Annotated in this window: 87 protein-coding genes and 2 pseudogenes (1 of these 89 only partly in view); 47 read left to right on the top strand and 42 right to left on the bottom strand. The window is 71.0% G+C overall.

Annotated features, from left to right (window positions below; translation table 11 throughout):
* Together OG885_RS10705 and OG885_RS10710 are read right to left on the bottom strand one after the other, a co-directional pair.
* Window positions 1–497 carry the 5' end (the start) of a cytochrome P450 gene (locus tag OG885_RS10705; protein ID WP_405729616.1) on the bottom strand. It extends 721 nt beyond the left edge of the window, so 497 of the gene's 1,218 nt are visible here — the first part of the coding sequence; its start codon is at window positions 495–497; the stop codon falls past the left edge of the window.
* A 72-nt stretch (window positions 498–569) separates the two neighbouring features.
* Window positions 570–1,583 carry a DUF2278 family protein gene (locus OG885_RS10710; protein WP_405729619.1) on the bottom strand — a complete coding sequence of 338 codons (1,014 nt, stop codon included), beginning with the start codon at window positions 1,581–1,583 and terminating at the stop codon, window positions 570–572.
* A 127-nt stretch (window positions 1,584–1,710) separates the two neighbouring features.
* Between OG885_RS10710 and OG885_RS10715 the strand changes: the two genes are divergently transcribed.
* Complete coding sequence (locus OG885_RS10715) at window positions 1,711–2,151, top strand: SRPBCC family protein (protein ID WP_405729622.1); 441 nt, start codon at window positions 1,711–1,713, stop codon at window positions 2,149–2,151.
* Between the two features lie 3 nt (window positions 2,152–2,154).
* Here OG885_RS10715 and OG885_RS10720 read toward each other — a convergent pair whose 3' ends face one another.
* On the bottom strand, window positions 2,155–6,885 hold the full coding sequence (locus tag OG885_RS10720; RefSeq protein ID WP_405729625.1) for a DNA/RNA helicase domain-containing protein: 4,731 nt from the start codon (window positions 6,883–6,885) through the stop codon (window positions 2,155–2,157).
* A gap of 122 nt (window positions 6,886–7,007) precedes the next feature.
* Here OG885_RS10720 and OG885_RS10725 point away from each other — a divergent pair, with 122 nt between their 5' ends.
* The 3 genes from OG885_RS10725 to OG885_RS10735 are packed head-to-tail and all read left to right on the top strand — an operon-like array spanning window position 7,008 to window position 10,230.
* Window positions 7,008–8,291, top strand: a complete 1,284-nt coding sequence (locus OG885_RS10725; RefSeq protein WP_405729628.1) for a toll/interleukin-1 receptor domain-containing protein — start codon at window positions 7,008–7,010, stop codon at window positions 8,289–8,291.
* Entirely contained in the window at window positions 8,288–9,262 is a 975-nt protein-coding gene (locus OG885_RS10730) for an AAA family ATPase (RefSeq protein WP_405729631.1), read from the top strand. Before OG885_RS10725 ends, OG885_RS10730 begins: the two co-directional genes overlap by 4 nt.
* A 2-nt stretch (window positions 9,263–9,264) precedes the next feature.
* Window positions 9,265–10,230: a hypothetical protein gene (locus tag OG885_RS10735; protein ID WP_405729634.1), complete on the top strand. Its 966-nt coding sequence runs from the start codon at window positions 9,265–9,267 to the stop codon at window positions 10,228–10,230.
* 11 nt (window positions 10,231–10,241) lie between these two features.
* Here the strand turns inward: OG885_RS10735 and OG885_RS10740 are convergent, their stop codons facing one another.
* The 5 genes from OG885_RS10740 to OG885_RS10760 all read right to left on the bottom strand — a co-directional run bounded on the left by OG885_RS10740 (window position 10,242) and on the right by OG885_RS10760 (window position 17,009).
* Complete coding sequence (locus tag OG885_RS10740; RefSeq protein ID WP_405729637.1) at window positions 10,242–11,396, bottom strand: XdhC family protein; 1,155 nt, start codon at window positions 11,394–11,396, stop codon at window positions 10,242–10,244.
* Window positions 11,397–11,435: 39 nt separating this feature from the next.
* Window positions 11,436–12,893 (bottom strand): NCS2 family permease, encoded by a 1,458-nt coding sequence (locus OG885_RS10745; protein ID WP_405729640.1) that lies wholly within the window; start codon window positions 12,891–12,893, stop codon window positions 11,436–11,438.
* 266 nt (window positions 12,894–13,159) lie between these two features.
* Window positions 13,160–15,547 (bottom strand): xanthine dehydrogenase family protein molybdopterin-binding subunit, encoded by a 2,388-nt coding sequence (locus OG885_RS10750; protein WP_405729643.1) that lies wholly within the window; start codon window positions 15,545–15,547, stop codon window positions 13,160–13,162.
* Window positions 15,548–15,549: 2 nt separating this feature from the next.
* On the bottom strand, window positions 15,550–16,119 hold the full coding sequence (locus OG885_RS10755; protein ID WP_405729646.1) for a (2Fe-2S)-binding protein: 570 nt from the start codon (window positions 16,117–16,119) through the stop codon (window positions 15,550–15,552).
* Window positions 16,119–17,009, bottom strand: a complete 891-nt coding sequence (locus OG885_RS10760) for an FAD binding domain-containing protein (RefSeq protein ID WP_405729649.1) — start codon at window positions 17,007–17,009, stop codon at window positions 16,119–16,121. The genes OG885_RS10755 and OG885_RS10760 overlap by 1 nt, the downstream gene beginning before the upstream one ends.
* A 367-nt stretch (window positions 17,010–17,376) precedes the next feature.
* On the opposite strand from OG885_RS10760, the gene OG885_RS10765 reads away from it, so the two are divergent.
* Together OG885_RS10765 and OG885_RS10770 are read left to right on the top strand one after the other, a co-directional pair.
* Window positions 17,377–19,050, top strand: a complete 1,674-nt coding sequence (locus OG885_RS10765; protein ID WP_405729652.1) for a PucR family transcriptional regulator — start codon at window positions 17,377–17,379, stop codon at window positions 19,048–19,050.
* 127 nt (window positions 19,051–19,177) lie between these two features.
* Window positions 19,178–19,963, top strand: a complete 786-nt coding sequence (locus tag OG885_RS10770) for a hypothetical protein (protein ID WP_399951233.1) — start codon at window positions 19,178–19,180, stop codon at window positions 19,961–19,963.
* A 14-nt stretch (window positions 19,964–19,977) separates the two neighbouring features.
* On the opposite strand, the gene OG885_RS10775 is transcribed toward OG885_RS10770, so the two are convergent.
* Window positions 19,978–20,853: a GntR family transcriptional regulator gene (locus OG885_RS10775; protein ID WP_405729656.1), complete on the bottom strand. Its 876-nt coding sequence runs from the start codon at window positions 20,851–20,853 to the stop codon at window positions 19,978–19,980.
* A gap of 182 nt (window positions 20,854–21,035) precedes the next feature.
* On the opposite strand from OG885_RS10775, the gene OG885_RS10780 reads away from it, so the two are divergent.
* Window positions 21,036–21,881 (top strand): (2Fe-2S)-binding protein, encoded by an 846-nt coding sequence (locus OG885_RS10780; RefSeq protein WP_405729659.1) that lies wholly within the window; start codon window positions 21,036–21,038, stop codon window positions 21,879–21,881.
* A gap of 327 nt (window positions 21,882–22,208) precedes the next feature.
* Window positions 22,209–23,252 (top strand): DUF2637 domain-containing protein, encoded by a 1,044-nt coding sequence (locus OG885_RS10785; RefSeq protein WP_405729662.1) that lies wholly within the window; start codon window positions 22,209–22,211, stop codon window positions 23,250–23,252.
* Between the two features lie 64 nt (window positions 23,253–23,316).
* Here OG885_RS10785 and OG885_RS10790 read toward each other — a convergent pair whose 3' ends face one another.
* Together OG885_RS10790 and OG885_RS10795 are read right to left on the bottom strand one after the other, a co-directional pair.
* Complete coding sequence (locus tag OG885_RS10790; RefSeq protein WP_405729665.1) at window positions 23,317–23,799, bottom strand: ATP-binding protein; 483 nt, start codon at window positions 23,797–23,799, stop codon at window positions 23,317–23,319.
* 848 nt (window positions 23,800–24,647) lie between these two features.
* On the bottom strand, window positions 24,648–25,256 hold the full coding sequence (locus tag OG885_RS10795) for a hypothetical protein (protein ID WP_405729668.1): 609 nt from the start codon (window positions 25,254–25,256) through the stop codon (window positions 24,648–24,650).
* A gap of 245 nt (window positions 25,257–25,501) precedes the next feature.
* Here OG885_RS10795 and OG885_RS10800 point away from each other — a divergent pair, with 245 nt between their 5' ends.
* Window positions 25,502–26,842 (top strand): helix-turn-helix domain-containing protein, encoded by a 1,341-nt coding sequence (locus OG885_RS10800; protein ID WP_405729671.1) that lies wholly within the window; start codon window positions 25,502–25,504, stop codon window positions 26,840–26,842.
* Here OG885_RS10800 and OG885_RS10805 read toward each other — a convergent pair.
* The 3 genes from OG885_RS10805 to OG885_RS10815 form a co-directional block, all read right to left on the bottom strand.
* Window positions 26,839–28,581, bottom strand: a complete 1,743-nt coding sequence (locus tag OG885_RS10805) for a pyruvate dehydrogenase (RefSeq protein ID WP_405729674.1) — start codon at window positions 28,579–28,581, stop codon at window positions 26,839–26,841. The two genes, OG885_RS10800 and OG885_RS10805, sit on opposite strands and share 4 nt — an antisense overlap.
* A 27-nt stretch (window positions 28,582–28,608) precedes the next feature.
* Complete coding sequence (locus OG885_RS10810) at window positions 28,609–29,964, bottom strand: protein phosphatase 2C domain-containing protein (RefSeq protein WP_405729677.1); 1,356 nt, start codon at window positions 29,962–29,964, stop codon at window positions 28,609–28,611.
* A gap of 162 nt (window positions 29,965–30,126) precedes the next feature.
* Window positions 30,127–33,810, bottom strand: a complete 3,684-nt coding sequence (locus tag OG885_RS10815) for a S8 family peptidase (protein WP_405742682.1) — start codon at window positions 33,808–33,810, stop codon at window positions 30,127–30,129.
* A 237-nt stretch (window positions 33,811–34,047) separates the two neighbouring features.
* On the opposite strand from OG885_RS10815, the gene OG885_RS10820 reads away from it, so the two are divergent.
* From OG885_RS10820 to OG885_RS10830, 3 genes are all read left to right on the top strand, one after another.
* Complete coding sequence (locus OG885_RS10820; RefSeq protein WP_405729680.1) at window positions 34,048–35,028, top strand: helix-turn-helix transcriptional regulator; 981 nt, start codon at window positions 34,048–34,050, stop codon at window positions 35,026–35,028.
* A gap of 55 nt (window positions 35,029–35,083) precedes the next feature.
* On the top strand, window positions 35,084–35,566 hold the full coding sequence (locus OG885_RS10825; protein ID WP_405729683.1) for a DUF456 domain-containing protein: 483 nt from the start codon (window positions 35,084–35,086) through the stop codon (window positions 35,564–35,566).
* A gap of 118 nt (window positions 35,567–35,684) precedes the next feature.
* The gene (locus OG885_RS10830) at window positions 35,685–36,065 is read left to right on the top strand and encodes a PPOX class F420-dependent oxidoreductase (protein WP_405729686.1); all 381 of its coding nucleotides are present in this window, start codon (window positions 35,685–35,687) and stop codon (window positions 36,063–36,065) included.
* Here OG885_RS10830 and OG885_RS10835 read toward each other — a convergent pair.
* The 6 genes and pseudogenes from OG885_RS10835 to OG885_RS10860 all read right to left on the bottom strand — a co-directional run.
* Window positions 36,042–36,524 (bottom strand): annotated as a pseudogene (locus OG885_RS10835) (methylated-DNA--[protein]-cysteine S-methyltransferase); the annotation flags it as partial. The gene OG885_RS10830 and the pseudogene OG885_RS10835 sit on opposite strands and share 24 nt — an antisense overlap.
* Window positions 36,521–37,873, bottom strand: coding sequence for a DNA-3-methyladenine glycosylase 2 family protein (locus OG885_RS10840; RefSeq protein ID WP_405742684.1), 1,353 nt, complete (start codon window positions 37,871–37,873; stop codon window positions 36,521–36,523). The gene OG885_RS10840 and the pseudogene OG885_RS10835, both read right to left, overlap by 4 nt.
* Window positions 37,874–38,022: 149 nt before the next feature.
* A complete protein-coding gene (rsgA, locus tag OG885_RS10845; RefSeq protein ID WP_405729689.1) occupies window positions 38,023–39,135 on the bottom strand; it encodes a ribosome small subunit-dependent GTPase A in 1,113 nt (370 codons plus the stop codon).
* Window positions 39,136–39,347: 212 nt separating this feature from the next.
* Entirely contained in the window at window positions 39,348–40,832 is a 1,485-nt protein-coding gene (locus tag OG885_RS10850) for a cellulose binding domain-containing protein (protein WP_405729692.1), read from the bottom strand.
* Between the two features lie 267 nt (window positions 40,833–41,099).
* Window positions 41,100–42,419 (bottom strand): radical SAM protein, encoded by a 1,320-nt coding sequence (locus tag OG885_RS10855; RefSeq protein ID WP_405729695.1) that lies wholly within the window; start codon window positions 42,417–42,419, stop codon window positions 41,100–41,102.
* A 356-nt stretch (window positions 42,420–42,775) separates the two neighbouring features.
* Complete coding sequence (locus tag OG885_RS10860; RefSeq protein ID WP_405729698.1) at window positions 42,776–43,783, bottom strand: hydroxyacid dehydrogenase; 1,008 nt, start codon at window positions 43,781–43,783, stop codon at window positions 42,776–42,778.
* 105 nt (window positions 43,784–43,888) lie between these two features.
* Between OG885_RS10860 and OG885_RS10865 the strand changes: the two genes are divergently transcribed.
* The 9 genes from OG885_RS10865 to OG885_RS10905 all read left to right on the top strand — a co-directional run bounded on the left by OG885_RS10865 (window position 43,889) and on the right by OG885_RS10905 (window position 55,470).
* On the top strand, window positions 43,889–45,133 hold the full coding sequence (locus OG885_RS10865; RefSeq protein ID WP_405729701.1) for an FAD-binding protein: 1,245 nt from the start codon (window positions 43,889–43,891) through the stop codon (window positions 45,131–45,133).
* A 121-nt stretch (window positions 45,134–45,254) separates the two neighbouring features.
* Window positions 45,255–46,499 carry an ROK family transcriptional regulator gene (locus OG885_RS10870; RefSeq protein WP_405729704.1) on the top strand — a complete coding sequence of 415 codons (1,245 nt, stop codon included), beginning with the start codon at window positions 45,255–45,257 and terminating at the stop codon, window positions 46,497–46,499.
* Window positions 46,500–46,705: 206 nt separating this feature from the next.
* Window positions 46,706–47,968, top strand: a complete 1,263-nt coding sequence (locus tag OG885_RS10875; protein ID WP_405729707.1) for an ABC transporter substrate-binding protein — start codon at window positions 46,706–46,708, stop codon at window positions 47,966–47,968.
* A 20-nt stretch (window positions 47,969–47,988) separates the two neighbouring features.
* Window positions 47,989–48,954 carry a carbohydrate ABC transporter permease gene (locus OG885_RS10880; protein WP_405729710.1) on the top strand — a complete coding sequence of 322 codons (966 nt, stop codon included), beginning with the start codon at window positions 47,989–47,991 and terminating at the stop codon, window positions 48,952–48,954.
* The gene (locus tag OG885_RS10885) at window positions 48,951–49,826 is read left to right on the top strand and encodes a carbohydrate ABC transporter permease (protein ID WP_405729713.1); all 876 of its coding nucleotides are present in this window, start codon (window positions 48,951–48,953) and stop codon (window positions 49,824–49,826) included. The genes OG885_RS10880 and OG885_RS10885 overlap by 4 nt, the downstream gene beginning before the upstream one ends.
* Window positions 49,827–49,857: 31 nt before the next feature.
* Window positions 49,858–52,731 carry a glycoside hydrolase family 2 TIM barrel-domain containing protein gene (locus OG885_RS10890; protein WP_405729716.1) on the top strand — a complete coding sequence of 958 codons (2,874 nt, stop codon included), beginning with the start codon at window positions 49,858–49,860 and terminating at the stop codon, window positions 52,729–52,731.
* Window positions 52,732–52,868: 137 nt separating this feature from the next.
* Window positions 52,869–53,864: an ATP-binding cassette domain-containing protein gene (locus tag OG885_RS10895; protein ID WP_405729719.1), complete on the top strand. Its 996-nt coding sequence runs from the start codon at window positions 52,869–52,871 to the stop codon at window positions 53,862–53,864.
* Window positions 53,864–54,667 carry an ABC transporter permease gene (locus tag OG885_RS10900; protein ID WP_405729722.1) on the top strand — a complete coding sequence of 268 codons (804 nt, stop codon included), beginning with the start codon at window positions 53,864–53,866 and terminating at the stop codon, window positions 54,665–54,667. The genes OG885_RS10895 and OG885_RS10900 overlap by 1 nt, the downstream gene beginning before the upstream one ends.
* A 20-nt stretch (window positions 54,668–54,687) precedes the next feature.
* Window positions 54,688–55,470: an ABC transporter permease gene (locus OG885_RS10905; protein ID WP_405729725.1), complete on the top strand. Its 783-nt coding sequence runs from the start codon at window positions 54,688–54,690 to the stop codon at window positions 55,468–55,470.
* A 59-nt stretch (window positions 55,471–55,529) separates the two neighbouring features.
* On the opposite strand, the gene OG885_RS10910 is transcribed toward OG885_RS10905, so the two are convergent.
* Window positions 55,530–57,554, bottom strand: a complete 2,025-nt coding sequence (locus tag OG885_RS10910; protein ID WP_405729728.1) for a calcium-binding protein — start codon at window positions 57,552–57,554, stop codon at window positions 55,530–55,532.
* A 142-nt stretch (window positions 57,555–57,696) separates the two neighbouring features.
* Here OG885_RS10910 and OG885_RS10915 point away from each other — a divergent pair, with 142 nt between their 5' ends.
* Window positions 57,697–58,245, top strand: coding sequence for a hypothetical protein (locus OG885_RS10915; RefSeq protein ID WP_405729731.1), 549 nt, complete (start codon window positions 57,697–57,699; stop codon window positions 58,243–58,245).
* Window positions 58,246–58,290: 45 nt separating this feature from the next.
* On the opposite strand, the gene OG885_RS10920 is transcribed toward OG885_RS10915, so the two are convergent.
* The gene (locus OG885_RS10920) at window positions 58,291–59,235 is read right to left on the bottom strand and encodes a helix-turn-helix domain-containing protein (protein ID WP_405729734.1); all 945 of its coding nucleotides are present in this window, start codon (window positions 59,233–59,235) and stop codon (window positions 58,291–58,293) included.
* 331 nt (window positions 59,236–59,566) lie between these two features.
* Between OG885_RS10920 and OG885_RS10925 the strand changes: the two genes are divergently transcribed.
* The 3 genes from OG885_RS10925 (at window position 59,567) to OG885_RS10935 (ending at window position 63,150) form a co-directional block, all read left to right on the top strand.
* Window positions 59,567–60,886 (top strand): jacalin-like lectin, encoded by a 1,320-nt coding sequence (locus OG885_RS10925; protein ID WP_405729737.1) that lies wholly within the window; start codon window positions 59,567–59,569, stop codon window positions 60,884–60,886.
* Window positions 60,887–60,968: 82 nt separating this feature from the next.
* On the top strand, window positions 60,969–62,510 hold the full coding sequence (locus OG885_RS10930) for a hypothetical protein (RefSeq protein ID WP_405729740.1): 1,542 nt from the start codon (window positions 60,969–60,971) through the stop codon (window positions 62,508–62,510).
* A 55-nt stretch (window positions 62,511–62,565) separates the two neighbouring features.
* Window positions 62,566–63,150: a TetR/AcrR family transcriptional regulator gene (locus OG885_RS10935; RefSeq protein ID WP_399951148.1), complete on the top strand. Its 585-nt coding sequence runs from the start codon at window positions 62,566–62,568 to the stop codon at window positions 63,148–63,150.
* A gap of 18 nt (window positions 63,151–63,168) precedes the next feature.
* Here the strand turns inward: OG885_RS10935 and OG885_RS10940 are convergent, their stop codons facing one another.
* From OG885_RS10940 to OG885_RS10950, 3 genes are all read right to left on the bottom strand, one after another.
* Window positions 63,169–63,930, bottom strand: coding sequence for an isocitrate lyase/phosphoenolpyruvate mutase family protein (locus tag OG885_RS10940; RefSeq protein ID WP_405729744.1), 762 nt, complete (start codon window positions 63,928–63,930; stop codon window positions 63,169–63,171).
* The gene (locus OG885_RS10945) at window positions 63,927–64,385 is read right to left on the bottom strand and encodes a hypothetical protein (protein WP_405729747.1); all 459 of its coding nucleotides are present in this window, start codon (window positions 64,383–64,385) and stop codon (window positions 63,927–63,929) included. Before OG885_RS10945 ends, OG885_RS10940 begins: the two co-directional genes overlap by 4 nt.
* Before the next feature lie 71 nt (window positions 64,386–64,456).
* Complete coding sequence (locus tag OG885_RS10950) at window positions 64,457–64,825, bottom strand: VOC family protein (RefSeq protein ID WP_405729750.1); 369 nt, start codon at window positions 64,823–64,825, stop codon at window positions 64,457–64,459.
* A 79-nt stretch (window positions 64,826–64,904) separates the two neighbouring features.
* Between OG885_RS10950 and OG885_RS10955 the strand changes: the two genes are divergently transcribed.
* Window positions 64,905–66,296 (top strand): hypothetical protein, encoded by a 1,392-nt coding sequence (locus OG885_RS10955; protein WP_405729753.1) that lies wholly within the window; start codon window positions 64,905–64,907, stop codon window positions 66,294–66,296.
* Between the two features lie 90 nt (window positions 66,297–66,386).
* Here OG885_RS10955 and OG885_RS10960 read toward each other — a convergent pair whose 3' ends face one another.
* The 3 genes from OG885_RS10960 to OG885_RS10970 form a co-directional block, all read right to left on the bottom strand.
* Window positions 66,387–68,330 carry a PE-PGRS family protein gene (locus OG885_RS10960; RefSeq protein ID WP_405729756.1) on the bottom strand — a complete coding sequence of 648 codons (1,944 nt, stop codon included), beginning with the start codon at window positions 68,328–68,330 and terminating at the stop codon, window positions 66,387–66,389.
* Window positions 68,331–68,354: 24 nt separating this feature from the next.
* Entirely contained in the window at window positions 68,355–70,046 is a 1,692-nt protein-coding gene (locus OG885_RS10965; protein WP_405729759.1) for a DUF2264 domain-containing protein, read from the bottom strand.
* Window positions 70,047–70,186: 140 nt separating this feature from the next.
* Complete coding sequence (locus OG885_RS10970; RefSeq protein ID WP_405729762.1) at window positions 70,187–71,236, bottom strand: GDSL-type esterase/lipase family protein; 1,050 nt, start codon at window positions 71,234–71,236, stop codon at window positions 70,187–70,189.
* Window positions 71,237–71,431: 195 nt separating this feature from the next.
* Between OG885_RS10970 and OG885_RS10975 the strand changes: the two genes are divergently transcribed.
* Window positions 71,432–73,114, top strand: coding sequence for a rhamnogalacturonan lyase B N-terminal domain-containing protein (locus OG885_RS10975; protein ID WP_405729765.1), 1,683 nt, complete (start codon window positions 71,432–71,434; stop codon window positions 73,112–73,114).
* Window positions 73,115–73,121: 7 nt separating this feature from the next.
* On the opposite strand, the gene OG885_RS10980 is transcribed toward OG885_RS10975, so the two are convergent.
* Together OG885_RS10980 and OG885_RS10985 are read right to left on the bottom strand one after the other, a co-directional pair.
* Entirely contained in the window at window positions 73,122–74,534 is a 1,413-nt protein-coding gene (locus OG885_RS10980; RefSeq protein WP_405729768.1) for an RICIN domain-containing protein, read from the bottom strand.
* Window positions 74,531–75,610, bottom strand: coding sequence for a family 43 glycosylhydrolase (locus OG885_RS10985; protein ID WP_405729771.1), 1,080 nt, complete (start codon window positions 75,608–75,610; stop codon window positions 74,531–74,533). The genes OG885_RS10980 and OG885_RS10985 overlap by 4 nt, the downstream gene beginning before the upstream one ends.
* Window positions 75,611–75,825: 215 nt before the next feature.
* Between OG885_RS10985 and OG885_RS10990 the strand changes: the two genes are divergently transcribed.
* From OG885_RS10990 to OG885_RS11005, 4 genes and pseudogenes are all read left to right on the top strand, one after another.
* Entirely contained in the window at window positions 75,826–77,922 is a 2,097-nt protein-coding gene (locus OG885_RS10990) for an autotransporter (RefSeq protein ID WP_405729774.1), read from the top strand.
* A gap of 134 nt (window positions 77,923–78,056) precedes the next feature.
* Window positions 78,057–78,980, top strand: coding sequence for a homocysteine S-methyltransferase (gene mmuM / locus OG885_RS10995; RefSeq protein ID WP_405729777.1), 924 nt, complete (start codon window positions 78,057–78,059; stop codon window positions 78,978–78,980).
* 146 nt (window positions 78,981–79,126) lie between these two features.
* Window positions 79,127–80,191, top strand: a complete 1,065-nt coding sequence (locus OG885_RS11000; RefSeq protein ID WP_405729780.1) for a LacI family DNA-binding transcriptional regulator — start codon at window positions 79,127–79,129, stop codon at window positions 80,189–80,191.
* 81 nt (window positions 80,192–80,272) lie between these two features.
* Window positions 80,273–80,458: pseudogene (locus tag OG885_RS11005) on the top strand (hypothetical protein); the annotation flags it as partial.
* Here OG885_RS11005 and OG885_RS11010 read toward each other — a convergent pair.
* From OG885_RS11010 to OG885_RS11040, 7 genes are all read right to left on the bottom strand, one after another.
* Window positions 80,379–81,959 (bottom strand): carboxylesterase/lipase family protein, encoded by a 1,581-nt coding sequence (locus tag OG885_RS11010; RefSeq protein WP_405729783.1) that lies wholly within the window; start codon window positions 81,957–81,959, stop codon window positions 80,379–80,381. The pseudogene OG885_RS11005 and the gene OG885_RS11010 sit on opposite strands and share 80 nt — an antisense overlap.
* 92 nt (window positions 81,960–82,051) lie before the next feature.
* Window positions 82,052–83,302, bottom strand: a complete 1,251-nt coding sequence (locus OG885_RS11015) for an alginate lyase family protein (protein WP_405729786.1) — start codon at window positions 83,300–83,302, stop codon at window positions 82,052–82,054.
* 29 nt (window positions 83,303–83,331) lie between these two features.
* Window positions 83,332–86,673, bottom strand: a complete 3,342-nt coding sequence (locus OG885_RS11020; protein WP_405729790.1) for a putative Ig domain-containing protein — start codon at window positions 86,671–86,673, stop codon at window positions 83,332–83,334.
* Between the two features lie 20 nt (window positions 86,674–86,693).
* Entirely contained in the window at window positions 86,694–88,481 is a 1,788-nt protein-coding gene (locus tag OG885_RS11025; RefSeq protein WP_405729793.1) for a glycosyl hydrolase family 28 protein, read from the bottom strand.
* Between the two features lie 44 nt (window positions 88,482–88,525).
* Window positions 88,526–89,356: a carbohydrate ABC transporter permease gene (locus OG885_RS11030; RefSeq protein ID WP_405742686.1), complete on the bottom strand. Its 831-nt coding sequence runs from the start codon at window positions 89,354–89,356 to the stop codon at window positions 88,526–88,528.
* 68 nt (window positions 89,357–89,424) lie between these two features.
* Entirely contained in the window at window positions 89,425–90,417 is a 993-nt protein-coding gene (locus OG885_RS11035) for a carbohydrate ABC transporter permease (protein WP_405729796.1), read from the bottom strand.
* Entirely contained in the window at window positions 90,414–91,772 is a 1,359-nt protein-coding gene (locus OG885_RS11040; RefSeq protein ID WP_405729799.1) for an extracellular solute-binding protein, read from the bottom strand. The genes OG885_RS11035 and OG885_RS11040 overlap by 4 nt, the downstream gene beginning before the upstream one ends.
* Window positions 91,773–92,253: 481 nt before the next feature.
* Between OG885_RS11040 and OG885_RS11045 the strand changes: the two genes are divergently transcribed.
* The 8 genes from OG885_RS11045 to OG885_RS11080 all read left to right on the top strand — a co-directional run bounded on the left by OG885_RS11045 (window position 92,254) and on the right by OG885_RS11080 (window position 101,712).
* Window positions 92,254–93,267: a hydroxyacid dehydrogenase gene (locus OG885_RS11045; RefSeq protein WP_405729802.1), complete on the top strand. Its 1,014-nt coding sequence runs from the start codon at window positions 92,254–92,256 to the stop codon at window positions 93,265–93,267.
* A 365-nt stretch (window positions 93,268–93,632) separates the two neighbouring features.
* Window positions 93,633–94,721, top strand: coding sequence for a LacI family DNA-binding transcriptional regulator (locus OG885_RS11050; protein ID WP_405729805.1), 1,089 nt, complete (start codon window positions 93,633–93,635; stop codon window positions 94,719–94,721).
* A gap of 382 nt (window positions 94,722–95,103) precedes the next feature.
* Window positions 95,104–96,444 carry an ABC transporter substrate-binding protein gene (locus OG885_RS11055; RefSeq protein ID WP_405729808.1) on the top strand — a complete coding sequence of 447 codons (1,341 nt, stop codon included), beginning with the start codon at window positions 95,104–95,106 and terminating at the stop codon, window positions 96,442–96,444.
* A gap of 11 nt (window positions 96,445–96,455) precedes the next feature.
* On the top strand, window positions 96,456–97,340 hold the full coding sequence (locus tag OG885_RS11060; protein ID WP_405729811.1) for a carbohydrate ABC transporter permease: 885 nt from the start codon (window positions 96,456–96,458) through the stop codon (window positions 97,338–97,340).
* Window positions 97,340–98,251, top strand: coding sequence for a carbohydrate ABC transporter permease (locus tag OG885_RS11065; protein ID WP_405729814.1), 912 nt, complete (start codon window positions 97,340–97,342; stop codon window positions 98,249–98,251). Before OG885_RS11060 ends, OG885_RS11065 begins: the two co-directional genes overlap by 1 nt.
* The gene (locus OG885_RS11070) at window positions 98,248–99,840 is read left to right on the top strand and encodes a glycoside hydrolase family 43 protein (protein WP_405729817.1); all 1,593 of its coding nucleotides are present in this window, start codon (window positions 98,248–98,250) and stop codon (window positions 99,838–99,840) included. The genes OG885_RS11065 and OG885_RS11070 overlap by 4 nt, the downstream gene beginning before the upstream one ends.
* A 179-nt stretch (window positions 99,841–100,019) precedes the next feature.
* Entirely contained in the window at window positions 100,020–101,063 is a 1,044-nt protein-coding gene (locus OG885_RS11075; RefSeq protein WP_405729820.1) for a LacI family DNA-binding transcriptional regulator, read from the top strand.
* A 178-nt stretch (window positions 101,064–101,241) separates the two neighbouring features.
* Entirely contained in the window at window positions 101,242–101,712 is a 471-nt protein-coding gene (locus OG885_RS11080) for a hypothetical protein (RefSeq protein ID WP_405729823.1), read from the top strand.
* 77 nt (window positions 101,713–101,789) lie between these two features.
* Here OG885_RS11080 and OG885_RS11085 read toward each other — a convergent pair whose 3' ends face one another.
* Window positions 101,790–102,437: a ThuA domain-containing protein gene (locus tag OG885_RS11085; protein WP_405729826.1), complete on the bottom strand. Its 648-nt coding sequence runs from the start codon at window positions 102,435–102,437 to the stop codon at window positions 101,790–101,792.
* A gap of 117 nt (window positions 102,438–102,554) precedes the next feature.
* On the opposite strand from OG885_RS11085, the gene OG885_RS11090 reads away from it, so the two are divergent.
* Entirely contained in the window at window positions 102,555–103,187 is a 633-nt protein-coding gene (locus tag OG885_RS11090; protein ID WP_405729829.1) for a VOC family protein, read from the top strand.
* A 26-nt stretch (window positions 103,188–103,213) separates the two neighbouring features.
* Here the strand turns inward: OG885_RS11090 and OG885_RS11095 are convergent, their stop codons facing one another.
* Complete coding sequence (locus tag OG885_RS11095; RefSeq protein WP_405729832.1) at window positions 103,214–103,795, bottom strand: O-methyltransferase; 582 nt, start codon at window positions 103,793–103,795, stop codon at window positions 103,214–103,216.
* A 113-nt stretch (window positions 103,796–103,908) separates the two neighbouring features.
* On the opposite strand from OG885_RS11095, the gene OG885_RS11100 reads away from it, so the two are divergent.
* Entirely contained in the window at window positions 103,909–104,313 is a 405-nt protein-coding gene (locus OG885_RS11100) for a VOC family protein (protein WP_405729835.1), read from the top strand.
* On the opposite strand, the gene OG885_RS11105 is transcribed toward OG885_RS11100, so the two are convergent.
* Together OG885_RS11105 and OG885_RS11110 are read right to left on the bottom strand one after the other, a co-directional pair.
* Window positions 104,296–104,970, bottom strand: a complete 675-nt coding sequence (locus tag OG885_RS11105; protein WP_405729838.1) for a DUF6597 domain-containing transcriptional factor — start codon at window positions 104,968–104,970, stop codon at window positions 104,296–104,298. The genes OG885_RS11100 and OG885_RS11105 overlap by 18 nt on opposite strands.
* A 26-nt stretch (window positions 104,971–104,996) precedes the next feature.
* The gene (locus tag OG885_RS11110; RefSeq protein ID WP_405729841.1) at window positions 104,997–105,971 is read right to left on the bottom strand and encodes an AraC family transcriptional regulator; all 975 of its coding nucleotides are present in this window, start codon (window positions 105,969–105,971) and stop codon (window positions 104,997–104,999) included.
* A gap of 81 nt (window positions 105,972–106,052) precedes the next feature.
* Between OG885_RS11110 and OG885_RS11115 the strand changes: the two genes are divergently transcribed.
* The gene (locus OG885_RS11115) at window positions 106,053–106,880 is read left to right on the top strand and encodes an NAD(P)H-binding protein (protein WP_405729844.1); all 828 of its coding nucleotides are present in this window, start codon (window positions 106,053–106,055) and stop codon (window positions 106,878–106,880) included.
* Between the two features lie 3 nt (window positions 106,881–106,883).
* Here the strand turns inward: OG885_RS11115 and OG885_RS11120 are convergent, their stop codons facing one another.
* Window positions 106,884–108,035 (bottom strand): YihY/virulence factor BrkB family protein, encoded by a 1,152-nt coding sequence (locus OG885_RS11120; RefSeq protein WP_405729847.1) that lies wholly within the window; start codon window positions 108,033–108,035, stop codon window positions 106,884–106,886.
* A 268-nt stretch (window positions 108,036–108,303) separates the two neighbouring features.
* Between OG885_RS11120 and OG885_RS11125 the strand changes: the two genes are divergently transcribed.
* The 5 genes from OG885_RS11125 to OG885_RS11145 all read left to right on the top strand — a co-directional run bounded on the left by OG885_RS11125 (window position 108,304) and on the right by OG885_RS11145 (window position 115,225).
* Window positions 108,304–109,905 carry an AMP-binding protein gene (locus OG885_RS11125; protein WP_405729850.1) on the top strand — a complete coding sequence of 534 codons (1,602 nt, stop codon included), beginning with the start codon at window positions 108,304–108,306 and terminating at the stop codon, window positions 109,903–109,905.
* A 9-nt stretch (window positions 109,906–109,914) separates the two neighbouring features.
* Window positions 109,915–111,555 (top strand): acyl-CoA dehydrogenase family protein, encoded by a 1,641-nt coding sequence (locus tag OG885_RS11130; protein ID WP_405729853.1) that lies wholly within the window; start codon window positions 109,915–109,917, stop codon window positions 111,553–111,555.
* Between the two features lie 352 nt (window positions 111,556–111,907).
* On the top strand, window positions 111,908–113,197 hold the full coding sequence (locus OG885_RS11135; RefSeq protein WP_405729856.1) for a GAF domain-containing protein: 1,290 nt from the start codon (window positions 111,908–111,910) through the stop codon (window positions 113,195–113,197).
* Window positions 113,198–113,381: 184 nt separating this feature from the next.
* Window positions 113,382–114,635, top strand: a complete 1,254-nt coding sequence (locus OG885_RS11140; protein WP_405729859.1) for a hypothetical protein — start codon at window positions 113,382–113,384, stop codon at window positions 114,633–114,635.
* 17 nt (window positions 114,636–114,652) lie between these two features.
* Window positions 114,653–115,225, top strand: coding sequence for a GNAT family N-acetyltransferase (locus OG885_RS11145; RefSeq protein WP_405729862.1), 573 nt, complete (start codon window positions 114,653–114,655; stop codon window positions 115,223–115,225).
* Window positions 115,226–115,343: the final 118 nt, after the last annotated feature.

Below are 115,343 nucleotides of genomic sequence, written 5' to 3' on the forward strand. Positions count from 1 at the left end.
CCGTGCACCACCGCGGGGACCTCGGCGGGGTCGAGCCCGACGATCCGCCCGATGACATCGCCGGGCAGCCGCTGGGCGTAGGCCCCCATCAGCTCTGCTTCGCCCGCGTCGACGAAGCTACCGACGAGCTCGGCGACGCGCTGAGCGGCGTACGGCAGGACCGCGGCGACCCGCGCCGGGGACAGCCCCCGCACGAGCGGCCCCCGCAGCTCCTGATGGCGGGAACCGTCGGAGGTGACGACGACAGGCCGCCCGCCGAAGCCGCCGCCGAGCACGGCGAGCGCGGCGGGCCCCGGGAGGATGTCGGGGACGAGCGCGTTGGCGGACGAGAAGTCCTCGGTCCTGCGCAGGACTTCGCGCACCTCGGCATCACGGGCGACCAGCCAGGCGTCCAGCTCGGCGACATAGGTCAGCCCGGCTGTCCGCCGTGCGCGTTCGTAGTGCGGATACGGATCGCGCTGCAACTCGTCTCGTTTTCCCGGCAGTTCACGTTCCACGGGGACCCTCCGGCCGGTGGTGCGATGCGGGTGGGCTCATGGTGGCGTACTGCCGTACGGGTGCGGAAGGGCTCAGAAGACGACGGACCAGCCTTCCCGGGCGGCCTGTTCCTTGGTGTAGGAGACGCCGTGGACCTTCAGCGCCGAGGCGTCGAAGAGTGTGATCTCCCCTCCATGATTGCCGAGTTGGGCCCCGCCCTCGGCGAGCGGTACGGCGAGACAGGCACCGGCGGCGAGCGTCCCGGCGGGCACCGCGGACTTCTGCCCCAGACGATCCCCGATGCGCCACCCGGTGAGATCGACGGGATCGGGTGAGGCGTTGAGCAGCGTGACGGTCTCCGCCTCGGGCGCGGGGCCGGGCGGGTTGACGAGCGCGGCGACGATCCGCACGGGCAGGGTGCCCGGCTCCGGCCGGTTGCCGTCGACGTCGTCGAGGGCGTGCCCGGTGACGTCGTCGGTGTGCCAGGCCTGGCTCTGGAAGGCGAGGAAGATCCCGACCCACCGCTCCTGCGCCGGGAAGTGGACGAGAATCCCCCCGTCCTGCCAGACCCCGTCGTCCCCGCGGAAGCGGCGGCTGTTGCCCTGGTTCATATGGAGGTCATGAACCCCGTTGCCCGGCAGAAAGCCGAACACCTTGTCCTTGACGCCGGGTTCGGGCCCGAAGCGCTCACCGAAGAGATACAGCCGGGCGTCGGGGTCGGCGACGGCCCGTCGTACGTAGTGGTCGAGGATGTCGGCGAGGTCGTTGCCGTCGCCGGGGAGGTCCGGGGGCAGGGTGCGCATCTTCGCCGGGTCGAAGAGGTTGCCGCGCACGAAGTCGAGGTTGGGCCCGCCGGGCCCGGACGGCAGCGTGTTCCACCCGCCGGCCAGCCCCGCGAGCCGGGCGGTGACCGGGTGCCGGAAGTCCTCGTCGACGAGGTAGAGCAGCTCGGAGGGCCGTTCCTGGGACAGCACGTTGACGGCGGCGCGGTAGTGGACGCCCTGGTCGTCGGTGAGATGGATCTGGTAGTGCGGGGTGTCGACGGCGCCCTCGCGGCGGGTGTCGACGGCCCGGGTGATCAGTACGCCGTAGGCCTTCAGTGGCATGGCGATCAACTCCCCCTGCTGATGGGCGGAATGCCCACCTGTGGGGTAAATCGTAGACCGCCGGCACCCGCTCTGTGAGCTCCCGTGAATACGCGGTTGAACTGCCCCGATTCCCTAAGATCACTACGTGGTCACCTTCTCCCTCACGCGCACGGCCCCGCTCCCCCTGGCCGAAACCTGGCACCGCCTCACGGAATGGCCCCGCCATGGCGAGGTGGTCCCGCTGACCCGCGTCACGGTCGAGACGGCGGGGCCGACGGGGGTCGGCACGGTGTTCGTGGCACGTACGGGGCTCGGCCCGTTGGCCTTCGACGACCGGATGCAGGTCACGGTGTGGCGTCCGCCGACGGATTCCTCATCCGGCTTCTGCCGACTGGAGAAGCGGGGGCGGGTCGTCACCGGGTGGGCGGAGATCGAGGTGGCGCCGGGGCCGGGTGGGCGCAGTCGGGTGGTGTGGCGGGAGGAGCTGGGGTTCCGGTTTCTGCCGGGGGCGGTGGATCCGGTGACGCGGAGGGTGGCTCGGTATGTGTTCGGGCGGGCGGTGAATCGGTTGTTGAGGAGGGGGTGAGGCTCATCCGTGGTCGGAGACGCGGCCCGGTACGAGTCGCCGTAGGGCCTCCTGGGTCTCCGGGTCCGTGGAGAAGAGGACGATGCCTGTTCTGCTGCGGGTGAGGAGGACACGGTAGGCGTTTCTGATCAGGCGGTCGGCCTGCCGGTCGGTGGCCGCGTCAGGGCTCAGTTCGGGGTTGAGACTGGCCTCGCGTACGGTGGTCCAGCGGCCGTCACGATGGACGAAGTCGGGACCGATGAGGACGCCGCACCAGTCGAACTCGTAGCCATGGACGTCGTACGCGCTGCCGACGGTTTCGGTGAGCGCATCGTGCCGCGGCAACCACCAGGGGCGCCGCCACTTCCCCACACGCACACCGCCGGATGCCGAGCCGGAAGTCAAAGGCCAGCAGATTCCCGCCGTCGTCCGGGTGGTCATGCCGCCCTGCTCCCGGCGCGCCTTCAGGAACGTCTCCATCTCCTCCGGGCCGTCCGCTGTCAGGACGGTGTGCCGGCCGTCCGGAGTCCAGGACGTGGCGTTCCCGTCGGAGGCGAGGAGGGCCGACACCCAACGGGGGTAGGCGGTACTGCCGCCGGTGCGGACGGAGGCGTTCAGTGCCACCACCTCGACCGGCAGGAGCCGTGCCTCGGCGGCCTCGCGGATCAGCGCGACGGTTCCCACCGCACCGGGGCTGAGCGTGCTCTCCTCGTCGAGGACGAAGACGGACACGACTGCGGTGGACATCAGTTCGTCCATCCGGAAGCGGTCGGATCTGGAGCCGACGGCCCCGGGTCGCAGGCTCTGACCGTCGTCGAAGACCAACACGCCGGGCTTGGAGGGCCGCGAGAGCCTGGCCGCCTCGGCAGCCAACTCGCGGGGCGCCACAACCAGGTGAACGCCGCCCAGCGCTTCTCGCAGGCTCTGCCGAAAGGCGGGTGTCCCCGAGAGGTGGAGCGCGGTGACTCCGAGCTCCCGCGCCTCCGCGACGATCCTGAGGGCCATGGCGGTCTTTCCGGTGCCCGCGGCTCCCGTCACGACGAAGACCTGCTGCCACCGCCGGCGGAGGGCCGTCATCACCCGCCCCACGGCGATCGTCTGTGGCCCGATCGGCTCGAAGGGCGGAGGCAGCACGCCGGCCGCGACGGTCTCCAGCACTCCGGGCAGCCTGCGACGGGCACCGGACACCAGCAGGTCCGCCGCGTCCGCCCCGGGCCGGGGAGCCAGGCGGGATCGAAGATAGGACACGAACAGCGCGCGGTCGTCCCTGGAACCGAGCTCGCCCGAGATCGTCGTCATGCTGTCGAGAGAGGCGTTCGGGAGGTACACCGCCGCCTCGACGTTCACGGCGCGGTGCTCCAGCGCCACATTCGTGGCGATCAGCCTGGTCCTGCGGTCACGAGCCCGTTCCATGGGATGGACTGCTTCACTGCCTCCGTCGAGCGTGACCAGCCGCGGCTCGTCCGCATGGGCATGCAAGTTGGTCCACATCCTCACCTCGAGGCAGACGTAGGAGACTTCGCCGCTCTCGGGATGATGCCCTCCCAGCGTCACATCGGCGGGTTCGTCGCCCGGCGCCCCCAGTTCACCCAGGATCACCTCAACGTCTTCGAGGCCCGCTTCCAGCAGCGCATCGGACAACGCGGCGTAATTTCCGTGCAGTTCGGAGAGACGGGCGGAGTCGGGCACGCCTGCGCCGGGCTTCTGGCTCTCCGCCTGCCACACCTCGGTCGCGATCTCGTACACCCTCTGTGCCAGGACGTCGGCGGTCGTCCGGTGGAGGTACCTGCCGTCACGTGGTTGCGGGTCACGCTGTTCGCCGGGTTCCTCCGCGTTCCCCTGCGCGCCCGTCGGCATCAGTTCGTAGACGTCTCCGCGCGGTGTCCGCAGGCGCACCGCCCCGGCCCCCACCCGTATGGACCGCTCTTCCCCCGGCCCGACTGTCACCGTCCGGAAGTCGTCCGTGTCCTCGCCCAGCACCTCGACCACCCGTGGGTCCGTGTCCGGTACCAGGATCGCCGCGTCCTGCGTGGTCGCCGTTCCGGCCCCCAGCGTGAGCGTGTCGCCGGACCGCGACACCGTCAGTACGGCGTCACCCACCGCGTCGACGATGACGGCGACGTCGGCCGCGGTCACCCCGGGCGGGGCGGGCCTCGGTTCGAGGGCGATGTCGGGGACTCTGTGCACAGCGGCCGTGAGCAACTGCCAGGCCGCTGTGCTCTCCCGTACGGACTCGGGCAGTCGAGGCCACGCTCCGGCCAGCCAGTCGGCAATGCCCTCGCGGTGCTCCTCGACCAGCGCACGCAGGGCGGGCTGCAATTCGGCGTCGGCGGTCGAGGAGCCGCTCTGGGAGGCCAACGCGCCTGTCACGTCGAGCCAGTTGAGGCGCTCCTCGATGCCCAGCGCGGGCGAGATGTGTGCGTGCACCTGCGCCACCACCGAACCGAGCTTCTGGATCGGGTCGTCCGGCGCACTCGCCGCGAGCCGCGCTGCCAGCTCCTCGCGCAAGGCCGGGAGCAACTCCGTGCGCAGCGCCATCGCATGGGGTGTCTGCGCCGCGGTCCAAGGGCTGAACCAGAGGTCCGCCTCGTCCCCCGCGTCCAGCAGCGGGAACATCTGGAGCCGGACGGCTCGGATCAACTCGGGTTCGATGCGGGTCGCGATGCTGAGAGCGACGGCCAGCCGGCGGGCGCCAGGGGCGGGTTGCGGGAACGTGCGGGAGGTGGTGCGACGTGGACGTCGAGTGAAGCGACGAGCGGCCGCCTCGGCGGCAGGGCCCGGGACATGAGCGAGGAGATTCAGGAAGGCGCCGGTCTGGTGCGTGGGCACCTCGTCCGGATTCGGGAGCAGGTCGAGGACCGCGCTGCCGAGGCTCGCGAACGCGGCTGCCTCCTCGGCGGTGCGCGGTGGGAGATGGTCCTCGATGCTCGCCCTGATCGCGTCCGCCAGCTGGGGATCGATGTCATCCGCCTCGGCGAGACCGGCCGCGGCCAGCAGGTACAGAGGCAGAGCGTCTTCGCGCTGTCGCGCCGCGCCGGCGCGCTCCAGGACGAGTTCGAGCAGCGAAGACCGGTCCTGGGGGCTTGCGAGCCCCACGGCACAGAGGAAGACGTCTCGCCACTGAACGTCGTGGGCATGCTCGACCAGCAGCCCGTAGTCGCCGTTGGCGACCAGGGAGCGGGCCGCCAGATAATCCCGGAACAGCACATGCGCGAAGTCGACGGCTCCCTCGACGGGTGAGCGCAGCACTCCCGAGTGGGTGAGGTGGTACGTCAGCACCTCGTTCGGATCAGGCGCCCGCGTCGTGCGCCGAGCCGCGGAGTCGATCACCCTACGGGCCTGGTCGTAGGCGACGGTGTTCTGTCCGTTGCGGATCATCCAGTAGGCGAGCTCCCCCAGATGATCAGCCTGCTCCTCCTCCGACCAGCCATGCGCCGGAGGAAGCGGAGTGAACCGCTCCTCATCCCGTCGGCGCAGCAATCTGGCCACCAGGATCATGTACAACTCGGCACGAGCGCGGGGCAGTCCCCCCCGGCGGTCGTCGTATGTCGCGCACAGGACGACGCACATCAAGGGATTGGTCGCCAGTCGCGCCAGGTCGGCGCGCTCGCTCAGAAGGGCCAGAAGGGATGCTTCCCGAGCGATGCTCCGGGCGCGCGGCAGCTTCACCCTGCGCTGAGCCTCGTACCAGCCCCGTACGAATGAACGGGCATCGGCTTCCGAGAAGGGAGCTAGGCGCTCGTCCCTGAACTGGAGATCGGCCAGCCATCCCCCGGGGATGGCCACCGGACGGGCGGTGACGATCCAGCGGTTGCGGGGATGGTCCCGGTACAGGTCACCCATCCATCTGCGCAGACGGGCCCGTTCACCCACCGGGGCCTCGTCCATCCCGTCGATCAGCAGGAGCCCGCGCCCCTCCGTCAGCACTCCCTGAGCCCAACCCTGAGGTGCAGTGAGCGGGCAGTCCACCAGCGAGAGGAAGTCCGACGGACTCGGCAAGCGTTCGTACTGGGCCAGAAGGCGGACGGGCAGGTAGAACGGCACCAGTCCGGGATCGTCGAACGGCTCCGCCCCGCCCGGCCGGACGGCCTGAACGGCAAGTCGGCGCAGTGCGGTCGTCTTGCCTGCTCCGGCTCCGCCGAACAAGAGGAGCCTGCGATGATGCCGCACAGCTTCTTCGAGTGGTCGCCGGCTCGGTCCGGAGTCCGCCGTGGGGTGCTCCACCGACAACCGCACATAGTCCAGGTGCAGCGGCCTCCCGTAGTACTCGCCGACGGGGACGGTCAGTCCGGTCTTGCCGTACTCGGCCTCGACGTGCTCCCTGTACAGCCGCTCGAAGTCGACGTCTGACGCATCGGCACCCTCCAGGAAGTCGAGCACCAGACGGCAGACGGCGTCCAACAGCCGTCGCATCTCCCGTTCCTGCGGCCCGGGCAGCCCCGTAGGCGCTACCTCGGTCAGCAGCATGTGGGACAGCTCCCTGGGAGCCAGTCGACGGAGGCCCACCGCTGCCCGCCGTCCCGCCAGGGCCTGGACGGCATTGGCCAAGATACTTACCAATTCCGGCACTTCTGGAGTGCCGCCGAAGAGGGCTTCACTGAGGGGCGGCGTCCACCGCACCACCTGCCACACCAGCTCTTCGGCCGCCCGCCGGGATGCGGGCGGGCCGAACCTCTCCGCGCCCGCACCGAACAACTGCCGAAGCAGCGGCAAGGCTTCCTCGAAGAGCTCCCGTTCGGTGTTCTCCCCGTCCACGCCCCGAGTATCTCCGAGTCCTTTGCCCGCGACACGACCGTCCGCCAGAATCGGTGCGTGAACATGCTCGGGGGAAGCAGGCTGACATGCCGTCGCACGGATGACGCGGGTGCTCAACGCCCATGATCAACGTGTTCATCAGTCACAGCTTCGGAGCCGACCCGCTGGCCCGGCAGATAACCATGCGCGTCTTCAAGGGGCTCAGCACCGCGGAGCGGAACTACGAAGTGAACCTGGACAAGGAAAGGCTGCATCCCGGTAAGGAGTGGTATCCACAGCTGATGCTGTGGATCGCCGAGTGCGATGTCGCCATCGTCTTCCTCAACGCCGCCGCCCTGACGTCGCCGTGGGTACGGCGCGAGGTCAACATCCTGATGTGGCGACGCGCGCTGTGTCCGTCGCTGCGGGTCCTCCCCGTGCTGATCGGTGACGTGTCGGCGGACGACCTGGTGAAGAACGACTTCGAAGAACTGCTGCCCCTGCAGTACGAAACGATCCCCTACGACGCGGCAGACGGCAGCTACGCCGATGGCATCGTCGAGCGGGTCCTCGGGCACTTCGCCAAGCTGCCCGACGTACAGCACGAGACCGACCACATGCGGTGCTGGATCGAGGACGTGGCACGGCGGCTGAACACGGTCGACGAGCCCAGGGCGCTGATAGCCACCGGTCGCGCACTGGGGATCAGAGAAGAGGACCTTCTCCAGCTGGGGGCGTTCGCGGGCGGGGGCGAGCTCTTGGCTCACCACATGCTCGCCACCGCTACGCTCGAGGGGCTCAGGGCCGCCGTCCACGAGATCGCGCGCAGCATGACCGACAGCACGCTGACGCGCCTCATCCCCCTGATCACCCCCACCTGGATCGACGCGGCGGTGGCCCGTCGGCTGATCCCTCCCAAGGGGCTCGTCTCAAAACACCTTGTCGCGCTCAACGCCCGCGAGACCCTGACCGCAGGGCAGTACGTCGACCGTGCCATGTGCAGACGGACCGAGTCCTACCAGTACCGGACCGCGGGCGGCATCCCCATGGGGGAGGACGCGCTCGACGACTTCATGCGGCAGTGCGAGGAGGCGGTGCGCCAGATGGTGAACGCCCGCCCCAAGAAGGACCCGCGTGCATTCCGCCCGCGCAAGGACTACCTGCACTGTCTCATCCTCGACGTCCACGAGGTGCGGCCTCGGCTGATCGAGCGGATCGTGGCCCGGCTGCACGAGTTGTTCCCCTGGCTGCTCATCGTGCTGCTCACGGACGAGTCCGATCCCGTCCGCGCGCAGCGGTCACCGCGGCTGGCTGATCTCGTGGTACTGCCGGACCTCTCCGAGGACGACGAGGACCTCGGCTATCAACTCACTTACGACCTCATGGACCTGCCCCATCGCCTCAACGGCCGGGAGGTAATCGCATGACCGGTGAAGAGCTCGCGCAGGCGGACGCCGGGGACGCCCCCGTCACCCCGCCCCGGGAGGCACCGGATCGCCGCGACGGACTCGGCTATGTCACGCACAAGCGGATCGAGCTGGCGATCAAGGTGGCACTGGCCACCGGACGCCCGCTGCTGCTGCGCGGGGAGCCGGGCTCCGGCAAGTCCTCGCTGGCCGCGCACATCGCTCGCACCAAGGAGTGGCGCTACTACGAGCATGTCGTCACCTCCCGTACGCAGGGCCGGGACCTGCTGTGGACGTACGACCACGTGCGTCGCCTCAGCGATGCACAAGTGCGGCACAACGGCACCGAGTTGAGGGACCAGCGCTATGTGACACCCGGTCCGTTGTGGTGGGCGTTCGACCCCGAGTCGGCCACGGGCGAGGGAGGCGACCAACGCGTCGACCCCTGGCACGAGGTCAACCGGGAACGCAAACGACACTGCGCCGTCGTTCTGATCGACGAGATCGACAAGGCCGATCCCGACATGCCCAACAGCCTTCTCGTACCGCTTGGTTCGAATCGGTTCACGGTTCAGGAGACCGGCCAGGAGGTACTCAAGAGGACGCTGGTCGTCGACGGCGAACCAGGACAGCATCTCGTGGTCATCACCACGAACGAGGAACGCGAGCTCCCGCAGGCGTTCCTGCGCCGCTGTGTGGTGCTCGCGCTCAAGGAGCCCGACCAGGACCGGCTGGTGGAGATCGCCAAGGCCCATTTCACCACTGAGGCCGACGAGTTCACCGAAGCCGACCGCGACCTGGCCAAGGAACTCGCCGACGCCCTGCTCAAAACCCGCGGGCACGCCAAGGAGAAAGGGCTACGGCCGCCGAGCACCGCGGAGTTCCTGGACGCCCTTCGGGCCTGCAAGGAGCTGTCGATCGACACGGGGCACCCGCTGTGGCCGGAGCTGAAGCAGCTCACCCTGCTCAAGCCGCAGCAACCGGAGGGCTGACCGTGTCCTCGTCCGGCATCTGGCTCGGCGACCTTGCCCGGGCCGTCGCCGCAGCGGGCCGCGGTGACCCGCTGACCGTGCGCGCAATCGCCGAACTGCTCGGCGTCACCACGGCTGCCGAGGAGGAGACCGTACGACCGCCCGTGGCAACCACGCCGGATCCGCGGCCCCGGTTTCCGCCCCCCGTCGAGGAGTCGGGCGAACGTACTCCGCAGACCCCCCCGGCACCCGGCCCACCAGTACCCGCCGTCGCCATGCCCGCCACGGGACCAGGACCGCAACTGCTGACTCCGCTCGGACGGGGAGGCCGCCCGCCGGTCGTGTGGACAACACCCTCACTGCGCACCGCCGCGCGCACCGGTCCGCCAGCGCTGCGGCAGCCGCTCCTCGCGCCTCGCTCGGCGTCCGCGATCGTCCAAGCCGCCGTCTCCCGCTGGGAGCCGGACGGAGACGTGGACATCCCCCGCGCCGTCGACCGGCTGGCCAAGGGCCTGCCGTTGAGCGTCCTGCCCCGCTGCCCCACCCCGACCCTCCGCTTCGGCGTCCAGGTCCTGGTGGACCGGGGCTTCGGCATGCAGCCCTTTTACCGGGACCAGGACGAGCTTGCGGCAAGGATCCGCAGGACCGTCGGCCAGAACACGACGGAGGTCCTCTATTTCGAGGACTCGCCCCTGGGTGGCGCAGGTCCGGGTGACCGCTGGGCGTGGCAGACCTACACCCCGCCCCCGTCCGGAACCCGGGTGCTGATCCTGACGGATCTGGGCCTAGGCGGCCCGGCCCACCCCCGGCAAGGTGGTCGGCCAGAGTGGGAACGCTTCTTCGACGGGCTCACCCGTGCGAGTTGTGCTCCCGTCCTCTTCCTCCCCTACCCCCGCCACCGCTGGCCCACCTGGGCCACCGGCCGAGTCTTTATGGTCCCCTGGGACCGCAGGACCACGGTCGGCTGGGTCCGCATGCACAACGGCTGAAGCAGCGGCGCTCAGGCCACCGACCCGATCCGCCGGCCCGGAAGAGACGTCGTCGCGTCATGGTGGATCGGCGTATGCGCCCCCGTCAGCGAAACCCCGCTCCCCCCACGCCTGTTGGCGACGATCTCCGCCCCGATCGACAACGCCGTCTCCTCAGGCGTACGCGCCCCGAGGTCCAGCCCGATCGGTGACCGCAGCCGGGCCAACTCCAGCTCGGTCACGCCGACTTCACGCAGGCGCTCGTTGCGGTCCAGGTGGGTCCGGCGGGAGCCCATCGCGCCCACGTACGCCACCGGCAGGCGCAGCGCCAGCTGGAGCAGGGGTATGTCGAACTTCGCGTCGTGGGTCAGGACGCACAGGACCGTGCGCGCGTCGACCGGCGTCCGCTCCAGGTACGTGTGCGGCCACTCCACGACGATCTCGTCCGCCTCCGGGAAGCGGGCCTTCGTGGCGAAGACGGGACGGGCGTCGCAGACCGTGACCTGGTAGCCGAGGAACTTGCCCACCCGTACCAGCGCCGACGCGAAGTCGATCGCGCCGAAGACGATCATCCGGGGGGCCGGGACCGAGGACTCCACCAACACCGTGAGCGGTGCTCCGCAACGCGAGCCCTGCTCTCCGATCTCCAGCGTGCCCGTGCGGCCGGCGTCCAGGAACGCGCCCGCCTCCGCCGCGACCGTGCGGTCCAGCTCGGGGTGGGCGCCGAAGCCGCCGTCGTAGGAACCTTCGGGGCGTACCAGCAGCGCGCGGCCCGTCAGCTCCGTCGGGCCCGAGACGATCCGCGCCAGCGCCGCCGCCTCACCCCCCGCCGCGGCCGCCAGGCCCGCGACGACCACCTCACGGACGGGGTCTCCCACCCGTACCGGCGTCACCAGGATGTCGATGATGCCGCCGCAGGTCAGGCCGACCGCGAAGGCGTCGTCGTCGCTGTAGCCGAAGCGTTCCAGGACCGTCTCGCCGTCCTGCAACGCCTGTTGGCACAGCTCGTACACCGCGCCCTCCACGCAACCGCCGGAGACCGAGCCGATCGCCGTGCCGTCGGCGTCGACCGCGAGGGCGGCGCCGGGCTGGCGAGGGGCGCTGCCGCCGACGGCCACCACGGTGGCCACGGCGAAGTCGCGTCCCTGCTCGACCCACCGGTGCAGCTCTTCGGCGATGTCCAGCATCTCTCGGTCTCCTAACGGAAGGTGGTGTACAGGGGGCGGCTAGTGCACGCCCATCCAGCTCTCAATGGGATTGAGGGCGAAATAGACGAAGAAGATCACTGTCAGGGCCCACATGAAGGCCCCGATCTCCCGCGCCTTGCCCTGGGCGACCTTGATGGCGACGTACGAGATGACACCGGCCGCGACGCCCGCCGTGATCGAGTACGTGAACGGCATGATGACGACGGTCAGGAAGACCGGGATCGCCGTCGCCCGGTCCGCCCAGTCCACATGCCGGGCGTTCATCATCATCATCGCGCCGATGACCACCAGGGCCGCCGCCGCCACCTCGCCCGGCACGATCGCCGTCAGCGGGGTGAAGAACAGGCACGCCGCGAAGAACAGGCCGGTGACGACCGAGGAAAGGCCCGTGCGGGCGCCCTCGCCCACTCCCGTCGCCGACTCCACGAACACCGTCTGGCCCGAGGCTCCCGCCACGCCGCCGATCGCGCCGCCCGCGCCGTCGATGAAGAGGGCCTTCGACAGGCCCGGCATCCGGCCCTGCTCGTCGGCCAGCTTGGCCTCCGTGCCGACGCCGATGATCGTCGCCATCGCGTCGAAGAAGCCCGCCAGGACGAGCGTGAAGACGATCATGCCGACCGTCATCGCGCCGACCTCGCCCCAGCCGCCGAACTCGACGTCGCCGAAGATCGAGAAGTCCGGCATCGAGACCGCGCTGCCGTGCAGTTCGGGGGCGCCGCTCGCCCACTGCTTCGGGTCGATCACGTCGAGGGCGTTCAGCGCCACGGCCAGGACCGTGCCGCCGACGATGCCGATCAGGATCGCGCCGGGGACGCCTCGGGCCTGAAGCATGAAGATCGCGAGCAGGGTCGCCGCGAAGAGCAGGACCGGCCAGCCGGCCAGTTCGCCCGTCGGGCCCAGAGCCACCGGGGTCGCCTTGCCCTGGTGGACGAAGCCGGCCTTGTAGAAGCCGATCAGGGCGACGAACAGACCGATGCCCATGGTGATCGCGTGCTTGAGGGCCAGCGGAATGGCATTCATGATCATCTCGCGCAGGCCGGTGACGACCAGCAGCATGATGACGACGCCGTACATCACGCACATGCCCATGGCCTGCGGCCAGGTCATCTGCGGGGCGACCTGCGAGGACAGGACGCCGGAGACGGAGAGGCCGGCGGCGAGGGCGAGCGGCACCTTGCCGAAGAAGCCCATCAGCAGTGTGGTGAAGGCCGCCGCGAACGCGGTCGCGGTGATGAGGGCCTTCTGGCCGAGGGTGTCCCCCGCCGCGTCCTTGCCGGACAGGATCAGGGGGTTGAGCAGGAGGATGTACGCCATCGCCATGAAGGTGGTGACGCCGCCGCGCACCTCGCGCGCGACCGTGGATCCCCGCCTGGATATGTGAAAGTACCGGTCGAGCCAGGACCGTCCGGCCGGGACGCGGGTGCCTTCTCCCGCGTCGTCGGCGACGGTCTCCGGCTCCAGTGACTGCTGGGTCATGTGGGCCTACTCCCAAGGTTCACAGGGGCCCCCGTCAACCGCCCTTGCGGCTGCGGGATTTGGGAAGGTGCTTCGGCCGCACGACCCGGGGGACGGCCCGAGACGAACGAACAGATGTGGTACGGGTGATCGGTCAAGTTCCGCGAAAGGTGCGGGACTCGGGGTACTTGCTCAAGTACCGCGAGCGGTGCGGCACTTGGTGCTCCGGGCGGCGCGGTGGAGGTTGTGACGTTCCCTGCGCCGCCCGGAGAGCTTCAACTGGGCGGTTACGCCGTGCCCGTGAGGTGTTCGGGCCTGACCGGCGTCCTGTTGAGTTCCAGCCCGGTCGCGTTCCGGATCGCCGCGAGGACGGCCGGGGTCGACGACAGGGTGGGGGCCTCGCCGATGCCACGGAGCCCGTACGGGGCGTGGTCGTCGGCGAGTTCGAGCACGTCGACGGGGATGGTCGGCGTGTCGAGGATGGTGGGGATCAGGTAGTCCGTGAAGGAGGGGTTCCTGACCTTGGCGGTCTTGGGGTCGACGATGATCTCCTCCATCACCGCGACGCCGAGTCCCTGGGTGGTGCCGCCCTGGATCTGGCCGATGACGGACAGCGGGTTGAGCGCCTTGCCGACGTCCTGGGCGCAGGCCAGCTCGATGACCTTGACCAGGCCGAGTTCGGTGTCCACCTCGACGACCGCGCGGTGCGCGGCGAAGGAGTACTGGACATGGCCGAAGCCCTGGCCGGTGCGGAGGTCGAAGGCCTCGGTCGGGCGGTGCCGCCACTCGGCCTCCACCTCGACGGTCTCGCCCTCCAGCACCTCGGACAGATCCGCGAGGACCTCGCCGCCGTCGGTGACGACCTTGCCGCCCTCGAGCAGCAACTCAGCGGTCGCCCACGCCGGGTGGTACGAGCCGAACTTGCGGCGGCCGAGCTCCAATACCTTCTCGCGGACCAGCTCGCAGGAGTTCTTGACCGCGCCGCCGGTGACGTACGTCTGGCGTGAGGCCGAGGTCGAACCGGCGCTGCCCACCTGTGTGTCGGCCGGCTGGATGGTCACCTGCGTGACGCCCAGCTCGGTGCGGGCGATCTGCGCGTGGACGGTGACGCCGCCCTGGCCGACCTCCGCCATGGCCGTGTGGACGGTGGCGACGGGCTCGCCGCCGACGACCTCCATGCGGACCTTGGCGGTGGAGTAGTCGTCGAAGCCCTCGGAGAAGCCGACGTTCTTGATGCCGACCGCGTAGCCGACACCGCGGACGACACCCTCGCCGTGCGTGGTGTTGGACAGACCGCCGGGCAGCTGCCGTACGTCGGCCTGCTCGCCGGCCGCGAGCCACTGCTGCTCGGGCGGGAGCGGCATCGCCTTGACGCGGCGCAGGAGTTCGGCGACCGGGGCCGGTGAGTCGACCGGCTGGCCGGTCGGCATGATCGTGCCCTGCTCCATCGCGTTGAGCTGACGGAAGGCGACCCGGTCCATGCCCACCTGGTCGGCGAGCTTGTCCATCTGGGCCTCGTAGGCGAAGCAGGCCTGGACCGCGCCGAAGCCGCGCATGGCGCCGCAGGGCGGGTTGTTGGTGTAGAGGGCGATGGCCTCGATGTCGACGTCGTCGACCACGTACGGGCCGATCGAGAGGGAGGAGGCGTTGCCGACGACCGCGGGGGACGCGGAGGCGTAGGCGCCGCCGTCGAGGACGATACGGCACTTGACGTGCGTCAACTTGCCGTCAGCCGTGGCCCCGTGCTCGTAGTAGAGCTTCGCCGGGTGGCGGTGGACGTGGCCGAAGAAGGACTCGAATCGGTTGTAGACGATCTTGACCGGCTTGCCGGTGCGCAGCGCCAGCAGACAGGCGTGGATCTGCATCGAGATGTCCTCGCGGCCGCCGAAGGCACCGCCGACGCCGGACAGCGTCATCCGGACCTTGCTCTCGGGCAGGCCGAGGACCGGGGCGATCTGCTTGAGGTCGCTGTGCAGCCACTGGGTGGCGATGTAGAGGTGGACGCCGCCGTCCTCGTCCGGCACCGCGAGACCCGACTCGGGACCGAGGAAGGCCTGGTCCTGCATGCCGAAGGTGTACTCGCCCTTGACGACGAAGTCGGCGCGCCGAGCGGCCTCTTCGGCGTTGCCGCGGATGATCGGCTGGCGGTGCACGATGTTGGGGTGCGGGACGTGACCGATGTGGTGGTCGTCGCGGCCCTCGTGGACCAGGATCGCGTCCGGCGCGGTCGCGGAGGCCTCGTCGGTGATGACGGGCAGCTCGCGGTAGTCGACCTTGATCTTGGCGGCGGCGCGGCGCGCGGTCTCGGGGTGGTCGGCGGCGACGATGGCGACCGGCTCACCGTGGTGGCGTACCTTGCCGTGCGCGAGCACCGGGGTGTCCTGGATCTCCAGGCCGTAGTTCTTCACGTCGGTCGGCAGGTCGTCGTACGTCATGACGGCGTAGACACCCGGCAGGGCGAGGGCCTCGCTCGTGTCGATGGACACGATCTCGGCGTGTGCGACCGTGGAGCGCAGGATCTGGCCCCAGAGCATGTCCTCGTGCCACATGTCGGACGAGTACGCGAACTCGCCGGTGACCTTGAGGGTGCCGTCCGGGCGGAGCGTCGACTCGCCGATGCCGCCCTTGGTCTTGGAGCCCTGTGTGATGTTGGTGGGCGTACCAGTCGTACCCATGGTCAGACCGCCTCAGACTGCCGGGCGGCCGCGAGGCGGACCGCGTCCATGATCTTCTCGTAGCCGGTGCAGCGGCACAGGTTGCCCGAGAGCGCCTCGCGGATGTCCGCGTCGGTCGGGTTCGGGTTGTGCTCCAGCATCTCGTCGGCGGCGACCAGCAGCCCGGGGGTGCAGAAGCCGCACTGCACGGCGCCGGCGTCGATGAACGCCTGCTGGATCGGGGCGAGTTCGGCGCCTTCGCCGGTCTGCGAGTCCTGACCCTTGGCGGCCCATTGCTTGGCCTCGTCGAGCGGGGTCCCGCAAGTGGACCCGCAGGCGCGCTGCTTGGCGAAGTCCGCCAGCCCCTCGACCGTGACGACCTCGCGGCCTTCCACCTGGCCCGCCGCGACCAGACACGAGCAGACCGGCACCCCGTCGAGGCGGACCGTGCAGGAGCCGCACTCGCCCTGCTCGCAGGCGTTCTTGGAGCCGGGCAGGCCCATGCGCTCGCGCAGGACGTAGAGGAGGCTCTCGCCCTCCCAGACGTCGTCGGCCTCCTGCGGACGGCCGTTGACCGTGAAATTGACGCGCATTACGCGACTCCCTCCGTGCGGGCGGCGGTGCCGCGGTACGACTCCCAGGTCCAGGTCAGCGTGCGGCGGGCCATGATGCCGACCGCGTGGCGGCGGTAGCTCGCCGTGCCCCGGACGTCGTCGATCGGGTTGCAGGCGGCGGAGCACAGGTCCGCGAACTGCTTGGCGACCGACGGGGTGATGATCTTTCCGTTGTCCCAGAAGCCGCCCTCTTCGAGCGCCGCGTTCAGGAACTCCTCCGCGGCCTTCGCCCGAACGGGGGTGGGGGCCGCCGAACCGATGCCGGTGCGGACCGTGCGGGTCTCGGGGTGCAGGGCCAGACCGAAGGCGCAGACCGCGATGACCATCGCGTTGCGGGTGCCGACCTTCGAGTACTGCTGCGGGCCGTCGGCCTTCTTGATGTGGACCGCGCGGATCAGTTCGTCGGAGGCGAGCGCGTTGCGCTTCACTCCGGTGTAGAAGTCGTCGATCGGGATCAGGCGCGAGCCGCGCACCGACTCGACCTCGACCTCGGCGCCGGCCGCGAGAAGCGCGGGGTGGGCGTCACCGGCCGGGGAGGCGGTGCCGAGGTTGCCGCCGACGCCGCCGCGGTTGCGGATCTGCGGGGAGGCCACCGTGTGCGAGGCCAGGGCGAGGCCCGGCAGCTCGGCACGGAGGTTCTCCATGATCCGGGTGTACGGGACGGAGGCGCCGAGCCGCACCGAGTCCTGGCCGACCTCCCACTCGGTGAGGTCGGTGACCCGGTTCAGGTCGAGCAGGTACTCGGGCCGCCGGTGGTCGAAGTTGATCTCGACCATCACATCGGTGCCGCCCGCAATGGGCACAGCGGTGGGGTGCTCGGCCTTGGCGGCGAGCGCCTCCTCCCAGCTGGCGGGGCGAAGGAAGTCCATGACCGGCTCTCTTCTGCGTCTCGTGGGTGGTACGGATCGAGCCAGATCGTGTGCGGCGGGCCCGGCTCGTTCATGTGTTGTTCACGCGGAGTGGGGCCAGTACACAGCGACGTGCTCCGACGGGGTCAGTCACGGAAACTCTGAAGGAGTTGGCTGGTCGGGGCGGGCATCTTGTAGATTCGTATGAACGGAGGCCCTCAGTAACCTCCATGTTTTCCTGTGGAAACGCGCGACACACTGGGCGTGACCTGGGACACAGCCCGAGGGGCGGTGCGCGGAGCGCACCGGCCCCGTCGGACCGGCGCCTCCCGCACAGGGGCCTCACAGTTCATCGTAGATTTCGAGACAAAGATCGGCGGCGACGAGAATGCGGCTGCGCGCACTGCTGGACACCGACGCGCTGGGCCTGCGGCTGCTCGGCGGTGAGGACGAGCTGGACCGCACCGTGCGCGGTGTGATGACCACGGACCTGCGGGATCCGAGCCGCTATCTGTCGGGCGGCGAGCTGGTGCTCACGGGCCTGGCGTGGCGAAGGGACGCAGCCGACTCCGACGCGTTCGTGCGGATCCTGGTACAGGCCGGGGTGGCGGCGCTGGCGGCGGGCGAGGCCGAGCTGGGCGATGTGCCGGACGATTTGGTGCTGGCCTGTACGCGCAACCGGCTGCCGCTGTTCGCGGTGCACGAGTCGGTGGCGTTCGCGACGATCACCGAGCATGTCGTACGGCAGGTCAGCGGCGAGCGGGCCGGGGATCTGGCGGCCGTGGTGGACCGGCACCGCCGGATGATGACCTCGGGCCCGGCGGGCGGCGGCCCGGACGTCGTCCTGGACCTGCTCGGCTCCGACCTGGATCTGCGGGCCTGGGTGCTGTCGCCGACCGGACGACTGATCGCGGGCTCGAAGACCTCGGGCCCGGCGCTGCCCGCCGACATCTGCGCGAAGCTCGCGGCGGAGCATCTGGCGGCCGTCCGCACGGGCCGGCGCGGACCGCACCGGCTGACGCTCGGCTCGACGACGTACTCGCTGTTCCCGGTCCGCAGCAGCGGACGCTCCCCGCAGGCCTCGCGGGACGTGCGCGAGACGGTGCTGTCGGACTGGCTGCTGGCCGTCGAGGCGGACGCCGGGGACTGGCCGGAGGAGCGGCTCGACCTGCTCCAGGGCGTCACCCAGCTGATCGCGGTCGAGCGGGACCGCAGAGACGCGGCCCGCACGGTGCGGCGGCGGCTCGCCCAGGAGATCCTGGAGCTGGTCCAGACGGGCGCCGCGCCCGCCGAGATCGCCGCGCGTCTGCGGGTCGCCGCGCCGGTCCTGCTGCCCGGTCTGGGGGCGGCGCCGCACTGGCAGGTCGTCGTGGCCCGCGTGGAGTGGGACGGCGGGGACGTCGAGGGCGGCACGGTCGCCCAGTCGCTGCTGGAGGAGATCCTCGTCGACCCGCTGGCCGGCGGCACCGAGCCGTCCGACCGGATCGCGGTCGCCCACACCGGCGACGAGGCCATCGCGCTGGTCCCGCTGCCCGCGGTGTCGACCGAGCACGACGGCTCCGAGACGGGCATCCTCGCCGACGTCCTGCTGGAGTCCGTACGGGACCCGCTCGCCGCCGGTCTCGACGACGACGGCCGGGTCACCCTGGGCGTCAGCGCGGCGGTGCACTCGGCGGAGGGGCTGCGCGGCGCGCTGGAGGAGGCCCGGCACGCCCGCCGGGTGGCGGCGGCCCGGCCCGGCCGGGTGTGCGCGGCGGGCCATCAGGAGCTCGCCTCGCACGTCCTGCTGCTGCCCTTCGTCCCGGACGACGTCCGCCGCGCGTTCACCGCCCGGCTGCTGGACCCCCTGCGCGACTACGACCGCCGGCACCGCGCGGAGCTGATCCCGACGCTGGAGGCGTTCCTCGACTGCGACGGCTCCTGGACCCGCTGCGCCACCCGGCTCCACCTGCACGTCAACACACTGCGCTACCGGGTGGGGCGAATCGAGCAGTTGACGAGTCGTGACCTTTCCCGGCTAGAGGACAAGCTGGATTTCTTCCTGGCGTTGAGGATGAGCTGACATCCGGCGCCGCCGGGGATCCCACGACTTTGTGAAATCCTTCACCCACCCTCTTGGCCGGGCCACGGAATTCGTGCTGAGATGCGGCCACCACTCAACAGCTCAATGGTGTGCCGGGGAGGGCGAGGTGGCGTATACCGCCATGTCTGGTAACGGAACGACCCCTGACGATCCACTCCAGACCGCGGTATGGCGGCTGCGCTCACGCGCCTGCTGGGCCGACGCGGCAGCCCTGCTCCAACCGGTGGGCGCGGACGCGGCGTTGCAGCGGGCCGCGCTGCTGGTCGAACGGTGTCTCTACACCGAGCAGGGCTGGGAGGAGGCCGAGGACGCGCTGCGCACGGCCGAGGCGCTGGCCCACACCGACGACGAGCGGGGCGCCGCCGCTTGTGAAAGAGGGCAACTTGCGTACGCGGCCACCCTGCACCAGGTCCGCGATCGGGCCGACGAGGCGCGGGCCGCGCTCGGGCGGGCGGCGGCGCTGATCGCGCCGGGGGCGCCGGGGCGGGCCCTGTTGGACTTCCGGCGCGGGCTGCTCGCCGAGAACCTCACCCGCTCGCCGCAGGCCGCGCGGGCGGCGTACCGGCGGGCGCACGCGGGAGCGGTGGCCCACGCCGATCCGCTGCTCCTCTCCTTCACCTGGCGCCATCTCGCCGGACTCGCGCTGCGGGAAGGGGAGTTGGCGGAGGCGCGACACGGCTTCAGTGAATCGCTGCGGATCCGGGAGGAGTTGGGTTACCTGGTCGGCACCGCCCCGGCGCTGGCCTCGCTGGCCGACGCGGAGGTGGAGCCGGAGGCGTCCCGGCTGCGCGAGGAGGCGCGGCGGCTGTTCCGTCTGCTGGGCGGCGTACCGACGTGGCTGTCCCGGCAGTTGACCCCGCTGCCGCCGGCGGCGGGGGCGGCTACGGCGTAATCGCAGGGGGCCGCTCAGCTCGCGCCCGCGAAGTGCTCCCCCACCAGCGCCCGCACCACGTCCAGTTGCCCCGCGATCAACGCGTCCAGCAGTGCGGTGTGTTCCGCCGCGTCCGCGACCAGTTCGGCGCGGCCACGGGCGGCCGGGCCGCCGGTCAGGGGCCACTGGGCGCGGCGGTGGAGGTCGTCGGCGATCTGGACGAGCTGTTCGTTGCCGGCGAGGGCGAGGACCGCGCGGTGGAAGGCGCGGTCCGACTCGGCGTACGTCGCCCGGCAGCCGGTCGACGCGGCCCGCACGGTGGCCTCGGCGACCGGCCGCAGTTCCGCCCAGCGCTCGGCCGGTGTCGTCCGCGCCAGCCGTAGCATGACCGGCACTTCGATCAGGGCGCGGACCTCGGCCAGTTCCGCCAGCTCCCGGGCGCCCCGCTCGACGACCCGGAACCCGCGGTTGGGGACGACCTCGACGGCGCCCTCCAGCGCCAGCTGCTGCATGGCCTCACGGACCGGCGTCGCGGAGACGCCGAAGCGCTCGCCGAGGACGGGCGCCGAGTAGACCTCGCCGGGGGTCAGCTCGCCGGTCACCAGCGCGGTGCGCAGGGCGTCGAGGATCTGCCCGCGCACGGAGGCCCGCTGGACGACGGGCCGGGCGCTGTGTGCGGCGGCCATGGAGGGCGGCGGCACCGGCGGCTGCTCGGCGGGGACCACGGAGGGCGGCGTGGGCAGGGGCCGCTCGGCGGGCGGGCGCCCGCCGCGGGCGTTCGGTACGGCGTCGGCGGCGCGGGTGCGCTCGACCTGGGGTTCCGGCAGCCCGCCGTGGGGACGCGCCTGCGGCGGCACCCGTACCGGTCCGGTGACCTCCGTCCCGGTGGAGCCCTGTGTGCCCTGCTTCACAAGGAGCCTCCTCCGGACGTGTCAGTACTTGGGGTCATTACGGCGGGTTGTTACTTACCCGTCAAGCACCTTAGGCGCAGAAGCCGACGGTTCAAAGCGTGATGATCTTGGGTGAGGTTAGCCTTACCTTCAGAACGTCTGTCCTACGTGGTCGCACAACTGTCCTGGATTGGTGGCCCCGCATGCCCGCTCCCGCCTCGGCCCTCACGGACGCCTACACCCGTCTGACCGAGGTCTTTCCGGGCATGACGGTGCGCGAGCTGGGGCCCGCGGAGCCGGCACCCCGGGGCGACGGATGGGTCGGCGCCCACGCGCTCGCGGCGGGCGCCGACGGACTCGACGCCTTCCTGGTGTGGGACGACGCACAGGTGCGGCGCGATCACGGACGCCCCGGCCGGCCGGACGTCATCGCGAGCTTCGGGCTGCACCGGTACGCCTGGCCCGCCTGTCTGCTGATCACCCTGCCCTGGTTCCTGCACCGCCGGGTGCCGCGCTTCCCCGTGACGCGGGTGTCCTACGACCGCACCCGGGGCCCGATGGACTTCGCCGTACGGACTGGCGCCTTCGCCTGTCTGCCGGGCGATCCGGCCGCGGCGCTGCCCGGCGCCCGGGTGGTCCCGGACGAGGAGGCGTTGCGCGCCGAGGTGCGGGACGCCGTCGCCGAGCACATGGAGCCGCTGCTCGCCGGGTTCGGACCGCGGATGCGGCGGCGCGGGCGGGCCCTGTGGGGCATGGTGACCGACGAGGTGGTCGAGGGGCTCTGGTACGTCGCCGGACTGCTCGGCGAGCACGAGCAGCGTCGGGCGGAGCGCGAGCTGGAGCTGCTCCTGCCGGGCACGACCAAGCCGTACGTCGGCTCGGCGGCCTTCCGGGAGTTGAGCGGACCGGCCGGCGAGCCGCTGCCCACCCGGGACCGGATCAGCTGCTGCATGTACTACACCCTCGAACCGCAGGACACCTGCGTCACCTGCCCGCGCACCTGCGACGCCGACCGGGTCGTCAAACTGCTGGCGGCGGCAGCCAGTTGAGGGACCCCGCGGAACGGGCCCGGCCACCGGTCCCGTAAGATCATCCGCGAACAGGGCTCCCGTGCGGCTTCCGCGCGACTCCCGGCGGGTTACAGGGGATTCACAATTTCCTCACCTGCCGCAGGAACTTTCCGTGGAACCACCCGTACGGGTAGTCTTATTCGAACTCAACTCCCGCCCCTCACGCGGCAGTTCGAGCAGAACGCCGCCCTGGGCAATCCCTTGCACCTCCTTGGCGGCCTCTTGCCCCGAAACCCCCTGAGGGCCGGTGGGATTGGGCCACTATGGCGGGCGTTACACGCCCTATCCCAATGCAAGGGACCCCAGATGAGACTGACCGACATATCGCTGAACTGGCTGCTTCCGGGCGCCGTACTGCTCCTGGGCATGGTCGCGGCGATGGCGGTGCTGGCGCGGAGCAAGCGGTCCAGCGGGGAGCACGCGAAGGACGACTCGTGGGAGCGCAGCGAGGAGCGCCGGCGGCGCAAGGAGGCCATATACGGCACCGCCTCCTATGTCCTGCTGTTCTGCTGTGCGGCGGTCGCCGCCGCCCTCTCCTTCCATGGCCTGGTCGGCTTCGGCCAGCAGAACCTGAACCTGTCCGGCGGCTGGGAGTACCTGGTCCCGTTCGGCCTGGACGGCGCGGCGATGTTCTGCTCGGTGCTCGCGGTGCGTGAGGCCAGCCACGGAGACGCGGCGCTCGGCTCCCGGATACTCGTGTGGACGTTCGCGGGTGCCGCGGCCTGGTTCAACTGGGTGCACGCGCCCAGGGGTCTGGGCCACGACGGCGCGCCGCAGTTCTTCTCCGGCATGTCCCTTTCGGCAGCCGTCCTGTTCGACCGCGCCCTGAAGCAGACCCGCCGGGCGGCGCTGCGCGAGCAGGGCCTGGTGCCCCGTCCGCTGCCGCAGATCCGCGTGGTCCGCTGGCTGCGGGCGCCGCGTGAGACGTACAAGGCCTGGTCGCTCATGCTCCTGGAGAACGTCCGCAGCCTCGACGAGGCGGTCGACGAGGTCCGCGAGGACCAGCGCCAGAAGGAGACGAACCGGCTGCGCCGCCGCGAGGCGGACCGTCTGGAGCGCGCCCAGCTCAAGGCCATCAGCCGGGGGCACCGCGGATTCATCGGCCGCGGCGGCGGCCGGCAGGTGGAGACCCAGGCCCTGGAGCGGGGCGGCGACCGAGCCACCGCGGAGCCTGCCATATCTACGTCGCCGGAACCGCTGCCCGTGCGCTCGCGTCCGTCCCTTCAGCCGGTCCGTCAAGGCACTGAGCCGATCACCGTCGACCTCACCGCGGAGGACGACACCATGGCCCTGCCGCGGCTCGACTCCCTCGAGCGCAAGCTCAAGGACCTTGAGCAGCAGTTCGGTTAAGCCCTTCGGGGACCATGCGAGGGGGGTACGGCCGGACGGCCGTACCCCCCTCGCATGGTGTCGGTCACGCGGCGCCCGCGTCGAGCTCGAACCACACCGCCTTCCCCACCCCGTGCGCCCGTACGCCCCACGCGTCGGCGAGGGACTGGACGAGGACCAGGCCCCGGCCGTGCGTACCGTCGTCGGCGTTCGGTACACGCAGTCTGGGCCTGCGGGCCACGAAGTCCCGTACCTCCACCCGCAGTCCACGGGGTCCGACGGTGGCCGTCAGGACCGCGTCGTGGTCGGTGTGGACGAGTGCGTTGGTGACGAGTTCACTCGTGAGCAGCTCCGCTATCTCCGATCGTCCGGGCCTCCCCCATTGCCCCAGCAACTCGCGCAGTGCGCGGCGTACTTCGGGCACCGCACGCAGATCCGCCCGCCCGAGTCTGCGTCGTAGCGATACGGCCGGCGCCGGTTCTCCGACGCTCACGGCCCTGTCCTCCACCGTCTCCACCGAGAAGGCCCCGATCGCCGTGGGACCGCCTCCTCGTGCCTGCCTCTTCATGACCCCCGCCCGCGTGCCGATGTCGGTTTCCCTCCTGCTCGAACACGTTCACGGGGATCCATGCCCCGTCGTTCACGCCGCAGTCATGTCGAATCGTCAACGACCAGGTGTTCGGCCACGGTTCACGGCTACGACACCCATCGCCCGGCCGCCGCTGCACCGCCCTTCGATCAGGCTTCGAGGCGCCGTGCGGCATGTCCGGATCGGGGTGTCGACGGGGCCGGGGGCGGGTGCCGGGGCGGGCCGGGCACGGAGGCCGGCGCGGGGCGGGCGTGCCGGTGGTTCCCCCGGCTGGCATGTGCCGCGCGGGCCGCGGGCCGGGGCGGGGGCCCGCGCGGGCGGCGCGTGGCGGGGAAAGGGCTGGTCGACGGGGCCGTTCCGGTTGGCGCCGGCACACGGTCCGGGGACACGCCGCGGGACGGGTGGGACGCCAGGACCAGCCCGGGTTCCCGGTACTTCCCGGTACGGACAGGGTTGTACGACACCGTGGGCGTCCGGCTCGACGACGTACCGCGTGGGACCGGCGCCCGACGGTGAGCGCGGCCGGAGCCGTGCGTCCGGCCCGCGTCCGGGTCGGCCATCCCGGCGGTCCGACGGGGCTCCGGGCCTACGCACCCGGGAGACACCCTGACCGGCGGGCCTCGGACGAACTGCCCATGCCCGTCTGCCCGGGCCGCCGTCCCCGGCCGGGGACGCAGACCTGCGGACATGACGCGTCAGGCCGCTTCGGCTGCTGTTTTACCCGGCGTTGAAACTGGCCTGAATTCGCCCGCCCCGAACCGGACCTGCCGCGGAGGCCGCCCTCCCGACCCCCGTGGCGAGAGGGCGGCTCCGCTTCTTCCGGTGGCTCAGTAGAGCTTGTCGACGGCCTTGGTCGTCGTCTTGCGGAACGCCTTCACCGGTGCGTCGGCGAAGTCGCCCAGCTGCTCCCACTCCACGACGGTGACGGTCCCGCCGTCCCGGCCGACGGAGAGCAGCTTGATGTCGGAGGAGCCCCAGGAGCCCTCGATGTGCAGACCGTGCACCCGGGCGCCCTCCTCGACCGGCAGCGTGCCGTAGTCCCGGTGCGTGGCCTCGACCTCCGGGTCGGCCTGCTCCAACTGGGTGGCGCAGGTCCTGATGTCCTTGTTCAGGCGGGTGGCGAGGGCCTTGGCCTTGCCGGTGTCGCCGACGACGATCGTCAGTTGCAGGGCGCTGGTGTCGAGGTCGGTGTGGAAGGCGCGGTACCGCGAGTCGTAGCCGGGCAGCGTCTCCCGGAGGCAGGACAGCAGGTTGTCCGGGGCACCGTCGGTGACCTTGCCGGCCGTCCAGGAGGACGAGGGGTGCGGCGGCAGCTCGGACGCCGCAAGGAACTTCGGAGCGGGCTTCGGAGCGGCGTCCGCGGGTGAGGCGAGCGTCGCGCCGAGGGCGAGTCCGGTGGCGGCGACGGCGAGGAGCGCGCCGGCTCGGGTGCGCATGGGCATGGTGGGTCCCCCGTGTACGAGTGAGTGCGAGAAGCATGTGCACAAGCGTGCGAGTAAGTAGCGTGTCGCTCCGGGGTGGTTGGTCGGTCCGGCCCGCTCGGTGCGACACCAAGAGCATCAGCGGTCACAGGCGTCCGGCGCAACAGCCGGCGGCCGTTGTGCCCCGGTGGAACCATCCCAGGCCATGTGACGTGCAGGTATGTGAGTGCCTGGGACAAGCGACGGGGGGCGGGACAACGGTGTCGGACCAGGGGGACGCGGCCGCGGTGGCGGAGTTCGCGGCGCTGCTCACGCGGCTGAAGGAACGGACGGACCGCAGCTACGGCCAGCTGGCCCGCCGACTGGCCATGAACACCTCGACGCTGCACCGCTACTGCGCCGGGGAGACGGTCCCGCTGGACTTCGCCCCCGTGGAGCGGTTCGCGGCACTGTGCGGGGCGACACCGGAGGAACGACACGAACTCCACCGGCGCTGGCTGCTCGCGGTGGCGGCACGACAGCGATCGCGCCCGCAGGAGCCCGCGCCGACGCCGCCGCCGACCGCACCCCCGGTCGAACCGGCCGTCGAGGCGAACGAGGTGGACGCGGCGAACGAGGCGAACGAGGCCGATCCGGTCACCGTCGTCCGGGCCCCTGAGCCGCCCCGCCCCTGGTACCGCCGACGGCGAGCCCTCGTGGCGTCGGCCGCGGCCGTCGTCCTGATCGCCTCGCTCGGCAGTCTGTCCGCCCTCTCGGACGACCGCTCCTCCGCCGCCGACTCCGTACGCCCCACCGATCCGGCCCGCTCCACCTCGGCCGCCCCCACGTCACCCGACCCCAGCGCGTCCAGGAAGAAGCCGAGCCCGTCCGCCTCCCCGAGCCGGGGGACCCCGTCGCCGTCCGGCTCCGGTACGGGTCGGCCGCACCCCGGCGCGTCCGCCAAGGGCGGCGGCAGCCCCACCGGCGGCGCGGCCCCGGGGGCCGCCGTGCCCCTGTCCTGGACGGTCAACTCCCATGTCTGGAACGCGGGCTGCGGCCACCGGTACGTCATCGACAAGCCGTCGGCGCAGGTGCCACCGCCGCCGGTCGCGCAGGACGCGGCGACCTGGGCGGCGGCGCAGGGCGCGCTGCACGGCGGCGAGACGATGGTGCAGGTGTCGGTGCAGGGGCGCAGCTCCACGGCCGTGGTCCTGGAGGCGCTGCGCGTGCGGGTGGTCGGACGTTCGGCCCCGGCCGGGGGCAACTCGTACGCCATGGACAACGGCTGCGGCGGCGCGCTCACCCCGCGCATGTTCTCCGTAGACCTCGACGCGGACCGGCCGATCGCCCGCTCGGAGGCCGGCAACGACGGCGAGAACGAGATCCCGGCGATCCGGATGCCCTACCGCGTCTCCGCCGAGGACCCCGAGATCCTGCTGGTCACCGCGCGGACCGTCGGCTGCGACTGCAGCTGGTACCTCGAACTGGACTGGTCCTCCCAGGGCCGCACCGGCACCGCCCGCGTCGACGACCACGGCACCCCGTTCCGCACGACGGGCGACAAGAAGCTGCCGCAGTACTCGTACGACTACTCGAACCGAAGGTGGGTCTCGGAGGACTAGGGCCGGGGCACGTTGCGTAGGTTGGAGCGGGCCATCTGGAGCATGCGGCCCACGCCGCCGTCGAGGACGATCTTCGAGGCGGAGAGGGCGAAGCCGGTGACCATCTCGGTGCTGATCTTCGGTGGGATGGAGAGGGCGTTGGGGTCGGTGACGACGTCGACGAGGGCCGGGCCCTTGTGCTTGAAGGCGTCCTTCAACGCCCCCGCGAGTTCCTTCGGCTTCTCGACGCGGACACCGTAGGCACCGCAGGCGCGGGCGACGGCGGCGAAGTCGGGGTTCTTGTTCGTGGTGCCGTACGACGGGAGTCCGGCGACCAGCATCTCCAACTCGACCATGGACAGGGAGGAGTTGTTGAAGAGGACGACCTTCACGGGGAGGTCGTACTGCACCAGGGTCAGGAAGTCGCCCATCAGCATGGAGAATCCGCCGTCGCCCGACATCGACACGACCTGCCGCTTGCGGTCGGTGAACTGGGCGCCGATCGCCATCGGCAGCGCGTTGGCCATGGAGCCGTGCGAGAAGGAGCCGATGACGCGGCGGCGGCCGTTCGGTGAGATGTAACGGGCCGCCCAGACGTTGCACATGCCGGTGTCGACCGTGAACACGGCGTCGTCGGCGGCGAGTTCGTCGAGGACGGAGGCCACGTACTCGGGGTGGATCGGGACGTGCTTCTCGACCTTGCGGGTGTAGGCCTTCACCACGCCTTCCAGCGCGTCGGCGTGCTTCTTGAGCATCTTGTCGAGGAAGCGCCGGTTCTGCTTCTCCTTCACCCGCGGGATCAGACACCGCAGGGTCTCCTTCACATCGCCCCACACCGCGAGGTCGAGCTTGGAGCGGCGGCCCAGGTTCTCGGGGCGGACGTCGACCTGGGCGATCTTGACGTCGTCGGGCAGGAACGCGTTGTACGGGAAGTCGGTGCCGAGCAGGATCAGCAGATCGCACTCATGGGTGGCCTCGTAGGCGGCGCCGTAGCCGAGCAGACCGCTCATGCCGACGTCGTACGGATTGTCGTACTGGATCCACTCCTTGCCCCGCAGGGCGTGTCCCACCGGTGACTTGACCTTCCCGGCGAACTCCATGACCTCGGCGTGCGCGCCGGCCGTGCCGCTGCCGCAGAAGAGGGTGATCCGGGCGGCCTTGTCGATCATCTCGACGAGCCGGTCGATCTCGGTGTCGCCGGGGCGGACCGTGGGCCGGGTGGTGACGAGCGCGGTCTCCAGCGGCTTGTCCGGGGCGGGGTCGTCGGCGATGTCGCCGGGGAGGGAGACCACGCTGACGCCCGAGCGGCCGACCGCGTGCTGGATCGCCGTCTGCAACAGCCTCGGCATCTGCTTCGGGCTGGAGATCAGCTCGCTGTAGTGGCTGCACTCACGGAACAGCTGGTCGGGGTGGGTCTCCTGGAAGTAGCCCAGGCCGATCTCGCTGGACGGGATGTGGGACGCGAGGGCGAGGACCGGCGCCATGGAACGGTGGGCGTCGTAGAGACCGTTGATGAGGTGCAGGTTCCCCGGGCCGCAGGAACCGGCGCAGGCGGTGAGCCGGCCGGTGATCTGTGCCTCGGCGCCCGCGGCGAAGGCGGCGGTCTCCTCGTGCCGTACGTGCACCCAGTCGATGCCGGCGTTGCGGCGCACGGCGTCGACGACCGGGTTCAGGCTGTCGCCGACGACGCCGTAGAGGCGCTTGACCCCGGCGCGGACGAGGATGTCTACGAACTGTTCGGCGACGTTCTGCTTGGCCATGAGTCCATGTATCCACACCCCCCGCGGTTACGCCTCCCACACGGCGGCGGCCGTACGGTCGTCGGCGTAGCCCTTCACCCGGACCTGGGTGTCGGCGAGGAACGCGGCGAGGCCCGGCGCGGTGGGGCCCGCCCAGCGTCCCGTGAGGTAGTCGCACAGCTCCGGCTCACCGCGCAGGGGCTCCGCGAGGCCGCCGCTGCACATCAGCAGCGTGTCACCCGGGCGGGCTACCGAGGCGCGGAAGCGGAACGGCTCGCGGGGTGGCTCGGGGGCGGGTTCGTAGGGGCTCGGCGGGGTGGGGATGCCGAGGTCCATGGTGAGGCGGTCGCCCTCGGGGGTCTCGGCGGGGAGCGAGCCGAAGCCGACGACCGGTTCGCCGGTGACGTCCATGACGCGCGGCTCGATGTCCTGCCACTCGCCGTCCCTCAGCCGGAACAGGCCGCCCGCGCCGACGCCGAAGAAGACACGGGTACGGCAGTCGGTGTCGGCGGGCAGGAGCAGACAGCGCAGGGTCGCGGAGTACTCCTCCGGGTCGATGCCCTGCTCGGCGGCGCTGGCGCGGAGTTTGCCGAGACTGCGGTCGGTGAGGCGGTGCAGCCCCGACTTGAGGTCGCCGCGGCGGGCGGCCCTGAGGTCCTCGGCGAGGCGGGCGTGACTGCGGCCGACCGCACGGCCGATCCAGTGGCAGGCCTCGGCGGCGGCTCGATGGGCGCCTGGGGTGGCGCGGGCGCCGGTCGCCATCGCGACGAGGACCAGGGCGTGGTCGCCGGTGCCGAAGCGGGCGGTGAGGAGGGAGTCACGGCGGGGTTCGCCGCGGAAGCGGGCGGAGTCGCCGCGGACGGAGGCGGCGCGCAGGGTGCAGGAGCCGTAGTGGGCGCCGTCGAGGACGGTGTCGGCGACGAGGTCGTCGAGGTCGTCGGGGTCCGCGGGTGGGAGGGCGGTGGGTTCGGCTTCGTAGGTGGGCGGGCCTGAGCCCAGGTAGGTGACGGGGGGTGCGGGCGGGAGGGTGGGGAGGTCGAGGCGGGTCGCGGTGCGGACGGGTTGCGGTGTGGGGGGCGTTTCGGTGGGCGCGGGTTCCGGGTCGGCCGGGGTCGGTGCCGGGGCGTGGGTCTCGCTTGCCCGCGCCGGCGGGGTGCCGCTGCGCCCACCCGTGCCGCCCTGCGGCACGGCTGTCCGCAGTGACGGTGGTGGTTCGGAAGCGGCGGGCTGCGCTGGGATGTCAGCCCTCTCCGCGTCCCGGTTCACCGTGCCCGCCGCCGACTCGTATCTGTCGTCCAGCGAGTCGGGCGCGGACGTGGGGCCCGCGTCCTCGGTCTTGTCGTCGTACAGCTGTCCCCACCAGTCGTCCTCGTGGCCGGTGGGCCTTCCCCCCTGATGGCTCATGCCCCTAATTGTCCACCGCTGGGGCCGGATGAAAACGGGGCAACCGGAAAATCAGCAGGTCGTGCGAAACGTCGTGCGAAACAAGGCCGCCGGGCGGTTCCACCCCCCACGGGAGAACCGCCCGGCGACATCCGGGTGACCGGGCCTCGATCACCTGACGCGCTAGCGCACGTCGTAGGCCCGGGTCACGGTCTGGGTGACCGAGGTGCCGTTGGCGTCGGTCAGGTCGGCCCTGAGTGTGACCTGCTTTCCTGTCGCGGAGCTGTGGTCGACGACCGCGGACCACACGCCGTCCCGCCGCTCGGTCCGCGCCTGCGTCCAGGTCTCACCACCGTCGTAGGAGCAGGCGAGCCGTACCGACGTCAACGCGCCCGGGTGGTAGCCCGCGTGGCCCGTCGCCGTGAGGGTGATGCGTTGGCCGTCCTTCGCGGGGAGGGTCTTGAGGCCGTCCTCGGGGAGGGCGTAGTGCGGGAACAGGAGCGGGATGCCCTGGGAAGAGGTGTTCTCGTCGAGTGCCGAGCGGAAGGACCAGGTCGTGGTCGTCTGGGTCGTCCTGTTCCAGACGCGGGCCGGCTGGCCGAACTTGGCCGTGTTCAGGGTGAGTTCGTACGACGACTCCTGCGCCGGGACCGTGAACACCCCGAACGGATAGGGGCTGTCGCCGATGGTCTCGCCGTTCCGCTTCAGGATCATGTTGCCCAGGTCGCCGAAACTGCCCTGGACGCCGACGTGTTGGGTGTCGCCGTAGAAGGCGGGGGCGACGCCGATGAGGTTGCCCTGGCGTTCGGCGGCCAGTGCCTCGGTGCCGGTGTCGTCGAGGGGGCCGGTCGGCGCGAGGACACCGCCATACCACTCCTCCTGACGACGCTCGCCCTTCTCGTACGTCCGCACCGGGTCGATCATGAACTCGCCCCACGGGAAGCTGCTGGACAGCTGGTGCCCCCAGCCGGTCGTGCCGGGGGTGAGGTACTCGGTGCGGGTGAAGGGCGCGGGGACGGTCTCCAGGTCGCCGAAGTAGCCGGACAGGCCGCTTGGGCGGGTCATGGTCTGGAGGTCGATGTGGTCGGTGGCGCCGCCCGACATCGACTTGTACGTCGCCCGCGTCGCCGCCAGCTCCCGGTCACGGGCGTGGTAGGCACGGTCGCTGCGGATCTCTCCCGTCTCCGGGTAGGCGAGGTTGTAGAGGTACGGGCTCTTCGCCGTGGCCGTCCAGCGCAGGGTCACGTCAGTACCGGCGGCGAGGAGCGCCTTCGCCTCCTCCGTCGGGATGCCGAGGATCGGGAGCGTGCCGCCGACGAAGCCGGCTGAGGGGTACCAACGGCCGGGCGCCGCACGGTAGCCGAGGACGGCCACCGCACCCGCCGCCTTCGCGCGGTTCGCCACCTCGTAGGCGCTTCCGCTGTCCGGCAGCTCGACGAGTGCGATCTTGCCCTTGGCGCCCGAAAGCTCCTCCGCCGTACCGGACTTGGCGTCGTAGAGCGGCGCCTGGCCCTTGCCGTCGAGGTTGACGGAGCTGGTGGACGCGGTCACCGGGTGGAGCTTCTGCCCGCCCACGACGGCGAGTTCGGTGATCTGCGGGGCCGCCGCACGCCAGAAGCTGTCGAACTCGAAGGTGCCGTCGGTGGCCTTGCCGTTGACGGAGGCGTAGTAGCCGCGCAGGGAACGGCCGCCCGCCGCGGTGCCGCCGTGCAGCCAGGTGTCGTCCCACGAGCGGGCGAAACCGAGCGTGGCGCCCCGGAGTTCGGTCGGCCGGTCCGTCCGGACACTGAGGCGGTGGGCCCCCCGGGCGTCCAGGACGACCGTGGTGTCCCCGCGGATCTCCAGTTGCGGACGGGCCAGGTAGGAGAGGGAGTTGTAGAGCGTGCCCGCGGTCTCCGGGGTGGTGATGAAGCTGGAGAGGAAGTAGCTGCCCGGCCGGATCGCGTACGTCTGGTCGCCGGCGCCGTCGTTGAAGCGGCGTTCGCCGGTGGCGTCGTCGGTGCCGATGACATCGACGGAGGAGGCACCGCCGGCGGGGTTGCCGAGGCGGTCGACCAGCTTGACGCGCAGGGTGACCGTCTCGGGCTGGACGTAGAGCGAGAAGGGGGTGGAGACGGTGGCGCCGCCTGCGGCCTGCGCCAGGAGGCGGCCCGTGATGTCGCCGTACTGGGCGCGCTTGAGCGTGGCCGTCGGGTCGACGCGGAGCGGGACCTCGACCGTCTTCCCGGCCGGGACGGTGACCGATGAACCAGCTCCCAGGCGGGCCACCGGTGAGCGGACGGCGGAGCCGTCGTTGCCGGTGATCCCCGTCACCGACAGCTTCAGCTCCACCGCCCTGTCCGTGGTGTTGGTGTACGGCACGGAGACGGTCGTGCGGTCGGTCGCGTCCTGCGGCCAGTCGTAGGTGCCGGCCTGGACGGCGGGCGCGCCGAGGACCGTCTGGTCGACGGCCGCCTTGACGTCGAGGCGACCGCCGCCGGTCTCCCGGACGTCGCCGGGGATGCCGGCGTCGGCCGAGGAGACGAGGGCCGCCTTGATCCGGGCGGCGCTCCAGTCGGGGTGGCGCTGCCTGACGAGGGCGGCGGCACCCGCGACATGCGGGGTCGCCATCGAGGTACCGCTCATGGACTGATAGGCGTACACGCCGCGGCCGCCCGCGTTGGCGGCGGAGATGCCGACGCCCGGTGCGGTGATCTCGGGCTTGAGGGTGTGGGAGCCGTAGGCCGGGCCTCGGCTGGAGAAGTTCGCTGTGGAGTCGTCGCGGTCGACGGCGCCGACGGTGAGGACGCTCGGGGCGCAACCGGGCGAGGAGACCGTGTTGTTGCCGGGTCCCGAGTTGCCGGCGGCGATGACGAAGAGGGTGTCCGTGCTGGAGCGGGCCAGTTCCTCGGTGGCCTGGGCCATGGGGTCGGTGCAGTCGGTCTGCTCGGGGTTGCCGAGGCTCATGGAGACCACGTCGGCGCCCTGGTCGACGGCCCACTGCATGCCGGCGATGATCCACGAGGTCTCGCCGTAGCCCTGGTCGTTGAGGACCTTGCCGTTGAGGAGGTCGGCGCCGGGGGCCACGCCCTTCTTCCTGCCGTCGCTCGCGGCGCCGGTGCCGCCGACGGTGGAGGTGGTGTGGGTGCCGTGGCCCTGGTGGTCGTCGGCGTCGGCGGAGTCGGTGAAGTTCTTCGCCGCGCTGATCCGGCCCTTGAGGTCGGGGTGGTCGGCGTCGACGCCGGTGTCCAGGACGGCGACCTTGGTGCCCTTGCCGTCGTAACCGGCGGCCCAGGCCTCCGGGGCGTGGACCTGCCTGGTCGACCGGTCGAGGGTGGCGGACACCTTGGCGTCCAGCCACAGCTTGTTGAGCGAACCCTGGTCGACGTCGTCCCAGAAGACGCCGGCCTTGTCCTTGTCCGCGTCCAGGGCCACGCCGTCGATCGAGTCGAGCACCCGGTCGCGGGCGGCGCCGCGCGGGGTCTTCGGAACGCTGCGGGCGGTGACGGGGCGGTCGTACGTCGCGATCAGCGGCAGCGTGTCGGTGTGGGCGTCGTCGTAGCCCTGCCGGACCAGGCCGGTGACGTTGAACAGCTCCTCGTCGACCCGTCCGGCGGCCAGCGCCTCGATCGCGCCCTCGGGATAGACGTACAGGTCGTCGCCGTCCTGGCGGGTCTGGGTGAACGGGGTCGTGCCGTCCTCGCCGGGCAGGGCGACGGCCCCGTCCTTCGTGACGAGGACCCGGTCGCCGGTGACGAGGGTGACGACGGCGCCGGAGCCGGGGGTGGCCCGGCTGCCGGTCAGTGGTCTCGACGGGCCCGGATCCTCGGCCGCGTGGGTGGGCGCGGCGGTCGTCACGGCCAGCACGACGGCGGTCGCCGCCCCCATGGCCGTACGGCGTATCGCTCTCGCCAAGATCGCTCTCCTGCCGTGTCGCCGCCTGCCCGCGTGCGCGAAACGCGCAAGCCGAAGAGGCCCAAGTCGGGCATTGCGGACGGTGGTTGATGCTGCGGTGGCGCCACGATGGCAGAGGGGCGGGTGGTGCGGCGATGATGTGCCGAGGCGGGTTTGCGCCGTGGCCGGTTCCCGCCACGGTGCCGCCGGGGCCGCTCGGAAGGGGCGTTGATGCTGGGTGTGCTGGGGCTGGACGAGACGCACGAGTCGGCGTACCGGGCGCTGGTGTCCGTGGGCGCGGCCGACCTGCCCGATCTCGCGCGGCGGCTGACGCTCGCGGAGCACGACACCGAGCGCGCCCTGCGCCGCCTGGAACGGCACGGACTCGCGGCCCAGTCCTCCGCCCGGCCCGGCCGCTGGGTCGCCGCTCCCCCGGGTGTGGCGCTGGGCGCGCTGCTCACCCAGCAGCGGCACGAGCTGGACAAGGCGGAGCTGGCGGCGGCGCTGCTCGCGGAGGAGTACCGGGCGACGGCGGCCGAACCTGCCGTGCACGACCTGGTCGAGGTGGTGATCGGCGCGGCGGCGGTGGCGCAGCGGTTCCTGCAGTTGCAGCTGGCGGCGACCCAGGAGGTGTGCGCCCTGGTCACCGGCGATCCGGCGGTGGTCTCCGGCGGGGAAAACGACGCCGAGGAGCAGGCGGCCGGGCGCGGGGTGCGCTACCGGGTGGTGGTCGAGCGGTCGGTCCTGGATCTGCCGGACGGCATCGGCGAGCTGTCCGCCGCGCTGGGCCGGGACGAGGAGATACGGGTGGTGGACCGGGTGCCGACCAAGCTGGTCGTCGCCGACCGCGCCCAGGCCCTCGTACCGCTGACCTCGCACACGGCGGAACCGGCCGCGCTGGTGGTGCACGCGAGCGGGCTGCTGGAGCTGCTGTCGGGGCTGTTCGAGTCGGTGTGGCGGGAGGCGCTGCCGCTGCGTCTGGGCGCCGCCGGGGTGACGGAGGAGGCTGCCGACGCCCCCGACGGGACGGACCTGGAGGTGCTGTCCCTGCTGCTCGCCGGGATGACCGACGCGAGCGTGGCCAAACAGCTGGACCTGGGGCTGCGGACCGTGCAGCGCCGGGTGAAGCGGCTGATGGAACTGGCCGGGGTGACGACCCGGCTCCAGCTGGGCTGGCATGCCTACGACAGGGGCTGGGTGGCCCGGAACTGAGCTGGGCGAACCTCCCTGACCTGCGCCTTCTCTCACTGTCCGGCACCCTGGACAGATGGGAGTGTGGGACCTCCTGCTGGTCGGCCTGGTTCTGCTGCTCGGCCTGTGCGGAGTACTGGTGCCCGGGGTGCCGGGGTCGTGGCTGGTGTGGGCCGCGGTCCTGTGGTGGGCGCTGAAGGACCCCCGGCCGCTCGCCTGGGGCGTGCTGGTGGGGGCCACCGTCGTGCTGTTCCTGTCCCAGGTGGTGCGCTGGGCACTGCCCCCGCGTCGGCTGCGCACGAGCGGCGCGACCCCCCGGATGGCGGTGTACGCCGGGGTGGGCGCGTTGCTCGGCTTTGTGCTGGTCCCGGTCGTGGGCGCGATCCCCGGCTTCATGGGCGGCGTCTACCTGTACGAACGCCTCCGCCTCGGCCGCCACGGAGAGGCGCGGGCGGCCCTGCGCACGGTGATGCGGCAAGGGGGTTCCAGCGTGCTGGCGGAGCTGTTCACCTGCCTGCTGATCGCGGGGGCATGGCTGGGAGCGGTGATCTGGGGCTGACGGGCGGACCCGGGGTGCGAGCCGACCCACCGAGGTCGCGCCTACGGCCACGGACCTAGGTCGCCTCTGGGCCGAGGAACCGATGCGCCGCGCGGCGGCGGCGTGTTTGGCTGACGGCATGACCGAATTCAGCGAGGCCGAGCGGGCGTATCTGAAGTCGCAGCGGCTGGGGCGGCTCGCCACTGTCGATCCCCACGGGCAGCCGCAGGCCAACCCGGTCGGCTTCTTCCCGCAGGACGACGGCACGATCCTGATCGGCGGCTACCAGATGGGCCGCAGCAAGAAGTGGCGCAACCTCCGGCAGAACCCGAAGGTCGCCCTCGTCGTGGACGACATCGTGAGCCTACGTCCGTGGAAGGTGCGCGGGGTCGACATCCGCGGCGAGGCCGAACTCCTGGTGGGACCGCATGAGTTGGGCCCGCATTTCAGCGAAGAGGTGATCCGCGTCCATCCCCGGCGGATCCACAGCTGGGGCCTGGAGGACGCCCTCGACGGTTAGCAGGGCGGTCTTGCACTCCAGCCCGCCGGCGTACCCCGTCATCGACCCGTTCGCGCCGATCACCCGATGGCAGGGCCGGACGATGAGCAGCGGGTTGGCGCCGATCGCTCCGCCGACGGCCCGTACGGCGGCCCTTGAGGCCCCGGCACGGGCCGCGATCTCGCCGTAGGTGACCGTCGCCCCGTAGGGAACGTCGTCGAGGACGGCCCAGACCCGCTCCCGGAACTCGGTGCCCTGGGTGTGGAACTCCAGGCGGAACTCCTTGAGTTCCCCGGCGAAGTAGGCGGCGAGCTGCTCCGCCGCGTCCCGGAAGGGCCCGGGGTCGCGCCGCCAACTCTCCTGCACGACCCGTCCCTTCTTCTGCCCGGGCACGGACAGGGAGGTGAGCGCACCGTCCGGGCCGGCGGTGAGGAGGAGCGGACCGACGGGGCTTTCGACGGTCGTCCAGTAGGCGGTCATCGGGACTCCAACTCCCCTGCGGTGCGCAGGTGTTGCAGGGCGTACGAGCGCCAGGGGCGCCAGCTGTCGGGAAGGTCCAGGCCGGGCGGGGCCACGTCCGGGTCGCCCAGGGCGCGGGTGCGGATGACGGCGACCGTACGGGCGTCGATGCCGGGCAGCGCGAGCAGCGCGGCCTGTGCGTCCTCACGGTCGGCGCCCGGGTCGAGGCGCAGGACGCCGTCGGCGAGGGCGGCGGCGAGGGTCCCGACGGGGCCCTCTGCCTGGGCGAGGGCGGCGGCCTCCGGGAAGAGGTGGGTGAGGCTGCCGCAGGGGGCGTCGAGGGCCTTGCCGTACCGCCGCACGAGCCGCTCGGCCTCCGCCGCGCCGACGAGTGCCCGTACCGCCAGTTCCTCGGGGTCGGCCGCCCCGGGGGATCGTAGCCCGGGCCGGGCGGCGACGAGCGGGGCGAGCCTCGGATCGGCGCCGAGGCGCTCGTCGACGGCGTACGGATCGGCGTCGAGGTCGAGGAGCCGCCGCAGCCGGCCCACGGCGGTGGTCAGATCGCGCAGGTCGGTGAGGTGCAGCCGGGCGTCGAGCCAGCCGCGGGGCCGCTCGTCGACGGCGACAATCCCGGTGCCGTACGGCAGCCGGAGGGTGCGCCGGTAGATCCGCCTCCCGGGAGTCCCGCCGACCTCCTCGACACCGGGTACGGCCTCGGCGGCCAGGACGTCGAAGACGACGGAGGACTGATAGGGCCCCCGATAGGCGAGCCGCAACGGCACGCCGGCCGCCGGGGTGGCCGTGCGCCGCGATCCGGGGGCGGCGGCCCGCAGCTCGCTCGGGGTGGAGGCGTACACGGTCCGGATCGGGTCGTTGAACTGCCGCACACTGGCGAATCCGGCGGCGAACGCGATCTGGGTGACCGGCAGCTCGGTGGTCTGGAGCAGGATCCGCGCGGTGTGGGAGCGCTGGGCCCGGGCGAGGGCGACGGGGCCGGCGCCGAGCTCGGCGGTGAGCTGCCGCTGGACCTGCCGGGCGCTGTACCCCAGCCGCCCGGCGAGCCCCGCGACGCCCTCCCGGTCGACGACCCCGTCGCCGATCAGCCGCATCGCCCGCCCCACCACATCGGCCCGCACGTTCCACTCCGCCGACCCCGGCACCGCGTCCGGCCGGCACCGCCGGCAGGCCCGGAACCCCGAGCCCTGAGCGGCGGCGGCGGTCGCGAAGAACCGCACGTTCCGCCGCCTCGGCGTGACGGCCGGACAGCTGGGACGGCAGTAGATGCCGGTGGTGGAGACGGCGAAGAAGAACTCCCCGTCGAACCGCCCGTCCCGGCTGCGAACGGCCTCGTACCTGCTGTCCTCGTCCATCACACGTCCAGTGTGCGTCCTGGACACGGACACGGCTGGCGGATTTCAGACACGGCATTGACAGCGCCCCGCAGGGGCGCGGGGAACTGCGCGAGCAACCACGACGAACCCGCGGCCGCCGCCCCACAGCTCCCGGCACCCCCTAGGCGCTACGCCCACCGCCCCCGCTTCACCTCCATCGCCGCCTTCCCCTCGGCCCCCCGCTTCTTCCACTCCCGCCGAAGCTCCGCACGGACCCGCGCGTCGGTCTTCGCGACGATCCGCTGGTTCTCCCGCATCAGCTTCCGATAGCTCTCCAGCCGCCGCTCCCCCAGCTCACCGGAGTCGATCGCGGCCAGCACCGCGCACCCCGGCTCACTCTCGTGTGCGCAGTCATGGAACCGGCACGCGCCGGCGAGCTCCTCGATCTCGGAGAACACCTGGCCGACGCCGATCTCGGCGTCGAAGAGCCCGACGCCGCGCAGCCCGGGCGTGTCGATGAGGACACCCCCGCCCGGCAGCACGAGCAGATTCCGGGTGGTGGTCGTGTGCCGCCCCTTCCCGTCGACGTCACGAGCGGCCTGGACGTCCATGACGTCCGAGCCGACCAGGGCATTGGCCAGCGTCGACTTCCCGGCGCCGGACTGCCCGAGCAGCACCGACGTACCGCCGGAGGCCACCGCCGCGAGGACGTCGAGCCCGTCCCCGTCGAGGGCGCTGACGGTCAGCACCGGCACACCCGGCGCGGTCGTCTCCACGTCCTCGACGAGATGCGCGAGCGTCACGGCGTCCGGGACGAGGTCGGCCTTGGTGAGGACGACGACGGGCTGCGCCCCGCTCTCCCAGGCGAGGGCGAGGAACCGCTCGATGCGGCCGAGGTCGACTTCGACGGCCAGCGACACGGCGACGATGGCGTGGTCGACGTTGGCGGCGAGGATCTGCCCCTCGGACCGCTTGGAGGAGGTGGAGCGCACGAAGGCGGTACGGCGCGGCAGATACGTCCGTACGTAGCGCGGGTTGCCGCCGGGTTCGACGGCGACCCAGTCGCCGGTGCACACGACCCGCAGCGGGTCGTGCGGGGTGACGAACGCGGTGTCGGCGCGCAGCGTCCCGTCGGCGGTGACGACGTCGCACTGCCCGCGGTCGACGCGGACGACCCGCCCGGCGAGCAGTCCTTCGGCGTCGTAGGGGGCGAACGCGTCCGCCCATGCGTCGTCCCAGCCGTAGGGAGCGAGCGCGGAGAAAACAGAAGAAGCGGAGCTGGACGAGCTGGAGGAAGTCAAGGGTGACCCTTCAAAGGGGGCCCCGGCAAAGGAAGTTGGGTGAGGTCAGCCGGTGGCCACGGAGGTGGACGTGATGATCTGGATGCGAGCAGCGCTCATCGCAATGACAGCCATCGGTCGACACCTCCTCGTCAAAGCTCACCCGGCCGGCTCGTCCGGCTGGAACGTCCACACCGTATCCGGGACCCCCGCGGGCCCGTCAACCGAATTAGTCAGGACTTCGTGCAGGCCTGTCCGTTCAGCGTGACGTCGTACCCCGGCGCGTTCGCCCCCTGCCAGGAGGCGAGGAAGCCGAAGGCGAGGCTGTCGCCCGCCGCGACGGTCTTGTTGTAGTCGGCGGCGGTGGCGGTGACGCGGGTGCCGCTCTGGCTGAAGTCGGCGTCCCACATCTGGCCGACCTTCTGGCCGTCCTTGAAGGACCAGGCGACCCGCCAGTCGTCGAGGGCCTGGCCGGTGGTGACGGTGAGGGTGGCCTGGAAGCCGTCGGGCCACTGGTTGACGAGGGTGTACGCGTAGGTGCAGGCGGCCGTGCCGGTCGTGGCGGGGGCCGGTTTGCCGTCGTCGTGCGCGGCGGAGGACGTGGTGCCCTGGGGTTCGGGATCGGGGTTCTCCCGGGTGGGCGAGCCCTGGGTGTCGCTCGTGGTGGGGGTCGGCGAGCCCGAAGGGCTCGGAGTGGCGGAGGGCAGCGTGGTGCCGGGGTCGGCGGCGACCGGCTGGCGGTCGGCGGAGTCGCCGGGGCTCGCGGTGCCGTCGTCCATGCCGCCGTCGCCGAACGGCATCATCGAGACGCCGAGCGCCAGCAGCGACACCAGGACGGCGGTGACGAGGAGGCCGTTGCGGACCACGCGCGCCTTGTGCGCGCCGGGGTTGGGGGGTCCGGCGTCGGCCGGTTCCGGGCGTCCGGCGCCCAGCCGCACCTCGGCGGCCCGGCGGCGGCGCTCCAGATAGGCGAGGCCGCCCCAGCCGATCACTCCGCCCGCGAGCGCCGCGGGCAGCCCGCCTCCGTGCAGTCGCAGACAGGCCGCCGCCTCCGCGCACTGGACGCAGGTGGCGAGGTGGCGGGAGAGATCCTCGGGGGTGCCGGCGCCGGAGGAGCGGGTGACGGCGTCGAGGAGGCGGGCGTAGCTGCGGCACTGCGCCGCCATCGGGGTGTCGAGGTGGTTGCGGTGGCTGCGGTCCCTGAACAGGCCGCGCACCTGGGCGAGTTCCTCGGACACGTTGGCCGGGTCGAGGCCGAGCCGACGGGCCACCACGGGCAGCGGCAGCGCCTCCACCTCGGCCAGCCAGAGCAGATCGGCGTCGTTCTCCTGCATGTCGCGCAAGCCGCGCAGGGCGAGCGGGCGTTGCAACGGCGGGCCGGTGTAGCGTTCGGCCTTGTCCGAGTTGAGCCACAGCCGCAGCTCGGGGTCGAGTGTGTGGCCCCGTCCGTCGGACTCCCAGCCGGCCGCGGTGGTCCGTACGGCGGTCAGCAGCAGCGGGATCATGGGCAGCCGGGGCGCTCGCCGGCCGGCTCCGCGTCCCGGGGTCGTGTCGGCGGACCTGGCCTCGCGCATGCCGAGGGCGAAGGCCTCCGCGGCCAGTTGGTTCGCCGCGGCCGAGCCGGACGTGCACAGGTCGGCATAGGAGAGGACCGCGTCCCAGCACTCCGAGAACAGCGCGGCCTCGGTGGCGTCATGGGGGGTCGGCAGGTCGGGCATCGGTCTCCTGCATCCAGAGCGAGGTCAACTCACCTTATTGGCAACGGAGTTGTGGGGAACCTCGCGACAGTGCACGAGCTTTTCACGGGTTCCACACAACTGACAAGCGGGCTATTCATATCCGGTTACCGGGAGTTGGAGGGTGCCCACGCCGCGTTGCCCTTGTTGTGCCTGTTGCGCCTGTTCCTTCTGGTGTCGCTTCTGGATACATACGCAGAGAAGGCCCGGACGTCTCGATCCGGGCCTTCTCACTGTCTCTGGAGCCGATTACGCCTCGACGGGCTCCTGCGCCGGCAGGCTGTCCATGAAGGAGCTCACGGAGAAGACGGCACGGCCGGCGCCGGGCTCGCCGTAGCCGGGGGGCGAGGAGAGGCCGAACTCCTCCATCGTCTGGCGATAGGCCTGGAGCAGCCGGATGTGGTACTCCAGCGGCGCGCCCTGCGGGTTGGCCTTGCCCAGCGGGGTCGTCGGCTCGGGGCACCAGGTGGTGAAGCGGGGCGTGATGCCCTGCGACATGAAGAAGCGCAGGCCCTCCGTGGTCGACGCGATCGCCTCGTCGACCGTCTTGAAGCCGAAGGGCTCGGCCATCTCCACGCCCGCCACGAAGTTGGGGATCACGTTGCGCGCGCCGAAGATCTCCGCGGAGTCGAGGATGCGCTTGTGCCACTCGTCGCGGCCGACGTAGCGCTCCTTGCCGGGGCAGTACATCTTGAACAGGTACTCGTCCCACACCTCGTAGTTGGGGTGGTAGATCTGCACGCCATAGTCCTTGAACCGCTGCACGTCGTCCTTGGGCAGCGCCTGGGCGACGACCTTGCCGATCCAGCGGCCCGGGAAGCGCTCCTCGATGGCCTTGGCGTAGTGGCCGTAGAAGTCGGCCTCGTCGCGCCCGGAGACGGTCTTGGTGATCGCGCCGCCGGTGAGGGTGTAGGCGGTGGACGCCTTCTGGGTGTCGTACCGGTCGATGATCTCCAGGGCCTCGAGGACCTCCTCGACGTCCTTCACGCCCGTGTACGGCCGGCCCGCCGCCTTGTGCTGGCGCCAGTTGTGGTTGATGTCGCAGTACTGGCACTCCTCCTTGGCGCCGAAGTACTGGCACACCCGGAAGACCGTCAGATAGATCAGGTAGCCCCACTGGATGGTCGGGGCGACCTCCATCACGGACTTCCCGTTGGCGAGCTTGTGCTTGTAGTACTCCGGCATCGGCGGCACACCGACGTCGGCGATCCGCTTGCCGTCGAGGTAGAGGCCGAGCACGCCCTGGTCGTCGGCGGCGACGCGGTACGGCGAGGCCGGGTTCACCCGCACGGAGACGACGGTGCGGCGCAGGTCGTACGGCCCACCGGTGAGGATGATCTCCTCCGGCGGGCGGCGCAGCGCGGCCTCGCCGAGTTCGGGGAGAGTGCCGTGGTCGAAGGAGAAGATGAAGTACGACTTCGGCTTGACCTCACCGCCCTCGTTGTCGCTGAGGGCGGACGGGTCGAAGGCCACTCCGCCCCGGAGCAGATCCTCCTTGAAGACGGCTTCCCGTGGCACCCCCGGGAACCTCTCCATCAGATCTTCGACCAGCGCGGTACGGCTGCCCATCCGTCATCTCCTCCCGGGTCAGGCGTTCAACTCCTCACGGTATGCCCCCGCCCGCCCGTCACGCCTACCGGGTCCCCTCGCGCCGCACGATTTGTCCGGATACGGGGGTTTCGACGGCCTGTGCTCCCCGCACCGACGTGAGCGGCACCACACCAGCCCACAGCCCCAGCTCGATGTCGGGCTGGGGCTGTCCTCGGGGGCCCGGCTCCCTAGGGCCTGTGTTTCCCAGGCAGCGGAAGACGTCCTTCTCGTTCGGCGGGCGAAGTGCTCGGCACGTCCCCCCACATGCCCCGCCTGCCGCTCGTCCCCCTCCATCCAGCCTGCGCCTGTCGACAACGGGACGCCGCTCGCACCCCTCAGGCCTCGTGCTCCAACGCCGCCCACTCCACCGGGTACGCCACCCCCTCGCCCCGCCCCAGCCGCGCCGCCTCCTCCGCCACCGTCGCCCCCAGACGGGCCAGCTCGTTGCCCTGGGAGCCGGCGAGGTGCGGGGTGACGAACGCGTTGGGGAGGTCGTAGAGCGGGGAGTCGGCGGGCAGGGGTTCGGGGTCGGTGACGTCGAGGATCGCGTTGAGGCGGCCGGTGCGCAGTTCGGCGATCAGGGCGTCGTGGTCGACGAGGCCACCGCGCGCGGTGTTGATCAGGGTGGCCCCGTCGGGCATCAGGGCCAGCTCGCGGCGGCCGACGAGGTGATGTGTCCGCGGGGTCTCGGGGGCGTGCACGGTGACGATGTCCGAGGTGCGCAGGAGGTCGTCCAGTTCCAGCAGGGGTACGCCGAGTTCGGCGGCCCGGGCCGCGTCGACGTACGGGTCGGCGAGAGCGGGACGCAGATCGAAGGGCCGCAGCAGTTCCAGCACCCGGCGGCCGATGCGGGAGGCGCCGATGACGCCGACGCGGCGGCCCAGGTTGCCGATGCCGGGGACGACTCCCCAGCCGGGGTGGGCGCGGGTGCCGCGCAGGCGTTCGCGGGCGCTGAGGAGGTCCTTCCCGGCGAGGAGGATCATGGCGAGGGTGTACTCGGCGACCGGCAACGCGTTGGCGACGGCCGCCGAGGAGACGGTCAGGCCGCGCCGCCAGACCTCGGGGGTCGCGAAGCCCTTCACGGAGCCGGCCGAATGCAGGACGGCCCGGAGTTCCGGGGCCGCGTCCAGGACCGCCTCGTCCAGGCGGGGGCAGCCCCAGCCGGTGACGAGGATCTCGGCGCGGGCCAGCGCCCGCCGGACGCCGGGGTCGGCGAAGTCCTCGGCGACCAGCTCCGCGTCGATGTCCACCGACTCCCGCAGCCGCGCCAGCACCTGGGGCGGGAAGACGAGCGGGAGGTTGGCGGCGGTCATGGCGAACAGGGCCTGGGGGCGCTCGGACAACGAAGGGCCTTCCCGCTGGGCGTCTTGGATAGCAAACGGTTTCCAACGTAGGTGGCGGCGAATGAGAGGGTCAATGCACACGCACTCACCTGGAGGACGGCAGGGATGACGGAGACGGTCACCAACTGGGCGGGCAACATCACCTACACCGCGAAGGAGCTGCACCGGCCCGAATCGCCGGCCGCGCTGGCCGCGCTCGTGGCCGGGAGCGGGCGGGTGCGGGTGCTGGGCAGCGGGCACTCCTTCAACGAGATCGCCGAGCCGGGCGCCGAGGGGGTGCTGCTGTCGATCGCCGGGTTCCCGCCGGTGATCGACGTGGACTCGGCCGCGCGGACCGTGCGAGTAGGGGGCGGCGTGCGGTACGCGGAACTCGCCCGCGTCGTCCACGCACACGGGCTCGCGCTGCCCAACATGGCGTCCCTGCCGCACATTTCGGTGGCGGGATCGGTCGCGACCGGCACGCACGGCTCGGGCGTGGGCAACGCTCCGCTGGCGAGCGCGGTACGCGAGGTGGAGCTGGTCGTCGCCGACGGGTCGACGGTCACGATCGGACGCGGCGACGCACGGTTCGCCGGTGCGGTGACCTCGCTGGGCGCGCTCGGGGTCGTCACCGCGCTCACGCTGGACCTGGAGCCGTCGTACGACGTCGAGCAGCATCTGTTCACCGAACTCCCGTTGGAGAACCTGGGCTTCGAGGCGGTGATGGCGGCGGCGTACAGCGTCAGCCTCTTCACCGACTGGCGGGAGCCGGGCTTTGGGCAGGTGTGGCTCAAGCGACGCACGGACCAGCCGCTCGCGGAGTTCCCCTGGGCCGCGCCGGCCACCGAGAAGCTGCACCCGGTGCCGGGGATGCCCGCGGTCAACTGCACCGAGCAGTTCGGGGTGCCGGGCCCCTGGCACGAGCGACTGCCGCACTTCCGGGCCGAGTTCACCCCGAGCAGCGGGGCGGAGCTCCAGTCCGAGTACCTGCTGCCGCGCCGCTGCGCCGTCGAGGCGCTGCACGCGGTCGACGGCGTCCGGGAGACGGTCGCCGGGGTGCTCCAGACCTGCGAGGTGCGCACGGTCGCCGCCGACGAGCAGTGGCTGAGCCCGGCGTACGGGCGGGACACCGTGGCCCTGCACTTCACCTGGATCGAGGACACCGCCGCCGTGCTGCCTGTCGTGCGTCGACTGGAGGAGGCGCTCGACGGGTTCGAGGCGCGACCGCACTGGGGGAAGGTGTTCACCACACCGGGCGCGGCCCTGCGCGAGCGCTATCCGCGGCTCGACGACTTCCGGGCGCTTGCGCGTGACCTCGATCCGAGCGGTAAATTCGCCAATGGCTTCGTGCGGGACGTGCTCGCCGACTGACGGCCGTCCGACTTTATAAAGCCCCTTTCCTAACCCCTTGTCGAAAGGTCCCGACAGCCATAACCTTGCGGCGCGCCGGTGCCGTCGTCCCGGCAAGAGCCGAAGGGACAGGGGCTACCCGGTGAAGCGCACCTCACGTGACATCCGCACCGCGAACCGCTACGAGGTGCTGCGCCAGATCATCGCCGAGTCGCCCACCTCCCGGCAGGAGCTGGCGGCCGCCACGGGGCTCAGCCTCGCCACGGTCGCCACGCTCGTCGGTGAGCTGCTGGACCTCCGCATGATCACGGAGGTCGGGTTCGAGGACTCGGCGGGCGGTCGCCCCCGGGGGCTCGTCGCGGTCAACACGTCGGGGGGCGCGCTGATCGGTGTCGACATCGCGGAGACGTACGTCCATGTGGAGCTGTTCGACCTCGGGCTGAACGTGCTGGCCCGGGCCGAGGAGGACGTCCGGCCGAGCGAGAGCCGGCCCGAGCAGGTGGTCGGGCATGTGGCCGCGGTCGTCGGCTCGGTGGTCGCGCAGGCCGGGATCGAGGGGGCGCGGGTCCTGGGTGTCGGGGTGAGCGTGCCGGGCCAGGTGGACCGGGCCACCGGCATCTCGGAGTACGCGCCCAACTGGGACTGGCACGACGTGCCGTTGCTCGACCTGCTGACCGAGCACATCGCCTACCCCCTCTATCTGGACAACCCGCTGCGCGCCTCGGCGGTGGCCGAGCTGTGGTTCGGGGCGGCGCGCGGACGCGGCGACGCCGTGGTGGTCAACCTCGGGACCGGCGTGGGTTCCGGACTGATCCTCGGCGGCGGGCTGCACCGGGGGGTGAGCAACAGCGCCGGCGAGTGGGGCCACACGACGATCGTGCTGGACGGCCGGCTGTGCCGCTGCGGCAAGAACGGCTGCGTGGAGGCGTATGTCGGCGCGTCCGGGATCATGCTGACCCTGCGCGAGTCGAGCGCCGACAGTCCGCTGCTGCACCCGGAGGACCAGACGGCGACGATCGCCGCGCTGGCCCGGGGCCTGGCCGAGCGGGACCCGGTGGCGGTCAAGGTGGTCCGCGACACCGTCCGCTATCTCGGTGCCGGCATCGCCGACCTGGTCAACCTGTTCAACCCCGAGGTGGTCGTGCTCAGCAGCTGGGTCGCGGCGGCCCTCGGCGAGCCCCTGGTCGAGGAGGTGCGCAAGGCCGTCGCCCGGCACGCGCTGCCGCGGCCGAACGCCGCCACCGAGATCGTCCTCTCCCCGATCCCCACCGACCCGGTGTGCCTGGGCGCGGCGACGTTCGCGCTCGAAGGGGCACTCCAGTCGGTCGGGCAGAGGCAGCCCAAACGCACCACGCCGACCCGGGCCAAAGCCCACAACCGCCAGTAACTCCTGCCCCCTGAAGGGGGATCGCGGGCCCCGACGCGGCGGTCCGCACCCCGTGACGTCCGGCATCCCGAACGTCACGCAACGCTTCGAACAGACTTCGTCCAACCCCTTGCCGAAGCCTTAGCCGAAGGTTAACGTCCCGCACCGCAACTCCTTTTGAGCCATTGGCGCTGAGCCGCAGCCGTACTCGAGACAAGGACGTCAGCATGTCGGCATTGAGCAACAACAACTGGTCCCGCCGATCCCTCTTCCGGGCCGCGGCGGGCATGGCCGCCGCCGGCACGCTGGCGGCCTGCGGCAGCAACAACGGCCGCAGCGGCGGCGGTTCGGGCGACAGCCTCACCCAGTACTTCCACGCGTACGGCGAGGCGGGCACCGAGCAGGCCATCAAGCGCTACGCCAAGGCCTACAAGGACGCCAACGTCACGACCCAGTGGATCACCGGCAGCAACTTCGAGAACAAGCTGTTCCCGGCCCTGCTCACCAAGAACGCGCCCGACGTCTTCGAGTTCCACCCGCAGCTTCAGCTGGTGACGAGCGGCCAGGTCGCCGACCTGTCCGACATCATCAACCCGGTCAAGGACGACTTCAACCCGGCCGACATCGCCTCCCACACGGTCGACGGGAAGATATACGGCGTCCGGATGATCGACGACCCGCAGTTCTTCTACTACCGCCCCTCGCTGTTCGAGAAGGCCAAGGTCGAGGTCCCCCAGACGCTGGAGGAGCTGATCGAGGCCGTCAACAAGCTGACGACCGACAAGGTCAAGGGCGCCTTCCTCGGCAACGACATCACGCCCGTCCAGAGCCCGCTGATCTGGTCGGCCGGCGCGGACACCCTCAACGACAAGAACGAGATCGCGTACCACACCGACGCCGTGGCCGAGGGTCTGGGCCAGCTCCGCAAGCTGTTCACCAGCGGCAACCTGCTCCTCGACGCCCCCGCCGACTGGTGGGACCCCTCCGCCTTCACCCAGGGCCTGACCGCGATCCAGTGGTGCGGCATGTGGGCCATGCCGGTCATCCAGAAGGCGCTCGGCGACGACGTCGGCATCTTCCCGTTCCCGAAGGTCGGCTCGGCCGGCAAGTTCTCGGTCACCAACGGCGGTTGGTCGATGTTCGTCAACGCCAAGGGCGACAACGTCGACGCGGCCAAGGAATACGTCAAGTGGCTGTGGATCGACCAGAAGAAGTACCAGGAGGACTGGGCGCTCTCCTACGGCTTCCACATCCCGCCGCGCACCTCCATCGCGCAGTCCGCCACCAAGCTCAAGTCGGGTCTGCCGGCCGAGGGCGTCAAGCTCTTCAGCGAGTACGGCCACTTCGACAACATCGGCTGGACCCAGGCCATGATCGCCGCGATCAACGACGTGATCGCCAACTCGGTGCGCAAGGGCGGCAGTCCTGACGCTGCGCTCAGCGCCGCCGACAAGAAGGTCAACGCCGAGCTCAAGAAGCTCTTCGGATAGACCGGCGGACGGACCTCGACATGTCGACCACCACCAAGATCGACCTCGCGAACCCCGCCCCGGCCAAGCCTGAGAAGGCACGGCCGCGGCGGGGCCTGCGGGCCAACGCGACGCTCAACTTCTGGCTCTTCACCGGGCCCTTCCTCATCGGCCTGATCGTCTTCGTGTTCGTGCCGATGGGCTGGAGCATCTACCTCAGCTTCTTCGAGGCCCGCTTCACCGTCTCGCCGAGCAGCTTCATCGGCTTCGACAACTACCGGGCGATCCTCGACAACCCCGACTTCACCGGGGCACTGGTCACCTTCACCGTCTTCGCCGCGTTCATCGTGCCCACCACCTGGGCGCTCTCGCTGGGGCTGGCGCTGCTGGTGCACCGCATCCGGTTCATGAAGGCGTTCTTCCGGTCCGTGTTCTTCCTGCCGACCGCCGTGTCCTACGTGGCCGCCGCGCTGATCTGGAAGATGTCCATCTTCAACGGCGTCCGCTTCGGTATGGCGAACACCGTCATCGGCTGGTTCGGCTTCGAGAACGTCGCCTGGCTCGCCAACCCCGACCCGCCCTGGTACTGGCTCGTCATCGTGACGCTGCGGCTGTGGCTGCAGGCCGGCTTCTACATGATCCTGTTCCTGGCCGCGTTGCAGAACATCCCGGCCGAGCTGTACGAGGCCGCGGCCATCGACGGCGCCAAGCCGGGCTGGCAGACCTTCCGCTACATCACGCTCCCGCAGCTGCGCGCCACCTCCACCGCGGTGATCCTGCTGCTGCTGATCGCCGCCTACCAGGCCTTCGACGAGTTCTGGAACCTGCTGAGCAAGGCGACCTGGGGCCAGCCACCGCTCGTCGAGCTGTACAAGACGGCACTGGGCGAGAACCAGGACTACGGCCAGGGCAGCGCGGGTGCGGTCATCCTGACCCTGCTCATCCTGATCATCACGCTGTTCCAGGGCAAGATCATGGGCTTCGGAAGGGGTGAGGAGGCCAAGTGACCACCACCGCACCTGACCTCAAGAAGCCGCGCGGCAAGAAGCGCGGCGGCGGGGTCCTCGGCAACACCGGCCTGTACCTCGCCACCGGCGTCGCCGCCCTGCTCTTCCTGATCCCCTTCTATCTGATCGTCCGCAACGCGCTGATGACGGACCCGGAGATCACCGGCGAGAACTGGAAGTGGTTCCCCACCGACATCCAGTGGGGCAACATCACCGAGCCGTTCAAGGACGAGACCGTCGACTTCGGCCGCGCCCTGTGGAACTCGTGGGTCGTCGCCGTCCTGCACACCAGCGGCATCCTGCTGATCTGCTCGCTGGCCGGCTACGGCCTGGCCCGCATCCCGTACAAGCACGCCAACAAGGTCTTCTACGGCGTCCTGGTCACCCTGATGATCCCGACCGCCGTGACCTTCGTGCCCAGCTTCGTGCTGGTCTCGTCGCTCGGCTGGGTGGACACCTACCGCGGTCTGATCATCCCGGGTCTGTTCAGTGGTTTCACCTGCTTCCTGTTCCGGCAGTACTTCCTGGGGTTCCCCAAGGAGCTGGAGGAGGCGGCGCGCGTGGACGGGCTCTCGTACTGGGGGGCGTACTGGCGGGTCGTCGTGCCCAACTCGCTGAACTTCTTCGCGGCCATGGCCACGATCACGTTCATCAGCGGCTGGAACTCCTTCCTGTGGCCCCTGGTCATCGGCCAGGACCCCAGCGCCTGGACCATCCAGGTCGCGCTGTCCGCGTACATGACCAACCAGACCGTGAACTACCACCTGATCTTCATGTCCACGGCCATCTCCATCCTGCCCCTGGTCCTGGTGTTCCTCTTCCTCCAGCGCTGGCTGGTGCAGGGGATCGCGCAGACCGGCATCAAGGGCTGACCCGCTCTCTTCCCGAAAGACCTGGAGACCGATGTCCTTCCGCACCACCGACGTCGACTACGTAGAGGACGTGTCGCCCGGCAGCGGGGCCCTCCCGCCCCGCGCCTGGTACGCGTCCTCGGACGCCACGTCCCTGTCCCTGAACGGCAGTTGGCGGCTCAGAGTGTCGCCGACCGCCGACGCCGAGGACGACTCGTTCGCCGAGGACGGTTACGACGCCGGGGACTGGGCCGAGGTCACGGTCCCCGGGCACTGGGCCCTCCAGGGCGACGGGGCCTTCGGGAAGCCCATCTACACCAACCATCTCTACCCCTTCCCGGTGGACCCGCCGCACGTGCCGACGGAGAACCCGACCGGCGACCATCTGCGCTGCTTCGACCTGCCGGAGGAGTGGCCCGCTCTCGACGAGGGCGGTGCCGTCCTGCGCTTCGACGGCGTCGAGTCCTGCGCCCGGGTATGGCTCAACGGCACGGACCTCGGCGAGTTCAAGGGCTCACGCCTCGCGCACGAGTTCGCGGTCGGGCATCTGCTGAAGCCCCGCGGCAACGTCCTCGCGGTCCGTGTCCACCAGTGGTCGGCCGGCTCCTACCTGGAGGACCAGGACCAGTGGTGGCTGCCCGGCATCTTCCGGGACGTCACCCTGCTGCACCGCCCGGCGGGCAGCGTCCTCGACTTCTTCGTGCACGCCGACTACGACCACCGCAGCGGCGAGGGCACCCTGCGCGTCGACTCCGACGTCGACGGGCGGGTGCTCGTGCCCGCCCTGGACATCGATGTCGCGACCGGTGAGCCGGTCACGGTCGCGGTCGAGCCGTGGAGCGCCGAGACGCCGCGGCTGTACGACGGTGAGCTGGTCACCGAGGGCGAGCGGGTGCCCCTGCGGATCGGCTTCCGCACGGTCGCCCTGGAGGACGGCCTCATCAAGGTCAACGGCACGCCGATCCTCTTCAAGGGCGTCAACCGGCACGAATGGCACCCGGAGACGGGCCGCGCCCTGGACCTCGCGACCATGCGTGAGGACGTGCTGCTGATGAAGCGGAACAACCTCAACGCCGTCCGCACCTCGCACTACCCGCCGCACCCGGCCTTCCTGGACCTGTGCGACGAGTACGGCCTGTGGGTCATCGACGAATGCGACCTGGAGACCCACGGTTTCACCGAGCAGGACTGGCGGGACAACCCCGTCGACGACGACCGCTGGACCCCGGCCCTCCTGGACCGCGCCGCCCGTATGGTCGAGCGCGACAAGAACCACCCCTCGATCGTGTTCTGGTCGCTGGGCAACGAGGCCGGCACCGGCCGCGGCCTCACCGCCATGGCCGAGTGGATCCACGGCCGGGACACCAGCCGCCTCGTGCACTACGAGGGCGACTGGAACTGCCGTGACACGGACGTCTATTCACGGATGTACGCCGACCACGCCGAGGTCGAGGCGATCGGCAGGGAGCTGGACGGCGGCACCCTCAAGCGGCGCGGGCTCCCCTTCATCCAGTGCGAGTACGGGCACGCCATGGGCAACGGCCCGGGCGGCATCGCCGACTACCAGGAGCTGTTCGAGAAGTACGACCGGATCCAGGGCGGCTTCATCTGGGAGTGGATCGACCACGGCATCACCCACCCCGAGCTGGGCTACGCCTACGGCGGCGACTTCGGCGAGGAGCTGCACGACGGCAACTTCGTCTGTGACGGCCTGATCTTCCCCGACCGCACGCCGTCCCCCGGGCTCGCCGAGTACAAGAAGGTCATCGAGCCGGTCCGGATCGAGGGCGACGGCGCCGACGGCACCGTACGGGTGACCAACAGGTACGACTTCGCCGATCTGTCGGGGCTCGCCTTCGCGTGGTCGTACGAGGTCGAGGGCGAGACGGTGGAGTCCGGCTCCCTGTCGGTGCCGGCGCTGAGGCCGGGCGAGTCCGCCGAGGTGAAGCTGCCGGAGCCGCCCGCTCACACGGGCTCCGCGGAGACCGGGTGGACCGTGCGGGCGACACTCGCCGCCGACACGGCGTGGGGCGAGCGCGGGCACGAGGTGGCGTGGGGTCAGTTCCCGGGTGCGGTACGGCCGTTGCCGTCCGTGGCGGCCACCGACGGGCCCGTGCGCGCGGAGCGGCGGATCACGCTCGGCCCGGCCGCGTTCGACGCCCGCACCGGCGCGCTGCGGTCGATCGGCGGGGTGTCGGTCGAGGGGCTGCGGCTCGACGTGTGGCGGGCGCCCACGGACAACGACGAGGGCACCGAGTGGAAGTCGGGCATCCAGTACTCGTCGCTGTGGCGGACGCTGGGCCTGCACCGGATGCGGCACCGCCTCGACACCGTCGAACTCACCGACGACGCACTGACGGTGCGGACCCGGGTGGCCCCGGCCGCCCGTGAGGTGGGCCTGGCCACCGTGTACCGGTGGACCTCCGACGGCAGCCGGCTGAAGCTGACGGTGTTGGTGGCGCCCGAGGGCGACTGGCAGGTACCGCTGCCGCGCCTCGGCATCCGGCTCGGGCTCGCCGCGGCCGACGCGGTGACGTGGTTCGGCGGCGGACCCGGCGAGGCGTACCCCGACACCAGGGCGGCGTCGAGGGTCGGCCGGTGGACGTCGACCGTGGACGGCCTCCAGACGCCGTATCTGCGTCCGCAGGAGAACGGCGCCCGGGGCGACGTCCGTTGGGCGGAGCTCGGCGGCCTGCGGATCGAGGGCGACCCGGAGTTCGCGTTCAGCGCCCGCCGCTGGACGAACGAGCAGCTGGAGGCGGCCACACACCTGACCGACCTGACGGCCGGGGACACAGTATGGGTCAACCTCGACCACGGCCAGCAGGGCATCGGTACGCAGTCGTGCGGCCCCGGCCCGCTGCCGCAGTACCAACTGACGTCCCGGCCCGCCGAGTTCTCGTTCGTGTTCTCGGCCGCCGAGTAGGCCCGGCCGGTAAGAAGGTCATTAATCGATTGACCAATTGATCGACTTTCCGACACCGTCGGAACGTCGTCCGCGGCTGGTCGGCACCTCTGCCGACCAGCCGCAACTTCTTTTTTCCCCAGAGGAGTTGATGCCACTTGGATGCCAGCATCGAGGTCCGCGGACTGTCCCGCACCTTCCACACCACCGTGCGCCGCCCGGGCTTCACGGGAGCGCTGCGCTCCCTGGTGAACCCGGAGCGGGTCGCCAAGCACGCCGTCACCGACATCAGCTTCGACGTCGCCCCCGGCGAACTCCTGGCCCTGCTCGGCCCGAACGGCGCCGGCAAGTCCACCACCATCAAGATCCTCACCGGCATCCTCACCCCCACCTCCGGCCGGGCCCGGGTCGCGGGCGTCGTCCCGTACGAGGAACGGGAGCGCAACGCCCGGAACATCGGCGCGGTGTTCGGGCAGCGCACCCAACTGTGGTGGGACCTCCCGGTGCGTGAGTCGTTCGCGATCCTGCGGGACATCTACGACGTGCCGAAGGCCGAACACGCCGCCCGGCTGGCGGAGTTCGACGAGCTGCTCGACCTGTCCTCCTTCTGGGACACCCGGGTGCGTCACCTCTCCCTCGGCCAGCGCGTGCGCAGCGACCTGGCCGCCGCTCTCCTCCACGACCCGCCGGTCGTCTTCCTCGACGAGCCCACCATCGGCATGGACGTGGTGGTGAAGGAGCAGGTGCGGGAGTTCCTGCGCCACCAGGTGACCGAGCGCGGCCGAACCGTCCTGCTCACCACCCATGACATGACCGAGGTCGAGCGGCTGGCCGAGCGGGTCGTCCTCGTCAACCACGGGCGGCTCGTCCTGGACGGCACCCTCGACGAGATCCGCCGCAGGTTCGGCTCGACCTGGCAGGTGCGGGCGACGCTCGCCGACGCGCACACGGAGGTCCGGGCGCTGCCGGGCATCGAGGTGCTGCGGCACAACGGCCCCGAGGTGGTCTTCGGGCCCTCGGGGCCCGACTCCCCGACCGTGCACCAGGCGTTGAAGGCGGTCATCGAGCGGTACGAGGTGACGGGCGTCGCCATCGACGAGGCCGACCTCGAGGACGTGATGCGGGCCGCCTACATCGACGCCGAGGTGGCCTGATGGCCGTGCTCCACGCCTGGCGCGCCGCCCGCGTCACCCCGCTCGGCGAGCTGCACACCCCGCCCCGGATGACCGCCGTCCTGCTCCGGCTCACCGTGCAGGTGGTGCTGGTGGCGTCGCTGTGGCACGGCCTGTACGCCAACACCGGCACCACCGCCGGACTCAGCCGCGACCAGGCGGTGACGTACGCCGTGCTGGCCGTACTGGCCTCCCGGATGCGGGAGTTGGACCAGTACGCGGGCCGGGACACCGTGCTCCAGCACATGCACTTCGGCACGATCGTCTACTGGTACCTGCGCCCGCTGCCGCCACAGCGCTACCACGCCCTGCGCGCCTGCGGCGAGAAGCTGTACGGGTTCGTCTGGGCGCTGGCCGGATACACGGTGTGTCTCGCGGCGGGAGTGGTGGACCCGCCGAAGTCGGCAGGGACAGCCGGGGTGTTCGTGCTGAGCCTGCTGCTCGGCCAACTGGTCCTGTACTACGTGCTGCTCGTCCTCGACCAGCTGTGTTTCTGGACGGTCCGCAACAACGCGGCGATGCTGATCCTGATCTTCGCGCAGAACCTGCTGTCCGGGGTGTACGCGCCCCTGTGGTTCTTCCCCGACTGGTTCGTCACCCTGAGCGCCTTCCTGCCCTTCCAGGCGACGCTCAACGTGCCGCTGTCCCTGTACATCGGCCGCATCCCGCTGTCGGACGCGGGCTTCCAACTCGCCGTGCAGGCCGCCTGGGTGGTGGCGCTGCATGTGTTCACCCGGTTCCTGTGGCGGCGGGCCGCCCTCCGCGTCATGTCCCAGGGAGGCTGACGGTGCATTCCCTACGGATCATGTGGCGCGTCACGCTGCTCAACTTCCGTGCCCAGCTGGAGTACCGCACCGAGTTCCTGCTGATGATCGCGATCGGCGCGATCTGGCAGGTGTCGGTGATCGTGTTCGCGACCGTGCTGCTGGCCCGGTTCACCGGGATGGGCGGCTGGGACAGCTCGGAGGTCCTGCTGATCCCGGCGACCCGGATGCTGGCGCACGGCCTGTTCGTCCTCTTCCTGGGCCGGGTGCACGGCGCCGGACGGCAGATCCAGGAAGGCAAGGTCGACACCTATCTGCTGCGCCCGATGCCGGTGCACCGCCAGCTCCAGCTGGCCTTCTTCCCCACCAACGCGATCGGCGACCTGACGGTCGCGGTGGGCCTGATGATCGGCGCCCTCAGCCGCAGCCAGCTGGACTGGACGCCGGGCCGGATCGGCTATCTGATCGCCGCGGTCATCGGCGGCCTGTTCCTGGAGGCCGCCCTGTTCACGGCGGTGGCGAGCGCGTCGCTGCGCTTCCCGGCCGCGGACTACTGGAGCTACTGGCTGGAGGAGCTGCTCGGCACGTTCGGCAGCTACCCGCTCAACGTGCTCCCCCAGGCGGTGGGCGGCTTCCTGACGTACGGTCTTCCGCTCGCGTTCGTCGCGTACTTCCCGGTCGCCGTCCTGACCGGGCACGGCCATGACACCGGCGCCCCCTACTGGCTGGCGGCGGTGTCCCCGCTGCTGGGGGTGCTGGCGTATCTGGGGGCGCGGTGGCTGTGGCGGTGGAGTCTGCGGCACTACACCGGGGTCAACGGCTGACGCCGATGGCCGGGCCCCTGAAGGCGGCCCGGCCATCGGCGTGTTGGTCCCTGAGCCCCCTACGGGCAGCTGAGGCGGGTGTCGCCGGTGTCCGTCGTGCAGGTGTCGGTGCCGAAGCCGCCGTTGGCGGTGTCGTTGCCGGAGACGCTGTCGACGGTGTTCAGGCGGTCGTTGCCGTAGTTGCCGATCAGGTTGTCGTTGCCGGGGCCGCCGTTGAGGGTGTCGTCGTTGAAGCCGCCGTCCACCCGGTCGTTGCCGTAGTTGCCGTACGCGGTGTCGGTGCCGTAGCTCGCGTCGATGGTGTCGTCGCCGCCGAGGCCGCAGATCACGTCGGTGCCGTAGGTCCCGGTGATGGTGTCGTTGCCGCTGGTGCCGACGCGGGTGCAGCCGCGGGCGTTGTTGACGGTGGTGGTCGCCGTGGCGGTGTTGTTCGCGGTCGCCGGGTCGGTCTGGGCGGCGGTGACCGTGGCCTTGTCGGTGAGGGTGCCGGTGGCCCGGGGTTCGGCGACGACGGTCACCGTGGCCTTGGCGCCCGGGGCGAGGGTGCCGAGGGCACAGGAGACGGCGGTCGTGCAGGTGCCCTGGGAGGCGGTGGCCGAGATGACGGTGGCGGCGGGGCCGGTGAGGGTGTCGGTGAGGGTCACGCCGGTGGCGCTCGTGGTGGTGCTGGTGTTGGTGACGGTGACCGTGTAGGTGGCCCGGTCGCCGATGCTCACCGTGGTGGTGCCCGTCTTGGTGACCGACAGGTCGACGCCGGGCGGGGGCGGGGTGGCGGTGCCGCCGAGGTAGCGGGCGAGGGCGCCGGCGTCGCCCCAGTTGCCATACGCGACGATCTTCCCGTCGGGCTGGACGGCGACGGCGTGTGCCTCGTCGAAGTAGCCGAAGCCCATGTCGGTGGTGGTCTTGCCGCCGGTGCCGAAGCCGGTGTCCAGGGCGCCGCCGGTGGTGTAGCGGGCGAGGGCGAAGTCGGTGTTGGCCTGGCCGACGGCGACGATCCTGCCGTCGGTCTGCAGGGCGAGGTCGAAGGCACCGTCCGCGCCGCCGTTGAAGTCGGTGGTCACGATGCCGTCGGTGTCGAAGGCGGGGTCGAGGCCGCCGCCCGCGGTGTACCGGACGAGGGCGAAGTCGTAGGCGCTGTACCCGGCCGCGACGATCTTGCCGTCGGGCTGTACGGCCACGCCGCGGGCGGAGTCGTCACCGGCGAAGCCGGAGGCGGAGCTGAGGACGGTCGTGACCGTGCCGCCGGTGCCGAACGTGCCGTCGAGGGTGCCGTTGGTGGTGTAGCGGGCCAGCGCGAAGTCGTTGGGGCCCGACGGCCCGCCCGTGTCGCCCGCGACGACGATCCTGCCGTCGGGCTGGAGCGCGAGGTCGTAGCCGGAGCCGCCGCCCGGGAAGGGCGTGAGGACGGACCCGCCGGTACCGAACGTGGTGTCCGGGCTGCCGTCGCTGTTGTACCGGGCGACCGCGAACCGGAGGTCGCCCGTCCCCGCGGCGCCCTGTCCGGCGGCGACGATCTTGCCGTCCGGCTGGACGGCGACCGCCCGGGCGACGCCTCCGTTGCCGGGCAGGCCGAAGTCGGTGACGACCCGGCCGCCGGTGCCGAAGCCGGTGTCCAGGGCGCCGCCGGTGGTGTAGCGGGCGACCGTGAACGAGCAGCAGTCGCCCTCCGACCGACCGGACTCCCCCGCCACCACGATCTTGCCGTCGGACTGGAGCGCCACACCGTGGGCCCGGTCCTCACCGCCCGCGAAGTCGGTGAGCGTGGTGCCGCCGTCGCCGAACGCCGTGTCGAGGCTGCCGTCGGCCTTGTGCCGCATCAGGGAGAAGTCGGTGGACAGGTACTCGGCCTGGCGGCTGGAGCCGACGGTGATGATCCCGCCGTCGGCCTGGAGGGCGAGGTCCTGCCCCTCCGCCCAGTAGCCGGAGTCGGCGGGGACCCGGCCGCCGGTGCCGAACGTGGTGTCCAGGTCACCGGGTGCGGCGAGGGCGCTGCCGGGCAGGGCCACGACGAGCGCGAGCGCCGCGGCGCCCCGCAGGAGCGCCGTGCGCAGAGATCCCCGTAGGGAGGAGACAAGGGTGGACATGCGCCCAGCTTCCGGACGCCCGTACGACACGGTGGCGTGGCTGGCCGGTGCCTGGTCCCACTGGGCCGCACAGTTCCACTCCCCGGGGTGACCGGACCGACAATCGTCCCGCGCGGCGCGGAGCGGCATAGGGTCGGGCTCGATGGGTGAACGACGGGAACGGGAACGGGCGTACGCCGCCGAGGGGGTCGTGTGGTCGCGGCTCGCCGGGCTGTTGCCGGGCGCCGAGGACATGGCCGAGGTCCAGGGGTGCTGGGACATCGGTGAGCAGGAGGCCGGTCTGTTCCGGCTGGTGGACCGGCTGTTCGAGCTGGGGCTGTCCGTGGACGACCGGACCCGGGCCGAGCTCGCGGCGATGGCCGAGCAGTGGGGGGTGTGGGACCAACTGGCCACGGACATCGTCGATCTGCCCGGTTTCGAGGGCAGGCTGCGGGTGGTGGAGGGCCTGGAACCGGTCGACGGGGCCGGCGGACTCGCTCTGGTGCCATGGATGAGATGCGAGCCGTGCGGTCGCGTCCTCGCCCTGGAGCACCGGCGCGAGTCATGGGGCGCCCTGTCGTTCTCGCCGGTGTCGTACGTCGTGTCCGTCCCGGACGGCTCGGGCACCCAGCATGTGCTCGACGCCGAGGGGACCGGCGCGGTGTGGCGCGCCCTGGACATGTTGACGGTGCCCTGCCGGGAGGCGGAGTAGCCGTGCGGGGTGCCGGCGACAGGTGGTGGAGCGAAGTCGACCGGGTCAGTCCGAGGGCCGGGGCCGGCGTCGCAGATCGCGTGCGGTCAGTCCGTACTGCTCCTTGAGCCCGCGCCCGACGTGGCGCGGATCATGGATGCCCCAGCGGGCGGCCACCGAGGCGATGGTGCGGCCGTCGTGGGCGGGGTCCCGCAGATCGCGGTGGATCCGGGCGAGCCTCTCGTGGCGCAGCCAGGCCCAGAACGGGGTGCCGGCGTGCTGGAACAGGCGGTGCAGCTGACGGTCGGAGATGCCGTGGGCGGCGGCGACCGAGGCGACGCAGAGGGAGGGGTCGCAGATGTTGGCCAGGGCGTAGACCCGGATGCGGTCGACGAGTTCGGTCGCGGTGTCCATACGGCCGGGAGCGTGCTCGGTGAAGGCCGCGACCAGCAGGGACACCAGGGCGTCCCCGACGTGGGCGTCGGCGGGTCCCGCCAGTTCGTGGAGGTGGCGGCCGAGTCCGTCCAGGAACGCGGCGAGGACCGCCTGCGCTCCGGTGTCGGCCGGCAGTCGGCGGGCCGTCTGTCGGCCGATCGCGTCGGCGTGCCGGCCCAGTTCCGCGCGGGGGACGCCGACGGCCAGCACATCGCAGCCGTCCATGACTTCGAGCCGGTAGGGCCGGGTCATGTCGAAGGCCACGAAGTCCCCGGCACGGGCCCGGGACTGCTGCCCGCCCTGGTCGGCCAGCGCGGGCCGGGACCGGTGCAGCGTCAGCTTCAGCAGCTCGGGGTCGGAGGAGGTGATCGTGCGGGGCGTCCGCGCGACCAGATGCCCCGAGCCACGGATCCGCGCGACGGCCAGGCGCCCCATCGGCGCCGCGTCGACATCGGCGTGGAAGGGCGCCCCGCCCGGGGGCGAGGCGGTCACGGTGAGCGGGGCCAGGATCGAGGAGGCCGCGGCCTGTAACGCGGCGGCACCGACGCGGTGGACGTGTAACGCACCCTCACCCAAGGATCTGCCTCCTCCACAGGCGCCCGCCCCGCCACGAGGTGACGGAACCTCATGTCCCTTGACGTAACGAGCGATCGGCGGGTTCCGTGGCGCGATCCGGCGACATCGCGGGCGGAATCCGGTGACTCGTCCTGCCGTCCCGCGCCTACCGTGGTGGCACGGGGGAGCGACGCCGGCCGGGACCTTCACCACAGTTCCGGCCGGCTGCCCGCGTCGGCATCCCGCCGACGGCCGCCACGACGTAGGTCGGCACCCTCACGTCACTTATGAATGTTGAACAGTTTTCTCAACTACTCTTTTTAATCACTCGCGTTGACATGAACATGGGCCCATGAGACGACTCCTCGGCACCCTCGCAGCGGCCGCCCTGGCCCTCACCGGTCTCGCGACCACCGGGTCGACACCCGCCGCGGCGGCCACCACCGGCACCTTCAACGTGCTGACGTACAACGTCGCCGGGCTCCCCGAAGGCCTGAGTTCGGGCCACCCGGCGACCAACACCCCGCTGATCTCCCCGCGGTTGGCGCCCTACGACATCGTCAACGTCCAGGAGGACTTCAACTACCACGCAGCCCTCTACGCGGGCGACAACCATCCGTACCGCACCGCGACCAGCGGCGGCGTGCCCTTCGGAGATGGTCTCAACACCCTCTCGGACCACGCCTTCGACGACTTCGAGCGGGTGAAGTGGAACGACTGCACCGGCACCAACTGCCTGACCCCGAAGGGCTTCTCGCTGGCCCGGGTGCGGCTCGCCGAGGGCGTCTTCGTGGACCTTTACAACGTCCACACCAACGCGGACGACACCGACGACGCGCTCGCCGCCCGGCGCGCCAACGTGGAGCAGCTCTCCGACTTCATCCAGGCGAACTCCGCGGGCAACGCGGTGATCGTCATGGGTGACACCAACACCCGGTACACGCGCGCCGGCGACAACATCCGCACGCTGGCCGACGAGAACGGTCTCACCGACGCGTGGGTACAGCTGGTGAAGGGCGGGGTGCGGCCGACGCAGGGCGCGGACGCGCTGGTGTGCCCGACGACGGCGCCCACCAACGACTGCGAGGTCGTGGACAAGGTCCTGTACCGGGGCAGCAAGCTGTTCTCGCTGACGGCCACCCGGTACAACAACGAGTGGGCGTCGTTCCTCGACTCCGCCGGGGGCAATCTCTCCGACCACTTCCCGCACACGGTCGACTTCTCCTACACCCTCAACTCGTCCCTGAAGGCCAGTGACTTCTTCGGCGGCCCGCACGGCACGGCCTTCAACGACGCCGACGACCTCCCGGCCGCCGTCTCCCCGCGCACCCTCACCCTGCGCGGCGGCTCCCGCCTGGACGCGGTCTCGCTGACCCACGACGGCGGTACGGCACTCACCCACGGCGGCACGGGCGGCACGGCCACCTCGCTGACCCTGGCGTCCGGCGAGCACCTCACCTCGGTGAAGCTGACCGAGGGCCAGAAGGACGGCCGGACCAGGATCTTCTCGGCGGCGTTCACGACGGACAAGGGCCGCTCCCTGTCGTCCGGTACGGCGACCTCGGACACGAAGACCTTCACCGCGCCCTCCGGTTGGCAGATCGTCGGCTTCACCGGCCGCGCGGGCGACGAGATCGACAAGCTGGGCGTGGTGTACGCGCCGATCGGCTGACGGTCGCCGCGCGGCCCGAGTTGGTGTTCCCGGTGTCCGGCCTGTACCTAAGGAGTGATCAGGACACGCTGGAGGGGGACCGGTGACACCGGAGGCACTTGGACCGTTCAACCGCCGGGTTCGCCTGGTCGTCGAGGTCCGCGACGACCAGGACGAACGGGAGCTGGCCGAGGGCCTGTTCGCGGCCCAGGGATGGGGGGTGCGGGCGGTCCGGGACGGTGACGCGGTCACCCCCGACGACGGGTACACGGCGTTCGTCGTCGAGATACCCGTGCACGGCTCGCGCTGGACGGCCCGCGGGGCCGCCGTCGAGCGGCTGACCTCGCTCGCGGACCGGCGGAAGGTCGACGTGTGGGTGCGGGAGACCAAGCTGGTCCCGCGCAAGTCGGCGGTTGCGCACACGACTTACCACGTCCATCACAAGGTGCCCGAGGGCGCGGGCCCCCTCCTGCGCCGGCTCGCCGAGCAGTGGATCGCCGTGGGCGGCTGGGACGTACGGCACACCCTGCATCTGCGCGGGGAGCAGACCGAGGACCAACGCGAGCGGGCGCTCGCCGAGTTGGAGGCGCGCAACCTCGGCGGCCGGCCGTTCGACCGCGAGGTGCACGACGTCCGGGTGGCGATGGGCCCGGCGAGCAACGGCACTCCGGGAGATCCACGACGGCAGGCGATCACGGTCGCGGCGACGATCGCCGTGGCCCTGGTCTGCCTGGCCTGCGGGATCGCGCTCGGTGTCTTCGCGACGCCGTGGCGCTGGGCGGCGCTGCTCGCCCCCGCCGGGCTCGCCTGGCCGGTGGGAGCCTGGCTGACCTCGAACGCACCCAGGCCATGGCCGGTCCGTCTGGGGTGCGGCGCGGCGTTCATGGGGGCACTGACCTGCCTCGGATACTTCTGGGCGGCGTCCCAGGAGGCAAGCCTGTCGCAGCAGTTCGTCTGGCTCGTCATCACCCTGGGCATCGGCTTCGTTGCCTTCGGCCTCTGGTACGCGCTCAGCGCGTCCTGGTTCAGCCGCAACGTGCAGTGGTTCCTGCCGGTGCTGGCCGCGCCGCTGCCGTTCGTCATCCCATGGGTCGGGGCGTTCCTGCACGCGGTCTACCTGGAGGACATGTTCGGAATCCCGGCGGACGCCGTGCACGTCGGCTTCTACTGGCAGTACGCCGTCGCGCTGAAGCCGCTGGGCGTGGCCGTGGTCAGCGTCCTCACCGCGCTCGCGGTGGGCGGCTGGGCGCGGCACTTCAACGTGGCACCGTCCGTCGGCGGCTTCTTCCGCCTGATGCTGGTGCTGGCCGGGCTGGTCGCGGTGCTGACGACGGTGACGCTCTCCCTGGACACGACCGAGAAGGCCGCCGAGCGGGCGATGGACGCGGCGGCCGAGGGCCGCCGTCCTCCCGGCTACTACGGCCTCCAGGGCGACCTGGTCTGTGTCCGCCCCCTGTCCGGCCGGATCCCGGTCATCAACGGCCCCCTCCCCACGACCCGGCCGCTGATCTCCTTCCAGCCCAGCGGCGACACCCTCTGGCTCTGGGACCCCTCCCGATCCCGCGGCGCGGACACCACCCGGCATGCGCTGCGGGTGCGGGCGGAGGACGTGACCCTGAGCGCGGCACACGGCACCCACTGCTGACGCCTTTATGCACTAGCATGAAACCTAGAGACCCTAGGTTACCGGAGAGGCCCCCATGGCCCGCGCAGGAATCACCGCCGAGCGGCTCACCGAGGCCGCCGCCGATCTCGCCGACGAGGTCGGGTTCGACAAGGTCACCGTGTCCGCGCTGGCCCGGCACTTCGGCGTCAAGGACGCGAGTCTGTACTCGCACGTCAAGAACCTCCAGGAGCTGCGCACCCGGGTCGCGCTGCTCGCCGGCGCGGAGATGATCGACCGGATCGCCGTGGCCGTCGCGGGCCGGGCGGGCAAGGACGCGCTGGCCGCGTTCGCCGGCGCCTACCGGGAGTACGCGCTGGAGCGGCCCGGCCGCTACGCCGCCACCCAGATCCGCGTCGACCAGGCGCTCGTCACCGACTCCCCCGGCTTCCGCCGCACCGCCGAGATCACCTACGGCATGCTCCGCGCCTACGGCCTGGAGGAACCCGACCTCACCGACGCCGTCCGCCTGCTGCGCAGCACCTTCCACGGCTACTGCGCCCTGGAGTCCACGGGCGGCTTCGGCGCCCCCCGCGAGGTGCGGAAGTCCTGGGACCGCACGATCGACGCCCTGCATGTCCTGCTGGAGAACTGGCCCCGCGCCGAGCACACCGGTGACTGACCTCCTTCGCGGAGGCGCTCACGAGGGCGTGCCCCGTCGGCCGAGGGCCACGATCTCGTCGTACGAGGGGACCGAGCCCTGCGGTGAGCGGTCTTCCGCGATCTCCGTGACCGTCTCCAGCATCGCCCCCAACGCCCGCCGGTACAGCAGCGAACCGAGGCTGACGCGGCGGACGCCGAGGTCGCCCAGGTGTCGGACGGTGGGACCGGTGGGCGAGTAGAGGATGTTCAGGGGGACGTCGAGCCGGTCCACGAGGGCGCCGATGGCCGTCGGATCGCTGAGGCCCGGCACGAACACGCCGTCGGCGCCCGCCTGTTGGTAGGCGTCGAGGCGACGGAGCGTGTCCTGCCCCTCGGAAAGCCAGTACGTGTCCGTGCGGGCGTTGACGAAGAGGTCCGGTGCCGCCGACTTGACCGCGGCGATCTTCGCGGCGTGCAGGTCGGCCGGTCCGAGCCCGTCCTCCAGGTTGATGCCGACGGCACCGGCCGCCGCCAACTCCCGTGCGAACTCCCCCACTTCGTCCGGGTCGTCGCTGAATCCGCCCTCGGCGTCCACCGACAGCAGGAAGGGCGCGGTGCCCAGCGTCAGCGCCAGCCGCAGGGTCTCGTCCCGGGTCGCCGCTGCCCCGTCGGGCAGTCCGGCCGCCGCGGCGACGCCGAGACTCGTGGTGCCGACGGCCGGGAAGCCCCGGGACGCCAGGGCGGCGGCCGAGGCGTGGTCCCAGGCGTTGGGCAGCAGAAGGGGCGCGTCACCGTGGTGGAGCGCGGCGAAGGCGGTCACGACAACTCACCCACCGCGTCGGCGTAGTACGTCGATCCCTCGAGGTGGCGGGCGAGTTCACGGAAGCTCCAGCCCTCACCGGGAGAGGCGTCGAGCTGGTCGTCGGAGAGCGCCTCAAGACGGTTGGCCCAGATCCGGGCGAGCCGGGTGAGCCGGCTGCGGGCCTCGTCGAGGTCCTGCTGGGTGAAGGGCGCGAGGTCCGCCTCGGTGGTCGAGGCGGACGCGTGCCAGTGGTCCGCCTGCGGCTCCTCACCCGCCAACCGGGCCTCCAGCTCGGCCAGATGGTCGACGAGGTGGTCGGCCACCCGCCGGATCGCCTTGTGCGGGGTGTAGACCCGGTCGTCGCTCTCGAAGGGCCTGCCGTCCCAGCGGGTCCAGGTCGCGGCCAGGGCGAGGACGTGATCGACCATGCCGGTGACGGCCCGGGCGGGGTTTTCGTGCGGGTGCTCGGTCATGTACGGCACGCTAGAGCCGTAACCCTTCGGTGCCAGCCGAAGTGTCGTCGGCGGACACCGAACGGGGTGCCCTACTCCCCGCGCTCCCCCGCGCTGCGCTCCACACAGAACTCGTTGCCCTCAGGATCGGCCATCACCACCCACCCGGTGCCGTCGGGGCGGCGCTGGTCGTCGAAGACGGTCGCGCCGAGGGCGAGGAGCCGTTCGACCTCCTCGTCGCGGGTGCGGTCCTGGGGCTGGAGGTCGACATGGACGCGGTTCTTGCCGGTCTTCGCGTCGGGGACGGTGATGAAGAGCAGCCCCGCGGCCTCGATCAGGGCCATGGGATCGCCGGGCTGGTCCTCCTCGTGCAGGGGCTGGTCGAGGACCTGGGACCAGAACGTCGCGAGGGCGTAGGCGTCGGCGCAGTCGATCGTCACATGGCGGATCAAGGAGGTCATATGAGCGATCTTTGTGCACTGCTGTGAAACGAGGCAACCAAAGTGGCAACCTTCCTGCCGTCGGCGGCCACATGAAGGCATGACATCGGCACAACACCCCACCTCCCACCGCCGCGTCCGCGGGGCCCGCAAGCCCCTGGTCGCGGGGCTCGCCGCCACCGCCGCCCTCGTCGGGGCCTGGTACGCGACGGCGGGGGCCAGCACCACCGCAGCCTCCGGCCTCACCGTGTCCGCCACCTCGGTGACCCTGCCGGCCAAGTTCCCCTACCTGTCCGCCGGTTACAACAACTCCCGCGAATGGACACGCACGGCGACGGCGGCAGCGCCCAACGGCACCCTGCGGGTGGCCTGGCCCGCCTCGGACGGCATCCATGTCACGCCGCTGACCGCCGCCGGCAAGCGCTCGGGTGCCGACACGATCGTCAAGGGCGCCAAGGAGGTCGGCGGGCTGGTCGCGCACAACGACGGCTTCGCGCTGCTCACCCGGGTCTCCGACACCAACAAGTGGAAGGAGACGGCGGCCGCGATCGTCCGCTACACCAACGGCAAGAAGACCTTCCAGACCAAGCTCACCGGCACCGCCACCAACGACACCTCGCCGACGCTGGACGGCCAACTCGTCTGGAACGGCACCAAGTACGGCGCGTACTTCGTGGTGCACGGCGCGGGCGGCTTCGCCGACGGGCACTTCGGCGACAAGATGCAGTACGTCACCGCAAAGGGCAAGAAGGCGAGCGGCGGCTGGAGTTGGGGGTGCAGCCACAACGAGGGCATCGCCCTGCACGCCGAGACCTCCGGCGCGTTCACCTCGCTCTGCTTCGACGACTGGCGCTCCGGTCTGTTCGTCTCGACCGGCATCGGCGCCCCCGACACCGCCCCGGTGGTGCAGCGCGAGCAGTGCTGGGCGGGCTACTGCGGCGGTACGTTCGCCGGTCGTACCGGTGATCTCGTGAAGTCCGCCTCCGGCCGCTACGCCACCGCCTTCGCCTCGCGCGGCGCCGCGTCGGCCAAGAAGAACCCCGACGACTCCAGCGGGCGCGGCTGGACGGTCACCCCGAAGACCAGCACCCACCAGGTCGCCGTCGCGTTCCTCAAGAACCGCGACACCCCTGCCGCGACCAGGGCGATCCGCCTGTCCACCACCACGGGCACGGAGCACGTCAACGTCCGCCTCGCCCCGTACGGCAAGGACAAGCTCCTGATCTCCTGGGAGTCGCTGAAGAACGCCAAGTGCAAGGACGGCACGTGCACCGGCACCTTCGCGGGCACGCATCTGCGGCTCATCGACTGGAACGGCACGTTCCAGAGCGCGGACAAGGTGATCGCCACCCGGATCACCGGTGACATAGCGGTCGCCAAGAACGGCACCCTGACCTGGGCCTCCGTCCCCGTCACCCCGTCGTACGCGACCCCCCTCACCGGCGCGTCGCCGACCACGAAGACCCTGAAGATCACCCAGCTGACCCCCTGACGCCCCAGCTCAGCCCCGTACCACCGCCTCCCCCGTCCTGCGCGACGCGGACGGGGGAGGTGGGCCAAGCCACCACGTCACACCCCGCCCTCACCCGGCAGCCGCGGCCGCCAGGGCGTCGACCATCCGCCGCATGACGTCGACCGGCAGCGCCGGGTTCCGCGCCGCCGTCTCCACCCCACCGCCGCGCAGCAGACCGACCAGCAGCCGGGCCGGCATCCGCGGGTGCAGTGCGGCGGCCTGCCGCACGTGTTCGTGCGGGTCCTCCAGCAACCGGGCCGCGCCGGCCGCCGACAGCCGTGGGTCGGTCGCGGCGCGGTACCGCACCTCCGCGCTCACGTCCCGGCTGAGCCGCTCGACCAGTTCGGGCGTCGACTCGGGGTCGTCCAGGGCCAGTTGCCGCATCCGCGGGCTCGGGTCGTCGGCGTATCGCACGAGGTCGTGGCGGGGGAAGTTGGGGTGACCGCGGGGCCGGTCGGGGGTGGTGAGGCTGCCGTCCCACCACTGCCACACCCGCAGGAGCATGTCGGCGGGCGCGTCGTCGCAGGACTCGGCGAGGAAGAGCTGGACGATCCGGTCCTCGTCCCGGGCGAGGCGTTCGACGACATCCGGGGGCAGACGCCGGGCCCTGGCCACGCATCTGCGCACCAGGAAGTGGGAGGAGGCGGCCAGGCGGCGCATGGCGTCCTCGTCGTCGTGCAGGGCCTTGACCCAGTCCAGCTCGAAGTAGCGGGTGACCGGGTCGAGTTCGACCGGGACGGCGGCCCGCTGCTCCTCGGTGAGGTCGGGCCGCGTGGACACCTGGAAGCGGACCCCGTCGTCAGGGTCCTCGGCGAGGAGGGCGACCAGGTCCGGGTCCAGCCGCGGGTTGGCGGCGAGCTTCCAGCGCTGCGACCGCTCCCCGTGGCGGGCCAGATGCTCGGCGAGGTCGCGCGCCAGGAGGCAGGTCTCCAGCGCCAGCACGCTGGCGGCCTCGATGTCCTCGGCCTCGAAGACCGACCGGGGCATCGGACGGTCCTGGTGGTACAGCACGCGCACCCGGGCCCGCACGATGTCGTGGGGGTCGGCGAGCAGCGCCTTCCGGCCCGCCGCGTCGAGATGCGGCCAGGCGGTCCGGCAGGCCACGGCACGCACCCCGCCGTCCGGGTCGGCGGCCAGCGCGACCGCCACGGAGGCGGGCAGCCCCTTGAGGCGCGCGGCTTCGGACCGCACCCGCGCGGACGGGTCCGCGGCGAGGACACGGCAGGCGTCCTCGGCGACGAGGGCCTGGTACTCCGCCGCCGTCATGGCCAGAAGCCACCGCTGCCGCTCGTCCCGCTCGGCGAGGATCACCCGGCCCCACTGCTCGGGGGTGATCCCCGGCTGGGCGTTGGCCGTCTTGAACCGCACCTCCCAGTCGGGGTCGGCCAGCAGCGCGTCGACGACCTCGGTCGGCAGGACGCCGTAGACGGCATAGGAGGACCGCACCGGCAACAGCGACCGCAGGTCCGCCGGTGCGGCCGGGTTGAGGGACAGCCCGCTCGCCCATGAATCCAGCACTTCCTGCGGGCACTTGGGCCCCTGGAACAGCGTCTCCCAGGCAGCCGCCCGCTCCTGCGGGGTCTCCCGCCCCGCCGCCCGGGCGGCCTCCTCCCGCCGCTCCCGAACCCGGTCGACGGCGACGAGCCGCACCGCGCGCTCCTCGGTCACGGCTCCGACCAGGGCGTCCCCGTCCAGCGCCATGGTGACGAACTCCGGCACACCGGCCAGATCCCAGCCGTCACCCAACCTCACCCTGACCCAGCCGTCACACCCCTGGACGGAGATGAGGAACACCCCGTCCGCCCCGAAGATCCCCGCCTCCGACGCCAACCGATGCCACCGCGCGTCGAGTTCACCGACCCCTGTTCGCTCCGCGACAACCGTGGCGGTCGGCTCGGCGAGCAGATACCGCCAGGCGAACGGAACCGGCAGCACCTCCTCGACCCGCCGCTCCCCCACGACGTCGAGCCCGGCCCGCCCCAGCAGTTCTACGAGTTCATCTCCCCCACGCATGATCCCCATACTGCCCGAGCCGACTCAGCGCACAGCGGCGACTTCCACCCCGCCGCCATCCACCCGCGCCTCGACCTCCCGCCCGTCGCACCACAGCACGTGCAGCACACCGGAGTTGTCGATCCACACGGTCACCGCCTCGGCCAAGGGCACGGCGTCCACCTCCCCGGAGAGCCGGGTCACGGCGACGAACAGCGTGGCCCCGTCCCCCGTCACACCGGCCAGTTCACGGCTCAACCCCGCGACGGGCAGGATCTCCGCCCGCGCCCCCTCCGCATCGGCCCACCCCGTGACCCGCACCGAAGTCCCCGGCTCCGCCCCCGCCACCAGATGGGCCCGCACCTCCACGGCCCCGTCCGCGAGCACCAGGCTGGTCACCCGCGCACCCCCGCCGGTGAGATGCCGCGAGGCCACCCACCCCTCCCCGACCCCCAGCGGCTCGATCGAGGTACGGCTCGGATCGCCCCCGACAATCACGCTGTTGTCGTACAAGGGTGAGGGCGCCGTCACCGTGGAGTAGGCGAGGCGGGTGTAGTACGGGTCGTAGCGGACGTCCTCGCTGCCGTGGTTGTGGAGCCGGACGAGCCCGTCCGAACTCGTCGACTGGACGAGCCAGTTGGGGGCGTCGATCGACCGCACCGCGTCCGCCCGCTCGGCCGGCCCGGGTTCCTCGACGGCCGTCCACACCTCGTGCTCGGGCGGCAGAAGAAGCCCGATGAAGGCCTTGCTGGCCCAGTAGGGGGAGGCAGGGCCGGAGTACCCCTGGAGGACGGCCTCATCAGGCCCGTGCCACCCCAGGGTCAGCAGCCCGTCCTCGTTCACCGCCCCCCGGTCCAGGAAGTACTTCAGCGCCCCGGACGCCAGCCGCCGCGTCTCCCCCGGCGTGAGCGGTGTACGGCCGGTGAGGGCGCCGAGCCACAGCGGGGCGGTGGTCGCGAAGCGGTAGGTGAGGGAACGCCCCTGGTGCATCGGAGCACCGTCACCGCCGAACAGGTGGGCGTAGTCGGCGAGATGGGCTTCGAGCCGGTCGCCGTACAGTGAGAGCAGCCGGCTGTCGTCGGCCAGCCACGCGTGCAGCACCGGGTAGAGGTGCATCGCCCAGCCGTTGTAGTAGTCGTACTTGCGGCCGTCGCCGTCGGTGTACCAGCCGCCGCCGACGTACCAGTCCTCGATACGTTCCAGACCTCGGTCGATCGCCTTGCCGGACGCCTCGGTCTCGTACCCGATCTCCTTCAGGAAGCCGCCGACGGTGACGGGGAACAGCTCCCAGTTGCAGGGCCAGGCCTCAGCACCGAGCGCGTCACCGAGCCAGGCCACCGCCCGCTCCCGCACCTCGTCGTCCAGCCGGTCCCACAGCAACGGCCGGGTCAGCCGCAGCGCGAGCGCGATCGACGCGGCCTCGACGAGCGGCTGACTGCGGTCCTCGATACGGGGCCACACCCCGCAGACCCCGGCCGCCAGACCGTCCCCGTACCGCTGAAGCGCGGTCTCGTCACGCCGGAAGGCGGCCAACAGCAACGTCCGGGCGTACCCCTCCAGCCCATCGGAAAGCCGCCCGGACCAGCTCGTGTGCGTACCGGGGAACTGGTAAAGGGCCCCGCCCTCCGCGGCATATGGCTCAGTCGCGGCGAGCAGCGCGTCAGCGGCAGCCTCCCAATGGGCGCGCGTGTAACCGGTGTGCGGGCTCAGCCTGCGGTCTTCGGAGGGAAGGTGCATGGGCTCTCTTTCAAGACTCGCCTAGGTAATACGCCCCTCAGGGGCGCGGGGAACTTCGCGACCAGCCCCCACCGGCCCGCAGACAAACACCAACCAACAGGCCTGAGGCGCCCCGGTTCCGGTCGGGGCGCCCCAGGGGCTCAGTAGGCCACCCGCACCAGCCCCGCGGGGACCAGGTGCTGAGCGACAAGCTCATCGCGGACAATCCCCGCATACACCGTGGCCCCGTGCACGGACGTGTGCGTGTTGTCGCGCTTCTCGTTGTAGAGGTACAGCGCCTTGGAACCCTCCGTCCCGAGGGACTCCACGAGCGTCTTCGTCCTCGCGGTCAGGTCGATCAGCGGGACGCCGTTGTCTGCCGCGACCGAGCGGATGACGGCAGGGTGGTCGACGCCCAAGCCGTTGACCAGGAGTGCGGTGTTGTTGTTCAGGGTGCCGTCGGAGTTGAACCAGCGTCGCACGATCGGCGTCACGAGGACAGGCTCCCCGCCCTTTTCGCGGATCCCGGCGACCAGAGTCTCCAGGTTCGCCCGGTACGTCGCCTCGTCGGTCGTCTTGTCGTTGTGGGCGAGCTGGACCAGGACGAGGTCGCCGGGCCGGATCAGCGGCTGGACGGTGCCCCACAACTGGGCGCTCGCGAGATAGCTGACCGTGCTCTCGCCGGAGTCGGCGTAGTTGGCGACGGAGACGCCCTTGCGCAGGTACTGGGGCAGCTGTTGGCCCCAGCCGGAGTAGGGGTCGCCGGGCTGGTCGCAGACCGTGGAGTCGCCGACCAGGAGGATCTGGCGGCTGTGCCGGGCCGGGGTGACCAAGATGTCGGCGAGGGCGGGCGCGGTGCCGCCGATGACGAGGTCGAGGCCGGGGGTGCCGTCCACGCCGGTGGGCTCGCCCTCGGGGGTGCGGACGTTCACGGTGAAGCTGCGGGCGACCCGCTCACCGGCGGGCGCGGCCGTCTCCGGCAGCAGGGAGCGCCGGGTCTCGCCGCTGATCGCGGTGGCCGACGCGGCGTCGCCGCCGAGGAGGACCTTCACGTCGTACGTGCCCGCCGGGACGTCGAAGTGACAGGCGCCGGCGGTGCAGTTCTCGATGCCGAGCGGCGCCCGCCCTCCGTGCGCTTGGGCGGCCGGTACGGCGGTCAGTCCGGCGCCCAGGGTGAGCGCCGCCAGCACGGCGAGGTTGAAACGTCTCATTCGCTGCTCCTCCGACACATGGCAAGACCTGGCGGCTGGACCGTACCCCTATCGGCAAGCGCTTTCTAGACCTCGGGTCGATTTCACAAGATTGCCAACCTCCTGCAAGCGAAAGCCCTTTCGCGAAATCGATTCAACTGTCACTCTGCGAGACACCCGCACCTCCCCCACATGTCTCTCGAAGGAGGCACCCCCATGTCCGGAGCCGCATCCAACGGAGGCGTCGGCCGCCGCGCCTTCGTGCTCGGCAGCGCCGCCGCGGCCGGTACCGCCGCGCTCGCCGGGCCGCTCGCCCGGTCGGCGTCCGCCGCGACGTTCGGTTACACCGACGACGGCTCGAACTACGTCGTCGACACCGGCGCCAGCCTCGTCTTCAAGGTCAGCAAGACCAACGGCGACCTGACCTCGCTGGTCTACAAGGGCACCGAGTACCAGGGCTACGGCGGCAAGAACTCGCACATCGAGTCGGGCCTCGGCACCTCGACCGTCACGATCAAGCAGTCGGGGACGACGATCCTGATCTCGGTCGCCTACGGCACGCTCAGGCACTACTACGCGGCCCGCAGCGGCGAGAACAACGTCTATCTGTGGACCAACCGCGCCGACACCTCCGTCGCCTCGACCCGGTTCATCCTGCGCGTCAAGGCGGGCCTGTTCCTCAACGACGAGCCCGATTCCTACACGTACGCGCCCACCACCATCGAGGCCTCGGACGTCTTCGCGAAGTCCGACGGCCAGACCCGCTCCAAGCACTACTCGAAGCTGCGGGTGAGCGACTACGACTACATCGGCTGGACGACGGGCAGCGTCGGCCTGTGGATCGTCCGCTCCAACCACGAGAAGGCCTCCGGCGGCCCCTTCTACCGCTCCCTCCTGCGCCACCAGAGCGCGGACGGCGGCGGTCTGTACGAGATCCTGCACTACGCCCAGAACCAGACCGAGGACGAACGCTTCGGCCTCCAGGGCCCGTACGTCATCGCCCTCACCGACGGCGGCGCGCCCTCGTCGTCGCTGTACCCGGGCACGCTCACCACCTCGTGGGCGGACTCGCTCGGCATCTCCGGGTACGTGGCCTCGGGCGGCCGGGGACGGGTCGCGGGCGTCGGGATCACCGGCCGGAACACGGCGTACGCGTACACGGTCGGGCTCGCCAACTCGGCTGCCCAGTACTGGGGTTCGGCCCGCTCCTCGGACGGCTACTTCTCGATCGGCGGGGTGCTGCCGGGGACGTACACGCTGACCGTCTTCAAGGGTGAACTCGGCGTCTACACCACGTCGGTGACCGTCACCGCGGGCGGCACGACCAGCCTCAACACGATCGCGATCCCGTCCTCGAACGACCCGAGCAACGCGAGCGCGATCTGGCGCATCAACGACTGGAACGGCACCCCCAGCGGCTTCAAGAACGCCGACCTGATGACGTACGCCCACCCGTCCGACGTCCGGGCCTCGGCCTGGACCGGCAACGTGGTCATCGGCAGTGGCACCGAGACCTCCGCCTTCCCCTGCTACCTCTGGAAGGACGTCAACAGCGGTCTGCTGGTGTACTTCAAGCTGACCGCGGCCCAGGCCGCCGCCGCGCACACGCTGCGCATCGGTGTGACGACGGCCTACGCCAACGGACGGCCGCAGGTCGTCGTCAACGACACCTGGACGTCGGCGATCCCCTCCCCGCCCACCCAGCCGAGCACCCGGTCACTGACCAACGGCTCCTACCGGGGCAACAACTACACGTTCACCTACAGCGTTCCGGCGAGCGCCTGGCTCACGGACACCAGCCAGTACAACATCCTGAAGATCAACGTGGTGAGCGGTTCGGGGACGACGTCCTATCTCAGCGCCGGCACGTCGATCGACGCGATCGACCTGCTGGCCTGATCTGACGTCAGGTTCCGCGCGTCCACTGCTGGTTGGTCGCTCCGTTGCAGGTGTACGTGATGATCGCGGCGGAGTTGGCGGTGGACGCGCCGTTCACGTCGAGGCACTCGCCGCTGGCGCGGGCCTTGACGGTGACGTACGAGCCCGAGGTGGTCACCGACCACTGCTGGCTGGTCGTACCGGAGTTGCAGTTCTCCTGGGTGACGTTGGTGGAGTTCTCCTGGAGGCACAGGGAGCTGCCGCGGCCGACCAGCTGGTAGTAGCCGGTGCCGAGGTCCTTGAACCACCACTTCTGGTTGCCGCCGCTGTTGCAGGTGTACTGGGTGATGGCGACGCCCTGCCAGAGCGACTGGCTGGGCACGTCAGCGCACTTGGAACTGTGGCGCGCGATCAGCGTGTTGTACGTGGCGCTGGTCCCGCCGATGGTGCCGGCGGCCGTGTCCACGGTGACCTCCGGGTACCAGGACATGGACATCGTGGTGGAGGTCGGGAAGGTCAGCGGCAGCCACACGTACCGGGAATCGCTGACGGTCCCGCCGAAGGAGTTGCCCCAGCGGTCGCCCATGTAGAGGTACGAGGTGCCGGAGCTCCCGGTGACCGGAAGGACGTACGCGGTCTGGGAGTTGTAGGTCGTGGAGTCACCGACGTTCGCCATCGAGGTCCAGGGTCCGGCGAGCGAGGTGGCGGTGGCGTACTGCTGCTGGTTGGCGCTCCAGCCGGTGGCGCCCGACGTGAGCATGAAGTAGACGCCGCCCCGCTTGAAGAGCGCCGGTGCCTCACGGTGTCCGCCCACCCAGGGGTTGGCGACCAGGCTGTCGATGCCGGTGTAGGAGGCGTTCAGCTTGTAGATGTGCAGGTCGTAGTTCTCGTTGGCGGCCGAGACCATGTAGCCGGTGCCGTCGGTGTCGACGTAGGTGGTGATGTCCCGGGACATGTACGAGCCGAGGGGGCGGAAGCTGCCCTGGTAGGTGTAGCTGCCGTCGACGGTGTCGGAGACGGCGACGGCCGCGCGGGCCTCGCTGTAGTCGGTGCCGTTCTCCTTGTGCATCCACATCACGAACTTGCCGGTGGACGCGTTGTACATGACCTTGGGCCGCTCGATGTAGGCGGTGCCCAGCTCGGTGGCGGAGGACTGGGTGAGGACGTTGTTCCTGAACTCCCAGTTCTTCAGGTCGGTGGAGCGGTAGACGGAGACGGCCTTGAAGGTGTTGTCGGCGTTGCGGTTCTCGCCGAACCAGTAGTAGTACGAGCCGACCTTGATGACGCCGCCGCCGTGGGCGTGCAGGACGCCTCCCGAAGTGTCCGTGAACTGGACGCCGTTGGGGATGGTGAGGGCCGCCGCTTGGGCGGGGCCCGCGGTGACGAGGGCGCCGGCGAGTGCCAGACAGAGGGCGAGCAGTACCGCGTACACACGTCTCATGACGCGACCTCCAGGTCCGTGACGGTGGTGTCCGCCACCGGGATGCCGAAATCGGGGGTGCCGTCCGCGTGCCAGCCGAGCTTCTGGACGCGGGTGTGCCGGTTGGGGTCGTTCAGCGGGTCGCCGACGATCTCCTTGTACTGGCGTGCGTGGTAGACGAGGACGTCACTGCGGCCGTCCTCGGCGACGGTGAAGCAGTTGTGTCCGGGGCCGTACTGCTTGGTCGTGTCGTTGCTGGTGAAGACGGGGACCGGCGACTTGGACCAGTTCGCGGGGTCCATGAGGTCGGCGTCCGCGTCGACGGTCAGCAGGCCCATGCAGTAGTGGAAGTCGGTGGCGCTGGCCGAGTACGACATGAAGAGCCGCCCGTTGCGGGCGATGACGGACGGGCCCTCGTTGACCTTGTAGCCGACGCACTCCCAGTCGTACTCGGGCGTCGACAGCCGTACTTGAGGTCCCGTCAGGGTCCAGGGGTTCGCCATCTTCGACAGCCACAGGGCGGTGTTGTTGCCCATGTCGGGCTCGTGCTGGGCCCAGGCGAGATAGCGGGTGCCGCGGTGGGTGAAGGTGGTGGCGTCGAGGGAGAAGGTCTCCCAGGCGGTCCTGATCTGGCCTCGCTCGGTCCAAGTGCCCTTGAACGGGTCGGGGTTGGCGTTCTCCAGGACCCAGATCCGGATGTCCCACACGCTCTCGGCGGGCGCGGAGGCGAAGTAGATGTACCACTTGCCGCCGATGCGGTGGATCTCCGGCGCCCAGATGTGCGCGCCCATCGGACCGGTGGCGTGCTTGGTCCAGATGATCGACTCGGCGGCGGTCGACAGGCCGTTCAGGGTGCGGGAGCGGCGCAGGATGATCCGGTCGTACTCCGGGGTGGTGGCCGTGAAGTAGTAGGTGCCGTCGGAGTGCCGGTGGATGTGCGGGTCGGCGCGGTTGCGGACGAGCGGGTTCACGAGCGGTGCGGCCTTCTTCGGGGCGGGGGCGGCTGCGGCGACGGTGGGGGTCGCGGCCAGGGCGCCCGCGGCCAGCGCGCCCTTCAGCAGCAGTCGTCGGTCGGGGACGGGGGGAACGCGGCTCATACGGACTGCCTCTCGGGTGGGGGTGTCCTGAGAGTGATGTTCGATATTGAGAACATCTGTTGTTATTGCGAACAGCCGAAAGGTACGGCGGGCAACAGGGGAGGTCAACGGGTCGGACGCGACAAAAGAAGGCGCTTTCTGCGAACGCTTTCCACCAGCGCTTCCCGGGGCTGATTTTTTGTTATCGCCCACCGCCCCGCCCCGTCTCCTCTCCCGTGCGCAGCCATACCCACAAGACAGCAGCGGCCGCCGGTGCCCTCGCGGCGGTCGCCGCCCTCCTCGCCCTCGCTCCCCCGGCCCTGGCCGCCGGTGCCCGGGACATCACCGCCGACGTCCTCGCGGGCCGGGACGTCACGCTCGGCGGCGACACGGTCGTCACCGTGCCGTCCGGGACCACGACGTACGACGGGGTCTTCCGCGGCGAGGGCACGCTCACCGTGCGCGGCAGCGGAACCCTGATCCTGACCAAGGACAGCGACATCACGCTCCCGAAGGCACGGCAGCGGCAGAAGGTGTCGGTCCAGGGCGGCAACCACCCCTACGTCACCACCGCCACCCCCGACCCGCCCACGATCACCGTCGAGCGCGGCGCCACCCTCCAGTACGGGAACGGCGGCTCGACCGGCGTCATCGGCCACTACCCGTACAACACCCCGGCCTTCCGCCTCAACCAGGACAACATCCGGGTCGACGGCACCCTGAGACTGTCCCTGAAGAACGTCCCCTACAACCTGGGCACGATCAGCGGTTCCGGGCTGATCACCCAGCCGCGATTCCTGTGGGCAACGTGGGATGTGACATCCGGCCCGTTCTCCGGGGTGATCGACAACGGCACGCAGACGAACGCCGGACGGCCGGAGTACGCGACCTCCCTGCCGGGGATGCGCAAGGTCCTCAACCAGGGCACCTGGACCGTGGACACCCCGCTCGGCCGGACGGTCACGATGGGCATGGACTTCTACCAGCGCGAGTACGGCAGCGACATCAACGTCCAGTCCCGCCCCGGCGGCAAGGTGATCCTCAGGGGCCAGTACAGCTGGTCGGACCAGGGCGGCGACACCGACCCCTCCCTCAGCGACCCGGCCCTGAACTGGACGCCCGCCCGCAAGAACGTCAACAAGCGCGGCACCAACATCAAGGGCGCGAACGTCCAGTGGGGCGACGGCACGACCCACAGGATCTTCATGCCGGGCACGGCGGAAACCGTCTACATCAACCTCCTCGCCGCCCGCTCCCGCTCCCTCCTCACCTTCGACTACAACGGCCCGGTGACCCTCGGCGCGCCCATCGGCGGCGGCAGGTTCCACGACACGCTGGCAGCTCCCGGCGCCGGGGACGTCGTCATCGCCGGGACCCGCGGCAACGACGTCACGTTCGCGGCCGTCCAGTACTACGACGGCTCGACGACCGTCGAGAAGGGGGCGGTGCTGCGGTTGGGCAGCGGCCGGTCGGGCGGCGACGGCGGACTGTACACCGCGGGCGGTCTGTACAAGGTCGTCGACAACGGTTCGCTGGTCCTCAACAACGTGACCAAGTCCCTTGCCCTGTCCCGGATCAGCGGCAGCGGCTCGCTCACGCAGACGGGCACGGCGACGACGACACTGACGGGGACCGCGGTGACGTACACAGGGACGACGACCGTGAAGAAGGGCACGCTGGCGCTGCGGAACGGGGCGACCCTCGGGCGCAGCAAGGCCATCCGGCTGACCACGTCCGGCGCGCGTCTCGACGCCGGAACAGCGGGGCTGCGGGTGGCGACCTCGCTGAGCGGCAAGGGCACGGTGAAGGGTGCGGTGACCAACGACGGTGTGGTGACGAGCGGGCTGACGGTCTCGGGCGCGTACACGCAGAGCACGCAGGGTGAACTCGTCCTGGGTGCGAAGCCGTTGAAGGTGACCGGCGCGGTCCGGCTGGCCGGTGACCTCGACCTGGCGGCGGCCGGGGCGAAGCCCGCGAAGAAGACCACCGTGCTGGACCACAAGGGGGCCACGAAGACGAAGGGGGCCTTCACCGGGTTGAAGGAGGGCGCGAAGCTCAAGCTCGGGGACGCCACGTACCGGATCACCTACAAGGGCGGCGACGGCAACGACGTGGTCCTCGCCGCTACCACGCCGACTGCCAGCAAGTCCCCTACGAACAAGGGGCCTTCGACGACTGAGGCCGACGTGACCCGCACCGCGGGCGCCGCCCAGGACGACAGACTCGGCTGGTGGCCGTACGCCCTGGGGCTGGGACTCCTGGGCGGCCTGGCGGTCCCGGCGACGCGATACAGGCGAGGACACCGCCGCGGTGGAAGGCACGCGGCAGGGTGACGCCCCCCCAGGGGCGCGGGGCTGTGTCGAATGTGCGGCTACCGCCGCGTGGGCGCGACCAGCCACATCGAACCCGCACCCGGCCCCAAACATCAAGAGGCACCCCCGTAGCCGCAACGACTACTGTCGACCCCATGACCAGCACCTCCACCCTCGCCCAGGCGCTAGCCACCCGCACCGTCGTCCTGGACGGCGGCATGTCCAACCAGCTCGAGTCCGCCGGACACGACCTGAGCGACGAGCTGTGGTCGGCCCGCCTCCTCGCCGAACGCCCCGAGGCGATCACCGAGGCTCACCTCGCCTACTTCGAGGCGGGCGCGGACGTGGCGATCACCTCCAGCTACCAGGCCACCTTCGCGGGCTTCGAGAAGCGCGGCATCGGCCGGGCGCGCGCCACCGAGCTGTTGTCCCTCAGCGTGGAGCTGGCCCGTGATGCGGCCCGGCAGGCGCAGGCGAAGGGCGTCACCCGCCCGCTGTACGTCGCCGCCTCCGTCGGCCCCTACGGGGCGATGCTCGCGGACGGCTCCGAGTACCGCGGCCGCTACGGGCTGAGCGTGGCCGAGCTGGAGGCCTTCCACCGCCCCCGCCTGGAGGTGCTGGCCGCGGCCGGTCCTGACGTGCTGGCCCTCGAAACGGTGCCGGACGCCGACGAGGCGGAGGCGCTGCTGCGGGCGCTGCGCGGGCTGGAGACGCCCGCCTGGCTGTCGTACTCGATCGCGGGCGACCGCACCCGGGCCGGCCAGCCCCTGGAGGACGCCTTCGCCCTGGCCGCCGACGCGGACGAGGTGATCGCGGTCGGGGTGAACTGCTGCGCGCCGCAGGACGTGGACGCGGCGGTCGAGATCGCGGCCCGGGTGACCGGGAAGCCGGTCGTGGTCTACCCGAACAGCGGCGAGGCCTGGGACGCCGAGGCCCGCGCCTGGAACGGCCGCTCCAGCTTCGCGCCCAGCGAGGTGCTGGCCTGGGAGGGCTCCGGGGCGCGGCTGATCGGCGGCTGCTGCCGGGTGGGGCCGGCGGCGATCGCGTCCATCGCGGACACGCTGTCGCCGCACGCGTAGTCCGCAGCGCTCAGCCGTCTCCTCGTCTCCACACTCTCCCCCTCGCCTCCACCCGCTGCTAGCCTCCGTTTCGGGAACCGGTTGCCGTCATGTTGCCGCAGTTCCCGAGGGGTGGCCGGAGCGCGGGGAGAGGGGCGGGGCCGGGCATGACCAGGAAGAGCGAGGACACCAGCCGGAGCACGATCCGGGACGTGGCGGCCCGTGCGGGGGTGTCCGCGTCGACCGTGTCGCGGGTGCTCGGCGGGGTCTACCCGGTGAGCGCGACGACCCGGGCACGCGTGCTGCGGGCCGTGCGCGAGATGGACTACGTCGCGGACGCGCGCGCCAAGGCGATCGCGGGGGTCGGCACGCCCACCCTGGCGTTCGTGCTGGAGGACATCACCGGACCGTCGTTCGCGCTGATGGCGCACGGGGTGGAGCGCGAGGCGACCCGGCTCGGGCATCTGTGTCTGGTGTGCAGCACGGAGGGCGACGCCCGGCACGAGGTGGAGTTCGTGGAGATGATGCGCGCCCAGCGGGCCACCGCGGTGATCCTGGTCGGCGGCGGCGCCGACACCGTCGAGTACCGCGACCGCACCCGCCGTATGGCCGACTCGCTCGCCGCGGCCGGTTCCCGTCTGGTGCTGTGCGGACGCCCGCCGCTGGGCCCCGGGGCTCCGGTGACGGTCATCGAGTACGACAACGAGGGCGGCGCCTTCGCCCTGGTCGCGCACGTCCTCGCGCAGGGCCACCGCAGAGTGCTGTTCCTCGGCGGCAAGCCGGACCACACCACGGCCCAGGGACGTGAGCGCGGCTATCTCGCCGCCCACCGTGCCCGTGGCCTCGACGCCGACCCGGAGCTGGTCCTGCACGGCGACTTCACCCGCGACTCCGGCCACCGGCTGATGCGCCAAGCCCTGGACAAGGGGCTGGAGTTCACGGCCGTGGTCGCCGCCACCGACATGGTCGCGGCGGGCGCGCTCACGGCCCTGCACGAGGCGGGGCTGCGCGTGCCGGAGGACGTGTCGCTGGCCGGTTACGACGACATCCCGTTCGCCCGGGATCTGCATCCGGCGCTGACGACCGTGCATGTTCCCTACGAGGAGTTGGGCAGGCTGGCGGTACGGACCGCGCTGGGGCGCGAGCCGAACACGCCGGACGAGCATCTGCTGCTGGGGACGCATGTGGTGGTGCGGAACTCGGTGGGGGCCGTGGGGACGGTCGCGGCATAGCGGGACGGTCGGGTCCTGGCGAGGCCCACAGCCCAGCACGGCCATGGCGGCCCCTTGTCGCCCCACCGGACCAACGCCGAGGTGAGCATCCCGCAGGACCCGACCAGGCTGGAGGCGGCCGGGAACCTGGCCACCCTCCGAGCCACCGCCGACCACGACCCCGGGCTGCTGGGCGGGGTCACGGTGGTCACGGCCGACGGACGGACCCGGGGAGCCGAAGACGTCGTACGACTGACCGCAGTTCCGTACTACGCGTGGGCCAACCGGCGGCCGGGAGCGATGCGGGTGTGGATTCCGCGGGAGTGAGGTCGGCGGCCCACAGGGCCAGCTCGGCGTCGAGCGGGCCGTGCGCGGTGTGCGGCTCGCCGTCCCCGAAGATCCGCACCGGGTGCGTGTCGTCCCACGCCGGCCACCCGGGGTTCCCGTCCACCGCGAACCGCACCCACGCCCCGTGCATGGCGTCGCTCAGCTCCTGCGGGGCGCCGTCGCCCGCCAGCTTGGCCGACTCGGGGCTCTCCCCGGTGTCGAAGACGAAGCCCAGCTCCAGGGCGTGGCAGGAGCCGAGGGCGGGGAGGTTCGAGGGCCAGGCGAACTCGTAGACGTACGACGTGCCGGGGCGGGCGTCGGCCAGGCGGTGCAGCGGGAGGCGCAGCAGGTGGTCGGTGACCATCTGGCCGACGATCTCGGCGGTCCCGGCGTCCGGGTGCAGGGCGCGGTAGCCGCGCGGCACCTCGTGTCCGGCGTGGCAGCGGGCCATGGCGCCGGCGAGGGCGACCGCGCCGAGGCGGTCGACGCGTTCCAGCAGGCCGCCGGGGACCAGCCAGAGCCGGTACTCGTCCCGGGTCCAGCCCGTCATCAGCTCGACGCCACGGGCCGCGGTCCCCTCGACCAGGGCGTCCAGGGGGTCGCTCGGGACGAGGTCGCCGTCGACGACGATGCCGAAGGCGGGTCCGCCGAGCACCGGGCTGCTGAGCCTGCCCACCTCGGCCTGGGTGCGCAGCAGCAGCTCGCGGTCGACCTCGGCGAAGGCCGCGGCGGTGGCGGGGATCCTCAGCCGGGTCGCCATCCGGCGCACCATGCGCCGCACCTTGTCCCGGTCGGACACCTCGGGCGGCCCGCTCTGCAGGACGGCACGCCGGACCAGCCCCTGGGCCTGCGGCGCGGCGAGCAGGGCGCCGGTGCTGATCGCGCCGGCAGACTGACCGGCCAGGGTGATGCGGTCGGGGTCGCCGCCGAACTCCTCGATCGACCGGTGGACCCACTGGAGGGCGGCGAGCTGGTCGCGCAGGCCCGCGTTGGCGGGGGCGTCCGGGAAGAGGCCGTAGCCCTCGACGCCGAGCCGGTAGTTGACGGAAACGAACACGACGCCGTCCCGGGCGAAGGCATGTCCGTCGTAGACCGGTACGGCCGAGGATCCCCTGGTCAGGGCGCCGCCGTGCAGCCACACCAGCACCGGGAGCCGGGCCCCGCGGCCCGGCTCCGGTGTCCACACGTTGAGGTTGAGACAGTCGTCGCCGGGCACGACCGGGTCGGACAGGTACTGCGCGAAGGCCTCGGAGTACGGCGGTTTCGGCGCCGTCGGCCCGAAGGCGACGGCGTCCCGCACCCCGTCCCAGGGCTCGGGCGGCAGAGGCGGCCGGAACCGGCGGGGGCCGAAGGGCGGAGCCCCGTAGGGGATGCCCCGGAACACCGCCACACCCCGCTCGTGCCGGCCACGGACGGCCCCGTACTCCGTCCTGACCACGGGGTTCGCCTGGTCTGCCGTCATGCGCCCACCAGCCCTTCGCCGCGCTCGTGCACCAGTAATACAAGAGCATCACAGCCGCTGCTCGTATTCCGGTGCACAGGCGCTGACCAGAGCTATTTGGCGTACATCAGGGTGCCGAAGCCGAGCTGGTCGAAGCCTCCGCTGGTGGTGCCGTAGTCACCGCCGCCGCCCTCGGGGGCGACGAGCTCGTAGTACATCCGCGAGATGTACTTGTCGTCCAGGGACAGGCGACGGTTGTAGTGGAAGTGGAGCTGTGCCCAGACGGGACGGATCTGGCCGCGGCTGCCGGAGCCGATCACGGTCTGCGACGAGGTGGCGCAGTTCTGTCCGGTACCCCAGGTGTACGTGGTGTACGGGACGTCCAGGCCGAGGTTGTACTTCGCCACGTACTGGGCGGCCTTCATGAAGCGGCGGCTGTCGTAGGAGTAGAGGTCGTCGCCCTGGTTCCAGGCCATCTCGCAGAGGGCGCCCATCTGGCCCATGCCCATGACGGTGTGGCCCTGGTCGCGCCCGGACTCCTGCCACTGGCCGAGCGCGTAGCCGTCGGAGTCGGTGTAGAGGTACGGCACGGCGTGGGCGATCGAGCCGTTCCCGGCGCCGGACTTGAAGTAGGTGACGGCCTGGTCGTACTTGGCGGAGTCCTCGTTGAGGATGCCGATGGCCAGGACCGAGGCCATGTTGCACAGGTCCCAGTTGGCCCAGTAGTTGGTGATGCAGGCGTCGTTGTGGCCGGTGAGGAACTGGTTGTTGAGGGGGTAGAAGACGTTCGCCATCATCTCCTGCGCGGCGGCGAGGTCGAATCCGCTGTAGCCGCGCATGAGTTCGCAGGCGTTGGCGAACTGCCAGCCGTAGATTCCGGCGGCGAGGAACCGGTCCGCGTTGCCGGTGACCGTGGTGAGCGTCCTCGACCAGGCGTTGAGGATGTTCGTCGCGCAGACGGCGTTCGCCTCGGTGCCGCCCACCTTCCAGCGCAGGGCGTTCTGGTAGGCGGCGGCGATGTCGTTGTAGAGGAGGGTGTAGTTCTCGCCGGTGCCGCCGCGGACGACGGTGGCGGTGGCCCGGTTCGTCCAGGTGGACTGGGAGTGGGAGTTGGCGACCAGTTTGTTCCAGCCGGACAGCCAGGGGTCGGTGCCCGCGGCCACCCTGACCTTGGCCCGGTTGATGTCCCCGGCGTTGTGCAGCATGCCCGGGTGGGTCCAGGTCGTCGGCGCGGCGTCCGCGGCGCCGGTCGCGGCCGTGCCCGCGACGGCGAGTCCGGCGGTGAGACCGCCGACGGTCCTCAGCAGACCGCGGCGGCTCAACTCGCTTGCGTGGAGGTGCTGGTGGGGGGAGGTGCGGCTCATGACAGCGGGTCTCCAATCCGTGGGGGGATCTAGAGAGAGGTGACGATCACCTCTTCGAACTCGGTGGTGCAGCGGGTCAGCGGGCTGCGGGAGCAGACCACGAGGCCCACGTGGAAGGGGGCGTCACCGAAGCCGGGGATCTCGCCTGCGGCGAGATCGGTCCAGGTGGCGCCGTCATCGGTGGACACCGCGGCGGCGAAGGCGGTCCCGGTGCGCTTCAGCCGCAGCAGCAGGGGCAGTTGGATCGTGGCAGTGCCGGAGAAGGCGGAGGCTCCGGCGACCGTCTTGCGCAGCATGAGCTGCGCGGTGGTGCCGCCGGTGACGATCGCCCCGGCCGACTGGTCGAACGGCGACAGGGACTTGGCCATCAGCAGTCCGACTCGGTCGGCACTGGCGCCGCCGCGGGAGACGAGCCGGGCGGTGACCTCGCAGTCACCGGTGACGGGTCGGCGTACGAACTGGCCCGTCATCCCTTGGTTGTTGACGCTGAGGTCGGTGCCCGCGCCGCGGACGGTGAAGGTGCCGTCGGCGTAGGAGGTGCTGCCGGGGGTCACGACCGCCGCCACCCCGAGGGTGCCGAAGGCCCGGTCGTCGAGGACCGGGTCGCCCAGGTCGCCGTAGGTCCAGGGGGCGGGCGGGGGTGTGCCGACGGTCAGGGCGAGGGTTCCGTCGGTGTCTCCGGAGGCGTTGCCGACGGTGGTGGTGACCGTGAACTCGCCGGTCTCCGTGGGCGTTCCGTGGATCAGGCCGGTGCGCCGGTCGAGGCGCAGGCCGTCCGGGAGGCCGTCGGCGGTGAACCGGACGGGATCGTGCGAGCCGCGCAGGAGGTGCCGGAAGGCGTCCCCCTTGTTCGCGAACGCCGTGGTGGATGAGGTGGGTTGGGGAGCGGAGGGCGTCGGCATCGCCGCGGCGGCGGCCTCCGAAAGGGGGCCGCGGCCAGCGCTGTTGGTTTTGGCGACGGCGTAGTGGTACGTCGTCCCCGGGGTGCCGGTGGCGTCCGTGTACCGCAGGCGGGCGCCGAAGCCGACGGGGGTGACACAGGGGGCGATCGTCTCGAAGGGGCCGTCGGCCGCGGTGGCGCGCAGCACCTTGTAGCGGGCCGAGAGATCCGGGTCGGTCCAGGTCAGGCGGACGGCGTCGGCACCGGTGCCGGCCCGCAGATCGGCGGCGGCGCGTCTGGGGCGGGGCGTGGACCACACCTCGCCGGCCGTCCGGGAGGCGACGGTGACGTGGTCGAAGGCGCCGGTGCCGGTCTCGGCGTACTCCGTGTCGACGCCGAGACAGGAGGTGAGGGCGAGACCCGCGTAGGCGGTGCGGCCCAACTCGACGTCGGTGGAGCCGACTTCGGTCCAGCGGATGCCGTCCGGGGAGATCGACCCGGTGCAGCTGCGGCCCTTGCGGGTCACCCGGACCCAGTAGGGGGCTCGCAGCCGGTAGCCGTCGCCCGCGCCCTCGACATACGGGGCCTCCAGGGGGGTCGCGGACTCGGGCAGGGTGCCGAGGCCGGAGATCGGGAAGGACGCGTTGACGGTGAGGGCCTCCAGTTGGGAGGGCGGCACGGGAGTGCTGCCGGTCGCCGAGATCGCCGCGCCCGCCCGGGGCCGTACGCTCCACACCCCGCTCCAGGTGTGCAACGGCAGCCCCTGGATCAGCATCGAGGCGTGCGCGGCGTCCGCGTCGAGGGAGGCGCGCAGGGTGACGCCGATCTTGGAGTACTGGGAGCTGAGCGGGAACACGATCCGCGCGGTGACCGTGCCGTCCCCCGGCAGCGGGAGGTGGACGAGCCGGTAGGTGTCGGCGGTGCCGGACGCCTCCAGCACGAACCGCTCACCGTCGAAGGCGGCGGCGCCGGGGATCCTCACCTCGCCGACGTCTCGCGTGGACCACGGTTCGGGCATTCCGGCTGAGGCCGCGGCGAAGGGCGAGGCGGCACTGCTTCCCTGGGAGTTGGTGGCGGTGACGGTGTAGTAGTGGACGCGCCCGCCACGCGCGCCGTCGTCCTTGTAGGTCGTCCCCTCGACGCCCGCCGCGATCTCCTCGTACGGTCCCTCGGGGCGGCTCGCCCGGCGGACGGTGTAGGTCGCGGCCCACGCGGACGGCAGCCAGGACACGGTGACGCTCTTGCCGTCGCCCAGTGCCGTGACGCCCGCCGGTGCCGTCGGCGCGGTCGGGGACGGGGCCTCGGTGCCCGCGTAGGCGAAGGTGCCGAAGCTCGGCAGGTCGTCGTTGCTGCCCTCGACGACGCGGGCGCCGGCCGTGCCGCGGAAGACGGCCGCCCTCGTGTACGGGGCGTCGAGGCCGCGGACGCCGGTGTAGTGGGCGTAGTACATCTCGTAGATCGGCGGCAGCGTGCCGCGGACCTTGTCGGAGACGGTCGTCTTGAGGTACTTGCCGGTGCGGTCGAGGTCGGGCGTGAAGGGGACGTCGCCGCCGAGGTTGTACTTGGCGGCGTACTCGGCGTTGGCGAGGATGCGGTGGTCCGCGAAGCCCCACAGGTCGACGCCCTGGTTCCAGGCGACCTGGGCGGCGTCGCCCATCAGGCCGACGGCGAGCTGTTCGTGGGCCTGGTCGCGGCCGGACTCCTGTCCCTGGCCCGTGTCGGTGACGACCCGGTTGCGGACGCTGCCGTTCCCGGCACCGGCGGCGACGAACCGCAGGGCGTCCTCGAAGAGGGTGGGCTCCTCGCAGAACACACCGATGGCCAGGATGGACTGAAGGGCCGTCAGATCCCAGTTGCCGTTGGCGTAGAGCATGTAGCCGGAGATCGCCGGATACCAGATGTCGAGGAAGGACGCCTCGCAGCGCGCGATGTCCGTGGCGCTCCAGCCGTCGTAGCCGGTGTGGCGCAGCAGTTCGGCCGCGTTGACGAACTTGAAGGCCTGAAGTCCCGCGCCGAGCGGGCCGTCGGCGCCGGTGACCATGGTCAGCGAGGCCGACCAGGCGTTGAGGATGTCCCGGGCCTTGTCCGCGTTGGCCCGGTTGCCGGTGACGGCCCACATGAGGGCGTTCTGGTAGGCGGCGGCCGAGTCGGCGACGGCCTGGTTCATGAAGTTGCTGGGACCGCGGCCCCAGGAGGTGATCTGTCCGGTGTTCTGGATCGTGTACGTCGACTTCGAGCGGGCGTGCGCGGAGAACACCAGGTAACCGTCGTGGATCGGGGTTTCCTGCGCGGCGACCGCGGCCTTCATCCGGGCGAGATCGGCGGCGCTGTGCAGCAGCCCGGGGTGGGTGAAGGCGCGGGAGGTGAGATCGGTGTCCTGGGCCCGGGCTGCCGTGGCGGCGGCGGACAGCAGTCCGCCCGCGGCCGCGGCCACCAGGCCCGTCGCACCGAGGAAGGTGCGTCGGCTGAGCGGGAACACGGGTGACTCCATGGTGGTTCGCTGCTTCCGGGTCACGGGTGCTCGACGGTGAACGTGACGGTCTGGGTGGCGGTCCCGACGCTGTTGGTCGCGGAGACGGTGGCGGAGCAACCGCCCACGTTGTCCCGGACCTTGCCGGAGATCAGACCGGTGGCCGTGTCGATCGACAGGCCCTTCGGCAGGCCCTCCGCGGCGAAGGAGGTGGGCAGGTTGTCGGCCGTGATCAGGTAGTTGAAGACCTGGTTCTTGGTGGCGGTGGCCTTCTCCGGGCTGGTGATCGCCGGCTTGTCGGTGGAGGTGGCCTCGGTGGAGTTGAGGAACCGGGTGTTCACCACGTGCTCGTTGGCGTACGCCGGCATCATGTCCTCGAACCGGTACCAGCCCGGCTTCTTCATCCCGTTGGCGATGGCCTTGCCGTTGATGACCAGGTTCTGGAAGGTCACGTTCTTGATCGCGTGGTCCGCGTCGTAGCCGACCATGATCGACGGGTTGGCGTGGGTGCCGTTGTACGACAGGTCCTTGATGTACACGCCGTCGATGCCGCGGCCGATCGAGGTGTTGTACTTCGTGTTGTACATGACCCGCATGTTGATCAGCTGGCCCCAGCGGAAGTCCTCCACCCGGATGTCCTGGAAGCGGGCGTTCTTCAGCAGGTTGCTGTCGCCGGGGTTGAGGGCGATGCAGCCCTGGTAGTCCATCTGAGGTTCACGGTGGTCGAGGATGTCGATGTTGCTGAAGACCAGGTTCTCGATGGTCTCGGGGGCGTCGGTGTTGCCGTGTGTGCCGACGTTGATCGGGTGGGCGACGTCCGCCCAGAGGGTGGAGTTGCGGACGGTGATGTTGCGGACGTCGCCGTAGTAGTCCCAGCGGTGGGTGTAGATCGCGATGCAGTCGTCGGAGTTGCGCATCCACACGCCGTCGATGAGGACGTCCTCGCTGGAGAAGATGTCGATGCCGTCGCCCCACTGACCGGCGCTGTAGGAGTGCAGGTCGCGGATGGTGACCTGCTTCGACTGGCCGACGGTGACCGAGTAGCCGCTGCTCGGGTTGAGGACGAGGATGCCGTCGATCTCGATGTTCTTCGCGTACTGCACCAGCACCCCGCTGGGCGAGTTGTAGAGCACCCCGCGGCCGATCAGCCGCGCGTTCTCGACGTTGACGAACTCCACCCGGGAGGTGAGCACGGCGCCACCGGCCAGGTAGACCGTCTTGCCGCTCGGCACCTTCAGCACGTTGTCGGTGGTGGTGTGCAGACCGGGGCCGAAGTAGATGACGTCGGGGTCGTCCGCGTCGGGGACATGCGTCTCGATCGGGTTGGCGTGCAGCTGGAGGTTGTCGAAGATCTCGCCGTTGATCTCGATGGAGAGGTTGCGCGGCTCGGTGAGGGTGAAGGTCACCGTGTCGCCGGCCACCGTGTACGGGGTGTCGTACGACAGCGGGCGCACCTTCGCCGACGCGATGGTGCCCTTGGACGAGGTGACCGCGACCTCGACGGTGCCCCGGAAGTCGAAGGTGGCGACGGAGGAGTTGTACACCGGGCCGCTGCCGGTGTCCGCGTTGATCCACTTCGCGCGGGCGCGGTAGACCGGGACGGTCTGCCAGTCGCCGCCCGCCGTACGGGCCTTGACGTTGAAGCTCGCGTTGGTCGGGACGCCGCTCGGGATGGGGTACGTCACCAGCTTGTCGGCGGAGGCGGGCGTCGCCTCGTCCGCTCTCGCCGTGCCGGCCGTGGCGCCCAGCAGGGAGTACGCGGCGGCCGTGGCGCCGGCGGCCTGGAGGACGGTGCGCCTGGACAGACCGGTGCTCTGGGTGTCGTTCATGGAGAAGTTCCTTCAGTAAGCGGGGAGATGAGGGATACGGAAGGTCACTTGAGGCCGCTGGTGGACATACCGGCGACGAAGCCGCGCTGGGCGATGAGGAAGATCAGCAGGATCGGGACGACGTACATCACCGAGGCGGCGGCCTGGAGTTCGGGCACGGGTGTGCCGCCCTCGTTGACATAGGCGGTCATCACGGCGACGGCGAGCGTGGTGCGGTCGGTCGACAGCAGCAGCTGCGGGGCGATGTAGTCGCCCCAGGTCCAGGTGAAGGCGATGATGAAGCTCGCGGACAGCACGGGCCACGACTGCGGCAGGAAGATCCGCCAGAAGATCGAGGTGTAGCCGCAGCCGTCGACGATGGCCGCCTCCTCCAGCTCCCGCGGCATGCCCGCGAAGAACTGCCGGAAGAGGAAGACCAGATACGGTGCCGCGGACAGCCCCCACAGCACCCACGGCCAGTACGTGTCGACCATGCCGAGCTTGGCGAAGATCAGGTAGGTGGGCAGCAGGGTGACCATCTGCGGCAGCATCATCGAACCGAGCAGCACCCCGAACAGCACCTTCTTGCCGGGCGCGTCGAGGCGGGCGAAGCCGAAGCCGACCCAGGCGGAGCTGAGGGTGACGAGGGTGGCGTAGATGAGGGCGATGACCAGGGAGTTGCGGGCGTAACCGAGGAAGTCGATGTCGGTGAAGGCGTCCGCGACGTTGTGCCACTGGAAGGAGTCCGGCAGCCAGTGCACCGGCGAGGCGGCCAACTCCCCCTGTGTTTTCAGGCCGGAGAGGATCAGCCAGCCGAACGGGCCGAGGAACAGCCCGGTGACGGAGACCAGCACCGTGTAGAGGGCGAGGCGCTTGGCCCGCACCCGGACCCGCACTCCGGACGGGGTGGACGTGGCCGGCTGGGACGACCTGGACTTGGACTCGGGCGGCAGGGTCGTGGTGGTCACTTCTTCTTCGCCTCCGGGTCGACGGTGTAGAACACGGCGCCGGACGTGCACTTGAAGATGAGTCCGGTCACGACGAGGATCAGGACGAAGAGCACCCACAGCAGCGCGGAGGCGTAGCCGTACCGGCCGAGCGCGAAGTACTGCGCGAACACATGCATCATGTAGAGGTAGTTGGACTGCGGCACGGTGGTGATGCCGCTCGTGTCACCGAGCGGGGCCAGCAGCAGCGGCATGATGGTCTGCACCGAGGCGATCATCCCGGTCACCGTCTGGAACAGCAGGACCGGCGACAGCAGCGGCACGGTGATGCTGCAAAACGTCCGCCAGGAGCCCGCCCCGTCGATCCGGGCCGCCTCGTGGAGCTCCCTGGGGACGTCCTGGAGCCCGGCCAGCGAGATGATCATGACGTTTCCGGCGGCCCACAGCACGGTCATCAGCAGCACGTACCGGGCGTAGGGGTCGGCGAGCCAGGGCACGGCGTCGATGCCGAAGAAGGTCAGCACTCCGTTGGAGGCACCGGAGTTCTGGTCGAAGAGCAGCTTGAAGGCGAGACCCGCGCCGACCGGCGGCACCACGGCGGGCAGATAGAGCAGCGTACGGAACAGACCGCGCGCCTTGAGGGGCCGGTTGACCAGCACGGCGAGACCGAGGCCCGCGAGGATCGACAGCGGCACCGACGTCACCGCGAACAGCCCGGCGCGGCCCAGCGAGTCCCAGGTGACCGGATCGTTCAGCAGCTCACGGTAGTTGCCGAGTCCGACGTACTTCCAGTTGGGCGAGATGCCGTCGAACGTGGTGAAGCTCAGCCACAGCGCGTACGCCATCGGCGTCACGGTCAGCAGCAGGAAGCCGATGATCCAGGGCGAGGTGAACAGATAGAACGCGCGGTGCCGGCGCGTCGTCATGGACGTGCGGGGGCGGGCGCCCGTGGCGCGAGCACGTGCGGCCACGGACCTGCCCGTACGGGAGCGAAGTTGATCGACCGTCATCCCACCTGCTCCTTACCGCGCTTGAGCTGCTCGTTGATGGCCGAGTTCAGGCGCCCGGCAAGGGTGTCGACGGACATCTGGCCGTTCATCGCGGCGGGGGCGATCTGGTTGAAGAGGGCGTCGATCGCGTCCGCCCGGGAGTAGGGGGTGAACGAGACCACCGAGAAATGCTTCAGCTCCTCCTCCTGCACGCTCAACACCCGTTTCTGGTACTCCTCCTGAGCGGGCATCAGGGAACGCAGTGACTTGAGGGTCGGGATGCCCCAACCGCCGGAGGCGCGCGCCTTGGCCGGCTCCTCGCCGAAGAACCACTCGAAGACACGCCAGGCGGCGTCCTTGTTCCGCGCACCGCGCGGCATCCACAGACCGGTGCCGCCCTGGCAGGCACTGATCCGCCGGCCGCCCGCGAAGAGAGGGGCGGGCGCCAGCCGGGACACCCGCGCCAGCTTCTTGTCGGGGTAGATCATGCCGCCCAGCCAGTAGCCGGAGTTCGACATGGCCATCCGGCCGGCCTGGTAGGTGGGGCCGTCCCAACCGTTGGGGTCGGGCTGGATGAGGCTCGGCCCCACCTTGGTCTTGGCGTAGTCCACGTACCAGGCCAGAGCCTTGCGGGCCTCGGGAGTGGTGAAGTCGACCCGGGAGAAGTCGTCATTGAAGAGGCTGCCACCGGCGGACGCGGTCATGGTCGCCAGCAGCGTGGCCCGGGTCAGACCGTTGAAACTGCCACCGAAGACGGTGGTCTGACCGCTCTTGCGCTGCACGAGGCGTCTGGCGACGTCCAGCCACTCCTCGTACGTGACCGGCTCGGTCTGCGACGGGTAGTCGAGACCGCCCTTGTCGAAGGTCGCGGTGTTGTACCAGTACATGGAGTCCTGGGAGAAGTCCTTCGCCATGCCGTAGCGCGGGCCCTTGCCCTGGGTACGGCCGTCGTACCGCCACAGGTCGTTGACGGGGTCGAGGTCGTCGAGCCTGAGGACGCCGCTGCGGGCGAAGTACGGGTCCAGGTTCTCGGCCACGTCACGGGCCGCGAAGAACGGCAGGTCCACGGCGCCCACACCACGCACCAGCTCGGGTGGATTGCCGCTGGTCAGCATCGCGATCAGCTTGGTGATGTCGTACTTCACCAGGACGATCTTGATGCCGAGGGCCTTCTTCGCCTGCTGGATCTGCTCCGGCAGGATGTCGCCGGAGTTGACCATCACCGTGACGGTCTCGCCCGAGCCGCTGACGCCGCTCGACACCTGCATCGCGCAGCCGCTCAACGCCGCCGCACCGGCCATGGCACCGCCCGCCGACAGCGCGAGGAAGCGACGACGATCCAACGGAACACCGGCCCGGGTGGCATCGGTGTGCATGAACTACCCACTCTCTTCGACGAGGGGACGGGGATGTGCGCACGCTCCGGGGAGGGGTGAGACGCGGCGTGCGAAGTTTCGGCAACCGGTTTCTACGGCGGTGGTGGGAGCTTCAACCCGGACGCACGGCACGTCAAGGGGCATGACGAACTTTCGAAAACTGTGAGGGCGGGGGCGAGGACGGCCGGCGGGCCACACGATCCGGGGCGACTTGGGAAACCGGTTGTCGTAGCGCTGCCGGGTGACGGGCTCCCCACCAGGGGCTTCTCCGGCAGAGGCCGAAGACAGCGGGCGACGCGGAAACCGGTTGCGAGGAGGCGTGGCGCCTGGCGCTGTACCCGGATGCGGCGAATACGCGAGGTCAGCACGGATCAGGTCGGGGACCAGCGACTCCACCCCAACGATTGACCACCGCTTCTCGGCAGACCTACGGTAGAAGGCGCTTTCTGAAACTGTTTCTACTCAGCGTGTCAGGAGACTCATGCCCAGCCCCCAGCTGCCGCGGGCCGTGTTCGCGATGGATCCGGTACACCTCCCCCTGCTGTTCCCCCCGGCGCTCATGCACCGGCTCCACCAGGCCGCCGACCTCGACCCCGCCCTCGTCGTCCAGGACTTCACCGACCCGGTGGCCGCCGACGCGCTGGCCCGGGCCGAGGTCCTCGTCACCGGCTGGGGCTGCCCACCCCTCGACGCCGACGTCCTCGCCGCCACCCCCCGGCTGCGCACCGTCCTGCACGCCGCCGGCTCCGTGCGCTCACTCGTCGGCGACGCCCTGTGGGAACGCGGGATCACCGTTTCCAGCGCCGTCACCGGCAACGCCCTCCCCGTCGCCGAGTACACCCTCGCGATGATCCTGCTCGCCGGGAAGGACACCTTCACCCACCGCGAGCGGTTCCGGACCACCCACGCGTACCCGACACCCACCGAGACCGCCCGGACCGGGAACGTGGGGCGGCGGATCGGAGTCATCGGGGCCTCACGAGTGGGGCGGCGACTGCTGGAGCTGCTCCGGCCGTTCGACTTCACGGTGCTGCTGCACGACCCGTATGTCAGCGCCGGGGACGCCGCGGCGCTCGGGGCTCAACTCGTGTCGCTGGAAGACCTGTTGCGGCACAGCGACATCGTGAGCCTGCACGCGCCGGACATTCCGGAGACGTACCGGATGCTGGACGGGGAGCGGCTGGCGCTCATCCGGGACGGCGGGGTGCTCATCAACACCTCCCGGGGGGCGCTGGTCGACCCGGACGCGTTGGCGGACGAACTGGTGTCGGGGCGGCTCTACGCGGTGCTCGACGTGACCGAGCCCGAGCCGCTGCCGGCGGGGTCTCCTCTGTACCGGCTGCCGAACGTCTTTCTCACACCGCACATCGCCGGGTCGCTCGGGAACGAGCTGGAGCGGCTCGGACGGATCGTGGTGGAGGAGCTGGAGCGGCTGGGGGCGGGGGTGGCGATGGTGCATGAGGTGCGGCGGGCGGATTTGGCTCGGGTGGCTTGACAGGGCCCGGGCGCTTGGCCGTGCGCAAGGCTCATGTCACGGCGTCTGCCCGGTATATCCCACAGCTGGCGTGCTGAATATCTGGCTCTTTCGCCTCCGGGGCGCTTCATGCCGGTGTCGAGACGGCGATCGTGCTCGACCCTTCGGGCCTCCGCGCGCTCGCCGTCTCGACACCGGCGCGCCCCTACGGCTCTTTCGCGGCCGGTGGCCCGCAGACAGTGGAGGTTGGTGGGCCTGTGCCGTGTGCCTTTTGGGCTCAGCGCATCGTTGGGAAACAAGTGGAAACCATGGGATACGGTTTTCCGAGCCGGTGCGAGACAGCGCCGATCAAGCAGGCTTTACGGGACCGATGAAGGAGCCGCAGGGTGAGTCAGCGCAAGGCGTCCGGGGACGCCGGACGGGCCACCATCCGTGACGTCGCGGAGCGCGCGGGTGTTTCCGTGGCCAGCGTGTCCCGTGTGCTGTCCGGCAACTACCCGGTGTCGGAGGAGCTGCGGCGCCGGGTGATGAAGGTGGTCCGGGACCTGGACTACGTCACCAACGCTCATGCGCGGTCCCTGGCGGGCGGGGGCACCCCTACCGTGGCGATCCTCATCAACAACATCACCGGTGCCGCCTTCGCCCATGTGGCCAAGGGAGTCGAGGGCGCCGCCACCTTGCGGGGCTGGCTGTCGCTGGTGGGGACCACCGGGGACGATCCCGAGCGGGAGCTCGCGCTGGTCAACCTCATGCGTCAGCAGGGGGTGGCGGCCGTGGTGCTGCTCGGTGGCGCTTATGACTACGACGAGTACCAGTTGCGCATGGCCCGGTTCGCCCGGTCGCTGGACGCGGCCGGGTCGCATCTGGTGCTGGTGGGGCGGCCTCCGCTGGAGGGAGACGTCCCGGCCACCACCGTCGACTACGACAACGAGGGTGGCGCCTATGCCATGGCCAGCCATCTGTTGTCCGCCGGGCACCGGAGGGTGCTCGTGCTGCCGGGGCACGCCGAACTGACCACTGCCCAGGGGCGGTTGGAGGGTGCGCGGCGGGCGTTCGAGGCGTACGGGGTGGAGTTCGATCCGGGGCTGGTGCGGCATGGGCCCTACGACTACGAGCACGGGTACGAGGCCGTCGAGACGGCGCTGCACGAGACGCCGGACTTCACCGCCGTTCTCGCGGGTACGGACGTGGTAGCCGCCGGGGCCATGCAGGCGTTGCGCGCGGCGGGGCTGCGGGTGCCGGAGGACGTGTCCATCGTGGGGTACGACGACATTCCGCTGGCCTCCCAGCTGACTCCTCAACTCACCACCGTGCATGTGCCGTACGAGGAGATGGGGCGGGTCGCGCTGCGGGCCGTCGCCGATCGGCGGGAGGGTGGTTCCGGGCGTCGCAAGGGCACCGACGGCGATCATCTCGTGCTGGGTACCCATGTCGTCGTACGGAACTCGGTTCGGCCGCCCTCTCCTCGCACCTGACGGAGATGAGAGAGGAAGCGAACGTTTCGTAAGCGTTTTCTCAAGGTTTTTTCGTGGCAGGTCAGGCCGTCCCCCGGGGCGGCCTGATGTCGTTCAGCGGCCGGGTTCGACCTGTTCGACCTGGGCATATGGTGGTCGGTGCGACACCGGTGTCACCTTGGCCGCGGCTAACGCGACAGACAAGTCGGCGTAACAAACTTCCGCGCACCTCTTGCTATGGGCAGACGCCTCGTCCTACCGTCCCAGCAACCGCTTACTACATCTTCCGCTTGGCCGACCCCCCGCAACCGCGAGCCGACGGATTTCCGGCCGCCGTTCCCGGCCCGCACCGAGCCGCCGTCCTCGTTCCGAGACGCCCTACTTTCCGAAGGAACACGGTCAGATGAACTTCACCAGCCCCCGGAGAAGGTTCGCCCACGTCGCTGTCGCGGGTGTCGCCCTGACAGGTCTGCTCGCCGCCTGTGGCGGGTCCGACTCCGGAGACGACGGGTCCTCAGGGGCGTCGGGTCCGGTCACCCTCCCGTTCTGGGGATGGGCCAACGGCCAGGACGCGGTCGTCAAGGCGTTCAACGCCTCGCACAAGGACATCAAGCTCAAGTACACGAAGGTCACCGACCAGCTGACCATGCAGAAGCAGCTGACGAACGCGGTGAAGGCGGGGAACGCGCCCTGCCTGGTGCAGAACACCGCCGAGTACGTGACCAGCTGGGTCTCGCAGGACGCGCTCGCGGACATCTCGCAGTACGTCGACTCCGCGAAGGGGAAGTTCAACGCCGGGGCCTGGGCCGGCGCGCAGGTGCAGGGGAAGTCGTACGGGGTGCCCACCAGCTCCTCGCCCAACTTCACGATCTACCGCACCGACGTCTTCGAGAAGTACGGGCTGAAGGCGCCCACCACGTGGGACGAGTTCATCGCGGCGGGCAAGGTGCTCAAGAAGCACGGCGTGAAGATCACCAACTACGCGGGGGAAGACCCCAGCACGCTCGAGGTGCTGGCCATGCAGGCAGGCGCGCACTGGTACGCCATCGACGGCAACTCCTGGAAGGTGGACTTCCAGGACGCCGGGACACTGAAGGCCGCCAAGGTCATCCAGGAGATCATCGACAACGATCTGAACTCCAAGCTGTCGTTCGCGGACTACGCCGCCGTGCAGCGGAACTACGACAACGGCGGTACCGCCACACGGCAGATCTCCACCTGGCAGCAGGCGGGCATGGTGCAGAACTTCACCAAGTCCTTCGGGAAGTGGGCGCTCTCGCCATGGCCGACCTTCGACGGTGAGGCCGCCAAGACGCCCGCCGGCACCAATCTGACCGGCAGCGTGACGCTGGTGACCAAACAGTGCGAGAACCAGAAGCAGGCCGCCGAGGCGGCGTTGTGGATGTCCACCGACCCGGCGGCCGTGAAGACCATGGCCAGTCCCGAGACAGGTAACGGGGTGTTCCCGGCGCTCAAGGACAGTGACAGCTACATCGCCCAGGCGACCTCCGAGAAGCTGCTCGGGAAGAACTACGACGCCGCGCAGACCGTCGTGAAGGACAGCCTCTCCACCATCACCACCGACTGGACCTTCGGGCCGAACTGGACCGCCATGTTCACCGAGATGCAGGCGGGCTGGGCCAAGGTGGTCAGCAAGGAGCAGACCGTGACCGACCTCCTCGCCCATATGCAGGAGTGGACGGTCAAGGACCTGAAGTCCCGCGGTATCAGCGTCAAGGGCTGAGGCACCGATCCATGATTCGCTCACAGCGCTGGAAGGGTGCCGCGTTCACGGTGCCCTTCCAGCTCGGGTTCGTCTTTCTGTATCTGCTCCCCATCGGGTACGCCGTCTATCAGTCGCTCTACCACGAGCAGCAGTCGGGGCTGGGGCTCGGCGGCGCCACCGAGAAGTTCGTCGGTCTCGACAACTACGAGGAGGGGCTGACCGATTCGGCCTTCATGGGGTCCGTGCTGCGGGTGGTGCTCTTCGCCTGTGTGCAGATCCCGGTGATGCTGCTCATCAGCCTGGTGCTGGCGCTGCTCCTGGACGCGGCCACGGCCAAGGTCGCCGGCCGGTTCCGGATTCTGCTGCTGGTGCCGTACATGATCCCCGGTGTGGTCGCCGCGCTGGTGTGGATCAACCTGTACAGCCCGGACGTCGGCCCGCTGACGCCGCTCGGCGACTTCTTCGGGTTCCACTGGAACTTCTTCTCGCCGTCCATGGTGTGGCCGTCCATCGGCAACCTGCTGACCTGGCACGGCATCGGCTACAACATGGTGATCATCTACTCCGCGCTGCAAGGCGTGCCGCGTGAGCTCTTCGAGGCGGCGCGGCTGGACGGCGCCTCCGAGTGGCGGATCGCGCGGAGCATCAAGGTGCCGTTCGTGCGGGGCGCGTTGGTGCTGACCGGCATGCTGTCGATCATCCAGATGCTCCAGATCTTCAACGAGCCGGCGCTGTTCCGGAACATCACTCCGCAGACGGTCGACGACAGCTTCACCCCGATCATGATCATCTACAACCAGGCGTTCAACGCCGGTAATTACCACTACGCCGCGACCCTGTCGGTGCTGCTCGCGCTGATCCTCGGCGTCGGCTCCTTCCTCTTCTACCGGCTCACTTCGAGGGAGGTCGACTGATGACCATGACCGAAGAGCGCGCGGCGACGACCGGCAAGGTGCATCGCCTCAACCGGCCCGATCCCGCCGCTCGTTCGCGGGGCGGCCAGCGGTTCCTGCTCGTCGGGCTGGCGCTCGCGAGCATGTACAGCCTCTTCCCGGTGTGGTGGCTGATCGTCGCCTCGACCAAGGACCGTACCGGGCTCTATCAGAGCAACGGGCTGTGGTTCTCGGATGGTTGGCATCTGTGGGACAACCTGCGTCAGCTGTTCACGTACAACGACGGCATCTTCCTGCGCTGGACCGCCAACTCCCTGCTGTACGCGGGGGTCGGCTCGCTGGGCGGGACGCTGCTGGCGCTGGCCACGGGATACGGGCTCGCACGCTTCCAGTTCCCGGGTCGCAACCTGGTGTTCGCGTGCGTGGTCGGTTCGTTCCTGATCCCGATCGCGCTGCTCACGCTGCCGCTGTATCTGCTGTTCTCGGAGATCGGGCTGGTCGACACGCCCTGGGCGATGCTGATCCCCTGTCTGATCAACCCGTTCAGCGTCTATCTGGCGAAGGTCTACACCGAGGCGACCATCCCGTACGAGCTGCTGGAGGCGGCCCGGATCGACGGCGCCGGTGAGCTGCGGATCTTCTTCAGCATCGTGCTGCGGATGATGACGACGGGCGGGGCGACCGTGTTCCTGCTGGCCTTCGTCAACACCTGGAACGCCTTCTTCCTGCCGCTGACCGTGCTGCGCGGCGAGGAGAACTGGACCCTCAACCTGGGCCTGTACAACTGGTCCGGCAAACGCCTGGAGTCCGGCGTCGACCTGACCAGCCTGGTGCTGACCGGCGCCCTGCTGTCCATCGTGCCGATGGCGATCATGATGGTCGCGATGCGCCGCTACTGGCGGTCCGGCGTGACGCTGGGGGCCCTGAAGTGACCGTGCTGCGCAACCCGGTCATCCGCGGGTTCGCCCCCGATCCCTCGCTGGTACGAGTCGGTGACTGGTACTACGTGGCGACCAGTTCCTTCGAGTGGTTCCCGACCCTGCCGATCCACCGCTCGCGCGATCTCGCGCACTGGGAGTACGCCGGGCACGTCCGGGGCGCGGTCCCGGGCGGCTCGCTCGCCGGGGTGCCCGACTCCGGTGGCGTCTGGGCGCCCTCGCTGAGCTGGGACGGCGAGCGGTTCTGGGTCGTGTACGCGGTGGTGCGTTCGGTCGGGACGCCGTACTTCGATCTGGACACCTATGTGAGTACGGCGCCGGCGGCGGACGGTCCCTGGAGCGCTCCCCGGCGGGTCGCGAGCCACGGCTTCGACCCGGCGCTCTTCCATGGCGAGGACGGCCGGCTGTGGCTGCTGAACATGCAGAGCGACCACAGGCCGGGCGGGCGGCGGTTCGCCGGGATCGTGCTGACCGAGCTGGACCGCGAGACGCTGGTCCCGGTGGGTGAGACACGGCTGCTGCTCCAGCACGAGCGGCTCGTGGAGGGGCCGAAGCTGCTGAAGCGCGGGGACTGGTACTACCTCGTCCTCGCTGAGGGTGGCACCGGTTTCGAGCACGGGGTGCTCGTCGCCCGCAGCCGCACCCTCACCGGGCCGTACGAAGCCGACGACCGGCCCCTGCTGACGACGCGCGACGACCCGACGGTGCCGCTGCAGAAGGCCGGGCACGCCGAGCTGGTGGAGACGCCGGACGGGGAGTGGTTCCTCAGTCATCTGGCGGCGCGTCCCCTGCGCACGCCGGAAGGACCGCGCTGCCCGCTGGGGCGGGAGACGGCCGTCCAGGCGGTCGTGTGGGACGAGGACGGGTGGCCCAGGCTGCGGCACGGCGGGCATCATCCGGCGGTCGAGGTCGACGTACCGACAAAGGAACATGTCGTCCAAAGCGGGTCTGCCGAGGGGCCGTTGGGGTGGCCGTGGAGTGCTCTGCGCGAGGCCGTCGACCCGTCCTGGGCGGACGCCGAGGCCCGGCCGGGGTGGATCCGACTGCGGGGGCGGCACGGTCCGGAGTCCCGTTGGGCGCACAGTCTGCTCGGCCGGCGGATCACCGAGCACCGCGCGGAGGCCGAGGTCACCGTCGAGGCCCGGCCGCGCAGTTTCACCGAGGCGGCGGGGCTGGTCCTCTGGTACAGCGCCGAGGCGTATCTGGCTCTCGACCTGACCTGGGCCGAGCCCGCGGGTGAGGGGCAGCGCGGTCAGCAGTGGCAGGGGGCGGGGCGTACGGTGCTCAGCCTGGTGGAGCGGGACGAGGACGGCATCCGGCAGGTGGCCCTGGCCGAGGTCGACGCCGGCCGGCCGGTCACGCTGGGTGTGGGCGTCGAGGACGGGGCCGCGCGCTTCTGGTACGTCGCGGACGAGGGGCGGACGGCGATCGGACCGCCGCTGGACTTCACCAAGCTCTCCGACGACCACGGATCGAGACTGCGCTTCACCGGCGCGATGGCCGGCATCCACGCCGTGGACCTGGTGCACGGGGCGTTCACGGCCGACTTCGGCGGGTTCCGGCTCAGCTGCCACGGACAGTAAGCGCGTTCACTCTTTCGAAAGTCACGGACCACACAGGGGTGCCAGCCCCCGTCAACGCTGACCTCAGCCCGACCCCTTCCGGACTCTGCGGGGTCAACTTAGGGTAGGAAGCGCTTACTGTTTTCCGCGCTGGTCGAAACTTTCCAGGGCCCTCGGGCGGGCCGGAGAGGTGGTTCCCGATGGTCCGTACGGGAGGTACGAGCGTGGCGGCCGGGCCGACCCTCGCGGTCGTGGCCCGGGAGGCGGGGGTGTCCGTGCCCACCGCCTCCAAGGTCGTCAACGGTCGTGAGGACGTCGCGCCCGAGACGCGACGCCGGGTCACGGAAGCCCTGGACCGACTGGGATACGTCCGCCGACCCCGGTTCGACGCGGCGAAGCCGCCGGGCCTCGTCGACCTCGTCGTGCACTCGCTGGAGACCTCCTGGTCGGGTGCGGTGCTGCACGGGGTGGAGGAGGCGGCCCACGACGCGGGTCTGGAGGTGGTCGTCTCCGCGGGGCTCACCCGCAGCCGGGGCGGACGCCCGGAGCGGGGCTGGCTGGACAAGCTCATCGCCCGTGGTTCGTCAGGGGTGTTGTTCAATCTGGCCGAGCTCACGCCGTCGCAGTACGCCTGGCTGGAGCAGCACCGCATCCCGTTCGTGATGATCGACCCCGTGCTCGAACCGCCGCCGGGCGTGGTGTCGGTGGGCGCGGCGAACTGGCAGGGAGGGGTGACCGCGGCCGAGCATCTGCTGACGCTGGGCCATGAGCGGATCGCGATCATCGCCGGGCACCGGCGCAGGATGTGCAGCACCGCCCGGGTGGCCGGCTACCGCTCGGCACTCGCCTCCGCCGGGATCCGCCAGCGCCCCGAGTACGTGCGGTACGCCGGCCTCGACGAGGCCGAGGCGCACCACCGCATGCTGGAACTCCTCGACCTGCCCGAGCCGCCGACGGCCGTCTTCGTCTGCTCGGACCGGATGGCGCTCGGCGTCTACGAGGCGCTCGCCGCCCGGGGGCTGCGGGTGCCGGACGACATGAGCGTCGTCGGCTTCGACGACCTCCCCGAGTCCCGCTGGCTCGCCCCGGCGCTGACCACGATCCGCCAGCCCCTGTCGGAGATGTCGGCGACGGCCCTGCGCCTCCTGGTCCGCATGATGGACGGCAAACGCCCCGAGGGCACACGGACGGAGTTGTCGACGCGGCTGGTGCAACGCACGAGCACGGGGCGCCCGCGGGACTGACGCACCCAGGTCCCGGCGCCGGACAGGCCCTGGGACTTGTTGGGCCGAGACATGATGATCACGCTATCGCCTCACGGCGGCCGGTTCCCGATGTCCGCCCGCTGGTAGCCTCTGCACGCGCTGACCAGCGCAGCCGTCCTGGAATCGGTCCTGCGGCTCCGTTCTTGGAAAGAGTGACGTGATCAAGCGGGTGCACATGACCGCCGGAGTGGTTTTGGCGGCAGTCATGGTTTCGTCCGGATGCGGCGCTACGACATCGGACGAAGCGAAGCCCGGTCCGCAGCCTGCGTCAGGTGAAAGCGGCGGCAAGCAGAGTTCGCGTCCGACCGCCCCTTCCACCCCCACGGCGTCCCCCTCCGTCGCTGCTGCCCGGCCTCTGAAGGACGGCACCGCCGTGCTCACGCACTGCGCGGACGCGGACGACCCGTACGCGACCGTCGCGGTCCGGAATCCGAACGGGCGCCAGGGTCTCTTCGCCGTGAGAATCAGCTATAAGACGGCAAACGGCTTCACCATGGCCGAGACCTACGACCAGGTGTCGGTGCCTGCGAAGAGCAAGGCGGAGCTCCGGGTGGCCGTTGCCAGTGCGGGCCCCGTGGACGAGATCGCTCGCTGTGAGGTCAATCCACGGGCCACCGCAGTGCGGTGACGGCCACAGAGCTCACCTCGTCCCCGAACGGCCTGGGCGCCGCGCGACGATGGGACGCGTGATCGCCCGGACAGACCCTAGTCGAGCCTTGCCGCCCAACTGATGCCGCCCAGCAGATGGGCGCGGAAGTCCGGGTCCTCGTAAGCCTCGGGGGCGTGGCCGAGGGCCGTGTAGAAGACGCGGCCCGCGCCCTGTTCGCGGCACCACACGAGGGGGTGGTCCGGGCCCATGCCGCCGCCGTCGTAGGAGGACTCGTCGGCGGACGCCAACACCCGTACCGTTTCACGCGGGTTGGTGCGGAAGTCGTACCACTCGTCGGTGAACTCCCAGACGGGGGGCAGATGCCGGGTGGCGGGGTGGGTACGGTCCTCGATCAGCGCCTTGCCGGGCTGGTGGGCGGGGTGGCGGTCGAACCAGGTCCCCAGCATCTCGCCGTAGTAGGGCCAGTCGTACTCGGTGCAGGCCGCCGCGTGGATGCCGACGAAGCCGCCGCCCGACTCCAGGTAGGCGGCGAGGCGCGCGCGGCCGGGGTCGGTGAGGACCTCGCCGCTCGTGGAGAGGAAGACGACGGCGGCGTACCCGTCCAGGGGTGCCTCAAGGGCGGCGGGGTCCTCGGTCGCGTCCACCGCGAAGTCGCCGAGGGTGCGTAGGGCGGCGATGCCGGCCGGGATGGAGTCGTGCCGGTAGTCGGTGGTGCGGGTGTACAGGAGGAGCCGGGGAGCCATGTGGTCGAGCCTAAGCGAGGGCGGGGCGGGGTCCCAGGTCGTCAGGGGATGCGAAATTTTCGGGGTGACCGCACAGGTGTTCCCCTGCTCGTGCGGCGTTGCGTAGCCTCGGCGGGGATGAACACGATTCCCGCACGACTGGACCACCTGGTTCTGGCGACCCCCGATCTCCTGGCGACGGTCGCCGACTTCACTCGGCGCACCGGGGTGGCTCCGGCGCCCGGCGGGGTGCATGTCGAGCTCGGTACCCGCAACTTCCTGGTGGCGCTCGGCGGTTCGGCCTATCTGGAGATCATCGGCCCCGACCCCGAGCAGCCGGCGCCCGAGGGCCCGCGCCCCTTCAGCGTGGACGCGCTGAGCGTGCCGCGCACGGTGACCTGGGCGATCAGCCCGCCCGACCTGGACGCGGCGGTGGCGACCGCCCGGACCCGGGGCTACGACCCCGGCGACATCCATCCCATGAGCCGCCGCACCCCCGACGGGACGCTGCTGGAGTGGCGGCTGACGGACGGCGACACCCAACACCCCTCCGGACTGGTGCCGTTCCTCATCGACTGGGGCACCGCACGCCACCCGTCCGCCTCCGGCCTGCCCAGCACTCCCCTGCTCGCGCTCTCGGCGACGGCTCCCGACCCCGGCGAGATCCGCCGTCTGCTCGCGGCCCTCGACACCGAACTCCCGGTCACCGAAGGCCCGGTGGGGCTCAGCTTCACGGTGGACACCCCACAGGGCCAGGTCACCTTCGGCTGACGGGGTGGGAGCGGAGGGCGTCAACCTCACCCGCCCGCGCGCACCGCCATCAACAGCCCGCTCGCCCAGTCCAGCCGCACGGTACGGACGTCCTCGCGCGCCTCCAGGTCGGCCAACAGCCTTACGACGGACGCCTCGTGGTCCTCGGGCCAGCCGGGCTGCGGGGTGAGGTCGTCGACCAGATAGGTCCCGCCGGGGGCGACGAGTTCCAGAGCCCGGTCCAGGTGGGTGAACTTGCCCGGCCAGGTGTCCGCGAAGACGAGGTCGAAGGGCTCTCCGTCGTAGTCCTCCAGCCACGTGCCGCCGTCGCCGACGACGAAGGTGACCCGCGGGTCGGCCCCCAACTCGGCCTGGGCGACGGCCTGGTACCCGGCGTCGAGTTCGACACTGACCAGCCGGGCGGCCGGGCCCATCCCGCTGAGCAGCCAGGCCGTCCCCTCCCCCACCCCGGTGCCGAGTTCGAGGATGCGGCCCCCGGGGCGGCTCGCCGCGAGCACGGCGAGGAGGCTCCCCGTGCGCTCCTCGCAGGACATGGTGAAGCCCGCGTCACGGGCGCGGGCGCGCAGGGCGGTGAGGGCGGCGGGCAGGCGGCGAGGAGTGTCGTCCATCGGCCCATGATGGGAGGGGCGCGGCGGCCCGGGCAAGGACGATTTCCCGGCACCCGGGCGCGGTGTCCGATTCCTTCAAGACCACGGCCGTGGGCCCTGCCTGCGGTGGCCGTATGACTCCACGATTCGACGCCATCGGCCTGGTCGTCTCCGACATGGCCGCCTCGGTCGCCTTCTACCGCAGGCTCGGTATCGCCTTCCCCGCGGGCGCGGCGGACGAGCCGCACGTCGAGGCCCAACTCCCGGGCAGCGTGCGCCTGTTGCTGGACACCGAGGCGACCATCCGCTCCTTCCACGCGGACTGGCGGCCACCGACCGGGGGCGGCAGCCGCAGCGGCCTGGCCCTGCGCTGCGACAGCCCCGCCGAGGTGGACTCGGTGTACGCGGAGATGGTCGACGCCGGTCACCACGGCGAGCTCAAGCCCTGGGACGCCTTCTGGGGCCAGCGGTACGCGACCCTGCACGACCCGGACGGCAACGGCGTCGACCTGTTCGCCCCGCTACCGGCCGCCGAGTAGCTCTCCGAGCGACAGTCCCGTCAAATCCCTTACGTCCCGGGCGAGATGGGCCTGGTCGGCGTACCCGGCGCAGGCTGCCGTCTCGGCGTACGGCACCCCGCGCCGGGCCAGCCGCAGCGCCCGCTGAAGCCGTAGCACCCGGCCCAGCGTCTTCGGCCCGTACCCGAACGCGCCGAGACACCGGCGTGCGCCGAGCTCCAGATGATCGGCGGTGGCGGCGACGGTCCGCCCGGCGGCGAGGGCGCTGACGACCTCGCCGAGCAACGGATCAGGGGCACCGGCATCGGCCGCGAGACCGAGGGCCACCTCTTCGAGCCCGCTCGCGGGATCGGCGGCGGCGTTCACGCGCGAGGTGAGCTGCCGTACGCGCGCCGCAGGCCACAGGTCGGCGAGCTCGACCCGCCGGTTGAGCACTTCACGGGCGGGGACATCGAGAAACGTGGGCGCGGTCCCGGGAAAGAACCGAACTCCGGCCCAGCCACTCCGCTCGCCCCCGGTGACGTAGGCGCGGGTATCGGGCCCGGCGACGAGCAGCCGGCCGTCGTGCCAGAGCAGATCCATGCACCCATCGGGCAGAACACGTCCGGACCCGGTATCGGAAGGGGTACTGGCCCAGACGACGGCACCGGGAAGCCTGGAGCTCCACTCCGAGTACATGAAAACCAAGGTACTCGCCGACGCGCCTACGCCCCCCTCCCCCAATGCTCCTGAGGACTCACCCCGTACACCCTCTTGAACGCACTGGACAGAGCGAACGCACTCCCGTACCCCACCTGCCGAGCGATCGCCTCCAACGTCGCGTCCCCCTCCCGCAGCCGGTCCGCCGCCAACGCCAGCCGCCACCCCGTCAGATACGTCATCGGTGGCTCCCCCACCAGCTCCGTGAACCGTCGTCCCAGCGCCGCCCGCGAGACCCCCGCCTTCGCCGCGAGCGACGCCACCGTCCACGGATGCGCCGGATCGTCCTGGACGAGCCGCAGCGCCCGGCCCACCACCGGGTCGGCCAGCGCCCGGTACCACGCGGGGGCCGCCCCCTCGGGGCGGGCGAACCAGGCGCGCAGCGCGGCGATGACGAGCAGGTCGAGGAGGCGGTCGAGGACCACTTCCTGGCCGGGTTCGTCGCGGACGATCTCCTCCATGAGCAGGGGCGTGAGCGGGCAGTCCCACACCTCGGGGGTCAGTGTCAGCAGCGGCGGCAGCGCGTCCAGCAGGCGCCCGCTGACCTCGCCCTGCCACAGATACGTGCCGATCAGCATCACGGCCGACCCGTCGAGCCGGTCGCCCCAGGTGCGTACGCCGAGGTCCATGACGCCGTTGAGGGAGCGCCCGTCGGGGTAGCGGCACTCCCCGCCCGGCAGGATCAGCGCCTGCGGCTCCGTACCGGGGTCGTCGGCGCAGGTGTAGGGGTCGGGGCCGCGGGCGATGGCGAGGTCACCGGCGCGCAGTCGTACGCTCCCCCGGCCTTCGGAAAGGGGGACCCCCATCTCGCTTCGCTCGCCCGCGTCCGGCATGATCCATGCCTCGCCGCGGACCATGACCATGACGGTGAGCGGGGCGCGGTCCTCGACGCGCACGCTCCAGGGCGGTTCGAAGCACGCCCGGATCATGAAAGCGCCCCGAGCGCGGGGCCCTTCGAGAAGACCTGCGAGAGCGTCCATGGCGTCAGCGTAGACGCCCGCGCATGGGAATGAGCCGTTCAGCGATGGGGTCTTGGGGCGCGTGGGCGTTGACTCGGGGGCATGACGGAGAACACGCAGCGGGACATGACAGTGGTGGTGACCGGCGCCTCCGGTCGTACGGGCAGCCGGGTGGCGGAGTCGGTGCGGGCGGCCGGGTTCGAGGTGCGGGCCGCGTCCCGGGCGCGGGGGTTCGACTGGGAGGACCCGACGACCTGGGCGGACACCCTGCGGGACGCGGACGCCGCGTACCTGGTGTACCCCTCCGACGTGGGTGCCCCGGCGGCGACCGAGGGGGTCGGGGCGTTCGCCCGGGAGGCCGTGGGGCTCGGCGTGCGGCGGCTGGTGCTGCTGTCCGCGCGGGGTGAGGAGCAGGCGGGGGCGACCGAGGAGGCGCTCAAGGCGTCGGGGGCGGACTGGACCGTCGTACAGGCGTCGTGGTTCTCGCAGAACTTCAGCGAGGGTCCGCTGGTGGAGGAGGTGCGGCACGGCGGGCTGACGTTCCCGGCGGGTGAGGTGCGAGAGCCGTTCATCGACGTGCGGGACATCGCGGACGTGGTGGCGGCGGTGCTGTCGTCCGGGGAGCGGTATGTGGGGCGGTCGGTGGAGGTGACGGGGCCGCGGTTGTTGTCGTTCCGGGAGGCGGTCGCGGAGATCTCCGAGGCGACCGGGAGGAAGCTGACGTACACGCCGGTGCCCGCGCGCGCCTACGGGGAGGCGCTCGCCGGGTTCGGGGTGCCCGTCGAGGAGGCGGAGTTCCTGGTGGAGGTGTTCGAGGGGCTGCTCGACGGGCGGAACGCCCGGGTGACGGACGGGGTGCGTCAGGTGCTGGGCCGGGAGCCCCGGGACTTCGCGGAGTTCGTACGGGAGTCCGCGGCGGCCTGGAGTTAGGGGTTACGAGCCGTCGGGAGACTTGTGCGGGGGATGCGTGCTCTTCACATGGGTGCGCAGCCTCGACGTCACGTCCTCCGGCGGGAGGAAGCGCGACCAGCGCTCCGGGAACTCGGACGGCATGTCCGGGTCGTCGGGGTCGTCCGGGTCGGTCTCCCGGTGGGCGGTGGCGCGGGCGACGTACTCGGCGACCTGCGCCTCCCGGACGCGTTCGTTGGCGGCGCGGGCCGCAGCCGTGGCGGCGGCCGGCCAGACGCGGTCGATGGCGGCGTTGACGGCGGCGCCGACGAGGACGGCGAAGGCGGAGACGCCGATCCAGAGCATGACGGCGACGGCAGCGGCGAGCGAGCCGTAGATCGAGGCGCCCTCGATGGTGTTGGTGAGGTAGATGCGCAGCAGGAAGCTGCCCAGCACCCACATGGCGAGGGCGACGAGGGAGCCGGGGACGTCCTCGATCCAGGGGGACCGGACGGGGACGGAGACGTGGTAGAGCGTGGTCAGGAAGGCGATGGACAGCACGATCACCACGGGCCAGTACAGGATCTGGACGACCGTCGCCGACCACGGCACGATCCGGACGACGGCGTCGGGGCCCGCGACCATGAGGGGCAGTGCGATCGAGCCGATGACCAGGGCCGCGAGGAAGAGCAGGAACGCCACCACGCGGGTCTTGACGATGCCGCGGACGCCGTCGAGGCCGTACATGACGGTGATGGTGTCGATGAAGACGTTCACCGCGCGGGAGCCCGACCACAGGGCGAAGAGGAAGCCGATGGAGATGACGTCGGGGCGGCCGCCCTTCATGACGTCGTCGAGGATCGGCTGGGCGATCTGCCGGACGCCCTTGTCGGACAGGACGGTGCGGGAGGCCTCCAGGAGGTTGGCCTCCAGGCTGCTGATGGAGTCGGTGCCGGTCCAGTCGTCGACGTAGCCGAGCAGGCCGATCATGCTGAGCAGCAGCGGCGGCACGGACAGCAGGGTGAAGAAGGCGGCCTCGGCGGCGAGGCCGAGGATGCGGTACTCCATGCAGGAGTTGACGGTGTCCTTGAGCAGCAGCCAGGCGGTCCTGCGCTTGGAGACGTCTCGGTAGAGGGCACGCGCCCGGTGGAGACGGCCGGAGGGGGGCCGCTGGGGGGATTCACTTGCTGGCTGCACGACCTAAAGGTATCCGCCGTACGAGGCTGCACTCATCCCCCACGGGGCCGCGACCGAGGCGATTCGGTCCATTTTCCTGTCATGCCCGCGATGGCCGAATGATTCGGTCACACATATGAACACCCTGCTGGGGAATTCGACGGAGCCCGGAAATCGCCAATGCCCGAGATTGCCTTGAATGGGTCATGAATCTCCGGAATCGTTCCGTATCGCATACGTTGCCTGGGTCAGCCTCCCCCCTGCCCACCCGAAGTGGAGAGGTGAGGCCATGAGCACGATCCCGCGGTGGACCCGCGACCCCAGGCCCGGCACCGCGGAGTACACGGCGCCGCTGCCCGAGGGCCTGCCGGCGGGCCCCGCCGCCGTCCGGGCGGCGCACGCCAAGGTGCTGGCCGCCCTGTCCGCGGCCCCCGGCGACCCGGCCCTCCGCGTCGACGTCACGGACCGCGGCCGCGACCGCGTCCTGCGACTGCGCTACCGCACCGACGTCCTCGACCGCGAGGCCGCCGCCCGGATCGCCGGCTACCACCTCGCCGCGCTGGCCGCCCCGGTCCGGCACAGTCTGCTGTCCGAGACCGAACTCCGTCACCAACTGGAGGAGTTGGCCGGCCCGCCCCGGGAGCTGCCCGACCGGCGCGTGCACGAACTGTTCGAGGAGCGGGCGGCCCGGCACCCGGACGCGGTGGCCGTCGTCTCGTCGGCCGGGCAGCGGACGTACGGCGAACTCAACTCCCGGGCCAACCGCATCGGGCGGGCGCTGCTCGCCCACGGGCTGCGACCCGAAGGCGTCGTCGCCGTGCTCCTGGAGAACCTCGACTGGCCGGCCGCGGTCCTGGGCATCCTCAAGGCGGGCGGGGCGTGTCTGCCGATCGGGTCACGTCTCCCCGTGGGGCAGGTGCGGACGATGCTCGACCGCGCGGACTACAGCCTGCTCCTCGGTCCGGACTCCGTGGCGGCCGCCTACGCCGAGGACCACGCGGACACCGACCTGGGCGTCCCGGTGGCCGCCGACGGGCCGGCCACCCTTCACTTCACGTCCGGGTCCGCCGGTGAGCCCAAGGGCGCGACGGGCGAGCACGCCGGATTCGCCAACCACGTCCTCGCCAAGATCGACGACCTGGGCCTCGGCGCCGGCGACGTGGTCGCGCAGACCGCGCCTCCGTACCGCGCCGGCTCCCTGTGGCAGCTGCTGTCCCCCCTCCTGGCGGGCGGGCGGACGCTGCTGGTCGAGCCGGAGACGGTCCGGGACGTGCCGCGGTTCCTGGACACGATCGAGTGCGGCGGGGTCTCCGTGGTGCAGACGCGTCCCTCGTATCTGGAGTCGATGCTCGCCGAGTTGGAGCGGCGCCCTCGCGAACTCCCGCGGCTGCGCCGGGTGGTGGCGACAGGTGAGCCCCTGCGGACGGACCTGGTACGGCGCTGGTTCACGGCCCTGCCGTCCGTCCCGCTGGTCAACTCCTATGGGCTGCCCGAGACTTCCGGTGACACCCATCACGAGATCCTGCACGACGTGCCGGCCGGCCACTGGGTGCCGCTCGGACGGCCGATCGCCAACGTACGGGTGTACGTCGTCGACGAGCGGCTGGTGCCCGTGCCGCTGGGCGCTCCCGGCGAGATCGTGTTCTCGGGCGTCTGCGTGGGCCGCGGATATGTCAACGACCCCGAGGGGACGCGAGCGGCGTTCACCGAGGACCCGTACCGGCCGGGCGAGCGGCTGTACCGCGGCGGCGACCGGGGACGCCGGCTGCCCGACGGGAAGCTGGAACTCCTCGGGCGACGCGATGAGCCGGCTAGCCGGGATCCCGGCCGACCGCACGGTCCGAGAGGAACCGCCCTGGCATCGCTCTCCACGCGCCTTGGGCTGTACTAGGTTCGCAGCATGGCAGGCAGCACGCACAAGGTGACCAACCAGCCCCCGCCCTTGACCGGCCACGACGTCTTCACCACGGACAGAGCCCTGGTCGCGGCGGTCGAACGGCATGTGACACCGGATTGCCTCGACGAGGTCGTGGGCGAACTCGCGGCCCTCGGGCGCGCCTCCGGCGCCGCCCAGGTCCAGGAATGGGGCGCGCAGGCGAACGAGAACCCGCCCCGCCTCAGGACCCATGACCGCTACGGCCACCGCGTCGACGAGGTCGAGTTCCACCCCGCCTGGCACCGCCTCCTCGGCAAGGGCGTCTCCGCCGGCCTGACCGCCGCCTGGAACCGTCCGGCGGGCCATGTGCGGCGCGCGGCCGCGTTCCTGGTGTGGACGCAGGTCGACGCTGGCAATCTGTGCCCGCTGTCGATGACCCACGCGGCCGTACCCGCCCTGCGTACGGAGCCCGAGCTGGCGCGGGAGTGGGAACCCCGGCTCACATCGATGATCTACGAGCGTGAACCGCGCCCCGCGCACCGGAAGGCCGGCGTCCTGTTCGGGATGGCCATGACGGAGAAGCAGGGCGGCAGCGACGTACGGGCGAACACGACGACGGCGACGCCGCTCGCGGAGGAAGCGACCTACGCGCTGACCGGGCACAAGTGGTTCTGCTCGGCGCCCATGTCCGACGGCTTCCTCGTCCTGGCCCAGGCCCCGGAAGGCCTCACCTGCTTCCTCCTCCCCCGCGTCCTGGAGGACGGCAGTCGCAACACGTTCCGCATCCAGCGGCTCAAGGACAAGCTGGGCAACCGCTCCAACGCCTCGGCGGAGGTGGAGTTCGACGGGACGTGGGCGCGCCGGGTCGGTGAGGAGGGGCGCGGGGTGCGGACCATCATCGAGATGGTGACGGCGACCCGCCTCGACTGCGTCCTCGGTTCGGCCGGCCTGATGCGGCAGGCGGTGGCCCAGGCGATCCACCACTGCACACACCGGGAGGCGTTCGGCGCGAAGCTGGTCGACAAGCCGCTGATGCGGGCGGTGCTGGCCGACCTCGCGGTGGAGTCGGAGGCGGCGACCACGCTCGCGCTCCGGCTGGCCGCCGCGTACGACGACGGCGGTGAACAGGAGCGGGCGTTCCTGCGGATCGCGGTCCCGGCCGCCAAGTACTGGGTGACCAAACGCTGCGCCCCGCTGGTCGTGGAGGCCGCGGAGTGCCTGGGCGGCAACGGCTACGTGGAGGACTCCGGCCTCCCCCGTCTGATCCGCGAGTCCCCGCTGAACTCCATCTGGGAGGGCGCGGGCAACGTCCAGGCCCTGGACGTCCTGCGCGCCCTGCAACGCGAGCCGCTGGCCTTCAACGCCTACCTCCAGGAGGTGGGCAGGTCCCGAGGCGCCGACCACCGCCTCGACGCGGCGATCAAGGACTTGCTGACGGACCTGGCGGACCTGGACGGCATCGAGGCGAGGGCGAGGCGCCTGACAGAGCGGCTGGCCCTGGTCCTACAGGGCTCGCTGCTCGTCCGATTCGCGCCACCGGAAGTGGCGGACGCGTTCTGCGCCTCAAGGCTGGGCGGAGACGCGGGCGCAACCTTCGGAACCCTGCCGTCAACGCTGGACCTGACGTCAGTGGTGAATCGGGCACGTCCACTGGTCCGACCCTAGGGGCGCGGGGAACTGCGCGCCCAGCCACAACGGACCCGCAGACGCCAACGCACCTCAACCAGGCACCCCGAACCGCGGCGGCGGGGGTGGTGCTGCGCCGACACGGCACCACCCCCGCCTTGGCCCGTTCGAGGCCGCGAACGCCGCTCGGGACGGCGTCGCTCAAGTTTCAACCAGCCACGCCCGGGTCCACCAGGGTTGCAAGGGGTTGCAACTTGCTGCTGTCTGTGGCCGGACTGTGTCCCTCCGCGAGGGACGAACGGCACCATGAGACGAACAGTCAGGACGGACACCGCCCGTTGGCCGAAAGCCGACGGGAAACCGGTTGTCCGCGGCCCCTCCGGGAGGACCAGTGGCGCTGTCGCCGACGGACGTCGCCCAGCTAGCCGCCGTGGACGCGGCGCGCGCGGCGCGGGTGCTGAGCGACGTCCGCTCCGCCACGCTCTCCGGGCAGCGGGTGCCCGTCGCCCCGCGGCCGGTGATCGAGCAGTCGTGGGACCGGATGCTGCGCGGCGGCGTCGATCCCGACCACGACTTCCGTACCGGGCTGCTGCCCCGGGAGGAGGTGCAGCGGCGCCGGGAGTCCTCGGAGCTGAGGCATGTCCTGCCGGTGCTGCGCGAGGGACTGCTTTCGGTCGCGGACGTCGCGCACCACATCATGGTGGTCGCCGACGAGGAGGGCCGGGTGCTGTGGCGGGAGGGCAGCTCGCCGGTGCTGCGCAAGGCCGACGGGACCGGGTTCGAGCTCGGGGCGGACTGGCGGGAGGGTGTGATCGGCACGAACGGCATCGGCACCCCCGTGGTGGCGCGCCGGCCGGTGCAGGTCTTCGCCTCGGAGCACTTCGTCCGCTCGCAGACCTCCTGGACCTGTACCGGGGCGCCGATCATCGACCCGCGGGACAGCCGGCTGATCGGCGTGGTGGACGTGAGCGGTCCGCTGGAGACGATGCATCCGGCGACGCTCGCCTGGGTCGACTCGGTGGCCAAACTCGCCGAGGCCCGGCTGCGCGAACTGCACCAGTCCACCCTGGAGCAGCTGCGCGCGACGGCGGCGCCGGTGCTGGCGCGGCTCGGCGGGCGGGCCGTGGCCGTGGACCGGGACGGCTGGACGGCGGCGGTGACCGGGATGCCGTACCAGAGCCGGGTCGGGCTGCCCAAGTCGCTGTCGCCGGGGCAGCGGTGGCTGCCGACGCTGGGGCTGTGCACGGTGGAGCCGCTGGCGGGGGGCTGGTTGATCCGGGCGGCGGACGAGCCGGGGCCGCCGGGCACGACGCGGATCGTGCTGGATCTGTCGCAGCCGCGCCGCTGGTCGATGACGGTGTCCGGGGGTGCCGGCACCTGGAGTCACGAACTGAGCCCCCGCCATGCCGAGTTGCTGTACCTGCTGGCCCTGCGCCGCAGCGGGCGCAGCGCGGCGGAGCTGGCCGACGACCTGTTCGGCGACCCGGCCCGTACGGTGACGGTGCGGGCGGAGATGTCACGGGTACGGCGCTATCTCGGGGGGTTTCTGGAGCATCGGCCGTATCGTTTCTGCGAGGACGCGGAGGTCGAGGTGCTGCTCCCCGACGACCCGCGCGACCTGCTGCCGCACTCCACGGCCCCGGCGGTGGCCGGGAAACGGCTGTCCCGCCAGGCACCTTGAGGCCACCCGAGTCCACGAAATCGCCCGCCGGAACACCCAAGAAGCGGCATCTTCCGCATATTTGCAGGGTCTTCGTCCCCGGCACGCCCGGACTGCCGTAGCATCCCTCTACGGGCCACCCCACCTGCTCCTTGGTCAACGCACGGATCACCAGGCGCAGTTGGCCCGCCTCGGGAGGTACGAGATGATGCATCGCGGCAGACACCGCAGGCGGAAGCGGGGCAAAGCGCTGCGCGCGTTCCTGGCCGGAACCGCCCTCGCGCTCACCGCCGCGGCCACCATGATCAGCGCCTCACAGGCCACCGTCGCCGCGGATCCCGGGGCCCTGAAACCGCTGGCCACCGCCGCCGAGACCGACACGCTGCGGCTGCACGAGCAGCTGGAACCGCGGTCCACCCTCGACACGCTGGCCACCGAGATGGGCAGGCCGGAGGGCGTGAGCGCCGTCCTCGCCGACGCCGACCATTCCCTGCGCGACTCGGCCGACTGCACGGCGACCGAGCGCAGGGCGCTGCCCGTCGAGCCGACGGCCACCCGCGCGTACTGCTGGGACGCTGCCGACACCCGCTCCTGGCGCCCGGGCGCGGTCACCACCTCGGGCGACGCCGACGACGACGGCCTGTGGGGACAGAACCGGGTGATCCTCTCCGCCTGGAACCAGGGGGCGCACGACCTGGCCCGGGTCGCGTTCATCGACGCCAACGACCTCGACCGCCTCACCTACTCCTGGGTGCTGCTCGCCGTCCCGGTCGACGGGGGCCGCGACTACCGCGCGCTCGACTCCCAGGTCTCCGGCATGGTCTGGTACCAGGACAAACTGCTGGTCACCTCCGCCGACGGGTTGTACGTGTACGACATGAACCGCGTCCAGCGCGCCACCACGGACGCGCCCGCGGTCGGCCGGGTGAACGGCGGCTGGGCGGCGCACGGCAACCGCTGGGTGCTGCCCGCGGTCGGCGTCTACCGCGCCGGCACCACGCACCCCGACTATCTCTCCCTCGACCGCAGCACCTCCCCCGACAGCCTGGTCGCGAGCGACTGGGTGTCCAAGGACAGCGACCGGAACGTACGGCTGTGGCGCTACGACCTCAGCGCGTCCTCCGACCGCGCCGGACTGCTCACCACCGACGCGGCCGGGTTCACCCCCGTCGACGAGGCGTACGAGACGAAGGCACCCGGCGTCGGGGCCGTGCTGTCGTACCGCTCCGAGTGGTATCTGGGCCGCACCGCGACGGACGAGGACGGCCGCGGGACGCTGTGGCGGCAGGACGCGACCGGCGCCCGGGCCACCCACTGCGGCACCGACGAGTCCACCCGCTGCTGGAGCGGGGCGGCGGAGTCCCTGTCGTACTGGGAAGCGACCGGCGAGGTCTGGTCCCAGTCGGGACAGGCGCTGTTCGCGCTGCCACTGAGCACGATCGACAGATCCCTGACCTAGATGGTTGCCTGGGGGGCATGTCCAACATCCCCGTGACCACCTGGTCCCTCGAGCAGACCGCCCCGACCGACCTCCTTCCGGCCGCCGCGCCGGAGGGCGATGTGCGGATCGTCCGCTCCGAGGTCCCCTCCCCCGAGTTCAGCCGTTTCCTGTACGCCTCCGTCGGCGGCGACATCCGCTGGATCGACCGGCTCGGCTGGTCGTACGCCCAGTGGGAGGAGCACCTGAACCGGCCGGGCGTGGAGACCTGGGTGGCGTACGACCGGGGCACCCCCGCGGGGTACGTGGAGCTGGAGCCGCAGGACGACGGGGTCGTGGAGATCGTCTACTTCGGGCTGATCCCGGGCTTCCGCGGGCGGCGGATCGGCGGCCATCTGCTGTCGTACGGTGCCGCGCGCGCCTGGGACCTCGCGGACCGCTGGCCGGGGCTGACCGACACCAAGCGGGTGTGGCTGCACACGTGCAGCCTGGACGGCGAGCACGCGATGACGAACTACCAGCGCCGGGGCTTCACCCTGTTCGACACCAAGGTCGAGGAGCAGCAGGAGGTGGCCGCGACCGGCCCCTGGCCGGGTGCGCACCCCGCCTGACCTCGGGTTTCCGGCATCCGGCATAGCGCGGCCGACCCGCGCCGACAAGACCTCCCGCAGCGCATGTGATCGACGCCACCCTTGTCTCGACCTTCGAGACAAGGGTGTCCGCATGATG

The sequence above is a fragment of the Streptomyces sp. NBC_00028 genome (assembly GCF_045041065.1).
Lineage (GTDB): Bacteria > Actinomycetota > Actinomycetes > Streptomycetales > Streptomycetaceae > Streptomyces.

Excerpts from the sequence above, each read along its gene's own strand:
- OG885_RS10810 (WP_405729677.1), bottom strand. The coding sequence starts at position 29,964 with ATGAGCCATCAGGGGGGAAGGCCCACCGGCCACGAGGACGACTGGTGG.
- OG885_RS10950 (WP_405729750.1), bottom strand. The coding sequence starts at position 64,825 with ATGACCTCCTTGATCCGCCATGTGACGATCGACTGCGCCGACGCCTAC.
- OG885_RS10875 (WP_405729707.1), top strand. The coding sequence starts at position 46,706 with ATGTCGGCATTGAGCAACAACAACTGGTCCCGCCGATCCCTCTTCCGG.
- OG885_RS10840 (WP_405742684.1), bottom strand. The coding sequence starts at position 37,873 with ATGGACGAGGACAGCAGGTACGAGGCCGTTCGCAGCCGGGACGGGCGG.
- OG885_RS11130 (WP_405729853.1), top strand. The coding sequence starts at position 109,915 with ATGGCAGGCAGCACGCACAAGGTGACCAACCAGCCCCCGCCCTTGACC.
- OG885_RS11090 (WP_405729829.1), top strand. The coding sequence starts at position 102,555 with ATGAACACGATTCCCGCACGACTGGACCACCTGGTTCTGGCGACCCCC.
- OG885_RS10750 (WP_405729643.1), bottom strand. The coding sequence starts at position 15,547 with ATGGGTACGACTGGTACGCCCACCAACATCACACAGGGCTCCAAGACC.
- OG885_RS10850 (WP_405729692.1), bottom strand. The coding sequence starts at position 40,832 with ATGCCCGACCTGCCGACCCCCCATGACGCCACCGAGGCCGCGCTGTTC.
- OG885_RS10795 (WP_405729668.1), bottom strand. The coding sequence starts at position 25,256 with ATGCGCACCCGAGCCGGCGCGCTCCTCGCCGTCGCCGCCACCGGACTC.
- OG885_RS10815 (WP_405742682.1), bottom strand. The coding sequence starts at position 33,810 with ATGGGGGCGGCGACCGCCGTCGTGCTGGCCGTGACGACCGCCGCGCCC.
- OG885_RS11015 (WP_405729786.1), bottom strand. The coding sequence starts at position 83,302 with ATGAGCCGCACCTCCCCCCACCAGCACCTCCACGCAAGCGAGTTGAGC.
- OG885_RS10755 (WP_405729646.1), bottom strand. The coding sequence starts at position 16,119 with ATGCGCGTCAATTTCACGGTCAACGGCCGTCCGCAGGAGGCCGACGAC.
- OG885_RS10765 (WP_405729652.1), top strand. The coding sequence starts at position 17,377 with ATGCGGCTGCGCGCACTGCTGGACACCGACGCGCTGGGCCTGCGGCTG.
- OG885_RS11095 (WP_405729832.1), bottom strand. The coding sequence starts at position 103,795 with ATGGACGACACTCCTCGCCGCCTGCCCGCCGCCCTCACCGCCCTGCGC.
- OG885_RS10825 (WP_405729683.1), top strand. The coding sequence starts at position 35,084 with ATGGGAGTGTGGGACCTCCTGCTGGTCGGCCTGGTTCTGCTGCTCGGC.
- OG885_RS10855 (WP_405729695.1), bottom strand. The coding sequence starts at position 42,419 with ATGGGCAGCCGTACCGCGCTGGTCGAAGATCTGATGGAGAGGTTCCCG.
- OG885_RS10985 (WP_405729771.1), bottom strand. The coding sequence starts at position 75,610 with ATGAGCCGCGTTCCCCCCGTCCCCGACCGACGACTGCTGCTGAAGGGC.
- OG885_RS10805 (WP_405729674.1), bottom strand. The coding sequence starts at position 28,581 with ATGGCCAAGCAGAACGTCGCCGAACAGTTCGTAGACATCCTCGTCCGC.
- OG885_RS10890 (WP_405729716.1), top strand. The coding sequence starts at position 49,858 with ATGTCCTTCCGCACCACCGACGTCGACTACGTAGAGGACGTGTCGCCC.
- OG885_RS11085 (WP_405729826.1), bottom strand. The coding sequence starts at position 102,437 with ATGGCTCCCCGGCTCCTCCTGTACACCCGCACCACCGACTACCGGCAC.
- OG885_RS10865 (WP_405729701.1), top strand. The coding sequence starts at position 43,889 with ATGACGGAGACGGTCACCAACTGGGCGGGCAACATCACCTACACCGCG.
- OG885_RS11125 (WP_405729850.1), top strand. The coding sequence starts at position 108,304 with ATGAGCACGATCCCGCGGTGGACCCGCGACCCCAGGCCCGGCACCGCG.
- OG885_RS10740 (WP_405729637.1), bottom strand. The coding sequence starts at position 11,396 with ATGCTGGACATCGCCGAAGAGCTGCACCGGTGGGTCGAGCAGGGACGC.
- OG885_RS11045 (WP_405729802.1), top strand. The coding sequence starts at position 92,254 with ATGCCCAGCCCCCAGCTGCCGCGGGCCGTGTTCGCGATGGATCCGGTA.
- OG885_RS10900 (WP_405729722.1), top strand. The coding sequence starts at position 53,864 with ATGGCCGTGCTCCACGCCTGGCGCGCCGCCCGCGTCACCCCGCTCGGC.
- OG885_RS10730 (WP_405729631.1), top strand. The coding sequence starts at position 8,288 with ATGACCGGTGAAGAGCTCGCGCAGGCGGACGCCGGGGACGCCCCCGTC.
- mmuM (WP_405729777.1), top strand. The coding sequence starts at position 78,057 with ATGACCAGCACCTCCACCCTCGCCCAGGCGCTAGCCACCCGCACCGTC.
- OG885_RS10915 (WP_405729731.1), top strand. The coding sequence starts at position 57,697 with ATGGGTGAACGACGGGAACGGGAACGGGCGTACGCCGCCGAGGGGGTC.
- OG885_RS11105 (WP_405729838.1), bottom strand. The coding sequence starts at position 104,970 with ATGTACTCGGAGTGGAGCTCCAGGCTTCCCGGTGCCGTCGTCTGGGCC.
- OG885_RS11025 (WP_405729793.1), bottom strand. The coding sequence starts at position 88,481 with ATGAACGACACCCAGAGCACCGGTCTGTCCAGGCGCACCGTCCTCCAG.
- OG885_RS10725 (WP_405729628.1), top strand. The coding sequence starts at position 7,008 with ATGATCAACGTGTTCATCAGTCACAGCTTCGGAGCCGACCCGCTGGCC.
- OG885_RS10935 (WP_399951148.1), top strand. The coding sequence starts at position 62,566 with ATGGCCCGCGCAGGAATCACCGCCGAGCGGCTCACCGAGGCCGCCGCC.
- OG885_RS10780 (WP_405729659.1), top strand. The coding sequence starts at position 21,036 with ATGCCCGCTCCCGCCTCGGCCCTCACGGACGCCTACACCCGTCTGACC.
- OG885_RS10955 (WP_405729753.1), top strand. The coding sequence starts at position 64,905 with ATGACATCGGCACAACACCCCACCTCCCACCGCCGCGTCCGCGGGGCC.
- OG885_RS11055 (WP_405729808.1), top strand. The coding sequence starts at position 95,104 with ATGAACTTCACCAGCCCCCGGAGAAGGTTCGCCCACGTCGCTGTCGCG.
- OG885_RS10965 (WP_405729759.1), bottom strand. The coding sequence starts at position 70,046 with ATGCACCTTCCCTCCGAAGACCGCAGGCTGAGCCCGCACACCGGTTAC.
- OG885_RS11000 (WP_405729780.1), top strand. The coding sequence starts at position 79,127 with ATGACCAGGAAGAGCGAGGACACCAGCCGGAGCACGATCCGGGACGTG.
- OG885_RS10820 (WP_405729680.1), top strand. The coding sequence starts at position 34,048 with ATGCTGGGTGTGCTGGGGCTGGACGAGACGCACGAGTCGGCGTACCGG.
- OG885_RS10785 (WP_405729662.1), top strand. The coding sequence starts at position 22,209 with ATGAGACTGACCGACATATCGCTGAACTGGCTGCTTCCGGGCGCCGTA.
- OG885_RS11065 (WP_405729814.1), top strand. The coding sequence starts at position 97,340 with ATGACCATGACCGAAGAGCGCGCGGCGACGACCGGCAAGGTGCATCGC.
- OG885_RS10980 (WP_405729768.1), bottom strand. The coding sequence starts at position 74,534 with ATGAGACGTGTGTACGCGGTACTGCTCGCCCTCTGTCTGGCACTCGCC.
- OG885_RS10960 (WP_405729756.1), bottom strand. The coding sequence starts at position 68,330 with ATGCGTGGGGGAGATGAACTCGTAGAACTGCTGGGGCGGGCCGGGCTC.
- OG885_RS10830 (WP_405729686.1), top strand. The coding sequence starts at position 35,685 with ATGACCGAATTCAGCGAGGCCGAGCGGGCGTATCTGAAGTCGCAGCGG.
- OG885_RS11060 (WP_405729811.1), top strand. The coding sequence starts at position 96,456 with ATGATTCGCTCACAGCGCTGGAAGGGTGCCGCGTTCACGGTGCCCTTC.
- OG885_RS11100 (WP_405729835.1), top strand. The coding sequence starts at position 103,909 with ATGACTCCACGATTCGACGCCATCGGCCTGGTCGTCTCCGACATGGCC.
- OG885_RS11110 (WP_405729841.1), bottom strand. The coding sequence starts at position 105,971 with ATGGACGCTCTCGCAGGTCTTCTCGAAGGGCCCCGCGCTCGGGGCGCT.
- OG885_RS11075 (WP_405729820.1), top strand. The coding sequence starts at position 100,020 with ATGGTCCGTACGGGAGGTACGAGCGTGGCGGCCGGGCCGACCCTCGCG.
- OG885_RS11115 (WP_405729844.1), top strand. The coding sequence starts at position 106,053 with ATGACGGAGAACACGCAGCGGGACATGACAGTGGTGGTGACCGGCGCC.
- OG885_RS10970 (WP_405729762.1), bottom strand. The coding sequence starts at position 71,236 with ATGAGACGTTTCAACCTCGCCGTGCTGGCGGCGCTCACCCTGGGCGCC.
- OG885_RS11010 (WP_405729783.1), bottom strand. The coding sequence starts at position 81,959 with ATGACGGCAGACCAGGCGAACCCCGTGGTCAGGACGGAGTACGGGGCC.
- OG885_RS11040 (WP_405729799.1), bottom strand. The coding sequence starts at position 91,772 with ATGCACACCGATGCCACCCGGGCCGGTGTTCCGTTGGATCGTCGTCGC.
- OG885_RS10975 (WP_405729765.1), top strand. The coding sequence starts at position 71,432 with ATGTCCGGAGCCGCATCCAACGGAGGCGTCGGCCGCCGCGCCTTCGTG.
- OG885_RS11145 (WP_405729862.1), top strand. The coding sequence starts at position 114,653 with ATGTCCAACATCCCCGTGACCACCTGGTCCCTCGAGCAGACCGCCCCG.
- OG885_RS10760 (WP_405729649.1), bottom strand. The coding sequence starts at position 17,009 with ATGGACTTCCTTCGCCCCGCCAGCTGGGAGGAGGCGCTCGCCGCCAAG.
- OG885_RS10790 (WP_405729665.1), bottom strand. The coding sequence starts at position 23,799 with ATGAAGAGGCAGGCACGAGGAGGCGGTCCCACGGCGATCGGGGCCTTC.
- OG885_RS10880 (WP_405729710.1), top strand. The coding sequence starts at position 47,989 with ATGTCGACCACCACCAAGATCGACCTCGCGAACCCCGCCCCGGCCAAG.
- OG885_RS11035 (WP_405729796.1), bottom strand. The coding sequence starts at position 90,417 with ATGACGGTCGATCAACTTCGCTCCCGTACGGGCAGGTCCGTGGCCGCA.
- OG885_RS10945 (WP_405729747.1), bottom strand. The coding sequence starts at position 64,385 with ATGACCGAGCACCCGCACGAAAACCCCGCCCGGGCCGTCACCGGCATG.
- OG885_RS10905 (WP_405729725.1), top strand. The coding sequence starts at position 54,688 with ATGTGGCGCGTCACGCTGCTCAACTTCCGTGCCCAGCTGGAGTACCGC.
- OG885_RS10745 (WP_405729640.1), bottom strand. The coding sequence starts at position 12,893 with ATGACCCAGCAGTCACTGGAGCCGGAGACCGTCGCCGACGACGCGGGA.
- OG885_RS10910 (WP_405729728.1), bottom strand. The coding sequence starts at position 57,554 with ATGTCCACCCTTGTCTCCTCCCTACGGGGATCTCTGCGCACGGCGCTC.
- OG885_RS11020 (WP_405729790.1), bottom strand. The coding sequence starts at position 86,673 with ATGGAGTCACCCGTGTTCCCGCTCAGCCGACGCACCTTCCTCGGTGCG.
- OG885_RS10710 (WP_405729619.1), bottom strand. The coding sequence starts at position 1,583 with ATGCCACTGAAGGCCTACGGCGTACTGATCACCCGGGCCGTCGACACC.
- OG885_RS10925 (WP_405729737.1), top strand. The coding sequence starts at position 59,567 with ATGAGACGACTCCTCGGCACCCTCGCAGCGGCCGCCCTGGCCCTCACC.
- OG885_RS11140 (WP_405729859.1), top strand. The coding sequence starts at position 113,382 with ATGATGCATCGCGGCAGACACCGCAGGCGGAAGCGGGGCAAAGCGCTG.